Raw genomic sequence first — 102,075 nt, forward strand, 5'->3', positions numbered from 1 at the left:
GAGTTCTTCGGCGCGCGCGGCCGACAACAACGCGGACTGCACCATGGCCTCGCGCGTCACCGCGCGCACGTCGCGTGGATTGGCCGAAGCAGCGTTCTCGTCCATCAGCTTGGTCAGCAGTTCCTGGTCCAGCGAGCCCCAATTGGCGCCGATGCGCACTGGCTTGTTGTTCTTGTTGGCGATCTCGATGATGTCGGCGAACTGGGTGTCGCGCTTGTCCTTGAAGCCGACATTGCCGGGATTGATGCGGTATTTGGCGAGCGCTTCGGCGCAGGCCGGATAGGCCGCGAGCAGCTTGTGACCGATATAGTGGAAGTCGCCGATCAAGGGCGTGGTAATGCCGCGCTTGAGCAGGCCGTCGCGGATGTGCGGAACGGCGGCGGCAGCCTCCTCCCGGTCCACGGTGATGCGGACCATTTCTGAGCCGGCGCGCGCGAGCGCTGCGACCTGGGCAATGGTGCCGTCGATGTCGGCGGTGTCGGTGTTGGTCATCGACTGCACGACGATCGGCGCACCGCCGCCCACCGAGACGTCGCCGACCTTGACCTGGGTGGTTCGGTGCCGGGGCGCGGGGCCCGCGATGTCGGAATCGAGAGGGTTTTCGAGCTTGTTCATGGGGTCCAAATATCAGGTTTTGGTGACGTTCAGCAATGCATCGCGCGCCGCCGCAGCCGATGAGCTGGGACGGTTAACCAGAAAAAGCCCAGCAATTACAAGGACCGCGGCGGCCCCGAATGTCAGGCTTAGGGTGTCGTGCATGATGAAATAGCTACCGACCACGCCAAACAAAGGGGTGATGAAGGTAAAAGCCGACAATTTGCTGGCCGAATACGTCTTCACCAGCGCGAACCAAAGCGTGAACGTGGTTCCAACCACCCAGATCGCCTGGAAGGCCATGAGAGCGAGGGACAGGGGCGCAGGCGTATGCGTGACGGATTCGCCGAACAGCCAGGCTGCCAGGCCGAGGATCGGGATCGAGGTCGCGACCTGATAGCCCAGCGCCTTCTCGGGCGCGGCGAAGCGCAGCCGCGTGCCCTTGGCGACCAGCGTGGTTGCCGCCCACAGCGCCGCGCCGCCGACGATCATGAGGTCACCGAGCAACACCTTGGCATCGACATCCGGCTGCGGCACGCCGATGGCGAGCGCGACGCCGGCAAAGCTCACCGCCAGTCCCAGCCATTGCGTGCCGCCAAGCCGTTCGCCGAGCACCTGATAGGAGCCGAGCGCGACGAAGAACGGCGCGGTGTAGAGGAAGACGACCGCCCGAGAGGCCGGTGTGAAGCGCAGGCCCTGGAAGATCAGAACGAACTCGATTCCGAACATCAATCCGGCGATCAGGCCGGGCTTCCAGGTGCGGTCACGTTCGAAGAAATTGACGTCACGAAGGGTGCCGATGATGAATAGCACCGGCAGCGCGCCCATCGAGCGGATCGTGGCCTGGAGCATCGGCGGGATATCCGGCAGCACCAGCTTCACCGCAATCTGGTTGAAGCCCCAGGTCAAGCACAGCATCAGCATCAGGGCGATGGCGCCGACGCTCAGCGGGCGACCGGCGGAGGATATGGCTTGTGGTGAGGACATCTCTTCCCGACTACCGGCGTTGTGCCGTTGTTACTTGAGCGATCGGACGGTGGGGCTCTTTACCTCTCCCCAGCGGGGAGAGGTGGACACCGCGGCCTTGGGTCGAGTTGATCGCATTCTTCAGGCAGCTTTCTGACAATGGGTGCAGATGCCCGTGATCTCCACCACGGACAATTTAGGAGCGAAGCCTGAGCTGCGCGCAGCGGCATTGAGTTCCTTGGCGAAGGAGGCCGACGGGATCTCGCCGACCAGGCCGCAGCGTTCGCAAATCAGGAACGCCACCGCCGAGGTCGCGTCGTGGTCATGGGCGGCGCAGGCCAAATAGGCGTTACGGCTCTCGATGCGATGCACGAGGCCGTTGGCCATCAGAAAATCGAGAGCACGATAGACCGTGATCGGCGCTGGTCGCGCCATCGACTTGGCGAGTTCGTCGATCACCTCATAGGCGCCAAGCGGGCGGTGGCTGGAGAGGAGCGCCCCGAGCACCTGACGGCGGATCGGCGTGAATTTCTGCGCGCGCTGCTCGCAGACCTGTTCGGCATGCGCCAGCGCATCCGCAGTGCAGCGGTCGTGATCGTGATCGGGCGCGGGAAATGCCGTGTTTGCGAGGGTCATGCGGGACGCGTTCTAGCATTTTGCTGATGGAACCCAAAGCGCGACCGGCAACGCGGCTGCCAGCCATGCTCTTGGAGCGGGACGGCGTCCCGCTAATCCGCCATGAAATAATCATAAGCTTGCTTATTATATTCCAGGCTTATTGGAGACGAAGCTCATGACCCGAGGGTCGGTCGACCAGAATTTCCTGTTCACGCTGGGTGAGCTCTACCGCTTGTTGCGTGTCTATGCCGACAAGGAGGCGTCCCGTTTCGGCATCACCCGCGCGCAATGGGCCGTGCTGTCCAAAGTCGAGCGCAGCGAGGGCATGAAGCAGTCGGAGCTCGCCGAGCTCCTCGAGATGCAGCCGATCACGCTGACGCGCCTGATCGACAAGCTCTGCGACAATGACTGGATCGAGCGCCGCAGCGACGCCTCGGACCGCCGCGTCAAGCGCCTGTATCTGAAGAAGGCGGGCCGGACATTGCTCGGCCGGATGAGCGGGCTGAAGTCCGAAATCACCGCCAATGCGCTCGACGGCATCAACGCGGCCGACGCCCACCGCCTCCTCACCCAGCTCGAAACGATCAAGGAAAACGTGCGGACCGCGATCCAGACATCCGGAGCGGAACAAGCACGCAAGGAGCAGCGCTATGGCTGATCAGGTCCTCAAGTTCCAGCCCGAGCAGAAGATCGACGGCGGCAAGCCCACAAAGAAGGCTGGCACGGATCCGCGCCGCCGCGTGGCGGCGGGCCTGCGCCGCTACCGCCGCTTCCTCCTCCTGGTCGTCCTGCCGGTCACCGTCGCCATCGGCGGCATCACCTTCTATCTCCATGGCGGCCGCTATGTCGGCACCGACGACGCCTATGTCGGTGCGCAGAAGGTGCTGGTGACGCCCGACATCTCGGGCAAGATTCAGAAGGTGATCGTGAGAGAAGGACAGTCCGTCAAGCAGGGCGACGAATTGTTCGAGATCGACCCCGTTCCGTTCCGCCACGCAGTGGATGAAGCCAAGGCGCAGCTCGCGCAGGCCCGCACGACCTATGAGAACCTCGTCGCCAATATCAAGATCTACGGCGACATGCTCAACCTTGCCCAGCAGGGCGTCGACCTGAAGCAACGCGATGTCGAGCGCAAGCAGGCGCTGGTCAAGAACAATTACGGCTCGCAGCTCGATCTCGACAACGCTGCCAACGCGCTGGTGACCGCAGGCGCACAGGCACAATACATCAAGCAGCAGCTCTCCAACGCCAAGACGCAATTGCTGGGCGATCCCTCGTTGCCGCTGGAGCAGTTCCCGCCTTACGCGCAGGCGAAAGCCAAGCTGGACGACGCCCAGCGCAACCTCGACCACACCGTCCTGCGCGCGGCGATGGACGGCGTGGCCACGCAAGTGGAACAGATCCAGCTCGGCCGCTACGTCGCCGCCGGCACGCCGGTGTTCTCCATCATCGACGTCGCCCATCCCTGGGTCGATGCCAATCCGAAGGAGAGCGATCTCACCTACGTCACCGAAGGACAGCCCGTCACGCTCGAAGTCGACGCATTTCCGAACCACCTTTTCAAGGGCAAGATCGGATCGCTCTCGCCCGGCACCGGCGCGCAATTCGCGATCCTGCCGCCGCAGAACGCCACCGGCAATTTCGTCAAGGTGGTGCAGCGCGTGCCGATCCGGATCTATTTCGACGAGACCGACAAATACGTGCGGAAACTGAAGGCCGGCATGAGCGTCTACGCCACCATCGACACCGGCCATCGGCGCTCGCTCGCCGGCCTGCTTGGCCTGTCAGCGACCGCGGGCCAAGGCCAGGACAAAGAATAAACCTGAGAAGGACTGATCGATGTCCGGCCCCAATGCCAGTCTGATGGTCCCAGGCCTGCGCCGGAACATGGTGACGATCTGCGCCATGACCGCGACCATCATGCAGGCGCTGGACACCACCATCGCCAATGTCGCATTGCCCTACATGCAAGGCACGCTGTCCGCCTCGCAGGATCAGATCAACTGGGTGCTGACCTCCTACATCGTCGCCGCCGCGATTATGACGGCGCCGGTGGGCTGGATCGCCAACCGCTTCGGCCGCAAGCGCATCTTCATCATCTGCTCGGCGGGCTTCACCATGGCGTCGGTGTTGTGCGGCCTCGCCCAGGACATCAACCAGATGGTGCTGTTCCGCCTGCTGCAAGGCGTGTTCGGCGCCGCCCTGGTGCCGCTGTCTCAGTCGGTCATGCTCGACTACTACACGCTCCAGGAGCGCGCCAAGGCGATGTCGATCTGGGGCATGGGCGTGATGATGGGCCCGATCATGGGCCCCTCGCTGGGCGCCTGGCTCACCGAGACCTATTCCTGGCACTGGGTGTTCTTCGTCAACCTGCCCTTCGGCGCCATCACCGTGCTCGGGCTGATCGTCTTCATGGACGAGACCCGGAAGGATTTCAGCCTGAAGTTCGACTGGTTCGGTTTCGCCGCGCTGGCGATCGCGATCGGCGCACTTCAGCTTGCGCTCGACCGCGGCGAGCAGCTCGGCTGGCTTGAGTCGAGCGAGATCCTGGCGGAATTCATCGTCTCCGCTGTCGCCTTTTACTTCTTCCTCGCGCACTCCTTCACGACATCGACGCCGTTCATCCGCTTCGCGCTGTTTCGGGATCGCAACTTCGTCACCGGCTGCGTGTTCATGGTCGTGATGGGGCTCGTGCTGTTCTCGACCATGGCGCTGGCTTCGCCCTACATGCAGAACGTGATCGGCTATCCCATCATCACCGCCGGCCTGCTGCTGGCGAGCCGCGGCATCGGCACCTTCTTCGCCATGATGCTGGTCGGCCGCATGATGCGCTATGTCGAGGCCCGCACGCTGATCATCGCAGGCCTCACGCTGACCGCGGGCTCGTTGTTCCAGATGACCGGCTGGACCGACCTGACCCAGGTACCGGAGATCGTCACGGTCAGCGTCATCCAGGGCTTCGGCTTCGGCCTTGTCTTCGTGCCGCTCTCGACCGTGGCGTTCCTGACGCTGTCGAACGAGCTGCGTACCGACGGCACCGCGATGCTGACCCTGATGCGCAACGTCGCAAGCTCAGTCGGCATCTCCGTCGTCATCGCCCAGCTGACGCAGGGAACGCGGCGGACTTATGCGATTCTCTCCGAGCACATCAACCCGTTCAACCATGCGCTCCAGATGCCCAGCGTCAGCGGCATGATCAATCTTTCCACAGACGCCGGCCGCGCCATGACCGACAGAATGGTCAGCGTGCAGGCGCAGATCATCGCTTTCGCGCACGATTACCAGCTGGTGATGGTCTTCATCCTCTGCACCATCCCGCTCGCTTTGCTGATCGGCTCGACCAAGGCCACACTACGCAAGCAGGCCGCCGGGCCGGAGCATGCGGTGATGGAGTAGTGATCGGTCCCGTGCCCCGGACGCAGCGCAGCACGCAACTGATGCGCTGCTGAGCCGGGGCCCATGCCCGCGGCACGATTGTCCCGGTTCTGCGGCGCAGCGTTACACGCTGCACCGCGCCCGGGACACGAGCGCGCTACAACAACTCCTCGCACCCGAGATCCTCGACCGCCATCATCACCCGCTCCAGGTTATTCCACCAGATCAGCGGCGGGATGTTGATGCTCCATTGCCAGACCGGCTTGGTGATCTGCCAGAGCACCGACCGGCGATAGTCCTGATCGAGCGCGCCGCGCGTGTAACCCGTGACACCGTGCTGTATCAGCGTCTCGTGATAGAGGTTGAGCAGGGGCCGTTCGAGTGCCTGCCGGCGGTCCGGATACCATTGCGTCGCCATCATGTAGGCGAGGTCACCGGTCGGCACGTTTATGCGCCACTGGTCGAAATCGAAGATGCGAACGGTGTTGGCAACGCCTGTGCGCGGCAACAGAAAATTCCAGGTATGGGCGTCGCCATGAGCGATGGTGACATGCCGGCGCGAATGATAACGCTCGAGCAACCGTTCCGATTGCTCGATGAAGCGGCGGAAGAGGATGCGCCGCTCCTCGCTGAGGCGGTCGCCGAGCAGATCGGCGAAACGATCGTAGTGACCAGCGAAGGTCGCCATCAGCTTCGCACTGTCGTCGGTGCTCATCCAGGTGCCGATAGTATCGCCGAAGCTATCGTGGTCCCACCACGCCGCGTGCCAGCGCGCGAGTGTCGTCACGATCGCCGTTGCCTGCTCTCGCGAGGGCGGCAGCGGCCATTGAGTTGCAATCTCATGGCTGTCGGTGAGGTCCTCGAGCAGGAGATGCCAGGTGAGGCCGTCCTCGTCAAAATGTCCGTCGAAGCAGCGCGGCACGAGACCCCGCGGCGTTTCTGGCTCAAGCTGCGTGTAGAACGCGACTTCGTTCCGGCCGCTATTTGCGAGCGACTTGGCGAAGCCTGCATGCGCGGTCTTCAGGATCAGCGACTGCGGGGCGCCAGCGGACTCCCCAACATAGCGCAAACCGAGACGCACGATATGTGACACGATGGTGTCGCGCTGATGCAGCACCTTCACCTCGCGCACCGCACCGGCGTCCAGCGCGCCGGCCCGGCGCAGCGCGGCCGTGAGGTAACCGGGCTCGGCAACCGCCGGCAGTTGCGCATTCGTCATGAAGACCACGATGCCCCTGTGCCGCGCCATACTGCACGATCACAACCGCCGGCACCAGCGGCAGGCATCGCGCCGGGCGTCACGCCGCGGCAGTCGAGTCCCGCACGGTCCGCACCACGACCGACCGCAGTTGCTCGAGATTGGCGGCCATGCCGGCGATCGCCTGCCTGACCTCCGCGGCGCGCTCGTTCACGGAGGCGGCGTCGCGGCTGACATGACCGATCTTGGCCGAGACCTCCTTCGCCGCCGACGCCGATTCGGAGATCGATCGCGTGATCTCACGCGTCGCGGCGTCCTGTTCTTCCATCGCGGCAGCAACCGAGATCGCGACACCGTCGATCTCGGCGATGTGGCCCCCCATGGTCTCGACGGCGTCGACGGCAGCCTGAGTCGCGGTCTGGATCTCGGCAATCAGCCGCCCGATCTCCTCGGTGGACTTGGCGGTCTGATCGGACAGCGATTTCACCTCGGTGGCGACCACCGCGAAGCCGCGGCCGGCCTCGCCGGCGCGCGCCGCCTCGATCGTGGCGTTGAGCGCCAGGAGGTTGGTCTGGCCGGCGATGCCGCCGATAAGATCGGAGACCTCGGCGATCTTCCTCACCGAACCAGCCAGCGCCTGAGTGGTCGAGCGCGCCTGCTCACGGCCGGCGACCGCAGATTTGGTGACCGTGCTGGTCCTCGCGACCTGACTCGCGATCTCGCGGATCGAGGCGCTCAGCTCTTCGGCCGCAGCCGAGACGGTTTGCGAGCTGCCGAGGGCCTGGGTGGAGGCCGCGGCGACCGCCTGCGACTGCGCGGAGAGCGAACTTGCGATCTCGGACAGGCTGGTGGCGACCCGCTCCACGCCCTGCGTCGCCGCGCTCGCGCTGTCGACAGACCGGCCGGTCTCGCGTTCGACGGTCTCGGCCATCTGCTGCAGGGCGCTGCGCTTGGCGCGCGCGGCCTCCTGTTCCTGCCGCAACTGCTCCTCGCGCAGGCGGGAATTCTCGACCGCCGCCTGCTTGAACACCAGCAGCGCACCCGCCATCGAGCCAACCTCGTCCTGGCGGTGCGCGAAAGGAATGTCGGCTGCGAGATCGCCGGTCGCGAGCTTCTGCATCGTGTCCGTCATTCGTACGATCGGGCGCACCACGCCGAGCGCAACGCCGAGCAGGCCTGCGGCAATGAAGGCGAGGACGGCGGCGGAGACGCCGAGGAGGATAAAGAGCATCGAACTGTCGCGGTCCGCGGCCAGCTTCTCCATGGCGGCATTCTGCTTGTTGGCACTCTCGACGATGCTGTCGATGACGGCGCGATGCGCGGTGTATGCGCCCTTCAGCTGCGCATAGGCGCGCTCGGAAGCGGCCGCGTCCTTGGCCTTGAGGGCTGGCAGGAGCTGGTCGGACGCCTTCCAGAATTTCTGCACCTCGGCATCGGACTTCGACACCAGCGCGGTCTTCAGGTCTGCCGAGAGGCTGGAGGCGACCCAGAATGCCTTGCGCTCGTCGTAATCCTTGCGGAGCTGAACTAGGCGCTCGCCATGAGTGGCAAGCTGGTCCGGCTCGCGCATGGCAAGCGTGGCCTCGAGATAGGCTTCGATGACATATTCCGGCGGCGGCAGGATATCGGCGATGAGGTCGTTGCCGAGCTTGATATCGGAATAGAGCGGGCCGCCGACCTTGAGCTCTCTTAGGGCGTAGAGGCTGGTGGAGACCACGGCCGTAAAGCCGAGGGCCAGGACGACACCGAATGCAATGATTGCCGAGGAAAGCGAAAAACGAATTTTCATGGAACAATCCGGTCGCGCGGTCGAAATCCAAATGGATACTAAACGACTACGGTAAACACGGGATTGCTACGCGCGGAAATTGCGCTCCGCGAACTCCGGGGAAACTACGGGGAAACTACGGGAAGCATCAGGGGCGGCTCCGATACGGAAGACGCCCCCGGCCCCCGTCCCGGACAAGCGCGTCTCAGGCGCGCCCGCAGGTCCGTGACGACGCGGGCGTTAAACGTCGAAGAACACCGTCTCGTCGTCGCCCTGGAGCCGCAGGTCAAGCCGGTAAACCGCCTTGCCGGCCTCGCGCGTCGCAACCAGCGTGGCGCGGCGCTCAGTGGGCACCAGCGCCAGCACGGGATCGGCGGAATTGCCGGCCTCGTCGCTGAAATAGATGCGGGTATAGAGATGCCTGAGCATGCCGCGCCCGAAGACCGCAAGAAGGATGTGCGGCGCCTGCGGCTTGCCGTCGGGATCCGGCACGGCGCCGGGCTTGATGGTCTCGAAGGCGTAATTGCCATCCTTGTCGGTGCCGCAGCGGGCAAAGCCGCGGAAGCTCGCATTCGGCAGCGCACGCTTGTCCTGCGGGTCGGCAAAGCGACCTTGCGCGTCCGCTTGCCAGATCTCCAGCATGCAATCCGGCACGGCGACGCCATCACCGTCGAATACCCGGCCCTCGATGCGGATACGGTCGCCAGAAACGTCGGGCGTGAGCGTCGAGTTGGTGAACGCGTCGTTCCAGGCGTATTCGCCGTTCGGCGTCAGGCCGTATTTGAAGAACGGACCGACGGTTTGCGATGGGGTGATCCCGTTGGGCTTCACAGAATCCTGCACTTAATGGTTCTCCATAGGCGTGGCGTTCTGGCCGCGCAGCACGATGTCAAAGCGATAGCACAGCGCCCATTCGGGCTGTGTGTTCTCGAGATCGAAGGAAGAGACCATCCGCGCCCGCGCCTTTTCGTCCGGCACCGAATTGAAGATCGGGTCGAACGGGAACAGCGGATCGTTCGGGAAATACATCTGCGTCACGAGGCGCGTGACAAAGGAATGGCCGAAGACCGAGAGGTGGATGTGCGCGGGCCGCCACGCATTGTGATGATTGCCCCAGGGATAAGCGCCCGGCTTGATGGTGACGAAGCGGTAGTAACCTGAGGCATCGCTCACGGTACGGCCGGCGCCCGTGAAATTTGGATCGAGCGGTGCCGGGTGCTGGTCACGGACATGGACATAGCGGCCGCAGGAATTGGCCTGCCAGATTTCGACCAGCGAGTTCGGCACGCCGCGGCCGTCCTCGTCGCGGACGTGGCCATGCACGATGATGCGCTCGCCGAGCGGCTCGCCACTTTGCTGGCGGGTCAGATCATTGTCGCCCTCGCGCACGGTCTCGTGGCCATAGACCGGGCCAGTCAGCTCCGACAGGGTGTGGCGCATCGGAATCAAGGGCTGGTGCGGCGCGCGCTTGATCGAGCTCTTGTACTCGGGAGACAGCGGCAGCGGATGCGCCTTGTTGCTGTCGACGGGATAGATGAACGTCATTGGCGAACTCCTCCCCGGCCGTTCAGGGGCCGGTCAACGCTCGACAATCATTATAGGACATAACTAATTTGGGGAAGCGGGTTTCGCAGCCCCTATTACTTGTTGTTCCGGGGCAGCCCGAGAGGGCTGAACCCGAAATCTCGAGATCCCGGGTTCGGTGCAAGCGCACCACGCCCGGGGATGACGAGATGCGCCGCGCCCCGTCAGTTCAATTTCTCGATCGCGACCGCGACGCCCTGGCCGACGCCGACGCACATGGTGGCAAGCGCGAGCTTGCCGCCGCGCTTTTCCATGCCATGCACGGCGGTGAGCGCGAGACGGGCGCCACTCATGCCGAGGGGATGGCCGAGCGCGATGGCGCCGCCATGCGGATTGACGAAGTCGGCGTCATCAGCCACGCCAAGCTGACGCATGCAGGCGATGCCCTGCGAGGCGAAGGCTTCATTCAGCTCGATCAAGTCGAAATCGCTGATCTTCTTGCCGAGTCGCTCCATCAGCTTGCGCGTCGCCGGCACGGGTCCAATGCCCATGATGCGCGGCGGCACGCCGGCCGAGGCGAGGCCGAGAATGCGCGCGCGGGGTGTCAGCCCGTGCTTCTTCACCGCAGCTTCGGATGCGAGGATCATCGCGGCGGCGCCGTCATTGACGCCGGAGGCGTTGCCGGCAGTGACCGTGCCGGGATTGCGCACGATCGGCTTCAGCTTGGCGAGCCCCTCCAGCGTGGTCTCGGGGCGCGGATGCTCGTCCTTGTCCACCGTGATAGGGCCGGCCTTGCCGCCGGCAATGGTGATCGGGGTGATCTCTTCCGCAAAATAGCCGGATGCAATCGCCGCGCCGGCACGCTGCTGCGAGCGGATCGCGAAGGCGTCCTGGTCGGCGCGCGAGACCTGGAATTCCTCGGCGACATTTTCGCCGGTCTCCGGCATCGCGTCGACGCCATACTGCGCCTTGAGCAGCGGATTGATGAAGCGCCAGCCGATCGTGGTGTCGAAGATCTCGGCCGAACGCGAGAACGCCTCCTGCGCCTTGCCCATGACGAAGGGGGCACGGGTCATGGATTCGACACCGCCGGCAATCGCAAGCTCGATCTCGCCGGAGCGGATGGCGCGCCCCGCGGCGCCGACCGCATCCAGCCCGGACGCGCAGAGCCGGTTCAGGGTCTGGCCCGGAACCGAATCCGGCAGGCCCGCCAGCAACAGCGCCATGCGTGCGACGTTGCGATTGTCCTCGCCGGCCTGATTGGCGCAGCCGAAGAAGACTTCGTCGACCTGGCCCCAGTCGAGATTGGGACGCTTGGCCATCAGCGCCTTGATCGGCGCGGCCGCCAGGTCGTCGGCGCGCACCTTGGCGAGCGAGCCGCCGAAACGGCCAATCGGGGTCCGCACGGCATCGCAAATAAAGACGTCACGCATCGCTGTTCTCCCTGAATGCCGCGGTTCGGCCCAATTTCTTCAATGAGGGCGGAGTTTTAGGAGGGCGCCCGCGGCAGGTCAATTGACGGTTTCGCGTGCGACTCGCAGGGGGCCAGCCGCCCGCAACGCATGCCGCGGTGCGGACAACGTGGAAAACCTCACCTGCCCGGCCAAAGCGATAGGACCGGGGAGCGAAATTTTGTAGGTTGCACCGCCCATGGCAATGCAACAGCCAATACCTGTACCGCCTCCCGACGACACGCCCGCGCCGCAGGCGGAAGCTGCCGCGCGTGTCACGCCCATGATGGAACAGTACCTCGAGATCAAGGCGGCGCATCAGGGCTTGCTGCTGTTCTACCGGATGGGCGATTTCTACGAATTGTTCTTCGAGGACGCCGAAATTGCCTCGAAGACGCTCGGCATCGTCTTGACCAAGCGCGGCAAGCATCAGGGCGCGGATATCCCGATGTGCGGCGTGCCGGTCGAACGCTCCGAGGATTATCTGCACCGCCTGATATCAGCCGGCCACCGGGTCGCTGTCTGCGAGCAGACCGAGGATCCCGCTGCGGCCAAGGCGCGCGGGAACAAGAGCGTGGTGCGCCGCGGCGTGGTGCGGCTGGTCACGCCGGGCACGCTGACCGAGGACACGCTGTTGGACGCGCGTGCGAACAACTACCTGCTGGCGATCGCGCGCGCCCGCTCCTCCGCCGGTGGCGACCGCTTCGGCCTTGCCTGGATCGACATCTCGACCGCCGAATTCATGGTGACGGAGTGCGGCGGCGGCGAGCTCGCCGCCACGCTGGCGCGCATCAATCCGAACGAGGCGATCGTCACCGACGCGCTCTATAACGACAGCGAGCTCGGACAGATGTTGCGCGAGCTGCCGGCGGTAACGCCGCTGACCCGCGACGTGTTCGACGGCGCCACCGCCGAGAAGCGGCTGTGCGACTATTTCGCTGTCGCCACAATGGATGGGCTGGCGCAGCTCACGCGTCTGGAAGCCACCGCTGCGGCCGCCGCCGTCACCTACGTCGACCGCACCCAGGTCGGCAAGCATCCGCCGCTGCCGCCGCCGGCGCGCGAAGCCTCGGGCGCAACCATGGCGATCGATCCGGCCACCCGCGCCAATCTCGAATTGACGCGCACGCTCGCCGGCGAACGCCGCGGCTCGCTGCTCGACGCGATCGACTGCACGGTGACCTCGGCCGGTTCGCGGCTGCTGGCGCAGCGACTGGCGGCGCCACTGACCGATGCGCTGGCGATCGCGCGGCGGCTCGATGCTGTCGGAACCTTCGTTACCGATTCCGCCGCGCGCGAAGACATCCGCAGCATTTTGCGCGGCGCGCCCGACATGTCACGGGCGCTGGCCCGTCTCTCGGTCGGCCGCGGCGGACCGCGCGACCTCGCCGGCATCCGCGACGGCATCATCGCCGCCGACCAGGTGCTGACGCGGCTGTCCGAGCTCGACCAGCCGCCGCAGGAGATCGTGGCGGTGATGGCGGCGCTGCAAAAGCCATCTCGCGCGCTGGCGACCGAGTTTGCCGGCGCGCTCGATGAGCAACTGCCATTGATCAAGCGCGACGGCGGCTTCGTGCGCCAGGCTTACGAGCCTGCGCTCGACGAAGCCCGCAACCTGCGCGATGCTTCGCGCCTGGTGGTGGCCTCGATGCAAGCCCGCTACGCCGACCAAACCGGCGTGAAGGCCCTGAAGATCCGGCACAACAATGTGCTCGGCTATTTCGTCGAGGTGACCGCGCAGCACGGCGACAAGCTGATGTCGCCGCCGCTGAATGCGACCTTCATTCATCGCCAGACGCTGGCGGGCCAGGTGCGCTTCACGACCTCGGAGCTGGGCGAGATGGAGGCCAAGATCGCCAATGCCGGCGACCGCGCGCTCGGGCTCGAGCTCGAGATCTTCGAGCGGCTCTGCGCCAAGGCGCTCGAGATCAGCGAAGACTTGCGCGCCGCCGCGCACGGCTTTGCGCTGCTCGATGTCGCGACGTCGCTGGCCAAGCTGGCGGTCGACGAGAATTACGTGCGGCCCGAGGTCGACACCTCGCTCGGCTTTGCGATCGAAGCCGGCCGCCATCCCGTGGTGGAGCAGGCGCTCAAGCGCAATGGCGAGCCGTTCATCGCCAATGCCTGCGACCTCTCGCCGGCACCCGGACAGAAGTCAGGCCAGCTCTGGCTGCTCACCGGTCCGAATATGGCAGGTAAATCCACATTCCTGCGCCAGAACGCACTGATCGCCCTGATGGCGCAGATCGGCAGTTTTGTGCCGGCCGCGCGGGCGAGGATCGGCATCGTCGATCGCCTGTTCTCGCGGGTCGGCGCGGCCGACGATCTCGCCCGCGGCCGCTCCACCTTCATGGTGGAGATGGTCGAGACCGCGGCGATCCTGAATCAGGCCGGCGAGCGCGCACTCGTGATCCTCGACGAGATTGGCCGCGGCACCGCGACCTTCGACGGCCTCTCGATCGCCTGGGCCGCGATCGAGCATCTGCACGAGAGCAATCGCTGCCGCACGCTGTTCGCCACGCATTATCACGAGCTGACGGCGCTCTCGGCAAAACTGCCGCGCATGTTCAACGCCACCGTGCGCGTGAAGGAATGGCAGGGCAATGTCGTGTTCCTGCACGAGGTGCTGCCGGGCTCGGCCGATCGCTCCTACGGCATTCAGGTGGCCAAGCTCGCCGGCCTGCCACCGGCCGTGATCACGCGAGCCAAATCGGTGCTGGCCAAGCTGGAGGCCCAGGACCGCGGCCAGACCGCCCGCGCCCTCGCCGACGATCTGCCGCTGTTCGCCGTGCCCTCGCGCGCCGCGGCGGAGGCCGCGCCGCCGAGCGAAGCGGAGCTTCTCATGGAAGCGGTGAAGGCGTTACATCCCGACGAGATGTCGCCGCGCGAGGCGCTGGATGCGCTGTATGCGTTGAAGGCCAAGCTGCCGAAGCAATAAGCACGCCGCGACCGCAATCGTCATTGCGAGCGGAGCGAAGCAATCCATTCTCTCTCCCCGCGATCGTCTGGATGCTTCGTCGCCTCGATCCTTGCAACGACGAAGGTTAGTGCGCCAGCCGCTTCCTTCGTCCATTCCACCACAGCGTCAGGTTCCACACGATGCAGGTGGCGAGCCCCATGCTGAGGCCTATCGCGGAGCCGAAGTTTGCGGCGCCGACATGCATCACGGCAATCGCCATACCGAAGCCGAGCAAGCCCCAGGCAGAATTGGCAAGCACCGCGGCGGTCGGCGGGCCACCGATGCGCGGATGCAGGATCACCATCATGCTGGTGAAGACGATCGGGTAGAGCGCGATGACGCCGGAGACGCGCGGGCCGACCCAGCCCGAGGTGGAAACCACGATGGCGACGAGCGTCGCCACCAAAGCGGCGCGGAACGGAATGTCGTACCAGCGACGCGTCACTAACGGCATCTTCACATGGCGGTACTTAGCGAGCAGCGGAATGCAGATTCCGAAGGCAATCAGGTTCACGGCGAGTCCGGCCGTCAAGGTCCAGTCGAACAGGCGGATGATGGAGGCCAGCACGATCCACACGGCGATCGCGCTGCCGGCACTCACCAGCAGATTGTGCCGCTGCGCCAGCACGACATAGCAGAGGCCAAGCACGATCGTCGCCGCGTTGACGGGAAGGCTCGACAGCGCCCCTTGCGCGATGAAGGCGGCGTCATGGTCGAGCGCGAGAAAGACATAGGAAGGACCCGCTGAGATCGGTAGCGTCGCCACCAGCGCACCGATCACTGGGCCGGAACGTTCGGTGATGATCGACGCCGTCACGACGAACGCCGCCGCGATCGCCATGCGCAGGAGAAGGAAAAGGATGAGGTGGAGATCGGGGGACATCTAGCGCGGGATGATTTTTGTTGAGGCGAATTATCCGCGGGTTCGTTCACCTCTCCCGGAGGGAGAGGTCGATTTGCACAGCACATCGGGTGACGGCTTCAGGTCCCCACGAGAGAACGCCCCTCACCCGCGCCGTCGGCGCAACCTCTCCCAATGGAAATGGGCAGCTACATCCGCTGCATCGACACCGACACCTTCGGGCCGTTCTTGATGGTCTGATAGACCACGCAATAGCGCTCGGTGAGCTTCAGCAACAGATCGAGCTTATCCTGCGGCGCGTCGGTGTCGACCTCGAAGCGCAGCCGGATCTCGGCGAAGCCGACCGGGGTCTCCTTATCGACGCCGAGCGTGCCGCGGAAATCGAGATCACCCTCGGCATAGACGTTGCCGGTCTTCAAGGGCACCTCGATCGCGGTCGCAACCGATTTCAGCGTGACGCCGGCGCAGGCGACCAGCGCTTCCAGCAACATGTCGCCGGAGCACAGCTCGAGGCCGGAGCCGCCGGTGGCCGGATGCAGGCCGGCCATCGCAATGGCGCGTCCGGTCTCGACCTTGCAGGCGATGCCTTCGCTGTCGGTCGAACCCTTCGCCTTCAGCGTGATCAGCGCGGCCTTCGGATCAGTCTTGTAGCGCTCCTTGATCGGGGCCTGCATCCGGCGCAATTGGGCAGCGTCCATGTTCGTTCTCTCCCGGAAGATTGCCCCTCGATGTACCGGCTTGGAGACGAATTGTCACCACCACATGGCCTGACCGGGACCCTGGGTTGCGTCACGGTCGGGCACGCTGCGGTCGAGTGAACGGTCGAGTGACGTCAGCACACTTCGCTTGAAGTTCTCGAACAGCGGCGAATTGCGGTCGCGCGGCCGACCCAGATTGATCTCGATCCGATCGAACAATCGGCCGGGCCGCGGCCGCATCACCAGCACGCGATCGGCCAGCACGACAGCTTCGTCGACGTCATGTGTGACGAGCATCAAGGTCGGCCGCGTATCGGCCCAGAGGTCGAGCAGATGATCCTGAAGGTCGCGACGGGTGAAGGCGTCAAGCGCCGAGAACGGCTCATCGAGCAGCAGCACCTCCGGCTGCGGCACCAGTGCGCGTGCGATCGCGACGCGCTGCGCCTGCCCGCCGGAGAGCTCGCGCGGCCAGGCCTGCGCCTTCTCGGTGAGCCGGACGCGTTCGAGCGCGCGCGCCACCTTCTCGCGCCGCTCGGCTGCGGGCAGATCGGCAAGTCCGAAGCCGATATTGTCAGCGACGCTGAGCCAGGGCAAAAGCCGCGGCTCCTGGAAGATGATGCCGATCTTGGCATGCGGCGAGGCGATCGCCTCATCGTCGAGCGTCACCGTCCCGGAGCTGGCGCGATCGAGGCCGGCGATGGCGCGCAGCAATGTTGATTTGCCGCAGCCGGAGCCGCCGATGATGGCGACGATCTCGCCTTGGTGGATCTCGGCGGAGAAGCGCGCCAGCGCCTCTACGCCGTTGGGATAGGTCTTGCTGACCCGGTGGAGCGCCAGCATCGCGTCACGCTCCCTTCGCGCGTCCGAAGGCATCCTGCCAGCGCAGGAAGGGCGCGGCCGCGACTTCGATCAGCCAGTCCGTGAGCTTGCCGAGAATGGCGAAGATCACGATGGCCGCGAGGATCTGTGCGGGCTTGCCAAGCTGCTGGCCGTCGAGCAGGAGGTAGCCTAGGCCTTCGGAGGCGCCGATCAGCTCGGCCGCCACCACGAACATCCAGCCCAGACCGAGGCCAACGCGCAATGACACGACATAGGCCGGCAGCACCGCGGGCAACAGGATGCGCCGGATCATGGCGGGCCCTGAGAGGCGGAAGGTGCGGCCGACCTCGACGATCTTGCGGTCGACCGCGAGGATCGCGCCCATCACGCCGAGATAGACCGGAAAGAACACGCCGACCGCGATCAGCGCGATCTTCGAGGTCTCGAAGATGCCGAGCCAGAGAATGAACAGCGGCACCCAGGCCAGTGAAGGGATCGCGCGCAGCGCCTGCACGGTCGGATCGAGCAGCCGCCGCGCCAGCGACCAATAGCCGGAGATGGCGCCTAACAGTGTGCCCGCGACCACGCCGAAGGCGAAGCCGAGAGCGACCCGCCACAGCGTCGCTGTGATGTGGCGCACCAGCTCGCCGGAGCGGGCGAGCTCGGTGATGTTGGCAAACACGCGCGAGGGCGGGGGCACCAGCCGTCCGTTGGACCAGCCGACCCAGACCACGAGCTCCCAGCCAAGCGCCAACGTCAGCGGCAGCAGCACACCCAGCACCGGCCGCGCGTAGCGGACGATGCGCGAAGGCGCAGCCGCGGTTTCGGCTGGCTCCGAGGATTGTTGCAGGACTGGCGCGTCGGAGATCATGGCCATAGCAAGCGCGTCTGGTCGGGGAATGCAAGGAGCCTCAATTCGTCGGCAGCGGAACCTGGTCGTCGATCAGGGCATCCAGCGTCGCCTTGACGTCGACCTTGGCGTCGACGACGCCTGCCTGCTGGAGCGCGAGACCCGCGGCGAGGATCGATTCGCGCTGGGGCGCGCCGATGCGGCTGTGGGTGAGCTCGGTGCGCTCCTTGAGCTGCTTGTCCACGACCGCCTCGGGCAGTTTTGTGACCGCGATGAAAGTCTTCTTCAGCTCGTCGTAATTCGCCAGCGAGTATTTCCGCGCTTCCTCGTAAACCGCGAGGACGCGGCGAGCAGTGTCCGGATAATCCTTCAGGAACTGCTCCCGCACATTGAGGATGCCCCAGGTATTGGCATCGGCCTTGCGGTAAAACAGCTTTGCGCCCTCTTCGACCTCGGCCTGCGCCATCATCGGATCGAGGCCAGCCCAAGCATCGACGTCGCCGCGGACCAGCGCGGTCTTGCCGTCGGCGTGCTGGAGCAGCACCGGCGTGATGTCCTTTTCCGTGAGACCCGCGCCAAGCAGTGCGCGAACCAGGAAGATGTGCGGATCAGTGCCGCGCGTCACCGCAACGCGCTTGCCCTTGAGATCGGCAACGCCAGCGATCTTGGAATCCTTTGATGTCACCAGCGCCGTCCATTCGGGACGCGAATAGACATAGATCGACTTGATCGGATTGCCGTTGATGCGGGCGACCAGCGCGGCGGAGCCCGCGGTCGAGCCGAAATCGATCGAGCCGGCGTTAAGGAATTCGAGCGCCTTGTTCGAGCCGGCCGACTGCACCCAGGTGATCGTGACCCCGTCCTTGGCGAACTCTTTCTCCAGCAGTCCCTTCTGCTTCAGGACCATCGACACCGGATTGTAGGTCGCCCAGTCGATGCGGATCTCCTTGAGCGGATCCGCCGCTCGTGCCGCAGGGGTCAATGCGAGCGCTACGGCTCCTGCCAACAGAATGCGTCGTGTAATCCTGGCCATGCCCAGCTCCTCCAAAATTTCATTGTTTTTCAAGGAGTTATTTCTAGAGGTCAACGAGAAAATCCGTCCCTTGCAGGCGCGCAGCCCGAGAACAGATTTACCCAAAGCCGCAGCTTTCCAGCATGGAACGACTATTGCCAGAGAATCGCGGGTGACAGCGCCTGCCGCCTCTTATATCCGGTGAGACATGGACAGCGTCGCGACTGAGCAGAAGCCCGAAACGGATGACCGCTTCGACAGCGCGCGGATCACCGCCGCGGTCGATGCGCTCGCCGAAAAGCACGAGGGCCGCGAGGACGCGTTCCGCACCGCCATGGCGCAATTGCTCAAGGCCGAGTTGATCGCGGCGCGCGCCGCCGCACAGGCGATCCTGCTCAGGGACCGCCACGGAAGGCGCTGCGCCGAGCGACTGTGCCACGTCCAGGACGAGATCATCCGCATCCTGTATTCGGCCGCGACCCGGCATCTCTACCGCTCACCAATCCCGAGCGGCGCCGAGCGCATGGCGGTGGTGGCGACCGGCGGCTATGGCCGCGGGCTGATGGCGCCGGAATCCGACATCGATCTGCTGTTCATCCTGCCCTACAAGCAGACCGCCTGGGGCGAGCAGGTCGCTGAAGCCATCCTCTACTGCCTCTGGGACATGGGACTGAAGGTCGGCCACGCCACGCGCTCGGTCGACGAGTCGATCCGGCAGGCGCGCGGCGACATGACGATCCGCACCGCGATCCTGGAGACGCGCTTCCTGACCGGCGACAAGCCGCTCTATGACGAATTGGTCGAGCGCTTCGACAAGGAGGTGGTGCAGGGCACCGCGTCCGAATTCGTCACCGCAAAACTCGCCGAGCGCGAGGAGCGGCATCGCCGCGGCGGCCAGTCGCGCTATCTTGTCGAACCGAATGTCAAGGACGGTAAGGGCGCCCTGCGCGACCTGCACACGCTGTTCTGGATCGCAAAATACGTCTATCGCGTCCGCGACACCGACGAGCTGGTCGAGCGCGGCGTGTTCGACGCGCAGGAATATCGCAGCTTCCGCCGCTGCGCCGATTTCCTCTGGTCGGTGCGCTGCAATCTGCATTTCTACTGCAATCGCGCCGAAGAGCGCCTCTCCTTCGACCTCCAGCGCGAGATCGCGGTCAGGCTCGGCTACACCTCGCATCCCGGCATGCAGGACGTCGAGCGCTTCATGAAACACTACTTCCTGGTCGCCAAGGAAGTCGGCAACCTCACCGCCATTCTCTGCGCCAAGCTCGAGGACCAGCAGGCCAAGCCCGCGCCGGTGCTGAGCCGGATGATGGCGCGGCTGCGGCCCAGCACCGTGAAGCGGCGCGTGCCTGACAGCGACGATTTCATCGTCGACAACAATCGCATCAACATCGCCGCGCCCGACGTCTTCAAGCACGATCCGGTCAATCTGATCCGCATTTTCCGCCTGGCGCAGAAGAACAACCTCGCCTTCCATCCGGATGCGATGCGCGGTGTGACGCGCTCGCTGGGCCTGATCAACGCGCAACTGCGCGAGAATCCCGAGGCCAACCGGCTGTTCATGGAGATCCTCATCTCCGACAATGCCGAGATCGTGCTGCGGCGGATGAACGAGACCGGCGTGCTCGGCCACTTCATTCGCGCCTTCGGCAAGATCGTCTCGATGATGCAGTTCAACATGTATCATCACTACACCGTCGACGAGCACCTGATCCGCTGCATCGGCTTCCTTCAGGACATCGAGCGCGGCGGCATCGAGGAGTTCGTGCTGGCCAGCGACCTGTTCCGCAAGATCAGGCCCGAGCACCGGCCTGTCATCTACATCGCGACGCTGCTGCACGACGTCGCCAAGGGCCGCCTCGAGGATCACTCCATTGCCGGCGCCAAGGTGGCGCGGCGGCTGTGCCCCCGGCTCGGCTTCAGCCCGGCCGATACCGAGCTCGTGGCCTGGCTGATCGAGGAGCATCTGACGATGTCCACGGTCGCGCAGTCGCGCGACCTCTCGGACCGCAAGACGATCGAGAATTTCGCCGCCGTGGTGCAGTCGGTTGAGCAGATGAAGCTGTTGACCATCCTGACAACCGCCGATATCCGCGGCGTCGGCCCGGGCGTGTGGAACGGCTGGAAGGCGCAGCTGCTGCGCTCGCTCTATTACGAGACCGAGCCGGTGCTCACCGGCGGCTTCTCGGAAGTCGACCGCGGAAAGCGCCTCGCCGTTGCGCACGCCGAATTCCGCATGGCCTTCGCCGAATGGCCGGCTGACGAGCTCGATGCCTATATCGGCCGGCACTATCCGGCCTATTGGCTCAAGGTCGAGCTGCCGCGAAAAATCCGCCATGCCCGCTTCGTCCGCTCCAGCGAGCAGGCCGGCCACAAACTCGCGATCAATGTCGGCTTCGACGAGATGCGTGGCGTCACCGAACTCACGATTTTCGCCGCCGACCATCCCTGGCTGCTCTCGATCATCGCCGGAGCCTGCGCCTCGGCCGGCGCCAACATCGTCGACGCCCAGATCTACACCACCACCGACGGCCGTGCGCTCGACACGATCTCGATCTCGCGGGAGTATGACCGCGACGAGGACGAGGGACGGCGCGCCACCCGGATCGGCGAGATGATCGAGGACGTGCTGGAAGGCAAGCTGCGCCTGCCGGAAGTGGTGGCGCGGCGCACCGTGCGCAGCAAGGCGAAGCCGTTCGTGATCGAGCCGGAAGTGACCATCAACAACCAATGGTCCGACCGCTACACCGTGATCGAGGTCTCCGGCCTCGACCGGCCCGGCCTGCTCTACGAGCTGACCACCGCGATCTCGAAGCTCAACCTCAACATCGCCTCGGCCCATGTCGCGACGTTCGGCGAGCGCGCGCGCGATGTGTTCTACGTCACCGACCTTCTGGGCGCACAGATCAACGCGCCGACCCGCCAGGCCGCGATCAAGAGCGCGCTGACCCATGTGATGGCCGGCGACAAGGCGGTGCAGCCGGCGGCGTGATCTCGTCTGTCGTTCCGGGGTGCCGCGGAATGACGAAAAGAAGAGACCTAAAGCTCCACCCCCTCGTGCCGCAGCAGCCAGCGCTTGCGCTCCAGCCCACCGCCGTATTTCACCAGCGACCCATCGGCGCCGATCAGGCGATGACACGGCAGCACCACACTGATCGGATTGGAGCCGTTGGCATGGCCAACGGCGCGAATGGCTTTGGGCATGCCTATCTTTGCCGCGAGTGCGCCGTAGCTCATCGCGGTCCCGGCGGGAATCCGCGCAAGTGCGGTCCAGACCTTCTGCTGGAACGACGTGCCGGCGGTGCGCCATGCGATGCACGAGAGCTGGCCAAGATCGCCTTCAAAATAGCCCGACAGCGCAGCCCGCATCTGCGTCGGCGCAGGCTGATTGCTCAGATCCACCACCCCATAATGCAGGCGCAACAGCTCGCGCATGCGGTGCTCGTAATCCGCCCAGTCGAGCGCGCGCAAGGCGCCATCGGCATCGGTGACGAGCAGGGCGATCCCGATCGGCGTCACCAGGCGATCGAGACCAAAGCGTTCAGGCGTTTTGGTTGGTCCAGCGGGCATTGCGGCACCATTGCATCGAAACACGCCGCCGGACTTGCCACGCCGGCCGTACTAACGTCCACCCGAAAGCTGACGCTTGGGGGGGCTCAACCTGATTTTGATTGCCAACCTCTGCGCTCTCGTCCACGGCAATCCCGCCTTAGCGTTCCAGACCAAGCCGTGCGTGATCGCGGCCGGCGGCGGTTGCGCTAGTGGCATTGTTCCTGGCCTAGTTTTTAGCGTGAGACGCTACGGCGCAGCGCCGTGATCCTTGCGCGGCGGCGAACGTTCCTCCACAATCTTCGGCAGCGATGGCGACCGTTGCATCAACGGACAAAGACCATCGATCGAAAATTCCGTCAGGAGGAACGAACCAACATGGACAATCGCAGAGCCTTCCTAGCTGCCACGGCGGCGCTCGCCTTCGCATTCTCCGCAAGCCAAGCCCTCGCCCAGAAGAAATACGACACCGGCGCGAGCGACACCGAGATCAAGATCGGCCAGACCGTTCCGTTCTCCGGTGCCTACTCGGTCTACGCCAATATCGGCAAGACCCAGGCCGCCTATTTCAAGATGATCAACGATCAGGGCGGCATCAACGGCCGCAAGATCAATCTGATCCAGTATGACGATGCCTATTCGCCGCCGAAGACGGTCGAGCAGGTGCGCAAGCTGGTCGAAGGCGACGAGGTGCTGTTCACCTTCCAGCTGATCGGCACCGCAGCCAATGCCGCCGTGCAAAAATATCTCAACGGCAAGAAGGTGCCGCAACTGCTGGCGTCCACCGGCGCCGCGCGCTTCAACGATCCGCAGAACTTTCCCTGGACCATTGCCTACAATCCGAACTACGTGTCCGAAGGAAGGATCTACGCCAAGTACATTCTCGCCAACCACCCCAACGCCAAGATCGGCGTGCTCTACCAGAACGACGACATGGGCCGCGACTATCTCGCGGGCCTCAAGAGCGGCCTGGGTGACAAGGCCGCCAGCATGATCGTCGGCGAGGTCTCCTACGAGGTCACCGATCCGACCGTTGACTCCCAGGTGGTCAAGCTGAAGTCGATGGGCGTCGACCTGTTCTATGACGCCTCGACGCCGAAATTCGCGGCGCAGGCGATCAAGAAGCTCGCCGACCTCGGCTGGTCTCCGGTGCATATCCTCGACATCAATGCGAGCCCGGTGTCGGCGACGCTGAAGCCGGCCGGCCTCGATATTTCCAAGGGCATCATCTCGACCAATTACGGCAAGGACCCCGGCGATCCCCAGTGGAAGGACGATCCGGGTGTGAAGGCCTTCTTCGCTTTCATGGACAAGTATTTCCCGGAAGGCGACAAGCTCAACACCGTGAACACCTATGCCTATTCGGTGGCGGAGCTCCTGGTCCAGGTGCTGAAGCAATGCGGCGACGACCTGACGCGTGAGAACGTCATGAAGCAGGTCGCCAACATCAAGGGCTATACGCCGAGCCTGGCGCTGCCCGGCATCAAGATCACCACCGGTCCCAACGACTACCGCGTCAACAAGCAGATGCAGATGATGAAATTCAACGGCGAACGCTGGGAGCTGTTCGGGCCGGTCATCGAGGACACGGGGCCGTCGGGCTAGGCTAAACGGTCATTCCGGGATGGCGCGCAAGCGCCAGACCCGGAATGTCGAGATTCTCAGGTGCGCAAGTGCGCACCATCATTCGATGCATTCGCATCGCCCCGGAATGACGGGGCCTACTCCGGTATCTCCCCAAAATTCTTCCCCACCGGCAACACCGCGTGTCGGATCAGGCGCGAATCCTCCACCGCTGCCTGCCTATGCTTCACGGCCTCGCGATAGACGGGATCGCGGATCATCTCGACGAAGGCTGAGACGCTCGGATATTCGGCGATGAAGCAATGGTCCCAGCGCTCCTCCTGGGGACCGATCAGCATCAGCTCGAATTTGCCTTGCCAGACGATGCGGCCGCCGAGGCGTTCGAACACCGGGCCGCTCTCGCGGCCATAGGCCGCATAGGCTTCGGCGCCGCTCGCCTTGCGGCCGTCCGGATAGGCTGCCTCTTTGCGTAGCCGCACCAGATTGAGCATGTGGATCGGGCCCGGGCGGTCGTTCTCCCGGAAATGCGCGAAGATCTCCTTGGTCGGATCGATATGGCCCATGCGAGTTTCCTTTTTCTTGATGCGAGCGATCCTAGCTCTGGCGCTCCAGAAGCGGAACTGCGGCCGGCGAATGCCGCACCTCCTAATTGCGCGTTAAGTTCTGGGTAACCGGGCCTTAAACAGCGACCGCTAGCGTGCGGCGGGGTGGGCTGACCGGGCGTTTGGCGTATGGCGTGGGGAAAGAAGAAGGGTGGGCGGAAGGAGCCGCTATTCGGCTTGCCTGCGGCGCTCGCCGACCTGCGCCTGACCGCGGCGGACCGCATTCCCGGTGGCGACGACAAGCCGAAGAAATCAGCGAAATCATCCGCCAAGCGCAAGAGCGACGATGCCGGCGACGAGCCGCCGCGCGAGCGCAAGGTATCGGCCGGCCCCGGCAGCGCCAAGCGACGGGCAAAGTCGCGCGGAGGCTTCAGCCTCGGCCGTCTGGTCTATTGGAGCGCGGTGCTGAGCTTGTGGGGCGTGATCGCCGTGATCGGCGTCGTGATCTATGTTGGCGCCCATCTGCCGCCGATCCAGTCGCTGGAAATCCCTAAGCGCCCGCCGACGATCCAGATCGTCGGCATCGACGGCAGCATGCTGGCGCAGCGCGGCGAGATGGCCGGCGCCAACGTCGCGCTGAAAGACCTGCCGCCCTATCTGCCCAAGGCGTTCATCGCCATCGAGGACCGCCGCTTCTATTCCCATTTCGGCATCGACCCGGTCGGCATCCTGCGCGCCCTCGTCACCAACGTGCTCCATCGCGGCGTCTCGCAGGGCGGCTCGACGCTGACGCAGCAGCTCGCCAAAAACCTGTTCCTGACCCAGGAGCGAACCATGCAGCGCAAGCTGCAGGAGGCGGAGCTCGCGATCTGGCTGGAGCGCAAGCATTCCAAGAACGAGATTTTGGAGCTCTACCTCAACCGCGTCTATTTCGGCTCCGGCGCTTATGGGGTCGAGGCCGCGGCGCAGCGCTATTTCGGCAAGTCGGCCAAGAACGTGACGATCGCCGAAGCCGCGATGCTGGCGGGCCTCGTCAAATCGCCCTCGCGTCTTGCGCCGAATCGCAATCCCGAGGGCGCGGAAGCGCGCGCACAAATCGTTCTCGCGGCGATGGCGGATGCGAAATTCATCACCGACGCGCAAGCCAAGGCCTCGATCGGCCATCCCTCCTATAACGTGAAGCCGGTCGGCGCCGGAACGGTCAATTACGTCGCCGACTGGATCGGCGAGGTGCTGGACGATCTCGTCGGCCAGATCGACGAGAGCATCAAGGTTGAAACCACGATCGATCCGAAGCTGCAGAGCGTGGCGGAAGCCGCCATCATCGACGAGCTCGCGGCCAAGAGCGTGAAGTTCAACGTCAGCCAGGGTGCGCTGGTGGCGATGACGCCTGACGGCGCGGTACGCGCCATGGTCGGCGGACGGAACTATTCCGAGAGCCAGTACAACCGCGCGGTCACCGCAAAGCGCCAGCCGGGCTCCTCGTTCAAGCCGTTCGTGTACCTGACGGCGCTCGAGCAGGGGCTGACGCCGGATACCGTTCGCCAGGACGCCCCGATCGAGGTCAAGGGCTGGAGGCCTGAGAACTACACCCACGAATATTTCGGCGCGGTGACGCTGACGCAGGCGCTGGCGATGTCGCTCAACACGGTCGCGATCCGCCTTGGCCTCGAGGTCGGACCGAAGAACGTGGTGCGCACGGCGCACCGGCTCGGCATCTCCTCGAAGCTCGAGCCGAACGCCTCGATCGCGCTCGGAACATCGGAAGTCTCTGTCGTCGAGTTGGTCGGCGCCTATGCGCCGTTCGCCAATGGCGGCCTCGCGGTGGCGCCGCATGTCGTGACGCGGATCAAGACGCTCGGCGGCAAGCTGCTCTACATGCGCCAGCCGGACGAGCGCAACCAGGTGATCGACCCGCGCTATGTCGGCATGATGAACACGATGATGCGGGAGACCTTGATCAACGGCACCGCCAAGAAGGCCGAGATCCCGGGCTGGCCGGCGGCCGGCAAGACTGGCACCAGCCAGGATTACCGCGACGCCTGGTTCATCGGCTACACCGCCAACCTCGTCACCGGCGTCTGGCTCGGCAATGACGACAACTCGCCGACCAAGAAGGCCACCGGCGGCGGGCTGCCGGTGGAAGTCTGGACGCGCTTCATGCGCACGGCACATGAGGGTGTGCCGATGGCCGCCTTGCCGAGCTCACCAGGCGGCTGGGGCCTTTCGAACCTTGCGCAGGCCGCCTCGCAAGTCTCCCCGCCGACAGCGGCCGGACCTGCACCGACGAACAATCGCCCGCCGCCTCCCACGCGCGCCAATGTACGCCCCGAGGCGGCGGCAGGGCTCGACGGCTGGTTGATGGACCGGCTGTTCGGCGGGACCAGGTAGATTCGGGTTGAGGTCCTGAGCGCATCAAAACAAAACTGCGAAAACAACCCCATGCACAGTAGCCGGTGATAGAGGAATCAACGGCTTACGCGGATCGCAAAACAGCTGACGCTGGCGGCAAGACCATTTGACACGTCGGGGCAAAACAGCAGCGTTCGACGGAGGCCGATGATGGCTGGGCGGTGAATCCAGCGCGCCGCAGCCTCTCGACCAAACAATCACTGCCTCTCGAATACCGGATCGCCCGCTCCAGTGCGCAAGCGCCGACAAGGCCGACAATGACACCTTCCAGCAAAAGCAGGGCCTAATCCTCGACCCCATACCGGTGCAGATCATTCCCGCACGTGTCGAGCCACTTCTTGGCGCGTTCCATCGACGGGCAGATCTTACCGCAGACGCGCCAGAACCGCGCCGAGTGGTTCATCTCGACGAGATGGGCGACCTCGTGGGCGGCGAGGTAGTCGAGCACGAAGGGCGGTGCGAGGATCAGCCGCCAGGAGAACGACAGCGAGCCCGCCGAGGTGCAGGAGCCCCAGCGGCTGGACTGGTCGCGGATCGAGAGCCGCTTGACCCTGACGCCAAGCTCGGCCGCGTAGGCCTCGGCTGAGCGCTGGAGATCGCGGCGCGCCTCACGCTTGAGGAAGTCGCTGACGCGGCGGTCGACATGCTCGAGACCACCGGCGACGCAGAGAATGCGTTCGCCGGACTCGCGCATCTCGGTCCACACCGTGCCGCGCTGGCCGGCGCGATGAACGATGCGATGGGGCGTGCCGCGCAACGGTATCACCGTGCCTGGCTGGAACGGAGCCGCCTTCGGCAACCGGCCGAGGCGTGCGGCGATCCAAGCGCCGTGACGCTGCGCGAAGTCTTTTGCTTCGGCGAGCGTGCCGCGCGGCGGCATGGTGAGGATGGCTTCGCGATCGCTCGGATGGATTCTGAGCGTATAGCGTCGCGCGCGTCTGTGGCGGCGCAGCCGGATCGCAAAAAATTGCGAGCCGTGGGTGATGACGAGGGTCTTTGGTTCGTGGGGCCGCCGATAAAGGAGCGCGCGAGTGGCCATGTCTGTCAGTCCGGGGGGCAGGAGGGCGCCCCGATTCTGCCATAACCGCCGCCATGGGAAGCGCTCGGCGCAAAAACAAATCATTTGCCCAATATACAGCGGTCAGGCGTCCGGGAGACCCTACAGACTGGGGTTGGAACCATCAATTTTCCTCCCCGCTGGACGCATGCGGCACCCCCAAGGGGTGAGTAACGACTCACTCCTTTGAGGTTACCTTAATACCGCGAATCTGGACGGAACCGCCCGCTCCAAAAGGCCCCGGCAGGGCAGGAATTTTCGACGGGAAAGCCGAAATACGCGACTATTCGGCCGCGAGCGCCTGCAGCGAGGTCGGATTCGCCGCCGACACCATGAAATCATGGATCCGCGGCACGATTTCCGACTTGAAACGCGAGCCGTTGAACACGCCGTAATGCCCGACGCCCTTCTGGACGTAATGAACGCGGCGATGATCGGGAATCCCGCTGCACAAAGTGTGCGTTGCTTCGGTCTGACCGAGGCCGGAGATATCGTCCTTCTCGCCTTCGACCGTCATCAAGGCCACGCGCGTGATCCTGGAAGGATCGACGCGTGTTCCGCGATGGGTCATCTCGCCCTTCGGCAGTGCGTGCTTCACGAACACGGTGTCGACGGTTTGCAGATAATACTCCGCGGAGAGATCCATGACTGCGAGATATTCGTCGTAGAATTCGCGATGCTTGTCGACGAGATCGCCGTCGCCTTTCACCAGATTGGCGAAGAGCTGCTTGTGGGCATCCATATGCCGGTCGAGATTCATGCTGATGAAGCCGTTGAGCTGCAAGAATCCCGGATAGACATCGCGCATCATGCCCGGATGCGGGAACGGCACCTTGGTGATGACGTGGTTGCGGAACCAGTCGATGCCGCGCTCCTGGGCGAGGTTGTTCACCGCGGTCGGATTGCGGCGGGTATCGATCGGCCCGCCCATCAGCGTCATCGAGGTCGGCACAAAGGGATCACGCCGTGCTTCCATGATCGAGACGGCGGCGACGACGGGGACGGAGGGCTGGCACACCGCCATAACGTGGGTGTTGCCGCCGAGAACGTGCAGCATCTCGATGACATAGTCGATGTAGTCGTCGAGATCGAAGCGGCCCTCGCTGAGCGGCACCATGCGGGCATCGGCCCAATCGGTGATGTAGACCTCATGCGCGGGCAGAAAGGCCTCGACCGTACCGCGCAGCAGCGTCGCATAATGGCCGGACATCGGTGCCACGATCAGCACGCGCGGCTGCGGACTGCGCAAGGGGCGAGCGAACTTGCGATCGAAATAGAGCAGCTTGCAGAACGGCTTTTCCCAGACCGAACGGATCTCGACGGGGACGCGGATGCCATTGACCTCGGTGTCGTTGAGGCCCCATTCCGGCTTGCCGTAGCGGCGCGTGGTGCGCTCGAACAATTCGCAGGCCGCGGCGACCGACTTGCCGACCTCGGTACGCGCCCAGGGATTGAGAGGATTCTGAAACAGGAGCTTGGTCGCATCGGTGACCGCGCGCGCCGGATTGAGAGAGGCTTGCGCCATCTCGTACATCCAGTACATCGGCGTCGTCAGGACCGGACTGCCTTCAGCCGCCAGGGGCGGCGCGCCGCCAAACTCACCAATAGGCATCGCTCATATCCCTCTTCGCATCGCAGCATACTGCCGAATGCGCAATATTGCGTCAATGCATGGTTCCGTACATCTACGTAGCGGAAGCGCCAAAACCAGCATGAATCCACGGGAAAGTGACGTTATTCGCCAGCCGAGAGCAGCGAACCGTGCTTCCTGGCGCTTCGCAATAGGGCAAGGAATGCCCCAAAAGATGCGACCAGCAGCACTGCGTTGATGGCCAACGCCTCCAGCATCAGATCGGTCCTAAAGGTTTGCTCGATCAGGAGCGCGCGCATTCCCTCGAAGGCATAGGTCGGGGGCAACGCCCAGGCGACGTATTGCAGCCAGGCAGGCAGCACACTGACGGGATAGTAGACGCAGGCGAGCGGCAGGATTGCGAACATCAAGGTCCAGACGATGCTCTCGGCGCCGAGGCCATTTCGCAGCACCAGGCCCGAGACGAAGATGCCGACCGACCAGCTCGTGAAGATCAGATTGCAGAAGAAGGCGATCAGTGGCAGGCCGAGGGCATAAACATTGAAGTGAAACAGGAACAGCGCGAGCAGCGTCATCGGAATGATCCCGATCGCGAGCCGGATCAGGCTCATCACCATCAGCGACAGCAGAAATTCGATCGGCCTCAAGGGGCTCATCATGAGGTTGCCGATGTTGCGTGCCCACATCTCTTCGAGGAACGAGATGGAGAAGCCGAGTTGCCCACGGAACAGAATGTCCCAGAGGATAACGGCGCCGATCAGCGTGCCGCCGGCGCGCGCGAAGAAATTGGCATTCTCGGCGATATAGAGCTGGAGGAAGCCCCAGGTGATGACTTGCAGCGCCGGCCAATACAAGAGCTCGAGCAGCCGCGGCCAGGACGACATCAGCAGATACCAATAGCGCAGGATCATCGCGCCGATGCGATGGGCGGAGATGCCGCGGCGGAGCGAGAGCTGGCTCATGGCGCCCTCCCGCATAGCGATGGAAATGCCGCGCACGATCTATCCAAGACGTCATTGCGAGGAGCTCGCGACAAAATTGTGTAGCAATTTTGCGCTGATGCGACGAAGCAATCCAGAGTCCTTCTGCAGAAAGATTCTGGATCGCTTCGCTTCGCTCGCAGTGACGAAAGGAGCACCCGCTGCCTTCTCACTCTCACTTCGCCGCCTCCTTCGCACCGTTCACCCGCCCGCGTGCGACGTCCAAAAACACCTCCTCCAGCGTGGTGCGGTTGTAGCGGGCCATGATCGCCTCAGGCGTGTCGTCGTCCTCGATGCGGCCGCGCTTCATGATGATGACGCGATCGCAGAGCCGCTCGACCTCGAGCATGTTGTGCGAGGCCAACAGGATGGTGGCGTGGTGCTGCCTGCGATAGCGCTCCAGATGCGCCCGCACCCAATCGGCGGTGTCAGGATCGAGCGAGGCGGTCGGCTCGTCCAGCAAGAGCAGCTCGGGTTGGTTGATCAGCGCTTTCGCGAGCGCGACGCGGGTCTTCTGCCCGGCGGAGAGCTTGCCGTTGGCGCGATCGATGAAATCGCTGAGGTCGAGATCATCGGCGAGCTCGGCGATGCGCTCGGACAGGTTCTTCACCGCGTAGAGCTTGCCGAAGATGGTGAGGTTCTGTCGCACCGTGAGCCGCATCGGCATGTCGACATAGGGGCTCTCGAAATTCATCCGCCCCAGCACGGACGCGCTCTCCTCAGGCATCCTTCGCCCGAGCACCTGCACACGGCCGGAGGTCGGCAGCACCAGGCCCATGATCATCGCAATGGTCGTGGTCTTGCCGGCGCCGTTGCCGCCAAGCAGCCCGGTGATGCTGCCGCGCGGCAACGAAAAGGAGATATCGTCGACGGCGCGGGTCTGCTTGTAGACCTTGACGAGATGATCGACCGCAATCGCCGCAGGTGCGCTGCGATCCGCGACAGTCGGCCGACTTGAAGCCTTGTCATTCTCAGTCATGCTGGCCGTTCTTCTGCTATTGCAGCCGATAGCGCAAGGCTTGTAATTCCTGGGTGGTTCCGTGAGCCCAGCGCTTGTGATCGAGAAGGCACCGCCACATTGGCCGACATGACCGAAATTGCCGATTCCGGCTTTCGCCACGCGCAGCGGCATATCCGCCTGGACACGATCCTGCGGCTGCGCTGGCTCGCGGTGCTGGGGCAGCTCGCCGCGATCTTCATCGTGGCGCAGGGGCTGGAATTCAACGTCGAGATCGTCCCCTGCGTCAGCATCATCTTCCTGTCGGCAGCACTCAACCTGGCGCTCCAGACGGTGGCCAATCCAATGCAGCGGTTGGAGCCGATGCAGGCGGCCGGACTGCTGGCACTCAACATCGTGGAATTGGCTGGGCTTTTGTTCTTCACCGGCGGCCTCCAGAACCCGTTCTCGTTCCTGTTCCTCGCACCCGTGCTGATCTCGGCCACGGCGCTGCCCGCCCGCTTCACCTTTGGCCTCGGCCTGCTTGCCGTTGCCTGCGCCTCGATCCTGTTCTTCTTTCATCTGCCGCTGCCCTGGGATTCCGATGATCCCCTGGTGCTGCCGCCGATCTATCTCATCGGCGTCTGGCTCTCGATCGCGCTCGCGATCGGCGTCACCAGCCTCTACTCCTTCCAGGTGACCGAGGAGGCGCGCAAGCTCGCGGACGCGCTGGCTGCAACCGAGCTCGTGCTGACGCGCGAGCAGCATCTGACCCAGCTCGACGGATTAGCTGCCGCAGCCGCGCATGAGCTCGGCACGCCGCTCGCGACCATCTTCCTGATCTCGCGCGAATTGGAAAAGACGGTGAACGATCCGACCATCGCCGCCGACCTGAAAACCCTGCGCGAGCAGACCCAGCGCTGCCGCGACATATTGAGCAAGATCACGCAGCTGTCCTCCACCGGCGCGCCGTTCGACCGCATGAAGCTGTCGGAGCTGATCGAGGAGGTGGTTGCGCCACATCGCGACTTCGGTGTCGAGATCAAGGTGCGGATCGCGGTGGCCGTCGCGGCCGAGCCGGTCGGCTCACGCAACCCCGCGATCCTCTATGGCATCGGCAACATCGTCGAGAACGCAGTCGATTTCGCTCGCACCACCGTTGAGGTGAACGCCTGGTGGAACAAGGACCATATCGAACTCGTGATCTCCGACGACGGTCCCGGCATCCCGCCCGACATCCTCAACCGGATCGGTGAGCCCTATCTGTCGCGGCGGCGCACCCAGGATGAAGGCGGCGGCGAGCGGCGCGGCCTCGGTCTCGGCGTGTTCATCGCGCGCACACTGCTCGAACGCACCGGCGCCAAGGTCTCCTTTACCAACCGGACCTTTCCGGATCACGGCGCGGTGGTCCAGATCAATTGGCCGCGAGAGCGTTTTGAGGCTATCGAGACGCTTGAAGAAACAATAGGATAGGCCGCGACCTTGCGTCGCACAACGGGGCCGATCGACTATTGGCCGCCTTGGCACCGAACGATTGCGACGCCATATGTCAATGCGCTGGAGAGAGGACAACACCTTGAACGCCATCGCCGAACTGAACGAACAGACCGACCGCTCGCTTCTCATCGTGGAGGACGACAAGCCGTTTCTGGAGCGGCTGTCGCGCGCGATGGAGACGCGGGGCTTTGCCGTGACATCCTGCGACACCGTCTCGGACGGTCTTGCGCAGATCGGCAAATCGGCACCGGCCTTCGCCGTGGTGGATTTGCGGCTCGGCGACGGCAACGGCCTTGACGTGGTCTCGGCGCTGAAGAAGAAGCGCCCGGACGCGCGCGCGATCGTGCTGACCGGCTATGGCAACATCGCCACCGCCGTGACCGCGGTAAAGATGGGCGCGGTCGATTATCTCTCGAAACCCGCGGACGCCGACGACGTCGTCGCGGCGCTGCTCTCGACCAGCGCGGAGAAATCCGAACTGCCGACCAATCCGATGTCCGCCGACCGCGTGCGCTGGGAACACATCCAGCGCATCTACGAAATGTGCAACCGCAACGTCTCGGAGACGGCGCGCCGGCTGAACATGCACCGCCGCACGTTGCAGCGGATTTTGGCCAAGCGCGCGCCGAGGTAGTTTTCGCCGCACTTGCGCCCCGGACGCAGCGCAGCACGAAGTGGTGCGCTGCTGAGCTGGGGCCCATGCCTCAGCATACATTGTCGCCTTCTGGGTCCCGGCTCTGCGCCGCAGCGTTCAGCTGCAGCGCGTCCGGGACACGAGTGCGCCCTACTCCCAGAAATCCGCGTGTCCCTGCGGATCGACCAGGCGGTTGATCCGCAGCGCTGCCGCCATCGCGAAGCGCACCGTCATCTGCTTGCGCGTGGCGGCAGCAAGCTTGTGCTCGGGCGCCTCGCAATGCATGTGCGCGCCATAGGCGTCGGCAATGATGAGGCCGGTATCTTCAGGAAAGATCTCGCACGGCAGATCCTGCGTGAAGGCGAAGAACAGCCGGTCGCAATGAGCGCGGTATTCGTGCCATTTCTGATCGGCGCGCAGATCCTCCACCGACGACTTAATCTCGACGATCCAGACCTCGCCGCGCTCGTTCAACGCGACGAGATCGGCGCGGCGGCCCGACGGCAGCGGCAATTCGCTGATGCATGAGAAGCCGAGCGATCGCAACAGCCGCGCCGTCCCGCGCGCAACCGCAAGCGCCGTCTCCGACTGGCGACGGTCCGGCGGCGGTACGAGAGCGATGTTGCGGGCGGTGTTGTCCATGGGAGGAGGATAGCCGATTCCGTGAGGGACGGACACTGTCTCCCCACCCGTCATTCCGGCGCGCGCCCGCTTGGGGCGAGCCCGGAATCCATAACCACAGGAAGTGGTTGCTTAACGAAGACGGTCACTTCGAATCTTCGCCAAACTTCTCCCTGGGGGTTAAGGGTCTCGGGCTCGCTACGCGCCCCGGGACGACAGCGAGTGTGAGGCGAGAGGGCGGAACCTCCCTTCTCCTTCACACTTATCACGCAGCCGCCGCGCCCGGGCGGATCCATCGAGGCTGCGGCGCATGATCGACGATCTCTGGTACAAGAACGGCATAATCTACTGCCTGTCCGTCGGCTCCTACATGGACGCCAACGGCGACGGCATCGGCGACTTCAAGGGCTTGCTCCGCCGGCTCGACTATCTGCACGGGCTTGGCATCACCACGATCTGGCTGATGCCGTTCCAGACCTCACCGGGCCGCGACGACGGCTATGACATCGCAGACTATTACAGCGTCGATTCCCGCTACGGCACGCTCGGCGATTTCGTCGAGTTCGCCCATGGCTGCAAGCAGCGCGGCATCCGAATCATCATCGATCTCGTGGTCAACCACACCTCGGACCAGCATCCCTGGTTCAAGGAGGCGCGGCGCGACAAGAACTCGCCCTATCGCGACTGGTATGTCTGGTCCGACAAGAAGCCGGCCAACGCCAACGAGGGCATGGTGTTTCCAGGCGTGCAGAAATCGACATGGACGCGCGACAAGGAAGCCGGTGCCTGGTACTTTCATCGCTTCTACGATTTCCAGCCCGATCTCAACACCTCAAACCCGCGCGTGCAGGCCGAGATCCTCAAGATCATGGGGTTCTGGATCCAGCTCGGCGTCTCCGGCTTCCGCATGGATGCCGTGCCCTTCGTGATCGCGACCAAGGGCGCGAAAGTGAGGAAGCCGGTCGAGCAGTACGACATGCTGCGCGCCTTCCGCGAATTCCTGCAATGGCGCCAGGGCGACGCCATCATCCTTGCCGAAGCCAACGTGCTGCCGAAGACGGACATGGAATATTTCGGGCGCGACGGCGATCGCATGCACATGATGTTCAACTTCCACGTCAACCAGAACCTGTTCTACGCGTTGGCCTCGGCCGACTCGCGGCCGTTGGCGAAGGCGCTGAAGGCGACCAAGCCGCGGCCGGCCACCGCGCAATGGGGGCTGTTCCTGCGCAATCACGACGAGCTCGATCTCGGCCGCCTGACCAAGGCACAGCGCGAGATCGTGTTCAAATGCTTCGGTCCCGACAAGGACATGCAGCTCTACGACCGCGGCATCAGGCGGCGCCTCGCACCGATGTTGGGCGGCGACCGCCGGCGGCTCGAGCTCGCCTATAGCCTGATGTGCACGCTGCCGGGGACGCCCGTCATCCGTTATGGCGACGAGATCGCGATGGGCGACGATCTCTCGCTGCCTGAACGCAACTGCGCGCGCACGCCGATGCAATGGTCGACCGAGCCGCATGGCGGCTTCACCAAGAGCAACAAGCCGGCATGCCCCGTCATCGACAAGGGCCCTTACGGCTACGACCACGTCAACGTTGCCAAGCAGCGGCGCGATCCCAACTCGATGCTGAACTGGACCGAACGCATCGTGCGCATGCGCAAGGAGGTGCCGGAAGTCGGCTGGGGCGATTTCGCGATAATTCCTGTGCGCGATCCCGCCGTGTTCATCATGCGCTATGACTGGCGCAACAATTCGGTGCTGTTCGTGCACAATCTCGACGAGAAGCCGCGCGAGATCGCGTTCTCGGCCGGATTGCCTGATGGGGCCGGCGCGCACCTCGTCAATCTGCTCGCGGAAGACCACAGCCACGCCGACAAGCGCGGCCAGCACCGCGTCGTGCTGGAGCCCTACGGCTATCGCTGGTACCGCGTCGGCGGGCTGGATTATCTGTTGAAGCGGAGCGACATCGACGGGAGCACGGTGCGGGCGAAGAAGCATCCGGGGTGACGTCGAGAGCCGCAATCTGCTCCACTGCTTCAACGATCGTCATTGCGAGGGTAGCGAAGCAATCCAGAATCGCGCCGCGGTGACAGTCTGGATTGCTTCGATGCGCTCGCAATGACAGGGAGATAGCAGTGGTCACTCTTCCGACGTTCTCCTGGCGAAAGCGTGGCTACGTCGGCGGCGCCAGCACCATGCCCTCGTTGCCGCGCAAGTCCAGCACGCCCTCCAACTTCTCCCCCTCGCGATCGAGAAACGTCGACAGCAGGATCTCGCTGCCGAAGGGGATGGCGCTGGTGGTGACAGCGATCGGATCGGCGCCGAGATTGAGCGCCACGATCACCGCCTTGCCGCCGGCCTCGCGGCGATAAATCAGCAGATCGCCTTGCGCCGAGATCGGGTGATAATCACCTGCGACCAGCGGCGGGGAAGCTTTCCGCAACGCGATCAGGCGCCTGTATAGCGTGAGGATCGAGCGTGGATCGGCTTCGAGATTGACGACGTTTTCGCGGATGTGATCCTCCGGCAGAGGCAGCCATGGCCGGACCTCCGAGAAGCCGGCGAAGTTGGAGGAATCCCATTGCATCGGCGTGCGGCAGCCGTCGCGGCCGACACCGATGCCGGGCACGTTCTTCTCGAAGGGGTCGCGTACGTCCTCCGGCGCGATCGCGAGCTGATGCATGCCGATCTCGTCGCCGTAATAGAGCGTCGGCGTGCCGCGCAGCGTCAGCAGCAGCATGGCGGCGACACGCGCCTGCTCGGGACCGACGCGGCTGGCAACGCGCGGACGGTCATGATTGCCGAGCACCCAGTTCGGCCAGGCGCCGCGCGGCAGCGCCTTCTCGTAATCCTCGATGATCTTCTCGATCGAGCGCGCGCTCCAGAAGGTCGAGAGCAGCGCGAAGTTGAACGGCATCTGCGCGCCGGTCAGATCGTTGCCGTAATAGGCCACCAATCGATGCAGCGGCAGATAGATCTCGCCGATCAAGACGCGCGCGCCAAAGGCATCGGTGACACGCCGCATCTGCGCGATCACGTCATGCACCTCCGGCTGATCGGTCGAGTATTGCGTCAGGATCTTCTCGTTCGGCGCCCGGCCCTCGACGTAGTGCGGGTTCGGTGGATTGTCGCGGAATTCGGCGTCCTTGATCAGGTGCCAAATCACGTCGACGCGAAAGCCGTCGACGCCCTTCTCCAGCCAGAACCGCATCACGTCGTAGATCGCCGTGCGAACCTCCGGATTGCGCCAGTTGAGATCCGGCTGCTGGGCCAGGAAAGCATGGTAATAATATTGGCCCGTGGTCTCGTCGAATTGCCACGCGCTGCCGCCGAACTCGGACAACCAGTTGTTCGGCACGCCGCCATCCGGCGCCGGATGGCGCCAGATGTACCAGTCGCGCTTGGGATTGTCGCGTGAGGACCGGCTCTCGATGAACCAGGGATGCTGGTCCGAGGTGTGGTTGGGAACGAGGTCGAGGATCAGCTTCAGGCCGTTGTCATGGGCGGCGGCGAGCAGCGCATCGAAATCTTCCATCGTGCCGAACAGCGGCTCGATGCCGGTATAGTCGGAAATGTCGTAGCCGAAATCCGCCATCGGCGAGGGAAAGATCGGCGACAGCCAGATCGCGTCGACGCCGAGCGATTTGACGTAAGGCAGCCGCCTGAGGATGCCGGCGAGATCGCCGACGCCGTCGCCATTCGAATCCTGAAACGAGCGCGGGTAGATCTGATAGAAGATCCCGTCGCGCCACCAATTCGCATTGCCTTGAGCCATGCCGAAAGACCACCCAAATCTGCGCCCTCGCGCGGGAGAACGCGACAGCGACGCCCCGGTTCAAATTGGCAGATCAATTGGGACGGCGGTGTGACCATTGTTCCCGGTCTCGTTCCGGCTGTTTGGCCCGAATCTTTTGCTTGGCGGCCTGGCAAAAATCGGCATTGTGAGGCCATGACCGAGCAAAATGACACCAAAGCCAAAGCCGGCGCGATCATCGTGCCCGTGACGCTGTTCGAGCAGAACTGCACCATCATCTGGGACGAGCCCTCCAAAAAGGCCGTGGTGATCGATCCCGGCGGCGACGTGCCGAAGATTCTGGATGCGATCAAGCAGACCGGCGTCACCGTGGAGAAGATCTGGCTGACCCACGGCCATATCGACCATGTCGGCGGCGCGGCCGATCTGCGCGACGCGCTGAAGGTGCCGATCGAGGGCCCGCATGAAACGGACAAGTTCCTGCTCGACAATGTGGTCGAGAGCGGCGCGCGCTTCGGCATGACGGGGGTGCGCAACTTTGCGCCGGACCGCTGGCTCGACGAAGGCGACAGCGTCTCGATCGGCGGCTTGCAGTTCGACATCCTGCACTGCCCCGGCCACTCGCCCGGCAGTGTGGTGTTCTTCAACAAGGACTTGCGTTTTGCGCATGTCGGCGACGTCCTGTTCGCCGGCTCGGTCGGACGCACCGACCTGCCCGGCGGCAGTCACGCCACGCTGATCAATTCGATAAAGACCAAGCTCTTGCCGCTCGGCGATGACGTCGGCTTCATCTGCGGACACGGCGCCGGCTCGAGCATCGGCCAGGAGCGGATGACCAATCCGTTCATCACCGGCGAGATGTAAGGTTCTACTCGGCGGCGTCCGCCAGCGCCGCGGGTTCGCTCAGGTTACGGTCGCCCCATTCCCGGATCGCGGCGACGACCGGCACAAAACTCCTGCCCTTGCGAGTCAGGCGATACTCGACCTTCGGCGGCACCTCGCCAAAATCCTTGCGGTCGATCAGGCCGCTCGCCGTCAGCGCCTTCAATTCGCGGCTGAGCACGCGCGGGGTGATCTCCGCGCTGCCTTCCGTGCCGCGCAGCAGACCGCTCCTGATCTCGCCGTAGCGGCGCGGACCATCCTTCAAATCCCAGACGATGCGCAGCTTGTACTTGCCGCTGATCATCTTCTGAAACGCCGCGACCGGACAGGTGCGCGCCGGGTTCGCTGTTGCCTTCACCAGTGCCTTGGCCATCTCGTCTCCTCCATGCGCATCCAGCTTGCACGAGAATAGGGGCGGCGCCGAAAAAATCCATACTATCAATTTTGTCCATACTTGCAGGATCGCGTGCAAGGCGCAGATGATTGACGCACATGACGAACAGGGAGCGTCACATGAAGCACTTCATGATCAAGTATGAATTCAGGAGCGGCACGACGGAGGCCTGGCACCAGGAGGTCGGCCGTTTCATCAGGGCGATCGACGGCGATCCGGAGCTGAAAGGGCGGATCGGCTATCGTGTCCTGAAGCACCGCGACGACGGCAGCTATATCCACCTCGCCAGCGTCATGGACGATACCGCGCAAAAGACCCTGCAATCGCGCGACTTCTTTCGGGCCTATCAGGAGATGACGCGCAAGGTGGCCGGCGGCGAGGTCACGGTGACGCCGATCGAGATGATTGGCGCAACGGCGTAGTGAGTATCATCTGCCTGCGCGACAAACTACTTCATCAACCCCGCCGCCGTCAGCGCGCGCGTGATGATCCGGCCGAGATCGAAGCTGCGTGTTCTCTCGCGCTTCGGCTCGGCCGGCTTTTCGGCGACAGCGGTCAGGATCGAGCGGGCGAGATGCGGCGCGGGCGTCAGCGCCGGCTTCGATGACTTGGCTTGCGCCTTCTTTGCCGCCTCCGGAATCCAGCCGGTGAGACCGAAGAACTTTGCGATGTGATAGGACGAGGAGATGCCGGCCTCGATCAGGAATGCGCCTTCCATGCCGTAGCGCTGATCGTTGTCGGCGAGACCGAGCGGCGTGCCGTGCGCCATGTCGGTGATGGCGTAGGACTCGACCAGCGTCTCGCCGTCCTTGTTCCACCAGGCCTGACGCGGATAGCCGTCCACAATGGTCTCCGCCATCGGCACCTCGGGCAGATCGTGCAAATCGAGCCATTGCTTGACGATCTCGTTGGCATTGCCGGGGTTGACGGTGCGGTCGGCGCTGCCGTGCCACACCGACACCTTCGGCCAGGGACCACGATGATCAGAGGCGCGGCGCACGAGATCGCCGAGCTCGCGCGCCGGACGCGCCGGGGAATGGAACATGCCGTCCAGCGCCTCGCGCAGGTTCGAGGCAATGCCATAGGGCAAGCCGGCGATCATCGCGCCGGCCGCGAAGACTTCCGGATAGGTCGCGAGCATCACCGACGTCATGCCGCCGCCGGCGGACAGGCCGGTGATGAAGATGCGCTTGGGGTCGATGCGATGCGCTTCCACCATGTGCGCGATCATCTCGCGAATCGAACGCGCCTCGCCGCTGTCCCGTGCGGTGTCTTCCGGATTGAACCAGTTGAAGCAGGTGTTGCCGTTGTTGATGCGCTGCTGCTCGGGCATCAGCAGCGCGAAGCCGTAATGCTTCGCCAGCGTCGACCAGCCGGCGCCGAGATCGTAGCCGGAAGCGGTCTGGCCGCAGCCGTGCAGCACGACGACGAGCGCGCGCGGCTGCTGAAGCTGCGCCGGCACGAACGCGAACATGCGCAAGGTCCCGGGATTGACACCGAAGCCCGTGACCTCTTGCAGTGGGCTGGATGAACCTGCGCTGCGGCCGAGTTCGGCAAAGCGCAGACCGTCCAGCTTTGGCAGACGTCTCAAGAGATCGACATTTCTGGCTAACGACACGGCAACTTCCTGGTGGGCGAGGTTCAACTCCAGCCAAACCAGATAGTTGCTGCATTGCGAAATAAAAAGGCCGTGTGCTGTCAATCCTGCAAAATCGACGGGATTTCCCGTGGAATCTGCGCTCATTAACCGCAATGCCCTGACTTCGTGCCGATGCGGGGCGCATTCACGCCAGAAATGCGGCGCAGATCATGATCAATGTGACAGACAGCCCAAGCGAGATGAGAAATCCTGCGCGCGCTGAAGGCGCGGCTGCCCCAATCGTCGGTGACCAACAGATGCAGGATCGCCGGCACCTGCTCGCACCATCAAGGCGGCGGTCGCGCCCTGCGCCAGCTACCGTCCGAGCATGACGATCTCCTGTGAATGATCAAACGCGATCGCCTTCCGGCGCCAGAGCACGGCATCTACGTTCTTCGTGCCCTGACAAAGGTCGCGGGTGGCCGGGACAAGCCCGGCCGTAAGCGCCTGCACGCAAGAATGGGGGAGGAAAAAGACAGACGCATGCGCGCATTCCGCCATGCGGGACATCGTACGATTGCGTTCGCTTCCGCGAGCACGTAGCCTCGCCGCTTCAACAAACAGAAAATCAAAGCCGGAGAGAACGCCATGGCGCGCCTGAAGTTTGGAGCCTTTCTTGCCCCGCATCATCCGATCGGGGAGCATCCGATGCTCCAGTTCCGGCGCGACCTCGACCTGGTCGAGCAGCTGGATAGCCTCGGTTATGACGAGTTCTGGTGCGGCGAGCATCACTCCTCCGGCTGGGAGATGATCGCATCGCCCGAGATGTTCCTGGCCGCGGCCGGCGAGCGCACCAAGCGGATCAAGCTTGGCACCGGGGTGGTGTCGCTGCCCTATCACCATCCCTTCAACGTCGCCCAGCGCATGGTGCAGCTCGACCATATGACCGGCGGCCGCGCCATCTTCGGCTCCGGCCCGGGCGCGCTGGCGTCCGACGCGCACACGCTGGGCATCGACCCGATGACGCAGCGCGACCGCCAGGACGAGGCGATCGGCGTGATCCGCCGCCTCTTCAACGGCGAGCGCGTCACCGCGAAGAGCGACTGGTTCACCATGAACGACGCCGCGCTCCAGATCCTACCCTTGCAGGAGGAGATGCCGTTCGTGGTGGCCTCGCAGATCTCTCCCTCCGGCATGACGCTCGCCGGAAAATACGGCATCGGCATCATCTCGCTGGGCTCGATGACGACGCAGGGACTGATGTCGCTGCAGCAGCAATGGCAGTTCGCCGAGGACGCGGCGAAAAAACACGGCACCAATGTGAGCCGCGCCGACTGGCGCGTGCTCCTGACCTGGCATATCGCCGAGACACGCGAGCAGGCGCGCCGCGAGGCCGGTGCAGGGCTGATGCGCTGGCACAACGAATATAATGTCGGCACGTTGCAACGTCCGGGCCTCACGGCTTTTTCCTCACCTGATGAGGCCGTGGACAAGACCGCCTTCGTCGAAGGCGCGGCATCCACCATCGGCACGCCCGACGATCTCGTCAAAACCATCAAGAATGTGATGCAAGTGTCCGGCGGCGTCGGCGCCATCATCGGCTTCGTGCATGACTGGGCCAATCCGGAGAATACGCGCCGCAGCTGGGACATGGTCGCGCGCTACGTCGTGCCGGAGATCAACGGCTATATCGACGGTCTTCGCAAGTCGCAAAAATTCGTGATCGAGAATCGCGCGATCTTCGAGCGCGCGGGCCAGGCCGTGATGGCCAAGATCATGGAGAACGAGAAGGCCGCCGAGGCGCTGAAGGTGACTGGCCCCGGCCGTGTCGCGATTCCCGCCGTGAACGCACCGGATTTGCAGAAGGAAGCGGCGAAGCGGTAGGCGCCGATCTGCGCTCCCGCAGGGCTGTCGCATATACTTGGCGGCGCCTGAGCGAGCGCCTCGTGCTTCGAGACGACCGCGGAGCCTGTCATCGGGCCGCGCTTTGCGCGGACCCGGTGGCGGTCTCCTCAGGATCAGGCTAAGCGGCATCGGCGTCCGCCGAATCTGCTGCCGCGCGCTCCGTCCTCATCCTGAGGGCCCACCAAAGGCGGGCGTCTCGAAGGATCGGCCGCAAGGACTGCTCTCAAATGCGATTGTCCCGGCTTCGCCGGGACGACAACGACGCGCGTGTGACGATTTTGTGCGCAAACGACCGCCGTGTCATCGCAATCGGCTGTGCTATGCTGACCGTGTCCGCCAACCGGAGCGATCGTCATGTCGATGCAGAATGTGGCCGCCCCTGCGCTTCAGTTCACTGCGCCCAGGCGCAACGAGCTGACGCACATTCCCGGCGACGAGGGCTGGCCGATCATCGGCAAGACCTTTCAGGTGCTCGCCGACCCCAAGGGCCACGTCGAGGCGAACGGCGCCAAATACGGCCCGGTCTACCGCACGCACATTTTCGGCGAGACCAATGTCGTGCTGCTCGGTCCGGAAGCGAACGAGCTCGTGATGTTCGACCAGCAGAAGCTGTTCTCGTCGACACACGGCTGGAACAGGGTGCTCGGTCTGTTGTTTCCGCGCGGGCTGATGCTGCTCGATTTCGATGAGCACCGCCTGCATCGCAAGGCGCTGTCGGTCGCGTTCAAGTCCGGTCCGATGAAGTCGTATCTGCGCGATCTCGATCGCGGCATTTCCGCGCGCGTCGCGCAGTGGAAGGCCAAGCCCGGCGAGATGCAGCTCTACCCGGCGATGAAGCAGCTCACGCTCGATCTCGCTGCGGCCTCGTTTCTCGGCGCCGACATCGGACCGGAAGTCGACGAGATCAACCGTGCCTTCATCGACATGGTCGCGGCCGCCGTCGCCCCGATCCGCCGCCCCCTGCCGGGCACCCAGATGGCGCGAGGCGTGAAGGGGCGCAAACGCATCGTCGCCTATTTCCGCGAGCAGATTCCGCTGCGACGCGGCAATCATGGCGGCGACGACCTGTTCTCGCAGCTCTGCCGCGCCACCCATGAAGACGGCGCGCTGCTGTCGGAGCAGGACATCGTCGACCATATGAGCTTCCTGATGATGGCGGCGCACGACACGCTGACCTCGTCCCTGACCTCCTTCATCGGCGAGCTCGCGGCAAATCCGGACTGGCAGAACAGGCTGCGGGAGGAGGTCCTCGCGCTGGGGCTCGCTCCGAATGCGCCGAGCAGCTTCGACGATCTGGAAAAGATGCCGCTGTCGGAGATGGCGTTTAAGGAGGCGCTGCGGATCAAGCCGCCGGTACCATCGATGCCGCGCCGCGCGATGCGCGCTTTCACTTTCAAGGGCTTTACGATCCCCGCCGGCACCGCCGTCGGCGTCAATCCGCTCTACACACATCACATGAAGGACATCTGGCCGGAGCCGGACCGCTTCGATCCTCTGCGGTTCACCGAGGAAGCCCAGCGCAACCGCCACCGCTTCGCCTTTGTGCCGTTCGGCGGCGGCGCGCATATGTGCCTCGGCCTGCACTTCGCCTATATGCAGACGAAATGCTTCGCGCGGCATTTTTTGCAGAACATCGAGGTGTCGCTGGAACCGGGCTACAAGCCGGACTGGCAGATGTGGCCGATCCCGAAGCCGCGGGACGGCTTGCAGGTGCGGGTGAAGGCGATTTAGCGCCACACCGTCATTGCGAGCGAAGCGAAGCAATCCAGACTATCTCCGCGGAAACAGGCTGGATTGCTTCGTCGCCCGCGACAAAATTGCTTCGCAATTTGATCGCGGACTCCTCGCAATGACGAGATCGGATTGATAGCTCGCAGCACAAGAAGCGCACTCCCTCTCCCGCAAGCGGGAGAGGTGTTGGAGCCCGCCTCCCGCTCGCCGCTACGCCCCCTGATCGAACGCCTTGCGCAAGGCCACGTAACCCTGTTGCTGCTGGCTCCAGTTGCGGCCGCCGGTCATGGCACCGTCGACGACGAGGTCGTGGCCGTTGATGAAGCTGGACTCGTCGCTCGCCAGGAACACCGCGGCGTGGGCGATGTCATCAGGGAGACCGGCGCGCGGGATCGGCTGCGCGGTCTTGTAGACCTCGCGCATCACCGCCGGCGTCTTCTCGGCTGCGTCGGTCGACAGCCCGAGTGCCTTGCCGAAGATTCCGGTTGCGATCGCGCCGGGCGAGATCGAGTTGACGCGCACGTTTGACTCGCCGAGCTCCATCGCCACGCATTTGGTGAGATGGATCACCGCCGCCTTGGCCGCGCTATAGACCATCGAGGACGAGAACCCGGCGAGACGGCCGGCGATGCTGCCATTGTTGATGATGCTGCCAAAACCCTGCTTCTTCATGTGGGGCGCTGCGTGCTTCATGCCGAGCATGACGCTGCGCACCAGCGTCGCCATCGCCGCGTCGAACCGCTCGACCTCGAGGCCTTCGATGCCCCCGGTCTGCGCCGGACCGCCGGCATTATTGAAGAGGCAATCGATCTTGCCGAATTTGTCCACCGCGAGCGCGATCAGCGCCTGCATCTGCGCTTCGACCGTCACGTCCGTCTGGCGGAAGACGCAAGTCGGCCCGAGCTGCTTCGCCAGCGCCTCGCCTTCGGCGATGCGCCGGCCCGCGATCACAATTTTGGCACCTTCGGCAACGAAGACTTCCGCGGTGCGCAATCCGATCCCGCTCGTCGCGCCGGTGATGATCGCAATCTTGCCGTCCAGCCTGCCCATGTAATGTTCCCGTTTTCGAATGATTTGATTTTCAGATGGCGGACACTGACAGATGACGGCGCCGCGACGGTCACTATTCCCGCCGACCCGTGGCAAGGCAAGCTTTGCTTGCGTGTCCGACATGCGTAACATTCGAACCCATGGCTCGACTTTCGGACGGGCATCGCGACCGGGCTGGGCATGGGGAAGCTGATCGACGAGTTCCGCAAGGGCTGGCAGGGCGTGGCACCGCCATCGCTCGGTCTGAGCATCGCCTTCGCGGTCGCCTGCCTGCTGCTCGCGACGCTGTCGCGCTGGGCTCTCGCCCAGGTGCGGCCAGACGTCTACTTCACCCCGTATTTCCCGGCCGTGTTCTTCGCCGCCGCGTTCGGAGGCTTCCGGATCGGCATCGTGACCGCACTTTTCGGCGGCGTGCTCGGCGTGATCGTCAATTTCGGCGATGCCTCTGCCGACCGCGCCCGGTTTGCGCTGCTGACGCTCTATTGGGTGGTCTGTGCACTCACCATCTGGGGTGTCGAGCACTATCGTACCCTGCTGATCGAGCAGCGCCGGATTTCCAAACGCCTGATCGAGGAAGAAGACTATCGCAAGCTGCTGGTCGACGAGCTCCAGCACCGGCTCAAGAACAAGCTGTCGACGGTGCACGCCGTGCTGCACCAGGTGCTGCACGACCAGCCGCAGGTCTGGGCCCGGATCGATCCGAGGCTGCGGTCGCTGGCCAGCACCGACGATTTGATCTCACGGATCGACAAGGCGGGCTGCGACATCCGCGACCTCCTGATCGCGGAGCTCGGGCCTTACGGCCATGTGCGCTTCACCCTCAACGGCGACCGGCTGTTCCTGCCGCCGAAGCTCGCGGTCACGCTGTCACTGATGTTTCACGAGCTCGCCACCAATGCAGGCAAATATGGCGCGTTCTCTGCACCGCGCGGATTGTTGCAGGTGTCCTGGACGGTCACCGGCGATCGCCTGACCATCACTTGGGATGAGACCGAGGGGCCGAGCATCGGCGAGGTGTCGGCACCGGGCTTCGGCACCAAATTGCTGAAGTCGGCGCTAACCGCCTTCGACGGCAAGACCGAGCTCTCATTCTTGAAAACCGGCCTCCATTGCATCATGCAATGCCGTATCCCCAAGAGCGGCTGACGGACAACAAAGTTCGGTCGATCGGGTCACCTCTCCCCGGAGAGAGAGGTGATCGAGCCCGGGGCTCGCATCGGTTCAGCCAAAGCTCATCGCGCCGCCGGATTGTTACAAGCGAAAGAGAACGCGCGCTCCACTCGCAGTTTCCCTGGGCGCATTGACGCTCTGTTAATGACGATCGGCGGCGCGCGTCGCATGGTCGCAAGTTTCGGCCAAAACACCCCCGTATTTCTTCGGACCCCTTAACCAAACTTAAGAGGGAACCGCGCAAGATCGCGTCCATTGCAAAGGCGCGCTGAAACAACAAGATTCATGACTTCTATGAACGACAATAAATATTTTGGCGCGAGCGAAGCCGAGCTCGGATTTCTCAAGGAAATCGTTAGAATGCTGCCGGCCGGCCTGACCGTGCAGGACGCGCACGGCGAGCTGCTGCTGGTTAACGATGCCGCGGCTGCCCAGCTCGGCATCGACGGCAGCCGTCCCTCGCCCGATCTGTCGCCGCGCCGCGAAGCCTGTCGGCAGGCGCTGAGCGCCGGCCAGCCGGTCGTCACCGAGGAAGCCATTCACAACGGCGCCGCGCGCCAGGTGCTGCTCACGACCCATCGTCCCGTCCGCCTCGCCGGACGCGAGCTCCTGATCTCGGCTTCCTCCGACATCACCGAGCAGAAGAATTTCGAGGACCAGCTGTTCCGCTCGGCCTATTTCGACGAGCTGACCGGGCTGCCCTCGCGGCGCGTGATCGAGCATCACGCCAACGGCCTGCTCGCGCGCGATGGCGGCGAGCGGTTCGCGCTGGCCTTTCTCGACGTCGACAATTTCAAGCACATCAACGACTATTACGGCCACGCAGTCGGCGATGCGCTGCTGGTCGAGCTGTCGAAGCGGCTCGGACGCGACTTGCGCGATTCCGACATGCTCTCGCGCATCTCCGGCGACGAATTCCTGCTGCTGCTGTCGCCGATCCAGAGCCAGGAGGAAGTTGCCGAATTCATGCAATCGACCCTGGAGCGGCTCACCGCGCCGTTCTTCATCGACACTTCGGAAGTCTTCGCCTCCACCTCGGTCGGCATCAGCCTCTACCCCGATCACGGACGCAGCTTCGAGACTCTGCGCCAGAACGCCGACATCGCGATGTACCGCATCAAGAACGATGGCAAGGGGTCGGCGGCTTTCTTCGATTCCAGCATGGAGCGAGAGGCGCTGGCGCGAATGAAGGTTGAGCAGTCGCTACGACTTGCCATCCTGGAGAAGCGCTTCTGCTGCGCGTTCCAATCCAAGGTCGACATCAGGACGCAGGCCGTGACGGGCATCGAGGCCCTGGTGCGCCTGCGTGACGACGAAGGCGTGATCCAGGCGCCCGGCTCGTTCATCAACCTCGCCAGCGAGCTCGGACTGATCGATGAGCTGACCCATCTCGTGCTGGCCGAGATCGTCAAGTCGATCGACCTGATCAACGAGACCTTCGGCGCCGAAGCAACCATCAGCATCAACGTCGCCGCCAAGCAGGCCGGCAACCCCGAGTTCATGCGCAGCTTCGCGCAAGCGCTGGACGACACTGGCTTTCCCAGCCGCTTCATGATCGAAGTAACGGAAGACGCCTTTGTCGCCAAGAATCATTTCCAGGCCGAAATCCTGCCGACGTTCCGCAAGCTCGGCGTCGGCATCTCAATCGACGATTTCGGCATCGGCTATTCCTCGCTCTCGGCGCTCGCCGACATCACTGCCGACGAGATCAAGATCGACCGCTCCTTCATCACCGACATCCATAAGCGTCCGCGCAGCCAGGGCATTTTGCGCGCGATCGAATCCTTGAGCGAAGCGCTCGGCATGACCGTGATTGCCGAGGGCCTCGAATCCTACGAGGAGCTCGCCTATCTCCAGGCCGCGACCAAGATCCGCTACGCGCAGGGCTATTACTTCTCCCGGCCGATCTTCCTGGAGGAGCTGAAGCTCGTAACACCAATCTCCAGCGAAGCGCGCGTCAACATGGTGAGCCGCCCGACGCAGCAGAACCGCCAAGGCTATTCGCGGGCGAGCGGGTACCGGCGATAGGGTTGCCTTTCAGGCAGGTAGATTCAAAGCCTGGTAACCCGATCCTGTGATGATTGCGGCGCACCTGCAAGATCTGCTCTGCCGATTTCCTGGGCAGGCGGCAACCGGCGATCAAGACAAGACGCTGTCACAGCTGTCACACATGGTCTCACGCGCCAGACCACCGTAAGGTGGAATTGCAAAGTTTCTCGGCGTGTGCAAATCGCTGTTGCCAGAAGCTTTAAATCAGGAGGGAATATCGTGCGTCGATCATTTATCATGGCAACAGCCGTCCTCGCGCTCGCCGCGGGCGCGTCCGCACGGGCCGACGATCTCAAGATCGCGCTTATCTATGGCAAGACCGGTCCGCTGGAGGCCTATGCCAAGCAGACCGAGACCGGCCTGCAAATGGGCTTTGAATACGCCACCAAGGGCACCATGACGCTCGACGGCCGCAAGATCGTCGTCATCACCAAGGATGACCAGGGCAAGCCCGATCTCGCCAAGGCCGCCCTCGCGGAAGCCTATCAGGACGACAAGGCCGACATCGCGATCGGCACGACCTCGTCGGCCGCGGCGCTCGCCATTCTTCCCGTCGCCGAGGAGAACAAGAAGATTCTGATCGTCGAGCCTGCGGTCGCGGATCAGATTACCGGCGAGAAGTGGAATCGCTACATCTTCCGGACGGCGCGCAACTCCTCGCAGGACGCGATCTCCAACGCGGTCGCCATCGGCAAGCAGGGCGTCACAGTCGCGACGCTGGCGCAGGACTACGCCTTCGGCCGTGACGGCGTCGCCGCCTTCAAGGAGGCGCTCGCCAAGACGGGCGCGACGCTGGCCGCCGAGGAATACGCGCCGACCTCGACCACCGACTTCACCGCCGTCGGCCAGCGCCTGTTCGACGCGCTGAAGGACAAGCCAGGCCGCAAGGTGATCTGGGTGATCTGGGCCGGCGCGGGCAATCCGCTGGCCAAGCTCCAGGACATGGATCCCAAGCGCTACGGCATCGAGCTGTCGACCGGCGGCAACATCCTGCCGGCGCTCGCCGCCTATAAGGGCCTGCCCGGCATGGAAGGCGCGACCTACTATTTCTACGAAATCCCGAAGAACCCGGTGAACGACTGGCTGGTCGCCGAGCACCAGAAGCGCTTCAAAGCGCCGCCGGACTTCTTCACCGCGGGCGGCTTTGCCGCCGCGATGTCCGTCGTCGCCGCCGTCACCAAGGCGAAGTCGACCGACACCGAGAAGCTGATCACGGCAATGGAAGGCCTGGAATTCGATACGCCGAAGGGCAAGATGGTGTTCCGCAAAGAGGACCATCAGGCGCTCCAGAGCATGTATCACTTCAAGGTCAAGGTCGATCCGAACGTCGCCTGGGCCGTGCTCGAGCCGGTGCGCGAGCTGAAGATCGAGGACATGGACGTGCCGGTCCGCAACAAGCGGTAGGGCGGTGGTGCTTCACCTCTCCCGCTTGCGGGAGAGGCCGGGAGAGGGTTTTTCCTCTTGGGGATTCTCGATTGTCGAAACAGCCCTCTCCCCAGCCCTCCCCCCGCAAGCGGGGGAGGGAGCGCAGCGTGATCGCGGATATATCTCCGTTTCCATCATTCGCCGGACTCCAATGCCGCTGACCCTCGAAACCCGCGACCTCACCATCCGCTTCGGCGGCCATGTCGCGGTCAACAACGTCACCTGCACGTTCCGCCCGGGCGAGCTCACCGCCATCGTCGGGCCGAACGGCGCCGGCAAGACCACCTATTTCAATTTGATCTCGGGTCAGCTGCGCGCATCCAGCGGCAGCATCCTGTTCGACGGCATTGATATCACGGGGCAGTCCGCGCCGATGCGGACGCGCGCAGGCCTCGGGCGTGCCTTCCAGCTCACGAATCTTTTCCCGAACCTCACCGTGGAGGAGAACGTCCGCCTCGCGGTGCAGGCTGCGAACGGCACTCATTACGATATGCTGCGGCCCTGGATGGTCCGCCGCGACCTGATCACCCGCGCAGACGGCATCCTCGACCAGGTCGCGCTCGGCAGCCGGCGCGGCGTCGCCGCGACCGCCCTGTCGCATGGCGACCAGCGCAAGCTCGAGGTGGCGCTGATGATGGCGCTGGAGCCGAAGGTGTTCATGTTCGACGAGCCGACCGCCGGCATGAGCATCGACGAGGTGCCCGTCGTCCTGAACCTGATCGCGCAGCTCAAACAGGACCTAAACAAGATCATCCTGCTCATCGAGCACAAGATGGACGTGGTGCGCTCGCTCGCCGACCGCATCATCGTGCTGCATAACGGCCAGCTCGTCGCCGACGGCAGGCCTGCCGAAGTGATCGCCTCGCCGATCGTGCAGGAGGCCTATCTCGGCGTGGCGCCCAAGACGGCTGCAGGGAGTGCAGCATGACCGACCTTTTAAGACTCTCCGGCGTGCACACCCATATCGGCCGCTATCACATTCTCCAGGGCATCGATCTCGCGGTTCCGCAGGGGCAGACCACGATGCTGCTCGGCCGCAATGGTGCCGGCAAGACCACGACGCTGCGCACCATCATGGGCCTGTGGCAGGCCTCGCACGGCGAGATCAGCTTCGCCGGGCAGCGGATCGAGCGCCGCGCCACGCCCGACATCGCGCGGCTCGGCGTCGGTTACGTGCCGGAGAGCATGGCCGTGTTTTCCGACCTCACGGTGAAAGAGAATTTGGTCCTGGCGGCGCGCGATGGTCCGCTGGACGATGCCCAGCTCGACTGGATCTTTGGCTTCTTCCCGGCGCTGCGCCGCTTCTGGCTGTCGCGTGCGGGAAGCCTCTCGGGCGGGCAGAAGCAGATGTTGTCGATCGCGCGCGCCATCATCGAGCCGCGCAAGCTTCTCTTGATCGACGAGCCGACCAAGGGCCTCGCGCCTGCCATCGTCATGGCGCTGATCGAGTGCCTGAAGGAAATCAAGCGCAAGGGCGCGACGATCCTGCTGGTCGAACAGAATTTCTTTGCCGCCCGCGAGCTCGGCGACAACGTGCTGGTGATGGACAACGGTACCATCGTCCATCGCGGCGAGATGGCGGCGCTGGCCGCCGACATGCCGCTGCAAGAGCGACTGCTCGGCCTGAGCCTGGAGGCGCATCAGTGACTGAACTCGCCGCAAATGATCCGCTGCCGAAGCCGAAGCGCGACATCGCACCGATCCTGCTGCCGGTCGCGCTCGCGCTTGTCATGATCCCGCTGATCGGCTCGCCCAGCACCTGGCTGACCTTGACCGCCGCCAGCCTCGCCATGGGCATGATGATCTTCATCATGGCTTCCGGTCTAACCCTGGTGTTCGGCCTGATGGACGTGCTCAATTTCGGCCACGGCGCCTTCATCGCGGTCGGCGCCTATGTCGCGACCCTGGTGCTGGCGCCGTTTGCAGCCTCGATCCAGGCCGATTCGCTGTGGGTGAACCTCGCGGTGCTGGCGCCAGCAGCGCTGCTGTCGATGGCCGTGTCCGGCGCGCTCGGCCTGGTCGTCGAGCGCGTGCTGATCCTTCCTGTTTATGGCCAGCATCTGAAGCAGATCCTGATGACGACCGGCGGCCTGATCGTCGCCGAGCAGACGCTGTATGCGCTGTGGGGACCGCAGATCATCCCGATGCCGCTGCCCACCTCGCTGCGCGGCTCCTTCATTCTCGGCGACGTCGCGATCGCCAAATACCGCGTGCTGGCGATGCTGATCGGCCTCGCCGTCTTCATCGCGATCCAGCTCGTGCTCAACCGCACCAAGCTTGGCCTCCTGATCCGCGCCGGCGTCGAGAACCGCGAGATGGTCGAGGCGCTCGGCTATCGTATCCGCCGCCTGTTCCTGGGCGTGTTCATGACGGGATCGGCGCTCGCGGGCCTCGGCGGTGTGATGTGGGCGCTCTATCGCGAGCAGGTCCATGCCTCCATGAGCGACGAGCTCACCGTGCTGATCTTCATCGTCGTCATCATCGGCGGGCTCGGGTCGATCGGCGGCTGCTTCATCGGCGCCATCCTCGTGGCCATGGTTGCCAATTACGGCGGTTTCCTGGTGCCGAAGCTCGCCCTCGTCTCCAACATCCTGCTGATGGTCGCCATTCTGATGTGGCGGCCGCGCGGCCTCTATGCGGTGACCAGCCGATGATGATCCTCTCAGGCGACCCGCCGCGCAGCCGTGTTCTCACGCTTGTTCTCGTCCTCATCATCCTGGCGCTGGCGGCGACGCCATTCCTGTTCCCGGGCGCCAAGGCGCTCAACGTCGCAGCCAAGATCTGCGTCTTCGCCGCCCTTGTCGCATCCTACGACCTGTTGCTCGGCTATACCGGCTCGGTGTCGTTCGCCCACACCATGTTCTACGGCATCGGCAGCTACGCGATCGCGATCGCGCTGTACGGGATGGGCCCGAACTGGGCCGCGGTCGCGACCGGCATCGTCATCGGCCTGCCGCTCGCGGCCCTGTTGGCGCTCGCGATCGGGCTGTTCTCACTGCGGGTGGCCGCGATCTTCTTTGCCATGATCACGCTCGCGGTCGCCTCCGCCTTCCAGGTGCTGGCCTCGCAGCTGTCCTGGCTGACCGGCGGCGAGGATGGACGCAGTTTTCAGCTTCCCGAGCTGCTGCGGCCCGGCACGGTGCTGGTCTCCAAGAACCTGTTCGGCTTCGAGATCAACGGCCGCATCCTCACCTACTACCTGGTATTCGCCATCTCCGCCCTGATGATCCTCGCTTTGCTGCGGGTGGTGAACTCACCGTTCGGACGCGTGCTCCAGGCCATCCGCGAGAACCGTTTTCGCGCCGAGGCGCTGGGCTTCCGCACCGTCTTCCACCTGACCTACGCCAACTGCATCGCCGCATCGGTCGCTGCGAGCGCCGGCATCCTGAATGCGCTGTGGCTGCGCTATGCCGGGCCCGACACCTCCCTCAGCTTCTCGATCATGCTGGACATCCTGCTGATGGTCGTGATCGGCGGCATGGGCACGATCTACGGCGCGATCATCGGGGCTGCCATCTTCATCCTCGCGCAGAACTATTTGCAGTCGCTGATGGGCGTCGCGTCCAAGGCGGCGTCGGAAGCCGGGCTACCGCTGCTGCCGGGGCTGTTGCATCCCGACCGCTGGCTGCTGTGGCTCGGGCTGCTGTTCATCGCCAGCGTGTACTTCTTCCCGACCGGCGTGGTCGGACGGCTGCGCAATGCCGGCGGCGCCAAGAGCGGCAGCGCCTCGCATTAAGCCGCTGTTAGTGATGCAGCGCAGCGGTTCGCTGCACACAGACGCGATCGCGCGACGGGATTAATGCTCAGGTAACTGGCTTTCCTAAGCTTTAGGCCATTTGTGTGGTGTATTCCTGCTGTTGCGGGAGGGGGAATGCGCCAGGTATTTGCAACGATCGCTGTCGGAATGTCGCAGGCCGCGAGCAACGGCCGGAGGGCGGCCATTCGGCGCGGGCCAGTGCTGTGGCTGACCCTGTGCGGCGTGCTGCTGGTCGCGGGCATCTTCACCGTGACCGCCATGGCCGTCGGCGAGTTTCGCGAGCGAACCCTGGCCAACCGCGAACGCGAGCTGGAAAACACCGTGCAACTGATCGCTCGACACTTCGATCAGCAATTCGAGGATTCCGACGTCGTCGCCACCGATGTAATCGCGCAGATGAACCTGCCGGAGATCAGCTCGCCCGCGATGTTCCGCGAGCACATGTCCGGGCTCGCGACGAACCAGATGCTACGCAGCAAGATCAGTTCGGTGTCCAATCTTGGCGACATCGCGATCTACGACGCCGACGGCGAGCTGATCAACTGGTCGCGGGCCCAGCCGCTGCCGAAGATCAACATCTCTTCTCGCGCCTACTTCCAGTCGTTCAAATCCGATCCCAAGGCCGAGCCGGTCATCCTGGAATCCGTCCGCAGCTACATCATTGGTAAATGGACCACGGTCGTCGCGCGGCGGCTGAACGGCGCCGACGGCTCCTTCCTCGGCGCGATGGTCCGGCGAATTGATCCCGACAGCTACCGGCAATATTTTGCATCTGTCGCGCTTGCCGAGGGGACGGCGATCTCGCTGTTCGATCGCGAAGGCAAGATGCTGGCGCGCTATCCGCACGTCGAAGAATTGATCGGACGGAGCTTCAAGGATGCCCCGCTGATGCGGAAGGTGCTGACCAATGGCGGTCAGCACACGCTTCGCGTCAGGAGTCCGATCGACGGCGAGGAGCGGCTCGGCTCGGCCGCGTCCCTCAATCATTTTCCGCTGGTCATCGTCGCGACCAATACGATGTCGGCTGCGCTTGCCGACTGGCGGCAGCAGACCGGCTTCATGGTCACGACCGCGACGCTTTCGGCCGCTATGATCGCGCTGATCCTGTATCTGATCATCCGGCAGATCAACCGGCAGAGCCGCGAGGCCCAGGAGCGAATCGAATTGGAGCGGCAGCGGCTTGACACTGCCCTCAACAACATGTCGCAGGGGCTGATCCTGTACGATGCCGCCGGATATATCGTCATTTGCAACCGCCGCTACGCGGGCATGTTCGGTCTCTCGCACGACGTCATCAAACCCGGCTGCCACATCCGCGAGGCGATGTATCACCGCAAGGAGCGCGGCGCGTTCGATGGCAATGTCGAGGAATTTTGCGCCGAGGTCATGCGGATCGCGGCGGAAGGCACGGTCTCCACGCGAACTCATCAGCTAGCCAACGGCCGCGCATTCCAGGTCATCAACACGCCACTGGCGCAAGGCGGATGGGTTGCCACGATCGAAGACATTACCGAGCGTCGCAACCTGGAGCAGGAGCGCGACCGCAACCACACCTTCCTGCGCGAGATCATCGACCACATTCCCTCGCAGATCACGGTGAAGGATGCGCGCACGCGGCAATATCTGCTGCTCAATGGCGTCGCCGAACAACTGTTCGGCCAGTCTCGCCAGGATGTCGTCGGCAAGACCGCTTTCGACATCTTCCCTGAGGCGCCTGCCGCCCGTATCACCGAAGATGACAGCAGCGCGCTGAAATCGGCCAAGGGATTGTTCAAGGACGAACACCCCTGGCAGATGCCAGGCATGGGGCTTCGCTACATTACTTCGACCCGGATCGGCATCCGTGACGAAGCCGGCGAGCCGCGCTATCTCATTCATGTCATCGATGATGTCACCGAGCGGCGTCGCGCCGACGAGAAGATCGCGCACATGGCGCATTACGATGCGCTGACTGATCTACCGAACCGCACGCTGTTTCGCGAGCAGATCGAACGCGAGCTGGCGGAGGTCGCCGGCGGCGGGCAGTTCGCGCTGCTCTACATCGACGTCGACGAGTTCAAAGGCATCAACGATTCGCTCGGCCACCATGTCGGCGACGAGCTGTTGAAGGCAATCGCGGGCCGTCTCCGCGGCTGCCTCAAGCAGGGCGATCTGATCGCGCGGCTCGGCGGCGACGAATTCGCGGTCATCCAGACCGGGATCCAGTCCTCCGCCGACGTGGTGTCGTTCGTGACGCGGATGTACGAAGCGATCCGGCAGCCCTATCACTGTCTGGGCCATCAGCTCTCCACCGACGCGAGCATCGGGATCGCGCTGGCACCGCAGGACGGCTCCGATCTCGATCAGCTCATCAAGAATGCCGACCTCGCGATGTACGGCGCCAAGGCCGAAGGACGTCGCACCCACCGCTTCTTCGAGCCGGAGATGGACGCCTGCGCCAAGGCGCGTCTGACCATGGAGCAGGATCTGCGCCAGGCCCTGGTGAACGGCGGCTTCGAGATTCACTACCAGCCGCTGGTCGATCTACGCTCGGGCGAGGTCTCCGGCTGCGAAGCGTTGCTGCGCTGGCGCCATCCCGAGCGCGGCATGGTGTCGCCCGCCGAATTCATTCCAATCGCCGAGGACACCGGCCTGATCAACGAGCTCGGCGACTGGGTGCTGCGCATGGCCTGCAACGAGGCCGCGACCTGGCCGGCGCATGTGCGGGTTGCGGTCAACGTCTCGCCGGTGCAGCTCAAATGCGACACGCTGGCGTTGCGGATCGCCGGCGCGCTCGCCGCCTCCGGGCTCGACCCGCGCCGGCTCGAGCTCGAGATCACCGAGGCCGTGCTGATCCGCGACGACGAGGCGGCGCTCTCGATCCTGCACCAGCTCCGCGCCATCGGCGTGCGCATCGCGCTCGACGATTTCGGCACCGGCTATTCCTCGCTGAGCTATCTGAAGCGCTTCCCGTTTGACAAGATCAAGATCGATCGCTGCTTCGTCGCCGACATCGCGGAGACGAACGGTGCGCCGGTCATCGTGCAGGCCGTGGTGAACATCGCGGCCGCCAGCAGCATGACCACGGTCGCCGAAGGCGTCGAGACCGAAGCCCAGCGCGAGATGCTGCGCAAGCTCGGCTGCACGGAAATGCAGGGCTATCTTTTCAGCGCGCCGAAGCCGGCCAGCGAGGTGCGAAAACTGTTTCGCACAGGCGATGCCGCACCGGTGGCGGCGGTGGCGTGATGACGAAGTCAAAGAGTCCTTCCAAGACCGTCGATGTCGCGGACTCCTACGCGGTGCGGCTGATGCAGCATCTTGTGGTGCCGACTTTCGTGATCGACCCGAAGCGCCGCGTCGTGATCTGGAATCGTGCCTGCGAGCGGCTGACCGGCGTCGCCGCCTCGGAGGTGATCGGCACCAATAAGCACTGGCAGGCCTTCTACGAGACCAAGCGTCCCTGTCTCGCCGACCTGGTCGCTCTCGACCGTCCGGAGCAGCTGCCCGAGTTCTATTCGGAATATGCGGCGCGCGGTCATAACGGCCTCGGCTTTTCCGCGGAGAACTGGTGCGTGATGCCGAAGCTAGGCAGCCAGCTCTATCTCGCCATCGACGCCGGCCCGATCCACGATGAGGCCGGCCAACTGATCGCCGTGGTGGAAACGCTGCGCGACCTCACCGACCAGAAGCGCGCCGAGATGGCGCTGAAGGAGCTCGCCACCAAGGATGGGCTGACCGGCCTGTCGAACCGCCGCTCCTTCGACCAGATGCTGATGAGCGAATGGGCCCGCGCCCAGCGCACGCAGAAGCCGCTGGCAGTGCTGTTCGTCGACGTCGACCATTTCAAGCTGTTCAACGACCGCCACGGCCATCAGGCCGGCGATGAATGCCTGCGCGCGGTCGCCGCTGCCGTCAGCCGGCACGCCGTGCGGCCGCTCGATCTTGCCAGCCGCTATGGCGGCGAGGAGTTCGCGCTGATCCTGCCCGACACGACTTGCGACGCCGCCTGCGTCGTCGCCGACGAGATCCGCTGCGCTGTCATGAGCTTGCGGATCGCCCATGGCGCCACTGGCGCCGGCGACCACGTCACCCTCAGCGTCGGCGTCGCGAGCCACATTCCCGGCGAAGCCGATGGCGGGCCGGACCGGCTGCTCGGCGCGGCCGATCAGGCGCTCTATGCGGCGAAGCGGCTCGGCCGCAACCGCGTCATCTGCGCCGAACGGCTGCTCGCCGAATTCGCCGACCTTGCCCGGGAGGACGAGCCGGTTCCGGCCCCGGTCCGGCGCAAATCGGCTTAATCGCGAGCCGGTGAGAAGCGGTTGCCCGCCCCTCGCCAATCGGCTACATGAAGCCTCACTGCACCCGTAGCTCAGCTGGATAGAGCGTTGCCCTCCGAAGGCAAAGGTCACACGTTCGAATCGTGTCGGGTGCGCCAGCCTTGTCGCCGTTTTCATGCCGGCGCTTAGGTCAGCATCGAGACGATCGTCTGGATCTGGTCGGAGGCGGACGAGACCAGCCCGTCATATGACGTCTGACCATGTGCCGCAGCCTTCAAGATGTATTCCGCTACGGCCGCTTTCAGGCCGAACACCGACTGATCGGCCGGTACGCTCGCCATCACGGCCTCCAGCGCCTGCCGCATCGTCTGAATGAGTTCGGAGCTGTATTGCATTGGCTGTCCTCCGCGGGCTTATATTAGATTGCAGGCCCGCGCTCGCCACTCACAAGCGTGAGATTGCCGGTTGATGATCCGATACATTCCAGAGCGTCGCGCAGCGTCGGGCCATGCGGCTGAGTTCAGCCAGACGATGCCGGCCCCGGTGGCGACGAAGAGCGACAACTGAAACGTCCATCATCTCGCGCTTGACGTCTCTCAAATGTATTATCCTTCCATGACCGGATCCGACACGATGACCGGCGAAGCCTCGCCCATCCGCAAGATCATCCATATCGACATGGATGCTTTCTATGCGTCCGTGGAGCAGCGCGATAATCCGGACCTGCACGGAAAGCCGGTCGCAGTCGGAGGCTCTGCGGAACGCGGCGTCGTCGCGGCCGCCAGCTATGAAGCACGCAAGTTCGGTGTTCGCTCTGCCATGCCATCCGTGACTGCGAAGCGGCAGTGCCCCGATCTGATCTTCGTCAAGCCGCGCTTCGAGGTCTACAAGGCAATCAGCAGGCAAGTCCGCGACATCTTTGCCGAACACACGCCCATCATCGAGCCGTTGTCGCTCGACGAAGCGTATCTGGACGTCACCGAAAACCTGCAAGGCATTCCGCTCGCGCGCGACATCGCCCTGCGCATCCGCGAGAAGATCAAGGCCGAGACGGGCCTCAACGCGTCGGCGGGCATCTCCTACAACAAGTTTTTGGCGAAGCTCGCCTCCGATCATCGCAAGCCCAACGGCCAGTTCGTGATCTCGCCAGAGATGGGACCCGCGTTCGTCGAGACGCTGCCCGTCGGCAAGTTCCACGGGATAGGCCCGGCGACGCGCGCGAAGATGAACGCGCTCGGCATGTTCACCGGTCTCGACATCCGCAACCAGACGCTGGAGTTCATGAATGCGAATTTCGGCAAGTCGGGCGCGTACTATTATTGGATCTCACGCGGGGTGGACGAACGTCCAGTCCGGGCCGACCGGATCCGCAAGTCCATCGGCGCTGAGAACACGTTCTCAAGCGATCTCACCGAATTCGATGCGCTGGTCGCCGAGCTCAGACCTCTCGTTAACAAGGTCTGGCACCATTGCGAGGCCACCGGCAACCGCGGCCGCACCGTCACTCTGAAGATCAAGTTTGCCGACTTCGAGATCATCACGCGCAGCAGGTCCGTCCCGGGGGCGGTTGCGGGACGAGACGAACTGGAGCGGCTGGCCTGCGGCCTGCTCAAAATCGAGATGCCGCTGCCCAAGCGCGTCAGGCTGCTGGGGGTCTCGCTGTCTTCGCTCCAGGCCGGGGACGATGCGCAGCCGCAGCTGACATTGGGCATTTGAACGAGACCGGCGGGGATCCCGGCAAACGCGACATCTTTGTCCGCGACGCGCCTCCAAACCTGTCGTAGAGACAGCAAAACACGACTTTTCGCGATTGATGTTGGAATGCTTGCCCTATTGATACGCCTTGGACTGCGCTTCGAAGACCGCATCGAGGAGCGGCGGTTTGTCGACCAATACGTCCGGGGCAATCTCGGGTGGACGCAGATCGCGATGCTGCTCGGTGCCGCCACCTATGCCGGCTACACCATCTGGGATTGGGTGCTCTACCCCGAAGTCGTTCCGACCACGCTGGCCATCCGCGGCGGCACGGCTCTGTTCGTGCTGCTACCACTGACCGCGCTGCTGTCACGGCGATGGATGAAGCCGTGGGCCGAGACGATCTTCCTGGTCTATTGTGTCATTCCCGGCTGTATCCTGCCGAGCATTTATCTCGTCCTGCCGTCGGGCTTCACGTTTGCCGCTCCGGGCATGATGATGATCATCCTGTTCGTCTCGACCATGCTGCCGTTGCGGATCGGTTCGCTGGCTATTTTCTGTTTGCTCTCCTGGGTGGCGCTGCTGGTGGCCGAGACGTTCGCGCTGGCGATGCCGACGGGCCTGCGATTCATCAATCATTCTCTCGTCGGAAACGCTTACGCATTGTCGCTCTATGCCGTAGCGGCGCGCGAGTACCGGGCGCGAAAGCAATTCCGAACGTCCGAGGCGCTGCAACGGGAAAAAGAACGCTCGGAGAAATCGCTGCGCGATCTACGTGCGGCCCAGGAGCACCTTGTGCAGGCAGAAAAGCTCGCCTCGCTCGGACAATTGGTGGCAGGCGTCGCTCACGAAGTCAGCACCCCGCTCGGCCTGGCCTTGACGACCTCGACGGCCATGCAGACTGATCTCCAAGCAATGGCTGAGGCATTAGGTGGAGTGTCGGTCCGGCGATCCGATTTGACCAAGGGAATTGACAGGCTCAAGCAGGGGCTCGGTCTGACCTTCGATAACCTGCACCGCGCATCCGAAATGGTGCATAGTTTCAGGCAGGTCGCGGTGCATCAAGCCGATGAGGACCGGCGCACCTTCGAGCTCAAGGATTGGCTGTCAGAGTTGATGTCCAAACTCGGGCCGCTATTGTCGCACCACGCCCTGACGGTCGACGTGCAATGCCCGGCCGGAATCACGCTCAACAGCTATCCCGGAGCGCTCGCTCAGGTGATCAGCAATCTCGCTCTCAACAGTGCCGCGCACGCGTACCCTGACAAGAGAGGCGGCAGGTTTGTCATCACCGTTAGCCAACCGGACCCGACGTCAGTCCGCCTGGTCTGCGCCGATGAAGGCATCGGAATTCCCGAGCCATTGCAGGCTCACATCTTCGATCCGTTCGTTACGACCAGCCGGCAGCGTGGCAACGCCGGCCTGGGGCTCCACATCGCGTTCAATTTGGTTGTCTCATCGCTCAACGGGCGCTTGCGCCTCGAGAGCAAGGCGGGTCCGGGAACTCAGATCGCCATCGAGATTCCAGTTTCCTGCGACCACCTTGGAGCCGCCTGGGCATAGAGCGCTCGCGCGCGACTGATGGTGACGGAATTTTTTCAAATCCCGCCACCCATGAAAGTCGATCCGCTCGGGCCGATCAATGCCTCACGTGCTCGAACACCACGATCACGCCGGTCGGCTCGGGCTCGTGCGCCATGAGGCGGGTCAGGTCGGAATCGCCCCAATCGGCGAGGCTGACGACCTCGCCACTCTGGCGGTCGGCGCCGAGCGACGGTGTGGGTTCGAGGACCTTGAGGCCCATCTCGTCGACGAAGAAGGTGTGCTCGCCGAACATGCTGTTGAGCTGCGGCATGGCCGGATGCTCGTCGGGCAGCACCTGAGCGCCGAGTTGGTTGACGGTCTGCTTCACCTGTTCGGATGTGAGCTTCATGAGCTGCTCCGTTCTGTCACGTCGGGTTTCGTTGAGCTGAGCCAGAGCGGACGTTCCCTGCCTCGATGCGCCTGGCTCAAACGTCCGAACAAGTGCTGCGCACAATTGTTCCTGAGAAATGTATTTCGTGATCGCGCGCCGCATCTGCCGCGCTCGCGGCACGAGATCGCCACAGGAACCACACGATCCAGCGACCCGACGGCCTTCCACTAACCCGCTACTCGCTCCGGTCTCCGCCGGCCGACAGCGCGCAGATGCGTGATAGATAGGTGTAGGGTAGGCCGGTCTCCTCGGCCCAGGCGTTGAATTGCGCCTGCACCTTGGCGAGATCACCCTTCGATCTCACCTCTTCGGCAATGTCGAGACCTGCACCGCGCAGGCAGGCGACAACGTCCTTGGAGGTCACAAAACCGTCCCAGCCAACGAAGCGCAGCAGCATCTGGCCGGTGTTGCCCCCTAACCGGCTGCCGCGCTTGGTGAGGAGATCGAGCAGGCCGATCTCGTCGGACGATGGCCATTTCGCCAGAAACTTGCCGAAGCTGCCGTGCTCCTTCGCGATCTCCTGCACGAAAGCGGCATTGTCGCGCACCGACATGATCTTGGCGCCATTGCGTACGATGCGTGTATCGCGCAGCAGGCCTTCCCAATAATCCTCGGGCTGGAAGCTGAGCTTGGCCGGCTGGAAATGCAGGAAGGCGGCTTCGAAACCGGTCCATTTCGACTCGATCACGCTCCATGCAAAGCCGGCGCAGAACACCCGTCTCGTCATCTCGGCGAGGATGCGGTCGTCGCCGAGCTTCGCCAGCCGCTTGAGGTCTGGTCTTGCCGGCATCAACTTCTCCAGCGCCTTGGGCCCACCCTTGCGTTTCTCGGCGCGGGCACGAATGGTCTTGAAGGAGGTCATGCGGACAAGAGCGGTTGAGGGTGCGTCACGAGATCAGAATTCGATGATCTGGTCCAGTCCTGCGCGACCCGGTCGCCATGCGTGCCGCAGCGTGCTCTCGCACCGATGATCATGGCACCGCCGGCGATCGTCTCAGGCCAAGATCGATCACGCGCGTCCCATCATGCTCGCGAGAGCGCGGGCACTCCTCGGGCATGATCGCCTGGAGGCCGCCGAAACGGCGTTCGCGGCCGTGGAAAGCAGCGAGCGCTTCGGCGAGATCGCCCGCGTCGAATTCGGGCCACATCCGCTCTGTGAAGTGCAGCTCGGCATAGGCGCCTTCCCAGAGCAGGAAGTCCGACAGCCGCTTCTCGCCCGAGGTGCGGATGATGAGATCGACGTCGCGCAGGCTGGCCTCGCCGGTGACCAGTTGCGAGAACGCCTCGCGGGTGAGGCTGGTCAGCGCCGCTGCCTTGGCCGCGGCATTGAGGATGGCATCGCGCGCGGAATAGTCGACGGCGATGCGCAAATGCAGCGTGCTGCCATGGGCGGTCGCCTCTTCGGCACGCGCGATCGCGCTGGCGATGCCGTCGGGCAGACGGTCGCGACGGCCGATCACGGTTAGGCGCACGCCGTTCTTGACCAGGCTCTGCACTTCATTGGAAAGATAGAAGCGCAGCAACGTCATCAGCGCGGCGACCTCGGCCTTGGGCCTTCGCCAATTGTCGGTGGAGAAGGCGTAGAGCGTCAGCGTGCCGATGCCCTGCTTTGGCGCGGCCTCGACGATGCGGCGGATGGTCTCGACGCCGGCCTCGTGGCCGCGCAGGCGCGACAGGCCGCGCCGCGTCGCCCATCGACCGTTGCCGTCCATGATGATGCCAACGTGAAGCTTGTCGTCGAACACAGGCTTACTTTGCATTACAAAGTCTCCGGTCAAAAAAGGGGATCAAGCCGAAGCGAAGCCGAGACGGCCGAGCGGCGGGGCCTCGCGGCCGGCGGCCTTGGCGGCGTCGCGCACGAGGCGTTCGAGCACGGCGAGATAATCGAGGAAACGGCGGCGGCCGGACTTGGTAAGACGACAGGTCGTGTGCGGGCGATTGCCCTCATAACCCTTGGTCACCTCGACGAGGCCGGCCTCCTGGAGCACGGCGATGTGCCGGCTGAGATTGCCGTCGGTGAGGCCGCAGAGCTGCTTGAGGTCGGCGAATGCCAGCCCCTTGGGGTGCGCCATCAACGAGGTCAGCAGGCCGAGCCTCGCCTTCTCGTGGATGACGCGATCAAGCCCCTCATAGGAGAAGGGCGCGCTGTCAGACTTCGACATCATGGTCTCCGGATGCGAAATACAGAATGGCAGCCATCACCGACTGTCCGATCACGAAGGGCAGACCCATGGTCCATGGCGACAGCATCTTGGTCTGGCTCGCCAGCGTCACCACCGCAAAGCCGGACACGAAATACCAGGCGCCAACGAGCGCGACGGTGCGCGGCAGCGTGCGGACGGAGGCGAAGATGCCGAGCGACACCAGGATCTGCCACAAGCCGGGCAACAGCCACAGCGTTTCGGCCGCGAACTTCCACATCACCACCGCAAGCAGCACGCCGGCAGCGCCTGCCGGCAGGAACTGCTCGACCGCCTGGTAGATCATGGCATCGGCAAGACCGGAATGATGGCGGCGCGAGCGTGCGCGCATCTCGATCCCGATCAGGAGGCCGGAGAGCGCGGCGGCAATGAACCAGCCGGTGAAGAAGGCGAGCGGCTGGCTGGTGGGATCGCCGATCAGCCAGAATTGCAGGATCGCAGTGATGAGCGCGACGGCACCTGTCGCCGCCATAGTCGCCGGGCCGTAGCCGCGGAACGCGGTGCCCGCCGCGATCTGGCTGCGGATCGCCACGATATCGGCCAGTGCCTTGTCGAGATCGCGCATTGGCAATGCCAAAATCTCGTTCCGCTCATGCTTCCCGGGATCATTCCCGCCGCTTTGTATTGCAAAGTATATGGCACTGCAAAGTAAAGGCAAGCCCGAATGTCGCGGCAAGGAGATCTTGTCCGCGCGGGCAACTGCCGGTTGCGTTGCCGATCCCGCCACGGCTAAGATGCAGCCAAAGCATTCCCGGGGGCTGGTATGTGGCTTAAATCGTTTGTCGTTGCGTCTTTGTTGCAAGTGGGTGTCATCAACGCCGCGCGTGCGGCGGGACCGTTCGGCTCCGTCAATGTCGGCAACTGGATCGGCGGCGCCTTCAGCAATGACCAAACGGGCGGCTTCTCCCATTGCGCTGCGACGACGCCCTATGCGAACGGCGTCATCCTCGTCGTCAGCCAAAACGCCGCCGGCACCTGGTCGCTCGCCTTTGCGAGTCCCGGTTACCGCTTCAACAAGGGCGAGAACGCCGCGATCGACGTGACCTTTGACGGGCAGGAGCAAGCTAGGCTGTACGCTACGGCGTATCAGTCCAACATGCTCACGGCCATTATGCCGCTCAATGTCGTGCGTACGTTTCAAAAGGCGAGCCTTATGGTGGCAACAGCCGGCCGCGCCGTACTGAATTTCGATTTGACATCGACCGGGCCGGTCATCGCGGCATTGGCCAATTGCGTGAGCAAGGTGAAGGCCGACGGGCTCGACAAGGCCGGCGACTTCACCAAGGGTGCGGCCAAGCCGGCGGCCACGGCGGAGAAGCAGGCGTCTCCGCCGGCTGGAAGCAAAGTTGCCAGGGCCAGGAGCGGCACCGGCTTTGTGGTCAGCGCCAGCGGGCATGTTGTCACCAACAATCACGTGATCAATGGCTGCGTCGGCGACATCAGGGGCAATCTCACCGGCGAGGCCGCAATGGTGCTGCGCGTCGTTTCGACCGACGCCAACAATGATCTTGCTCTCCTTCAGGCGCCGTCGCCGACGGCATTCAAGGACTTTGCCCGGATCCGCGACCGCTCGTTTCACTCCGGCGATTCCGTCGTCGCGATCGGCTTTCCCTACCACGGACTGCTCAGCTCGGACTTCACCGTGACGACCGGTATCGTGAGCTCGCTCAGCGGCATGCGCAATGACACGCGTTTTCTGCAAATCAGTGCACCCGTGCAACCCGGCAATAGTGGCGGCCCGCTGTTCGACACCACCGGCCAGATTGTGGGCGTGGTCACCGGCAAGATCCCCGGATTGCGCATCGCCGCTGCGACCGGCGATATTCCCGAGAACATCAACTTCGCCATCAAAACCGGCGCGCTACGCGATTTCCTCGACAATTCCGTGGTGCCCTACCAGACCGCCGAGCCGAAGGGCGAGCTCAAGACCACCGACATCGCCGGCAATGCCCGCGCCTACACGATGCTGATCTCGTGCAATGCGACCGAGCAGGCCGACGCGAAGCGGTAGAACGGCGGCTGGGGGCGTCCCACACGCCGCCATCGTCCCGACGAAAGCCAGGACGACATGGCTGAACGAGGCGGCCTCTCAGCCGTGACAGCACGCCTCCTTCGCCGCCTGCGGTTCGTACTCGTCGCGCAGGCGAACCCAGTCCATCGGATAGGGCAAACCGTCCTCGTGACGGCCGAGCGGCGTAAGGTCGAGGTACTGATAGGCGGCATTCATCATATCGAGGCCGCGGGCGAAGCATGAGTAGGTGTGGAAGATCTCGCCCGCCTCGTTGCGAAAGAACACGCTGATGCCGGGCAGCTCGGGTCCATAGAACGGCGTGGTGCCGAAATTGTACTTCGGCACGCCCTTGTCGATCTGTTCGCGCGTGAACGAGACTTCATAATCGTAGTTGAAGTCGTTGCTTCCCGAGGAGACCCAGTCGAAGGTCCAGCCCATCCGCTTTTTGAACGCGTCGAGCTTGGCAACAGGCGCGAGCGAGATCGCAACCATGCTGGTGTCGCGCGCCGCCAGGTGCGGCACCATGCGCTCGAAACCGTCGGCCCAGAACGAGCAGCTCTTGCAGGCGGCGTCCCAATCGGGTGCGAACATCACGTGCTGCACCACGAGCTGCGGCCGGCCCTTGAAGAGATCGCCGAGCGTCAGCTTGCCGTTCGGTCCGTCGAACACGTAGTTCTTGTCGACCTTGACCCAGGGCAATGCACGGCGCTCCTCGGCCAGACGCTCGCGGGCGGCAGTGAGCTCCTTTTCATGGGCCAGATGAACCTTGCGGGCGGCGATCCATTGCTCGCGCGAGACGATCTGATGTTGCTGCATGGTATCCTCCTCTGATCGGGGTGAGCCGACGAAGGCGTCGAGCTTGTCGAAGAACGAGCTCCAGCCGCGCAAATGATTGTCGCGGGCGGTTTCGTCGAAGAACTGGGCATGATGGAAGACCATCAAGGTGCCGGCGCTGTCCGGCTTCAGCGTGATCGTCACCAGCGATTCGCGTTCCGGCGTCGAATGCCAGGCCCAGGTGAAGACCAGCCGCTCGTTCGGCACGACGTCGCGATAGGTACCGCCGGCCTCGAAATATTCGCCGTCGTCACGGGTGAAGCCGATGCGAAAGCTGCCGCCGGTGCGAACGTCGAGCTCGGCCCGAAGCGTCGCCGGCTTCATGTTCGGCGGCCCGAACCATTGCGCTAGCTGCTCGGCTTGCGTCCAGGCCGCGTAGACCTTTTCCGGCCGCGCGCGGAGCCGGCGCGTGAGCGTGAGGCTTGGACTTTCCTTTGGGCGTTCGGTTGAGCATTCGGCGGCGGCTGCGTTGGCCATGTCTCTTCCTCCACAAAGGCGGCGAGGCGATCGAGATTGTCGGACCAGAATTGGGCGTAGCGATTGAGCCAGTTCATCGCCTGCTCCATCGGCTGCGCGGTGAGCCGGCAGGCGACCGTTCGCCCGGTCTTCTCCCGCACGATCAGACCCGCATCCGTGAGCACGTCGAGATGCTTCATGATCGCCGGCAGCGAGATCGGGAACGGTGCGGCCAGCTCGCTCACCGACAGGGCGTCCTGCTCGCCGAGCCGCGCCAGCAGGGCACGCCGCGTCGGGTCGGATAGCGCCGCAAAGGTCCGGTCCAGCGTCTCGTCCTGATACTTAACCATTAGGTTTAGTATAGCCGCGAACGGTGACGCGTCAAGCGAGAAAGCCCGCACGCGGTTCTGCAAGAGCGCGTGATCAGGCAGCGGTCAGTGGGACGTGGGGCGCGGCTCGTACGGCGCGACGGCCCGCCTGCGGTGCACCCGCGGCTGCGGTTGCAGCGGCTGCAGCTGGCCGTAGCCGAAACGGGGATTGCGATCGCAGAACAGCAGCCGGCCGGAGACGCTGGCCTGACATTGTTCATAGGTGCTGTAGGCGCATTCACCGGGATAGTCATACTCGCCGCCCTGGGCACACCAGGGATAGTCGCGCGCGGCGGCTGGAGGAATGGCGGCGAAACCGGCAAGGACCGTCACGCCGAGCGTCAGCAGCGCCAATCGGATATTGCGCATGATCCAACTCCTCTCCTGCTGGCGTGAGATACGCCACCATCCTCATCAGGTTTGGTCGCGCCAATTTATTCCAGATCGAGTGTAGCGCGCGTAAGAAAAAAGCCCTGCCGGACGGCAGGGCTTCAAGCGCGTTGATCACAAGATATCTACTCGACCTTCAGGCCGGCGAACTCGACGACCTTCTTCCATTTCTCGGTTTCGGCCTTGATCTCCTCACCGAACGCCTCGGGCGTCTGCACCCGCGGCTCGCCGCCGAGCTCGACCAGACGCTTGGTCATGTCGGGCTCCTTCATCAGCGCGTTGACCTCATTGTTGAGCTTGGCGATGATCTCCTTGGGCGTGTTCTTGGGTGCGCCCATACCGAACAACGCGCTGGCCTCATAACCCTTGACGGTCTCGGCGATCGCGGGCACGTCGGGCAATTGCGCAGAGCGTTCCGTGGTGGTGACGCCGATTGCACGCAAGCTGCCGGAACGGATGTGCTGGATGATCGAGGGCATGTTGTCGAAGATCACCTGCACCTGGCCGCCGAGCATGTCGGTGATCGCGGGCGCCGCGCCGCGATACGGCACGTGCTGCATCTTGCAGCCGGTCATGGCCATGAACATCTCGCCGGACAGATGCACCGAGGTGCCGTTGCCGGACGAGGCCATGTTCACCTTGCCGGGATTGGCCTTCACATATTCGATGAACTCGGCGACGGTCTTGGCCGGCACGTCCTTGTTGACCGTCATCACATTCGGCACACGCTGGAACGAGGCGACCGGGGCAATGTCGCGCACGAAGTTGAACTTCAGGTTGGTATAGAGCGAGGCGTTGATGTAGTTGGCCGGGTTGACCAGCTGCAGCGTGTAGCCGTCGGGCTCGGCGTTGACGACCGATTCGGTGGCGATATTGTTGCCGGCGCCCGGCTTGTTCTCGATCACGAATTGCTGGCCTAGCCTTTCCGACAGCCGCTGGCCGATCAGCCGCGCCAGGATGTCGGTGGCCCCGCCCGGCGGATAGCCGACCACCCATTTCACCGGACGGGCCGGATAATCGGCGGCAAGGGCCTTGGACAGCGGGGCGGCTGCAAGCGGACTGGCGGCGAGCAGGCCCAGCGCGGTACGGCGAGTGATCATCTCAAGGGTTCTCCCAGTGTTGTTCTTGAAAGACGGATATCTTGAAAGTGGCGTCGGCGCGGTTGTAACAAAGCTTGCCGCAGGCGGAAAGTGCACGGGGCGCATCACGACGAAAGGATAAGACATGCCGGTCAAGGTTCATGCCCTGGATCATCTCGTGATCAATGTCGCCGATGTCGCAGTGACTGCGGAGTGGTACCGCAGGAATCTCGGCATGGAAGTCAAGGTGTTCGACCCCGGCGGCGGCAAAGCGCCGCGGACTTCGCTCGTATTTGGTGACCAGAAGATCAACGTGCGGCCGCGCGATGGCGATAAGGTGGAGTGGTTCACCGCGGACCACCCGACCGCCGGCAGCGAGGATCTGTGCTTCCTCACCTCCTCCACGCCCGAAGAGGTGATGGCGCATTTGCAGGCGCACGGCGTTGCGATCGAGGAAGGGCCGGGCCCGAGGCAAGGTGCCCGCGGCACGCTGCGCTCGGTCTATTGCCGGGATCCCGACGGCAGCTTGATCGAGATCTCGTCTTACGCGGAATAGGGCGCGCTCGTCGAGAGAGCGAGCGCTGGCTGTTCCATGCCGCCCCGCCGAGTTGCTCCCCGCGCTGTCCAATGGCAGGAAGACGCAATCATCCAAAGACAGCCGCCATCAAGATGCAGGGCTGCACGGGAGGACACATGACCAATCCACAGACCGCCGCCGGGATCATAGGCCCTTTCGACGGGCTCGACGTGCCCTGGCTGCTGAAGCTGCGCGCCGAGGTGCGCCACTCACATCCGTTCCTGATCTGGGCGCCGTTCGATGCGCCGGCGCGGCGCTGGAGCTATGGCGAGTTTCACGAGCGGGTCGGCGCGCTCGCGGCGGGCCTCGCCAAGCGCGGCGTCAAGCCCGGCGAATATGTGCTCATCCATCTCGACAATTGCATCGAGGCGATGCTGGCCTGGTTCGCCTGCGTCGAATTGGGCGCAATCGCGGTGACCACCAACACCCGCTCGGCGCCAGCCGAGATCGCGTACTTCGCCGATCATTGCGGCGCGGCCGCCGCGATCACTCAGCCGTCCTATGCGGAAGTCGTCGCGCAGAATTGCCGCAACATCCGCTGGATGGCGGTGACCTCACACGATGCGGGCACAGCGCCTGCGCAAGCGGTCGCACGCGGCGACAGTTTTGAATCCCTGTTCGCCGACAGTGCCGACCGTCCCAGGCGCGCCCCCGATCCGCTCGCGCCGTGCAGCGTGCAGTACACATCGGGCACGACGTCGCGCCCCAAGGCGGTGCTGTGGACCCACGCCAACACACTGTGGGGCGCCAAGATCAACGCCGCGCATGAAGACCTTCATGCCGGCGACGTGCACCAGACCTACCTGCCGCTGTTCCACACCAACGCGCTGGCCTATTCCATGCTGGCGACGCTGTGGGTCGGCGCCACTTGCGTGATCCAACCGCGCTTCTCCGCCAGCCGGTTCTGGCACGTCGCGCGCGAGCACGGCGCGACCTGGACCTCGACGATTCCGTTCTGCATGAAAGCGCTGCTCGAGCAGGAGATCCCGCACGATCACAAATTCCGCCTGTGGGGCAGCGCGATCAACGAGCCGCCGGCGTTCGCCGCGTTCGGCGTCAAGATCATCGGCTGGTGGGGTATGACCGAGACCATCACCCACGGCATCGTCGGCGAGGTCGACCAGCCCAACATACCCATGTCGATCGGCCGCGCCGCGCCGGAGTACCAGATCCGCATCACCGATGACGACGGCCGGCCGACGGAAGTCGGCGGCACCGGCAATCTCTCGATCAAGGGCATCCCCGGTCTATCGCTGTTCGCCGAATATCTGCACAACGAGAAGGCGACGCGCGAGAGTTTTGACGAGCACGGCTTCTTCCTTACCGGCGACCGTGTCGAACGGCTGGCGAACGGCTACATCAAGTTCGGCGACCGCGCCAAGGACATGCTGAAGGTCGGCGGCGAGAACGTCGCGGCCTCCGAGATCGAGCAGGTGATCGCGCTCGTTCCCGGCGTGCGCGAGGCGGCGGTGGTGGCGAAGACGCATCCGATGCTGGACGAGGTGCCGGTCGTCTTCATCATTCCGCAGGGCGGCGTCGCCGGTGCGGTACGCGATCTGCATGATCGCGTGATGGCGGCCTGCCGCGCCGGCCTCGCCGACTTCAAGGTGCCACGCGAGATCAGGTTCGTGGACGACATGCCGCGCTCGACGCTGGAGAAGGTGGCGAAGGCGGAGCTGCGCAAGATGGTGGAGTGACTTCACCCTCCCCTGGAGGGGAGGGTAAGCAGGCCGCGCGCCTCTGGAATTGCAGCGTCTCGCTTAGAACGATCCCAGCGCCACCGGGCGGAACGCCTGCAACAGCTGCTGGTCGAGCTTGCCGCCCATGCCTTCCATCATCGTGAACGCACGCGAGTGGGTGAATGGCATGCGGTAGGCGCGCTTCTCCACGAGAGCGGCGTAGATGTCGACGATTGTCGTCAGCCGCACGATGTCGCTGATCTGGTTCGACGACAGGCCGTTGGGATAGCCGGAGCCATCGAGGAATTCATGATGATGCAGCACCACGTCGAGCATCTCCGGCGGGAAGCCGCCTTGCGCGGCGAGCGCGTCATAGCCACGGCGGGGATGCTGGCGCACCTCGGTCATCTCCTCGTCGGTGAGCTTGCCGGGCTTGTCGAGCAGTGCGGAGGGAACGAAGGCCTTACCGACGTCGTGCAGCAGCGCGGCGCGAGTCAGGCGGCGCTGGTCGTCCTCGCGCATGCCGAGATGCTGCGCGAAGGCGACGGCAAAGCCGGTGACGAACAGGCAATGCCGATAGCTGCCGACATGGTGACAGCCGACCGTGGTGAGCCATTCGCGCAACGAGGAGTGCTTGATCGCTTTCAGAATCTTGCTCTCGGCGGCAATGACGTCGTCGAAGGTCAGGGGCACGCCGAGCGGAAGCTTCTCGAACATCTTTGCCAGGACGGCATGCGCCGCCTCGACGCCGCGGTTGAGCGTCTTGCCGCGGTCGGTCGCGTCATAGAGGGCGGTGTCCGGGAACGCTGAGCGGATGCGCTGAAGGATGGCGTCCGCCTGCAGCGGGCGCGAGATGGTGTCGGTGGCGCCCAGCGCCCAGGCCTGCATGGTGCCGTGGTGGAGGGCATCGGCGAGTACGAACAGGCGCGGCATCGACCGATAGGCGTCGCCGCGCAGCTTGTTGCGCACCCGCTGCACGCTCTCGGGCGAGCGCAGATTGATGTCGACGACGAGGCCGGAGAGATCCCGCGACGGCCTGTCGGGGATGTCCTGGGTCGTCACCGTCGAGACCTCGCCGACCGCTTTCAGGATGCTGACGAGCTCGCTGCTCTCGTCGCTCCGGTCGGAAGCGAGCAGAAGCCGGCGTTTGGCGGCAGGTTTGGCTGAGGCGTTCATGACTTCCCCAAAAGGGTACCGAGAGCACGTGCGTATTGGCCTTAAGCCTAAGCCGGATCAGGTTCTCTGGCCCTTAAGAGGCGTCCTCAATGGAACCCTGCGCAATTGGAGGCAATTTGAGGAATTTCCGCTGTGGGGCGGCTCCAAACAAAAAAGTCGAAAAACAACCCCATGCACAGTAGCGGGCCATTGAGGAATAAGGGGAATTTTGGGCGCCATAGCCACACCCTCCGCTGTCATCGCCCGGCTTGACAGCGACAGTGTGGAGGCGGCGCCAAAACAAATCCGCCGGAGGTTGCCCTCCGGCGGATCGTCTCAAGCTGTCTTGGCCAGCCTTACGCCTTCATGCTCGCCTTCACGGCTTCGGCCGTGATCGGCAGCGCCCGGACGCGGGCGCCGGAGGCGTTGAAGATGGCATTGCCGATGGCGGGCGCCACCACCGTCACCGCGGGCTCGCCGACGCCAGTTGCCTTCTCGCCGTTGGCGATCACGGCGACGGCGACCTCGGGCGTCTGGCTCATGCGCAAGGGCGTATAGCTGTCGAAATTGGTCTGCTCGATGCCACCGTCCTTGAGTGTCGCCTTCTCGTACATCGCCAGCGACAGGCCCCACAGCGCCGCACCCTCGACCTGGGCGCGGATGTTGTCGGGATGCACCTGGGTGCCGACGTCGGTTGCGACCGTGAGCTTCTTCACCGTCACCTCACCCGATGGCGCCACCGCGACATGGGCGACGCAGGCCGTCCAGCTCGCAGTCGCACGCTCCTGCGACGATACACAGGCCACACCCATGCCCTCGTCTTTCGGCAGCTGCTTGGTGCCATAGCCGGACAGTCCCATCGCGGCGAGCAGCGTGTTGCGCAGCCGCTGCGCGCCGCCGTCGTTCTTGCCGGCGCCATCGAGCAGCGAGATGCGGAACTGCGCGGGGTCTTTGCCCGTGGCCGCCGCGATCTCGTCGATCATGCTTTCGACCGCCCAGAAGGTCCAGCCCGGCGCCACCGAACGGAGCTGGCCGGACGGCGTGGCGTTGTGCGCGAGCTCGTTCTTGATCGCGCGCACATAATGGTTGGGCACGGTGTAGAAGAAGTCGGCCCCATTCACCGTGAAGGAATCGAGCGGGCCCTTCTTGTCGACCGACGGCGTCAGGAAGTCGGGGATTCCCCAGCGCGCGGTCGGCCAGGCCGAGACCACGTCGTGGCTGATCGCAATGAGCTTGCCATCGCCGTCCACGCCGGCCTTGACCTTTTGATAGGTAAGCGGGCGCGAGAAATCCATCGTCATGTCGTTCTCGCGCGAATAGATCACCTTCACCGGCTTGCCGACCGCCTTTGCCGCCTGCACCGCCGGAATCATCATGTCGGCATCGAGACGCCGGCCGAAGCCGCCGCCCAGCCACATCTGGTGCATGACCACGAATTTCGGATCGATCCCGGCTGCACCTGCAGCGATCGCGCCGGAGCGCGTCGCGAACTGGTTGCCGGAATAGATGTGCAGGATGTCGCCCTTGAACTCCGCTGTGGCGTTCATCGGCTCCAGCGGCGCGTGGATGTTGATGCTGGTGGTGTATTCGGCCTCCACCACCTTGGCCGCCGAACCGAGGGCTGCATTGGGATCGCCGTCCTTGACGAAGAACTGGCCGGAATCCTCTAACATCTGAAGCCGCTTGGCTTCATCGAGCAGCGACTGGCTCGACAGCTTGGCGTTCGGACCATTGTCATAGGCGATCTTCAGCGCTTGCGCCGCCTTCTTGGCGTTGGCGTAGGTGCCGGCCACCGCGACGACCCAGCCCGACGTCGTTCCGGTCTTGTCGTCGAGCGTGACGGCCTTGATGAAGCCCGGCACCTTCTTGGCGCCGCTGTCGTCGACCGATGTCACCGTGGCGCCGAAGCGCACCGGAGGCGTGACCACCGCGCCATAGACCATGCCCGGCAACATCACATCGATCCCGTACTTTGCCGTGCCATTGGTCTTTGAGGGGATGTCGAGCTGCGGCACCGACACGCCGATCATGGTGTATTGATCCGGCGTCTTCAGCTTGATCGCCTTCAGCTCATCCGGCGTGAAGGTTTTGGTCGCTTTGCCGCTCTTCACCACATCGGCGAACGACATTTGCTTCTTCGACTTCGGATGCACGATCATGGAATCGCGCACCACGAGCTCCGAGGCCGGCACACCCATGGCGGCAGCCGCGGCTTCCGTTAGTGCCATGCGGCCCGCGGCGCCCGCGCGGCTCATGGCGTCGAAGTTCATCATCGTCGACCAGCTGCCGCCGGTGATCTGCGCGCCCAGTACGGGATCATTGAACTTCGGGTCGTTGGAGGCAAGCGACACGCGCATGTCGCTCCACTTCGCGCCCAGTTCCTCGCAGACGATCTGCGCCATGGTGGAGGCGATATGCTGGCCCATATCGGCCTTGCCGCAGGTCACGGTGACGAGACCGTCCGGCGAGATCGCATACCAGACGCTCGGCTCGAAGTTCGAAGGCGCCGCAAGCGCGTCGCTGATGCCGGGCACGCCGGAATAACCGAGCACGAGACCCGTCGCGGCGGTGCCGACGAGGAAGGAGCGGCGGCTGAGATCGGTCGCCTCTGGGACGACGTTGTTCACGTGCTTATTCATGTGGGCCTCCGTTCGGTGGCCGTGGATGCGGTGCGCATCTCGGACGCGGCCCGCATGATCGCCTTCTGGATCCGCGAATAGGTCATGCAGCGGCAGAGATTGCCATCCATGTGAGCGACGACCTCTTCCTTGGTCGGATTGGGATTCTTCGACAGCAGCGAGGCTGCCTGCATGATCTGCCCGGACTGGCAATAGCCGCATTGCGGCACCTGCTCGGCGATCCACGCCTTCTGCAAGGGATGATCGCCCTTGGCGGAGAGGCCTTCGATGGTGGTGATCTTCTTGCCGGCGACGTCTCCGACCATGGTCTGGCACGAACGCACGGCTTCGCCGTTGACGTGCACGGTGCAGGCACCGCACAGCCCGGCGCCGCAGCCGAACTTGGTGCCGGTCATCTGCAATTGCTCGCGGATCGCCCAGAGGAGCGGCGTGTCGTTCGCCGCATCCACGGACAGACTCCGCCCGTTGATGGTGAGTGTTGGCATAGGCGTCTTCCCCTGCCGGTGCATGAAGCCGCTTACGGCGGCAACTTGTGCGGCGGACGCCCACCGGGCTGGCGTCGACCTTGACGGCGAGCATGATCGCGTTAACGCGCGGAGGCAAATGCAATTTGGAATGGGTCGAAAAAACCAGCTCTGCACTTGCTCGTTGTGCGCCGCGCCAAGGACGCGGTGCAGCCACTGGACACAACAGCAAGCGCATCCGACATGCGAGCCCGTAGGCTTGGTGGCGTCCGAGGATGGCCAAACGGTCACCTACGGCCCGGTCACGCTCGGCACCATTGCTTATCGGGCGGATCAATTAAGAACGCCAAAGCGCTGTGGACCTTGGGGACAACGCTGCGCGTTGCCCCCAGGGTCCACAGCCCCAACAACAGCAGGCCTGAACGAAACGAGAATTGTGTTACCCATGTCGTCGGTTTGAACTGTTACCCATGTCGCCGGTTGCTCAGCGCGAAGCGCCGGATGAGGGGTATCTCTCGGCTCGCGAGACTGTTTGTGAGGGGAGAACCCCTCACCCGGCTTCGCTGCGCGAAGCCACCCTCTCCCACAAGGGGAGAGGGTGCACCGTTATCGCGGCGACGAAACCAGAAACAACAGGGCGGGAGCAATGCCAAGGATCGATCGAGACGGCGTCGGAATCTACTACGAGGTTCATGGTGAGGGGCCGCCGTTGCTGCTCACTCACGGCTATTCATCGACATCGGCGATGTGGCATGGGCAAATCGATGCGCTCGCGAAAAACCACAAGCTCGTGCTGTGGGACATGCGCGGCCACGGCCAGTCCGATTACCCCGATGATCCCGACGCCTACAGTGAAGCACTCACGGTCGGCGACATGGCGGCGATCCTCGATGCTGTCGGCACTGAGCGCGCCATCATCGGGGGTCTCTCGCTCGGCGGCTACATGTCGCTTGCGTTCTATCGCGCCTACCCACAGCGCGCCCGCGCGCTGCTGATCATCGACACTGGCCCGGGCTTCAAGAAAGACGATGCGCGCGAGGCCTGGAACGCGCGCGCGCTTGCCACCGCCGACAGGCTCGACCGCGAAGGCCTTGACGTCCTCAAATCGGCGACGCGCGAGCGCGCCACCGCCAGCCATCGCAACGCCAACGGGCTGGCGCTCGCCGCACGCGGCATGCTGACCCAGCGCGACGCGCGCGTGATCGAGCTATTGCCCGACATCACGGTGCCGTTGCTGATCGTGGTCGGCGCCGACGACACGCCGTTCCTGGCGGCGTCCGACTACATGGCGGCAAAGATCCCCGGCGCACAAAAGGTCGTGATCCCCGCCGCCGGACACGCCGTCAACATCGATCAGCCCGAGGCTTTTGTTGACGCGGTCGCGCCTTTCCTGAAGAACTTGCCGGGATAGGCCGGTCAATCGAGGACGCAAGACCATGATGCGAGGGATCTTCGCGGTGGGCGCAGTCGTGTCGCTGCTGGCGTCGGCGGCGCAGGCCGAGCCGTTCGGCACCGTGCCGCCGCGCCGACCGTTCCTCGCAACCTTGTCGAACAACACGCCGCTCGCCTTCGGCATGGATGCCGAACAGACCGCCCGTGCCCTCGGCCAGCCGCTGCAATATGTGCGCGGGCGTCCTGGCGACGAAATCTATCTTGCTTTGCGCAACATCGGCGGCAGCCGCTTGATCCCCAACCGCCACCGCCTGTTCCTGCAATTCCGTCACGGCCGGCTGGCAGGATGGAAGGAGGATTACGGCGAGAACTGGATGTGGGAGTGAGGTGGACCTCCCCGTGGTGAGGAGCGGCGAAGCCGTGTCTCGAACTAAAGGCCCCGCGGCGACATCTCGGCCTGGCATCCTTCGAGACGCGCTGACGCGCTCCTCAGATGAGGGGAAATAGCTTTCGGATCGAAGACCAACCAAGAAGGACAACCTGCGTGGGACAAGATATCAAGCTGACGGCTTCGGACAATTTCCAGCTGGGCGCCTATCGCGCCGATCCCGCAGGCACCGCGAAGGGCGCGGTGGTGGTGATCCAGGAGATCTTTGGGGTCAATCACCACATCCGCTCGGTCTGCGATCGGCTCGCCAAGGAGGGTTATGTCGCGATCGCGCCGTCGATCTTCGATCGGACCGCGCCGAATTTCCAATCGGGCTACTCGCCCGACGAGATCGCGGAGGCGCGCAAATTCGTCGCCAATCCGGACTGGGCCGCGATGCTGCGCGACACCCAGGCGGCGATCGATGCGGCGCGGGGTGCTGGCCCGGTCGGCATCATCGGCTTTTGCCTTGGCGGCAGCATCGCCTTCCTCGCGGCGACGCGGCTGTCGGGCCTCAAGGCCGCGATCGGCTATTACGGCGGCGCGGTGGTGCGCTTCGCGGACGAGACGCCGAAGGTGCCGACGCAGCTGCATTTCGGCGAGAAGGATGCCGGCATTTCCTTGACCGACGTCGACGCCATCAAGGCGAAGCGGCCCGATGTCGAAGTCTTCGTCTATCCGGGCGCGCAGCATGGCTTCCATTGCGACGAGCGGGCAAGCTACGACAAGGCCAGCGCCGACATCGCCTGGCCGCGCAGCATGGATTTTTTCGCAAAGCATTTGAAGTAGAGCACAGCATTTCTCTCTCCGTCATCCCGGGGCGCGCGGAGCGCGAGCCCGGTATCCATTGTGCGTCAGGGTTAGTGGAAGAATGGATTTTGCGCTCGCGACGTCGTTGCGCCGCGGACATGACGGAGAGAGCGGAAATCGGGTGGCTGCATCAGGCCGCGCGGCGATAGAGCTGGCCGATCAAGCCAACTCGCTCCGGAGCTTCGCCATGCAGCAAGCCATCACGCACCTCATCCGTCGCAATCCGTTCGGAACCATGGACGTGCCAGAGCCCGATGATTCCGAAGTGAGGAACTATGCCGCGACGGCCACGCTGTCCGGCGATGCCGCGGACGCCAACGCGGCGGCGTGGGCAATAGCCGCTTCGCCCTCCGATCCGCCCGAGGGCTGCTGGCAGAGCCGCTGGAATGGCGGCGCCGATCCGACCATTGCCGGCGATACATCGGACAGATGGAAAGAAGGGCGCGCGGAAATCCGCATCACGGGAGGCCGCATCTACCTGCGCTTCGACTGGGACAACGGCCGCCGGCACGGGCTGATCGATGCGGCGCGGGAGGGCGCGGATCGCCTGGTCGGCAAGTACATCAACCTGACCACGCCGGCGATCACACGGCCATGGGTCGGGCGCGTGGTCGACGATACGCGGATCGACGGGTGTTTTCCGAACGGGCGGCTGGATTTCCGAAGGTGAAATGCGGACGTAGCGCCCCCACTCTCACCTTCGTCAATTCTGGGACGCGCCGACAGGCGCAGACCCGGAAAGATCCATCTTGCCACAGAGTTGGTGGAGGAATGGATTCCGGACTCGCGCTCACGTGCGCCCCGGAATGATGACGGAGATAGTCGGCTGAAACCTAAAACCAGCGCTCGCCGACGAACACGGTGTCACCCGGCGCCAAGGGCGTGCCGAGCGGGACGACGGCGCGCATAGCGCCGCCAGCTTCGGTGTGCGTGACCGTGACCACATCGCGCTTGGCGCGGGGCGAGAAGCCGCCGGCGATGGCGACCGCGCTTTCGACCGTCATATTCGGCACGTAAGGATATTGGCCGGGCGCGAGGACCTCGCCGAGAATGAAGAACGGGCGATAGGCCTCGATCTCCACGGCGACCGAGGGCTCGCGGATATAGCCGTTGCGCAGGCGTGCGGCGATTTCGCCGGCAAGGCCCGCCGTGGTGCGTCCGCGCGCCGGCACCGCGCCGATCAGCGGCATGGTGATGGAGCCGCCGGCATCGATCGCATAGCTGTTGGTGAGACCTTCCTGGCCGTAGACCACGACGCGCAGCTTGTCGCCAGCATCGAGATGGTAGGAAGAGTCATAGCGCACCGGCGCCGCCATGGGCACGGCATAGCCGACCGGCATGGGCGCGGGCGACGAGGCGAAGGAATTGCGCAGCGCGCCGATGGCGCCGCCACCGTCGGCGACGACAACGGGCTGCGGCGCGCCATAGGGCTGGCCGTAGGCCATGGAGTCGAGATCGGGGCGCGGCTGCATCACCGCGACCGGGCCGGCGGTCTGCATGCAGCCGCCAAGGGCAAGCGCCGCGGACGCTGCCAGGGACGCTGCCAAACTCGACCATCGAAACGCGCGTGCAACCGGCACCGGACCCATCCCTCGAAACGAGACAGCTCCAGTCTTGCACCGGTTATGGTTAATAAAGCGTTTCGTACCCTCGCCTGGAGGTTGAGAGCGGGTTCCTGTGGCCATCCTTCGAGACGCCCGCTTTAGGCGGGCGCCTCAGGATAAGGACGGAATGCGTGGCAGCAGTGTCAACGGGCCGTGCTGCTTAGCCTCATCCAGAGGAGACCGCGAAGCGGTCGTCTCGAAGGACGAGGCCTGCGCTCCGGCGTTGCGAGAAGTCATATGCGATGCTCTACCCTCCAGAGGGCGGGTAAGCGCAGCACGCTTCGACCACTTTCAATTACGCGCTCACACCGACTCCAATCGGGCAGGACACGCCGGTGCCCCCTAAGCCGCAATAGCCGGCGGGATTCTTCGCCAGATATTGCTGATGGTAGTCCTCGGCGAAATAGAATGCGCCGGCGGGCGCGATCTCGGTGGTGATGTCGCCGAGACCCTTTGCGGTAAGCGCCTTCTGATAGAGCGCTCTCGATTCCGCGGCGGCCTTCTTCTGCGCGTCGCTGAAGGTGTAGATCGCGCTGCGGTACTGCGTGCCGACATCGTTGCCTTGGCGCATGCCCTGCGTCGGGTTGTGGCTCTCCCAGAATGTCTTCAAGAGCCTGTCGTAGGAGATCTTGTTGGGATCGAACACGACCAGCACCACTTCGGTATGGGCGGTGCGGCCCGAACAGACCTCTTCATAAGTTGGGTTCGGCGTGTGGCCGCCGGCATAGCCGACGGCAGTCACATGGACGCCATCGCCGAGCTCCCAGAACTTGCGCTCGGCGCCCCAGAAGCAGCCGAGGCCGAATACCGCCTGCTCGAGACCGGGGGGATAAGGCGGCTGCAGCTTCGCACCGTTGACGAAATGGGTGGTCGCAGTCGGGATGGCTTGCGCACGGCCCGGCAGCGCCTCAGTTGCGCTCGGCAATGCGGTGGTCTTGCGCATGAACAGCATGATTGGGTCTCCGCAACGAGCCGTCCGGTCCATGAGACAAGCGCTCAGGCGGCGAGCTCGCGATCAGTGGGGAATATAAGCATCTACGCAGCGAGAGGTAGCTCTGTTACGTGGCCCGCGCGCGCTCAATCCCGAGAATAGCCGATCAGCGGTTTCCGGGGGCGGAACAGGATCATCAGCAGGATGCCGAGAACGCCGAGAACGGCGAACACCGGCTGATCCAGCACCAGGCGGATCACCGAGGTCCAGAGCCAAGGCGCCTTGGCCTCGACCCAGGTCCGGAACGCGGTCTGGCTGGCCTGATTGATATCGTTCCAGAACTGGCCGAACCGGGTGAACTTGAGGGTCTGGTCGGCCACCCAGCGGGCGCCGTCATAGACCATGAAGATGAACCCGCCGGCGAGCAGCAACAGCCCAATAAGTCGGAAAAAGCCGCGGATCATGCCTCACCTACGATGGTCGTCCGACCGGACGGCCTTGCGGAACGTCGCCAGCCAATAGCCGGGCGACGGCAGAAATTCAACCTCTTCAGAGCGTTAGGGCCCGCCTCCAGCCCGTTCGCGGCCGCTTTTCCAACTCCCGAAAGCGTTGACGGTGCCGAAGACCCTCTCTATAAGGACGCCAACTGGCGGTGGGCGCAATCCTGCCGCCGCTGTTCTTTGAGCAATTGCAGGCACCTTGAGCTTAAGACTCTTTGGAGCCTCAGAGACGACCGCAAGGCCGTCGCTCATGTTCCGGGAACGGCCCAGCAACCGAACACCCTAAATCCGAGCGTCGATTAAGCGGTCAAGCAGCCGGCGCTACCCGACCAAGACGCGACCGGTACCGCAAAGGACATTGAGACCATGGCCAATACCACTTCCGCCAAGAAAGCGACGCGCAAGATCGCCCGCCGCACCGCCGTCAACAAGTCGCGCCGCACTCAGATGCGCGGTGCCGTGCGCACCGTCGAGGAAGCCATCAAGACCGGCGATCGCGCCGCTGCCGTGAAGGCGCTGGCGAATGCCGAGCCGGCGTTGATGCGTGCCGCGCAGCGCAACATCATTCACAAGAACAACGCCAGCCGCAAAGTCTCGCGCCTCACCGCGCAGATCGCCAAGCTCGCGAAGTAATCGGCGTGATCTGATCGGCCCGACCCGATCAGCACGTCAAACAAAGCCCGGCATCGCGCCGGGCTTTTTTGTTGATTCACGCAAGCAGTGACGCCATTGCTCGATCTTCGCATTGGAAGATCTGGATCGTCTGCACTATTCTTCGTACCGTAATTCTACCTGCAGATGTTCTGCAACAGCGGAAACTTTCACCGCGTTGCAAAAACCCCTGCGCTGCCGGCTTGAATTGAATCCGCGAGTGACGAAAGTTCTACACACCGTAGATTCACAGGAACGCACGTCGGCGTGGAGTTACCCTGCAAAACGAGACTCAAAAAACGATGTCTCGCTAATCACTTATCGACATAGTGATCGCAAGCGTTTGGAAAAATCGCCGGCACGTCAGGGGCGTGACGAATTTGTAAAAAAATATTGGCGGTGGCGGAGAATTTGTCACATGAGGCGCGGCGTTCTCGATTCTGTGCACGAATCCAAAAACTTGCTTCGCAGCCTGTGAACAACTCGGGCGCGCCATTAACGCAGATCAAGTTTTTTGATGCCTCAAGTGTGAATCAATTCGATTGCGAGTCTTTCCGCTTAGTGTATTCCTTAAGTCGTCAGCGGCGCCCACGATCTTCAGACCAGCGCGGTTTAGGAAACGGGGCGAGCGTGCAAATCGGCGGCGATGTGCACGTAGGCGACGCTTCAACAAGCGATGTCGGTTCAAAACCCATAGCAATATGGGAATGGTAGTTTTTTGTCTGAATGTCTCCAAGTGGGATCTTCCCGCCTCGCGCCAAGCGCTCACGAGAGACATCGCAAGGCTACCCCGGCTCGCAAGGCGGCGAAGTCGAGCGGACGAGTATAGACGGGCAGGGCATCCGCGACTGGGGCTTTCAGGTGCGGCTGTCTTTCACACGCAGGACCTTGTCGTGAGCAATCACGGCGGGACGGGGAGGTATCATGTCCTACGGATTCAACGCGGTATTGACACAGTGTCCTTCTTTCGGCGATGCCGTCTCCGATCCGTCATACGGCCAGCCTCCCACGTGTGAGAGCGCGCAGAGTACGCGCTGACCTCGCGACCCCTTCATCTCTGACATCGCTGATCGGACGCGGCGTTCTCGCCGGACGGTCGAGCCATGCCTGACGATGGACTCGCTTGAGGTCGTGCCATTCCAGGGATCCCGGCAGGAACCCTGCATGGCGCTCACAACGCAACCTTATCTCTCAAGAGAAGTTTTTCAGACGATGACAATGGAACAGGATCGCTGGTCACGCGTGAAGGGTCGGCTGCGCTCAAGCGTTGGCGAAGACGTTTACACGAGCTGGTTTGCGCGCATGGATCTGGAAGGCGTGCAGGACGAGAGCGTGCGGCTCTCGGTCCCGACCCGCTTCCTGAAGAGCTGGATTCAGGCCCATTACGCCGAGCGCGTGCTGTCGTGCTGGCAGGCCGAGATGCCGGAAGTGCATCGCATCGATCTCACGGTCCGCTCGGCGGTGCGCCCGCTCGCCCAGCCGAAGGAAGCGCCCGCCCCGGTCGAGGCGCGCCGCACGCCGGCGCCGGAGCTGCGCTCGACCGCGACCGCGCCAGTCTCGGCCAATCACGATGCGCTCGGCGGCTCGCCGCTCGATCCGCGCCTGACCTTTGCGAGCTTCGTCGTCGGCCGCTCCAACACGCTGGCGCATGCAGCCGCTCGCCAGGTCGCCGAAGGACGCCGCGGCGACCCCGTGATGTTCAACCCGCTCTACATCCATGCCGGCGTTGGCCTCGGCAAGACGCATCTCCTGCAGGCGGTGACCTGGGCCGGCAATTCCGGCAACGAGCGCAAAGTGCTGTATCTCACTGCGGAGAAATTCATGTACGGCTTCGTCGCCGCGCTGAAGACGCAGACGGCGCTGGCCTTCAAGGAAGCGCTGCGCGGCATCGACGTGCTCGTCATCGACGATCTCCAGTTCCTGCAAGGCAAGTCGACCCAGGCCGAGTTCTGCCACACGCTGAACGCGCTGATCGACGCCGGCCGCCAGGTCGTGATCGCGGCCGACCGTCCGCCGTCCGACCTCGAGAGCCTGGACGATCGCGTCCGCTCGCGGCTCGCCGGCGGCCTCGTGGTCGAGATGGGCTCGCTCGGCGAGGAGCTGCGGCACGGCATTCTCAAGTCACGTGTCGCGGCGGCCCGCGCCCACCATGCAACTTTCGAGGTGCCCGAGGAGGTGCTGCACTATCTGGCGCGCACCATCACCCATAACGGCCGCGACCTCGAAGGCGCGATCAACCGTCTGCTGGCGCACTCGAAACTCAACAACCGCCCGGTGACGCTGGAAATGGCCGAGCACGAGGTGCGCGACCTGGTCCGGCCGCAGGAGCCCAAGCGGATCAAGATCGAGGACATCCAGCGCGTGGTGGCGCGGCAGTATAACGTGAGCCGCTCCGATCTCTTGTCCTCGCGTCGCACCGCCAACGTGGTCCGCCCGCGCCAGGTGGCGATGTATCTCGCCAAGACGCTCACCCTGCGCTCGCTGCCCGAGATCGGCCGCCGCTTCGGCGGACGCGATCACACCACGGTGCTGCATGCGGTGCGCAAGATCGAGGCGCTGGTTTCCAAGGACACCGCGCTGTCCGAGGAAGTGGAATCGCTGAAGCGCCAGCTTCAGGAATAAACGCCTAGAGCTCCCGCCATGCTCCCGCCGCCCCGGCCAGGCCTGGGCGGCGGCTTTCGTTCTGGGCGGTAAATCGTGGGGGAACTGCCTCCGATCCCTTGAATCCGGAGGCCATCCGCGCCACCTTGCGCGACCCTGGCAGCTTTGGTCATATCGGCAGGATGATCCGGCTTTTTGGGGTCTTCGGTGCCGTGGCGCGCGTCCCGCCGCCCGGCCTTCTCATCTTGGGGATCGGGCGAGTAGTGCAATGAAGGTTACGGTTGAACGCGCGCAACTCCTGAAGTCGCTGGGCCATGTCCATCGCGTGGTCGAGCGCCGCAACACGATCCCGATCCTCGGCAACGTGCTGGTTCGCGCCGAGAGCGCGAAATTGTCGCTGAAGGCGACCGACCTCGACCTCGAGGTGACCGAGACGCTGCCGGCGGAGACCGCAACCGCGGGCTCCACCACCGTGCCGGCGCACATGTTCTACGACATCGTGCGCAAGCTGCCGGACGGTTCGCAGATCGTGCTGGAGGCCGACGGCGACCGTGCGGTGCTGGCGATCCGCGCCGGCCGCTCGCGCTTCACGCTGCAGACCCTGCCGGAGAACGACTTTCCGGATCTCGCCGCCGGCGACATGTCGCACTCGTTCTCGCTCGCCGCCAAGGACGTCAAGCGGCTGATCGACCGCACCCAGTTCGCGATCTCGACGGAAGAGACGCGCTACTATCTCAACGGCATCTATCTGCATGCGGCCGGCACGCCTAAGGCCGCGACCCTGCGCGGCGTCGCCACCGACGGCCACCGCCTCGCCCAGCTCGATTTGGTCCAGCCCAAGGGGGCCGAGGGCATGCCCGGCGTGATCGTGCCGCGCAAGACCGTCGGCGAGGTGCAGCGCCTGATCGAGGACACCGAGGCCGAGATGACGATCGAGCTGTCACAGGCCAAGATCCGCTTCACGATCGGCAACGTGGTGCTGACCTCGAAGCTGATCGACGGCACCTTCCCCGACTACGGACGCGTCATCCCGCAAGGCAACGACAAGGAGCTCATCGTCGACAAGAAGGATTTTGAGAACGCGGTCGACCGTGTTTCGACGATTTCGAGCGAGCGCGGGCGAGCGGTAAAACTGTCGCTGTCGGCGGGCAAGCTGGTGCTGTCGGTGACCAATCCGGATTCCGGCAGCGCGACCGAGGAGCTGGAGGTCGAATACGCCTCCGATGCCCTCGATATCGGCTTCAACTCCCGCTACCTGCTCGACATCGCCGCCCAGATCGAAGGCGACGTCGCAACGCTCCGGCTCGCCGACCCCGGCTCGCCCACCCTGGTGCAAGACCGCGACGACAAGAGCGCGCTGTACGTGCTGATGCCGATGCGGGTGTGAGGGAGGTGGCTCTCGGCCCCGAGCAATCCTTCGTGAGCCAGGCGCGATGCGCATTATTGCGCCCTCTCCCCTTGTGGGAGAGGGCAGCTCCGCTGGCGGATATATATTCGATCGGGTGAGGGGTTAGTGCCGCAAGAGCCGTCCCATCGGCCGGTCCCCAAACATCTCCGCGCGTTTGCGAAGAATATGCGGCGCGAGCCGACCGATGCGGAAGGCGCGATGTGGCGGCTGCTCAGGGAGCGACGCCTGTCGGACTTCAAGTTTCGCCGGCAAGTCCCGTTCAAGAATTACATTCTCGACTCGTCTGCTTCGAGAAGCGTCTTGTGATCGAGATCGACGGAAGCCAGCACGTTGAATCGCAACGCGATGCAGCTCGTGAAGCCGCGCTCTCCGCAGAAGGTTTCTCTATAGCGCGCTATTGGAATAATGACGTGCTTCAGCAGTCCGCCTCTGTATTGGAGGACATCCTTGCAAAGCTTGCCGGGCGGTAACATACCCCTCACCCGTCGCCTCACTACGTGAGGCGCCACCCTCTCCTACAAGGGGAGAGGGGAAGAATCCCGTTCACGACGAAGAACTGATGACCCCCTCCCGCATTCATCGCCTGACCCTGACGCATTTTCGCAATTACCGGGCGGCGGGGCTCGAGACGGCGGCTGATATGGTGGCGCTGGTCGGGCCGAACGGGGCGGGCAAGACCAATTGCATCGAGGCGATCTCGTTCCTGTCGCCGGGGCGCGGCCTGCGGCGGGCGAGGCTGGAAGAGGTCGCCGACAACCAGGGCGACGGCTCCTGGGCGGTGTCGGCGCAGGTCGAGGGCGCGCTCGGGCTCGCCACGCTCGGCACCGGCATCGATGCGCCGCGGCCTGACAGCCCCGTGAGCCGGCGCTGCCGTATCGACCGCGAGCCGGTCAATTCCGCCGCTTCGTTCGGCGACCACATCCGCATGGTGTGGCTGACGCCGGCGATGGATGGCCTGTTCATGGGCGCGGCCTCCGAGCGACGTCGCTTCTTCGACCGCCTGGTGCTCGCCATCGACAGCGACCATTCCAGCCGTATCGCGGCGCTGGAGCGTTCCTTGCGTTCGCGCAACCGCCTGCTGGAGACGCGCAATTACGACGACCATTGGTGTGACGCGATCGAGCGCGAGACCGCCGAGCTTGCGGTCGCGGTCGCCGCAACGCGCGGCCAGACCGCGGCACGGCTGACCGGCATGCTCAATACGCGCGCGCAGGCCTCCGCCTTCCCGTCGGCGCACATCGCGCTCGACGGCTGGATGGAGAACGCGCTGCTTAACGAGACCGCGACGTCGGTCGAGGACCGCTACCGCCAGATCCTGCGCGATAACCGTCCGCGCGATGCCATCGCCGGCCGCACCACCGACGGCCCGCATCTCACCGACCTCCAGGTGGTCTATGCGCCAAAGAGCATGCCGGCGCGCGATGCCTCGACCGGTGAGCAGAAGGCGCTGCTGATCGGCCTCGTGCTGGCGCATGCGAGTCTGGTCGCCGAGATGACTGGCATCGCGCCGCTGCTGCTGCTCGACGAAGTCGTCGCGCATCTCGATCCGAACCGCCGCGCGGCGCTGTTCGAGGAGCTGAAGAAGCTCGGCGCGCAGGTCTGGCTGACCGGCGCGGACCCCGCTGCCTTCGCCGAGATCGGCGCCAGCGGCGAAGTCTTTGACGTCGAAAGCGGACGAGTTTCTGCCCGAAGGTAGACCGCCACATTGAACCCCGGCCGTTTCCATCAGCAATTAGCTGCTTGAGGCCGCTAGCGCCGGACCTGCCAGGCCAATACGCCTATAGACTGAGCGTGCCGGGTCATTCAGCCACCACGAACAGTCTCACCCTGCCCCGGCGCTGATGCCGCGCGCGCAGCAGTGTCGCCGGTGCGCCGGAATTGAGAGAGTAAAGCGTCACCGAGCCATTTCGAAGCAACTCCAAGACGCCCCGGAACCACTCCTCCAAGCCGCGAAAACCAGGGCTTCGAGACCCAAAACGCGCCTTCGAATCGCGCTTTTTGCACCGCCGTGAATCGGCTTTCGGAAGCCTTGAAAATCGGTCCAAAAACCCTATCTTCCCAAAGGGTTGCAAGGAGATACTTTGCGCTAGGCGCAAACTCTCTTTCATGGCACAAATAGCCTGCAAATCAGCGCCTTTTGCGCCGCTGATTCGGGCGACATCTCGAAGGCCTCTCATGACAGAACCTGCTCGGCAGCCCGCTGCCGAAAACGAGCTCTCCAACGCGAGCGATTACGGCGCGGAATCGATCCGCGTGCTCAAGGGTCTCGACGCCGTCCGCAAGCGCCCGGGCATGTATATCGGCGACACCGACGACGGCTCGGGCCTGCACCACATGGTCTACGAGGTCGTCGACAACGCGATCGACGAGGCACTCGCGGGCCACGCGACGCGCGTCGACGTCATCCTCAATGCCGATAATTCCGTCACGGTGCGCGACGACGGCCGCGGCATTCCGGTCGACATCCACAAGGGCGAAGGCATCTCGGCGGCCGAGGTCATCATGACCCAGCTCCATGCCGGCGGAAAGTTCGACCAGAATTCCTACAAAGTCTCCGGCGGCCTGCACGGCGTCGGCGTCTCCGTCGTCAACGCGCTGTCCAGCAAGCTCGGCTTGCGGATCTGGCGCGACAACAAGGAGCACTATATCGAGTTCGCCCATGGCGATGCCGTCGCACCGCTCAAGGTCGTCGGCGATGCCCCGGGCAAGCGCGGCACCGAGGTGACGTTCCTCGCCTCGACCGAGACGTTCAAGAACATCGAATATGATTTCGCCACGCTCGAGCACCGGCTGCGCGAGCTCGCCTTCCTCAATTCCGGCGTCAACATCGCCCTCTCCGACATGCGCCACGCGGTCGAGAAGCGCGAGGAGATGCACTATTCCGGCGGCGTCGAGGAGTTCGTCAAATATCTCGACCGCAACAAGAAGGCGATCGTGCCGGCGCCGATTATGGTGCGCGCGGAAGCCAACGGCATCGGCGTCGAGGCCGCGCTGTGGTGGAACGACAGCTACCACGAGAATGTGCTGTGCTTCACCAACAACATCCCGCAGCGTGACGGCGGCACCCATCTGGCCGGTTTCCGCGGCGCGCTGACGCGCCAGGTCAACGGCTATGCCGAGGCCAACGCCAAGAAGGAAAAGATCGCGCTGACCGGCGACGATTGCCGCGAAGGCCTCACCGCCGTGCTGTCGGTGAAGGTGCCCGACCCGAAATTCTCGTCGCAGACCAAGGACAAGCTGGTGTCCTCGGAGGTGCGTCCCGTGGTCGAGAACATCCTCAACGAGGCGCTCCAGGCCTGGTTCGAGGAGCACCCGAGCGAAGCCAAGGTGATCGTCGGCAAGGTGATCCAGGCGGCCGCGGCCCGCGAGGCTGCGCGAAAGGCGCGCGAGCTGACACGCAAGAGCCCGCTGTCGGTCTCCTCGCTGCCCGGCAAGCTCGCCGACTGCCAGGAAAAGGACCCGGCCAAATCCGAACTCTTCATCGTCGAGGGTGACTCGGCAGGCGGCAGCGCCAAGCAGGGCCGCAACCGCGAGTTCCAGGCGGTGCTGCCGCTGCGCGGCAAGATCCTCAACGTCGAACGCGTGCGTCCCGACAAGATGCTGTCGTCGGAGCAGATCGGCACGCTGATCACCGCGCTGGGCACCGGCATCAGCGACGAGTTCTCGATCGAGAAGCTGCGCTATCACAAGATCATCGTGATGACGGACGCCGACGTCGACGGCGCCCACATCCGCACGCTGCTGCTCACCTTCTTCTATCGGCAGATGCGCGACATCATTGACGGCGGCTATCTCTACATCGCCCAGCCGCCGCTCTATAAGGTCTCCAGAGGCAAGTCCGAGCAATATCTGAAGGACGAACGCGCGCTGGAGGATTATCTGATCGACACCGGTCTCGATGATTGCGTCTTCGTTCCCGGAACCGGCGGCGACCGTACGGGCCGCGACCTGCGCTCGCTGGTCGACGACGCCCGCGTGGTCCGCAGTATTTTGCGCAACCTGCACAGCCGCTACAACCGCAAGGTCATCGAGCAGGCCGCCATCACTGGCGTGCTGAACAAGGCGATCTACGGCGATCCCGAGAAGGCCGCGGCTGCGGCGCAGTACATCGCAGGCCGGCTGGACAACCAAGCCGAGGAGGTCGAGCGCGGCTGGGTCGGGCAATATGTCGAGGGCCAGGGCTTTCAGTTCGAGCGCACGGTGCGCGGCGTCAAGGAGGCCGCTGTGATCGACGACGCCTTCCTGGGGTCCGCCGAGGCCCGCAAGCTCGACGAGTACACGGTAAAGCTTCAAGACGTTTATGCCCGCCCAGGCAAGCTGCGGCGCAGAGATGTCGAGCACATGGTCTACGGTCCGGTCGATCTGTTCGAGGCCGTCACCGACGCCGGCCGCAAGGGCATCACGCTCCAGCGCTACAAAGGCCTTGGCGAGATGAACCCGGAACAGCTCTGGGAAACGACGCTGAACACCGACGGGCGCTCGCTGCTCCAGGTGAAGGTCAAGGAAGTCGACGAGGCCGACGATATCTTCACCAAGCTGATGGGCGACGTGGTCGAGCCGCGCCGCGACTTTATCCAGGAACATTCGCTCAGCGCGACGATCGATATCTGAGGCGTGCTGCGCTTTGGCGCTCTGCGGGCTCACCTCTCCCCGGCGGGAAAGGTGAACCTGCCCAACCGCCATCGCGACGAAGTGGCATGAACCCCGTTGGCCGGTTCGGCCATTCTCGGCACCGGCGCCATTGCGATCGAGATCTCCTTCGTCGTGATCGGCGCGCTGATCCTGATCGCAATTCTCCATGTGGTCGGCAATATCATCGGCCTGCTTTGAGCCTTTCGGGGCTGACGGACGGACGTCAGCGGCAGCAAGCGCAATTGCTCCCGCACTCAATTCTCTGTAGTTTCCGGCTCGAAAACCACCCCCACCAACAAGACAGCGAGACCCCATTTGGCGCCCATCCAATACATCGTCGAGGGCGGTCACCGGCTCTCGGGCTCGATCGAGCCGTCCGGGAACAAGAACTCGGCGCTGCCGATCATTGCGGCCGCGCTGCTCACCGAACAACCGGTGACGCTTCAGAACGTGCCGCGGATCCGCGACACCGAGACACTGGTCGAGCTGGTCCGCTCGGTCGGCGCCGCGGCGGAGTGGACCGAGCGCAATACGCTGCACATCCACGCCAAGAGCATCCGTGCCGCCGATCTCGACCCGGAGCTGTGCGTGCGCATCCGCGCCTCGATCCTGCTCGCAGGTCCGCTGCTCGCCCGCTGCGGCGAAGTGATGCTGCCGCCGCCCGGCGGTGATGTCATCGGCCGGCGCCGGCTCGACACCCATGTGCTGGCGCTGGAACAGCTCGGTGCCAAGGTGACCGCAACCGACCGGCTCGAATTCCGCGCGCCAAAGCTCGCCGGTGCGGACGTATTTTTGGACGAGCCGAGCGTCACCGCGACCGAGAACGCGTTGGTCGCGGCGGTCGCCGCCGGCGGCGTCACCTATTTGCGTAATGCCGCGTCCGAGCCGCATGTGCAGGACCTCGCCAACTTCCTGGTCGCGCTCGGCGCAAAGATCGAGGGCATTGGCACCAATACCATGGTCGTGCACGGTCAGGCCACGCTGGGCGGTGCGACCTACAGGATCCAGCCCGACCATATCGAGGTCGGCTCGCTCATCGGGCTTGCGGCGGTGACGCGCTCGCCCTTACGCATCACCCGCGCCGGCGTCGAGCATCTGCGCTCGATCCGGATGGGGTTTGAGCGGCTCGGCATCCTCTGCCGCGTCGAGGGCGACGACCTCATCGTGCCCTCGAACCAGACGCTGAAGATCCAGGACGATTTCGGCGGCCACGTGCCCAAGCTGGAGGACCAGCCCTGGCCGGCCTTCCCGGCCGATCTAATGTCGATCGCGATCGTCACCGCCACGCAATGCGAGGGCGTGATCCTGATGTTCGAGAAGATGTTCGAATCGCGGATGTTCTTCGTCGACAAGCTGATCGCGATGGGCGCGCGCATCGTGCTGTGCGATCCGCACCGCGCCATCATCGCCGGTCCTAGCCGCCTGCGCGGCGCATCGATGATCTCGCCCGACATCCGCGCTGGCATGGCCATGCTGCTCGCGGCCGTCTGCGCTGAGGGCACCTCCACCATCAACAACGCCGACCAGATCGAGCGCGGCTACGAGCGCATCGAGGAACGCCTGAACGCGCTGGGCGCGAAGATCAAGCGCGTGCCGGAACGGAAGGGGTGAGTTTTTTCTTCCCTTCTCCCCTTGTGGGAGAAGGTGGCGCGAAGCGCCGGATGAGGGGTTCTATCCGCGAACTAAGCTCTGATTTGAATTCGCGGAGAGAACCCCTCACCGTCTCGCCGCTATCGCGGCGAGCCACCCTCTCCCACAAGGGGAGAGGGGAAAAACGCAGGCCATGTTTTCGACGTGTGGCTGTGCTAAGGACCGGCCATGCTCGACACCGTCCATCATTCGCAGCCGCAAGCCGGCGTGCCGTCAAATCATCTCGCCGTGGAATTCGCCGAGACGCTGCGGTTGGCTGTTCCGCTGATGCTGACCCAGCTCGGGCAGATCGCGATGATCACGACCGATCTCGCGATGATCGGCCGGCTTGGCGAGGACGCCGTGGCCGCGGCGGCGCTCGCGCATACGGTTTATTTCGTCAGCTTCACCTTCGGGCTCGGATTGATGTCGGCGGTGTCGCCGCTCGCCGCGCAGGCGTTTGGCGCCGGCGACGTCAGGCTGATACGCCGCTCCTTGCGCGTCGGGCTGTGGGCCGCGCTGCTGATCTCGCTGCCGATGATGGCCTCGCCGCTTTATGGCGAGCACATCCTGCTCGCGCTCGGGCAAGCGCCGGACTCGGCCGCGCTGGCGCAGCGCTACCTCAACGGATTGGCCTGGGGCATTGCGCCGGCGCTCGGCTTCATCGCGCTGCGCAGCATGATGAGCGCGGTGAACCGGCCGCAGGCGCCGCTGTGGATCACGCTCGCCGCGATCCCCGCCAATGCCGCACTGGTCTATGTCCTGATCCACGGTCTGTTCGGCCTGCCGAAGCTCGGCCTGTTCGGCGCGGGGCTTGCGACCACGCTGGTCAATCTCGGCACCTTCCTCGCCGCGCTCGCCATTGCCGCATGGCGAAAACCGTTCGCGAACTATCAACCGCTCGCCCGACTGTGGCGGATCGACTGGCCCTTGATGCGCCAGCTCATCGCGATCGGCGCGCCGATCTCGTTCGCGCTGCTGATGGAATACGGCCTGTTCTCCTCGGCGGCGCTGCTGATGGGGCTGATCTCGACCACCGCGCTCGCCGCGCATCAGATCGCGCTCCAGGTCACCGCCGTGCTGTTCATGGTGCCGCTCGGCATCGGCATGGCCGCCACCGTACGGGTCGGCCACGCGTTCGGTCGCAACGAGCCGGCCGCAGTGAAACGCGCAGGGCTGGTCGCGGCCGTGCTCGGAATCGTCCTGATCTCCGCGCTGACGGTCGCCATCATCCTCGGCCGCTACCAGCTCGGACGGCTGTTCTTCGGCAGCAGCGAGGCAAGCGCGGCAACCGTCGAACTGACGGCGACACTGCTGGTGGTCGGCGCGACCTTCTTCATCGCCGACGGCCTCCAGACCATCATGGGCGGCGCGCTGCGCGGCATCAACGACACCAAGATGACGCTGCTGTTCGCGGTGATCGGCTATTGGTGCGTCGCCTTCCCGATCGCCTGGCTGCTGGCTTTCAACGCCGCCCTTGGCGCAGTCGGCGTCTGGATCGGTTTCTCGGTCGGGACCTTCGTCTACGCCGGTCTCCTGATCTTGCGCTTCCGCACGCTGACGCGCAGATTGGCGGAATGATCGGGACCGTCCGCGAAGTCACCCCCAATGTCGATGCCGGCACGCTGCTAGCAGGCGCGCAGTTCGTCGACGCGTTTCGCGTCGAGATCGGCGCTGCGACCGTGAATGCCCGTGAGGCCTGCATGCGGATGGTGCTGCACGGGCCGCGCTGGATCGATGTGCTGATTCGCCTGCGCAACATCCTGGTGACGCCGTTCGGGCTGAAAACATCCGGCGAAGGCGCACCGGCACCGCACGGGATGATCGGCCTTTTTCCGGTGCTGAGCGAAACACCGGAGCGGCTGATCGCTGGCTTCAACGATCATCATCTCGACTTCCGTATCGTGGTCGATGTTGCCTGCGATGCCGACGGCCGGTGGGTAACATCCACAACGCTGGTGCGGACGCATAATCTCCTGGGCAGGACCTATCTCGGCCTCATCATGCCCTTTCACAAGCTCGTGGTCCGCAGCATGATGGGACGGATCGTGACGCGCTAGCTTCACTCCGCCAACCGCGCCGGCTTGTCGGCCGCCGCTTCCGACCATTCGCCGACGACGCGATCGAGGTCGCAGAGGTTCTGGTGCATCTGCTCCAGCGAGAACCCGAGCGCGAAGAAGCGCTCGGCGGTGTCGCTGGGCTGGCCGCGGATCAGACCGTCGTGACGAACGGCGGCGACGGCCTCGGCGTAGTGCTGGAGCGCGACGTGAACGGGATGGATCGGCGGCGCACCGGCGCCCTCCCGCAAGGCTGCGGCGGCCGAGCGCAGGAAACGCGCGATCACCGTCGAGACCTCCGTCAGCGGGGCTGCGAGCCGCGTCTGCACTTCGGCTGGCAGCGGCACCACGGTGGCGCGGCCGATCATCACGACGTCATGCCGTAACCGCAGGATGGTTCGCAGCAAGGGACCGGTGTCCGGCCCGCTCGACAGGCGCGCGGCGCGCTCTCGCTCGGCTTCGGCGCCAATCGCGTTGAGGCTGACCATGGCAGCGCCGATGCCGTCCTGGATCCGGTGCAGCGCATCGTTGTCGCGCCCGCGCGTGAGGCCCGCGAGCAGCTCGGTAAAGGCATCGGCGATCAGCTCGAGCAGTTTTGCTGCGCTGGCGCGGATCTGCCGCACCGCGCGCGACGGCAGCAGCAGAAACGAAACGAGCAGCCCCGTGATGGCGCCGACCGCGACCTCGCTGACGCGATCGATCGCCGAGGTCATGGGATCGGAGTGATGCATGGTCGGAACCAGAAGCACGATCACGGCCGTGACCGTCGCGGCGCTGAGGCTCGGATTGATCGCGGCGATGAAGGCGAGCGGGGCGACCGAGAGCACCAGAAGCCCCAACAGGCCCGCTTCGCTGGAGTACGGGATCAGCATCGCGATGGCGCCGCCATAGATGGCGCCGCCGATGGTACCGAGCATGTAGTCGCGCGTCGCCTTCAGCGAGCGGCCGACGCTCATCTGGGTCACGATCAGCGAGGTCAGCACTGCCCAGAGCGGCAAGAGCAGATGCAGCGCGGTGGCGATGGCATAGGCCGCGACGGCCGCCACGGTGACCCGGATCGCCAGCCCCAGTTGCGTCCGTCGCGCCCGGATCTGGTCGAACAGCTCTCTTACGCGTGTCATCGTCAACGTCCCGGTCAGATCCTCTTGAGCCAGGCAAAAGCATGGCTGATGCCCGCCCCGGCATGGCCGCTTGAAAGGCGAAATCAGCCCGCCTAACTTGCCGGCCAAAACGAGGAAACACGATGGCCCACGAAACCGCAACGCTCGCCGCTTATGTCTTCAATCTGAAATACCAGGATATTCCGGCGGAGGTGCTGGATCGCGCCAAAGTGCTGACGCTGGATTTCCTCGGCAGCGCCATCCGCGCCCGCAACGAGGCGGAATCGACCCCGTCGATGCTGAAGACGCTAGAAGCCCTCGCGCTCGACACCAAGGGCGAGGCCACCGTATTCGGCGACAGCAAGACCTGGACGCCAGCGGTGGCGGCCCTGCTCAACGGCGCGTTGGGACATTCGCTCGATTTCGACGACACCCACGCCGATTCCTCGCTGCATCCGAGCGCTCCGGTGGTGCCGGCCGCCTTCGCGGTCGGCGAGATGGTCGGCGCGTCGGGCCGCGACGTGCTGACGGCGATCGTCGCGGGCTATGAGGTCTGCTGCCGGCTCGGCAATGCGCTCGATTCGACCTCGCATTATGCGCGCGGCTTCCATCCGACTGCGACCGCCGGCACCTATGGTGCGGCCGCGGCCGCCGCAAAACTGTTCGGCCTCTCCGAGCAACAGATCATCGCCGCCTTCGGCGTCTCGGGCAGCCAGGCCGCCGGATCGCTGCAATTCCTGGTCAACGGCGCCTGGAACAAGCGCTACCAGGTCGGCGCCGCCGCAATGAACGGCGTCATCGCCGCGACACTGGCGCGCAACGATTTCGTCGGCGCGACGGAATCGGTCGAGGGCAGGCACGGCCTGCTCGCCGGCTACACTGACGACGCGCATCCGGGCAAGGCGGTCGCCGAGCTCGGCAAGAGCTACGAGACCATGAAGATCGGCGTCAAACCCTATCCGAGCTGCCGCTACACCCATGCCGCGATCGACGCGCTGATCGCGATGCGGCGCGAGCACAATCTGACGCCGGACCAGGTCAAGCGCGTCGAGATCGGCCTGCATCGCAACGGCATCACGCTGACCGGCGATGCCGCCACCAAGCGGCATCCGACCTCGATCGTCGGCGGTCAGTTCTCGATGTTCTTCACCGGCGCGCTCGCGCTGGACCAGGGCTCATTTGGTTGGGACGACTACAGCCGCCTGGGCGATGCCGCCATCGACGCGCTCGCCGACAGGTTCGACGTCGTGCAGGACGACCGGCTCGAAATCGGCCGCACCCATCCGTTCGGCGCCCGCGTCAGCATCACGACGGACGATGGCGTGCATGAGCGACTGTATGCCGACCCGTCGGGCGAACCGAATTCGTTTCCCGACACGCAGGCGATGCAGCAGAAGTTTTTGACGCTGGCGCGGCCCGTGCTGAACGCACGGGCGGAGAAGTTTGCGGATGCGATCATGACGCTGGAGCGGTTCGACCGGGTGGCGAAGGCGACCGAGCTGGGGAGGTCGTAAGCTCTCGCCACACGAACGCTGCACCCTCTCCCCTTGTGGGAGAGGGTGGCTCGCCGCGACGGCGGCGAGACGGGTGAGGGGTCTGCCTCCGCAAACTCTTCAGCAGTTGAACTCGCGGATGCAGACCCCTCATCCGGCGCTTCGCGCCACCTTCTCCCACAAGGGGAGAAGGAAGAAAAGGCGGCACTTCGCTCTGCTTTCATCAATTCATCCCGGCTACCTTCCCTTCTCGCGCGTTGCGTCCACCACGTCGCGCACGAGGTCGAACACGCGATCCGCTTCTGGCGGCCAGTTCGGCGAACGTCCGAGCCGCACGATGACCAGCCGCTCCGAGGGGATCACGATGGTGTACTGCCCAATCGTGCCCTTGGCGAAAAAAGGCATCGCGCGGCCAGCCGCGCTCGATGCGAAACTTCGCGCCGAAACTGTCGCCCAGGTTGGTCCAGAAGCCGGCGCCGATGCCGACCCAGGCCTTCGGCGTGGGCGAGGACGAATAGCTCACCCAGCCCTCGGGCAGGATGCGCTGGCCGCCGGCGATGCCGTCATTGAGATAGAACTGGCCGAAGCGCGCCCAGTCCCGCGCCGATGCCAGCATCTCGCTCGAGCCCTCGATTGTACCGGCACCGTCGAGCTGGAGCGTGACATGGCGCATGCCGAGCGGGACGAACAATTCGCGGCGCGCGAAGCGCAGTGCATCTGCGGGAGTTCCACCGGCCGCGTTGCGGATCAGATGCGAGAGCAGCATGGTGTTGCCGTCGTGATAATTCCACGCCGCGCCCGGCGTGGTTGCCAGCGGCATCCTCGCGGCATAGGCCGCCATGTCGCCTTCGACGAACTTCATGCGGTTGACCGGCTCGAAGGCGGAGCCGAGCGAGGCCTGCAACGAACTGCCGAGCGCGAGCCCTGCGGTGTGGCGCAGCAATTGATCCACGCTGATGGCATGGCGCGGATCATCCGGATCGTTCCAGGCGACGACCGGCGCAGGTCCGTCGAGCTTCAGCTTGCCCTGGCGCACCAGTACGCCCGTGAGCGCCGATATCACCGATTTGGTCATGGAGAAGCCGAGCAGCGGCGTCTCCGGTCCGATACCGTCGGCGTAACGCTCGGCGATGACGCGGCCCGCTTTCACCACGACGACCGCCCGGGTGCGGCGATAGGGCGGCTGCGCCGGCTCGGCAAAGGCGCGGTCGAGCGCGGCAGCAACCTCGGGACTTTGCGGCGGCACGATCGCGGGGCCGGCGATCTCTGGAAGCAGCGCGGGCTGCCTGTCGTCCAGCGGCGGCATGACTTCGGCGAGCGGCTCGCCATGCGCGAGCGTGCAGCCGAGCCCCTCGCGATAGACGGCATGGCTGCGGCCGAGGCCAAACAGTGTCACCGTAACGTCCTTGCGCACGCGATCGATCCGGTAGTCCATCGCCCAGCTGATCAGGCCGGTCCCGGGCATCGCATCGTTGGTTTCGGTGAAGGTGCGCCGCGGATCGAGGTCGGAGACGAAGGTCTCAGAGCACAGGATGCCGGCGACAAAGCCGGTGGCGACCTTCGGCACGTCGCGGGCGCGCGCAGCACCGAGCGCGAGGCCGGCACAGGCGATGGTGGTGAGGAGGACGATGTTGTGGCGGCAGGTCACGGGCTGTCTCCGGCTTGGGGGCGTGTGCCGGAGACGAAGCAGGAGGCGTGGGAGGACTGCTCGCCGGATTTGGAAAACGACCTCGCCGGAATTGCGCATGGGCTGGCCGATTTTGAAATAAGTGAGCTATTTCAGAATTATAGGGAATGCTGCGGCAACGGCGCTCAGTCCCCTCGCCCTGCTTGCGGGGAGAGGCGAAGAGCCCATCACGCCGGGCTGGCCTTGAGCCGCCGATATTCCGTCGGGGTCACGCCGGTCACCGCCTTGAAGGCGCGGTTGAAGGGACCGAGTGACTGGAAGCCGGCATCCATGGCGATGGTGATGACGGGGACCTCGGCCTGGGCGGGATCGGCGAGCGCGGCCTTGGCTTCCTCGATCCGATGATTATTCAGGAATACATTGAAGTTGCGATAGCCGAGCCGCTGGTTGATCAGCCGGCGCAGCCGGTATTCGGGAATTTTCAGCCGGTTCGCCAGCGCGCCGATTGTGACGTTCTCCTGGCGATAGATCCGCTCGTCCGCCATCAGCCGCATCAGGGCATCGATGAGCTTCTGGTCGGAGGCTTGCTCTGCCGCTGGGGATTGGCTCAAAATAATCGGCCGCGCTGTTTCAGCGGCAAGAGGAAACAGGCCGGCGCCATCGACGCGCATCATCGCATAGGCGATGGCCGCAACGATGCAGGCGAGCACGCCCGCATTGACCGTGTCGGCGATATCGCCAACCTCCGTGCCGGCCACGCCAATCTGGAGCAGCGCGTTCACCCCGCCATAGAGCGCGGCCGCGCAGACGATAAAGACGCGAACGCGGCGACGGCGCTCGACCAGATCGGTCGACCACGAATTGATCGTCTGCACCACCGCGAGCGCAATGAAACCGAGCACGATCAGATTGACAATGGTGACGGCGAGCCGAACGCTTCCGCCCGCTACGATCCAGAGACAGTTAGCGAAGCTGAACGCGGTCACCAGTCCCCAGATCAATCCGTGCCACCAGCGCAGGCGAAACTCGTCGTCGAACAGCGCGCGCGTGAACAGCCAGAACACCACGATGTTGCCCGTCGACAATGCAATCAGCGGCGCATGCGAGGCCGGCGCCAGCGACGACACGCCGACCGAATAGCTCGCCGCATGCGCGGCCGATCCAAGCGCGAAGGCCGCGCCAAGCCGGGCCGCGAGGACGTTGCGGAAATCCGCGACGAGCGAGGCCCCAAGCACAAGCAGCAGCGCCACGGACGCGGCGCAAAAGGCTAGTTCTGTTGCGGTAAATGTCATCGGCGATGCGACGGTCGCGGTTGAAATCAGGCGAACATCTTTCGTCAGGCATATTTTTTCAAGGACCATTCGCACCACAATTGTCATCGGCCGGCTTGCCGTCTTCGCTCCAGCTTCGCCGGCCGAGCATTGCTGTGGGCCCGGCGCAGCGTTGCGGAGACGGGACCGGGCGATCCTGTACTCCGAGACGGTTGCGATTCAACCGAAAGGCTGCAGCGCACTGGATGCCCCGCCTTCGCGGGGCATGACAGCAGGCTCTGACGCGACGGCGATGCGAAATCGTGCTACGATCGCGCCGAAGAAAGTCAAAAGGAGCCCACCCATGAGCTGGCAACCCTCCAATGATCCCGTGCTCGGCGATCCCATGTCCTGCGATGCGCTCGATCTCGTCATCGTGCCGCGCACGCGCGATCTCGGCGACGGATTCGCGGTGCGGCGCGCATTGCCGCATGGCAAGCGGCAGATGGTCGGGCCCTTCATCTTCTTCGATCATTTTGGGCCGGTGCAGTTCGTCTCCGGCAAGGGCATGGACGTGCGGCCGCATCCGCACATCGGGCTTGCCACCGTCACCTATCTGTTCGACGGCGCGATCATGCATCGCGACAGCGAAGGCAATGTCCAGGAGATCGCGCCTGGCGCGATGAACCTCATGACCGCAGGGCGCGGCATCGCCCATTCCGAGCGCACGCCCGACGCGCAGCGCGCCTCGGGTCAGAAGATGCTCGGCTTGCAAAGCTGGATCGCACTGCCGGCCGGATCTGAAGAGATCGCGCCGTCATTCCAGCACTATGCCGCCGGCGACCTGCCGATGGTCTCCGAGCGCGACTTCACCGCGCGGGTGATCGCGGGCTCCTCATTCGGCATCGCCTCGCCTGTTACGATGGTGTCGCCCTGGTTCTACACCGAGGTCACGGCGGCAGCGGGCGCGAGCGTGCCGCTCGATCCCGATCACGAGGAACGCGCGATCTACGTGGTCGACGGCGAGGTCGAGATCGCGAACGAGCGCTACGAGGGGCCGCGGCTCTTAATCTTCCGCCCCGGCGACCGCATTACGGTGAAGGCCCTGAAGGCCACGCGGATGATGTTTCTGGGCGGCGATGCACTGGAGGGCCCGCGCCATATCTGGTGGAATTTCGTCTCCTCCAGCAAGGAGCGGATCGAGCAGGCCAAGCAGGACTGGAAAACCGGCCGCTTCGCCGCAGTTCCGCAGGAACATGAGTTCATTCCGCTGCCGGAATAGGCTATCCCGGTTTCCGGCCGCGCTGTCAGCCGCGGCCGGATTCCTTGTGCGAAGGCTTTGCCGATGACCACCATGCTCTCAAGCGACCTGCCGCTCCCCAAGATCGGACGCGGCAAGGTGCGCGACATCTACGCCGTCGACGACGACCGTCTGCTGCTCGTCACCACCGACCGCATCAGCGCCTTCGACGTCGTGATGGGCGAGACCATCCCGATGAAGGGCGCGGTGCTGACTCAAATCAGCGCGTTCTGGTTCAACGAATTGGAGGGCGTGGTGCCGCATCACATGATCAGCGCCGACACCGACGCGATCATCTCGGCCGTGCCGGCCTTGATGCCCCACCGCGCCGAGATTCTCGGTCGCGCCATGCTGTGCAAGCGCACCACCGTGTTCCCGATCGAATGCGTGATCCGCGGTTATCTCTCGGGCTCGGCCTGGAAGGAATATGCCACGAGCGGCACGCTGGCCGGCGAGAAGCTGAAGACGGGGCTCGTCGAGAGCGAGAAGCTGGAGCCTGCCATCTTCAGCCCGGCAACCAAGGCCGAGAGCGGCCATGACGAGAACATCACCATCGCGAGGATGCGCGCGGTGGTCGGCGACGAGGTTGCCTACACGCTGGAGAGCATGACGCGCGCGATCTACACGCTCGGCGAGGAGCTGGCCCGCGAGCAGGGCATCATCATCGCCGACACCAAGTTCGAGTTCGGCCGCGACAAGGACGGCCGCATCATCCTGATCGACGAAGTCATGACGCCGGATTCCTCGCGCTTCTGGGCGCTCGATACCTACAAGCCCGGCCAGCCGCAGGCGAGCTTCGACAAGCAACCCTTGCGCGACTATCTCGACGTCGAGCGCCGCGCCGGCCGCTGGAACGGCGACGCCCCACCGCCCCCGCTGCCGGCGAGCGTGGTGGAGGCGACCAGCAAGCGATATCTGGAAGCGTATCGGCGCGTGACGGGGAAAGAGCTGAAGATTTAGGCGGGACTGTTACCGCAGCTCCGTCATTGCTGTGCATGTTCACTAATTCGCTGATTGGATCGCTCCAGCGGAGGACGATCCGATGCGCGACAACAGCTATGACCGGACGATTGAGCGCAA

At 64.2% G+C, this 102,075-nt stretch carries 87 protein-coding genes, 1 tRNA gene and 3 pseudogenes (1 of these 91 only partly in view); 46 read left to right on the plus strand and 45 right to left on the minus strand.

All coding sequences use genetic code 11. The annotated features are described in order from the left end of the window. The 3 genes from ispG to IVB01_RS06965 all read right to left on the minus strand — a co-directional run. Positions 1-615, minus strand: partial view of a flavodoxin-dependent (E)-4-hydroxy-3-methylbut-2-enyl-diphosphate synthase gene (gene ispG, locus IVB01_RS06955; protein ID WP_247281964.1) — the start only. Its footprint begins 669 nt before the window's first position; only the first 615 of its 1,284 coding nucleotides appear in the window; its start codon is at positions 613-615; its stop codon lies beyond the left edge, outside the window. Between the two features lie 12 nt (positions 616-627). Continuing rightward, positions 628-1,581, minus strand: coding sequence for a DMT family transporter (locus tag IVB01_RS06960; RefSeq protein WP_247281965.1), 954 nt, complete (start codon positions 1,579-1,581; stop codon positions 628-630). Between the two features lie 120 nt (positions 1,582-1,701). Further along, positions 1,702-2,196: a transcriptional repressor gene (locus tag IVB01_RS06965; RefSeq protein ID WP_247281966.1), complete on the minus strand. Its 495-nt coding sequence runs from the start codon at positions 2,194-2,196 to the stop codon at positions 1,702-1,704. A 157-nt stretch (positions 2,197-2,353) separates the two neighbouring features. Here IVB01_RS06965 and IVB01_RS06970 point away from each other — a divergent pair, with 157 nt between their 5' ends. From IVB01_RS06970 to IVB01_RS06980, 3 genes are read left to right on the plus strand one after another with little or no spacing between them, the layout of a single operon-like run. Continuing rightward, positions 2,354-2,836: a MarR family transcriptional regulator gene (locus tag IVB01_RS06970; protein ID WP_247281967.1), complete on the plus strand. Its 483-nt coding sequence runs from the start codon at positions 2,354-2,356 to the stop codon at positions 2,834-2,836. Beyond that, positions 2,829-3,998, plus strand: coding sequence for an HlyD family secretion protein (locus tag IVB01_RS06975; protein ID WP_247281968.1), 1,170 nt, complete (start codon positions 2,829-2,831; stop codon positions 3,996-3,998). Before IVB01_RS06970 ends, IVB01_RS06975 begins: the two co-directional genes overlap by 8 nt. A 19-nt stretch (positions 3,999-4,017) precedes the next feature. Beyond that, a complete protein-coding gene (locus IVB01_RS06980; protein ID WP_247281969.1) occupies positions 4,018-5,574 on the plus strand; it encodes an MDR family MFS transporter in 1,557 nt (518 codons plus the stop codon). A gap of 136 nt (positions 5,575-5,710) precedes the next feature. Here the strand turns inward: IVB01_RS06980 and IVB01_RS06985 are convergent, their stop codons facing one another. The 5 genes from IVB01_RS06985 to pcaF all read right to left on the minus strand — a co-directional run bounded on the left by IVB01_RS06985 (position 5,711) and on the right by pcaF (position 11,476). Then, complete coding sequence (locus IVB01_RS06985; RefSeq protein WP_247281970.1) at positions 5,711-6,802, minus strand: ecdysteroid 22-kinase family protein; 1,092 nt, start codon at positions 6,800-6,802, stop codon at positions 5,711-5,713. A gap of 49 nt (positions 6,803-6,851) precedes the next feature. Next, positions 6,852-8,540 carry a methyl-accepting chemotaxis protein gene (locus IVB01_RS06990; RefSeq protein WP_247281971.1) on the minus strand — a complete coding sequence of 563 codons (1,689 nt, stop codon included), beginning with the start codon at positions 8,538-8,540 and terminating at the stop codon, positions 6,852-6,854. A gap of 219 nt (positions 8,541-8,759) precedes the next feature. Further along, positions 8,760-9,362 (minus strand): protocatechuate 3,4-dioxygenase subunit alpha, encoded by a 603-nt coding sequence (pcaG, locus tag IVB01_RS06995; protein ID WP_247281972.1) that lies wholly within the window; start codon positions 9,360-9,362, stop codon positions 8,760-8,762. Next, on the minus strand, positions 9,363-10,064 hold the full coding sequence (pcaH, locus tag IVB01_RS07000; RefSeq protein ID WP_247494324.1) for a protocatechuate 3,4-dioxygenase subunit beta: 702 nt from the start codon (positions 10,062-10,064) through the stop codon (positions 9,363-9,365). Positions 10,065-10,267: 203 nt separating this feature from the next. Next, a complete protein-coding gene (gene pcaF / locus IVB01_RS07005; protein ID WP_247281974.1) occupies positions 10,268-11,476 on the minus strand; it encodes a 3-oxoadipyl-CoA thiolase in 1,209 nt (402 codons plus the stop codon). A gap of 217 nt (positions 11,477-11,693) precedes the next feature. Here pcaF and mutS point away from each other — a divergent pair, with 217 nt between their 5' ends. Further along, complete coding sequence (mutS, locus tag IVB01_RS07010) at positions 11,694-14,432, plus strand: DNA mismatch repair protein MutS (protein ID WP_247494325.1); 2,739 nt, start codon at positions 11,694-11,696, stop codon at positions 14,430-14,432. Between the two features lie 106 nt (positions 14,433-14,538). On the opposite strand, the gene IVB01_RS07015 is transcribed toward mutS, so the two are convergent. From IVB01_RS07015 to IVB01_RS07035, 5 genes are all read right to left on the minus strand, one after another. Continuing rightward, complete coding sequence (locus tag IVB01_RS07015) at positions 14,539-15,336, minus strand: hypothetical protein (RefSeq protein WP_247281976.1); 798 nt, start codon at positions 15,334-15,336, stop codon at positions 14,539-14,541. Between the two features lie 167 nt (positions 15,337-15,503). Next, positions 15,504-16,013: an OsmC family protein gene (locus IVB01_RS07020; protein WP_247281977.1), complete on the minus strand. Its 510-nt coding sequence runs from the start codon at positions 16,011-16,013 to the stop codon at positions 15,504-15,506. A gap of 54 nt (positions 16,014-16,067) precedes the next feature. Continuing rightward, complete coding sequence (locus IVB01_RS07025) at positions 16,068-16,853, minus strand: ABC transporter ATP-binding protein (protein WP_247281978.1); 786 nt, start codon at positions 16,851-16,853, stop codon at positions 16,068-16,070. Positions 16,854-16,857: 4 nt separating this feature from the next. Continuing rightward, positions 16,858-17,703: an ABC transporter permease gene (locus tag IVB01_RS07030; RefSeq protein ID WP_247282056.1), complete on the minus strand. Its 846-nt coding sequence runs from the start codon at positions 17,701-17,703 to the stop codon at positions 16,858-16,860. A 40-nt stretch (positions 17,704-17,743) separates the two neighbouring features. Next, the gene (locus IVB01_RS07035; RefSeq protein WP_247281979.1) at positions 17,744-18,715 is read right to left on the minus strand and encodes an aliphatic sulfonate ABC transporter substrate-binding protein; all 972 of its coding nucleotides are present in this window, start codon (positions 18,713-18,715) and stop codon (positions 17,744-17,746) included. 187 nt (positions 18,716-18,902) lie between these two features. On the opposite strand from IVB01_RS07035, the gene IVB01_RS07040 reads away from it, so the two are divergent. Continuing rightward, on the plus strand, positions 18,903-21,692 hold the full coding sequence (locus IVB01_RS07040) for a [protein-PII] uridylyltransferase (RefSeq protein ID WP_247281980.1): 2,790 nt from the start codon (positions 18,903-18,905) through the stop codon (positions 21,690-21,692). Between the two features lie 47 nt (positions 21,693-21,739). Here the strand turns inward: IVB01_RS07040 and IVB01_RS07045 are convergent, their stop codons facing one another. Continuing rightward, the gene (locus IVB01_RS07045) at positions 21,740-22,270 is read right to left on the minus strand and encodes a methylated-DNA--[protein]-cysteine S-methyltransferase (RefSeq protein ID WP_247281981.1); all 531 of its coding nucleotides are present in this window, start codon (positions 22,268-22,270) and stop codon (positions 21,740-21,742) included. A 357-nt stretch (positions 22,271-22,627) separates the two neighbouring features. On the opposite strand from IVB01_RS07045, the gene IVB01_RS07050 reads away from it, so the two are divergent. Continuing rightward, the gene (locus tag IVB01_RS07050) at positions 22,628-23,854 is read left to right on the plus strand and encodes an ABC transporter substrate-binding protein (protein ID WP_247281982.1); all 1,227 of its coding nucleotides are present in this window, start codon (positions 22,628-22,630) and stop codon (positions 23,852-23,854) included. A 116-nt stretch (positions 23,855-23,970) separates the two neighbouring features. On the opposite strand, the gene IVB01_RS07055 is transcribed toward IVB01_RS07050, so the two are convergent. Continuing rightward, positions 23,971-24,396: a DUF1330 domain-containing protein gene (locus tag IVB01_RS07055; RefSeq protein WP_247281983.1), complete on the minus strand. Its 426-nt coding sequence runs from the start codon at positions 24,394-24,396 to the stop codon at positions 23,971-23,973. Positions 24,397-24,564: 168 nt separating this feature from the next. Here IVB01_RS07055 and IVB01_RS07060 point away from each other — a divergent pair, with 168 nt between their 5' ends. Further along, positions 24,565-26,766: a penicillin-binding protein 1A gene (locus IVB01_RS07060; RefSeq protein ID WP_247494326.1), complete on the plus strand. Its 2,202-nt coding sequence runs from the start codon at positions 24,565-24,567 to the stop codon at positions 26,764-26,766. 304 nt (positions 26,767-27,070) lie between these two features. Here the strand turns inward: IVB01_RS07060 and IVB01_RS07065 are convergent, their stop codons facing one another. The 4 genes from IVB01_RS07065 to IVB01_RS07080 form a co-directional block, all read right to left on the minus strand. Next, positions 27,071-27,910, minus strand: a complete 840-nt coding sequence (locus IVB01_RS07065; RefSeq protein WP_247281985.1) for a SprT family zinc-dependent metalloprotease — start codon at positions 27,908-27,910, stop codon at positions 27,071-27,073. A 217-nt stretch (positions 27,911-28,127) separates the two neighbouring features. Further along, complete coding sequence (gene phaZ / locus IVB01_RS07070; protein ID WP_247281986.1) at positions 28,128-29,456, minus strand: polyhydroxyalkanoate depolymerase; 1,329 nt, start codon at positions 29,454-29,456, stop codon at positions 28,128-28,130. A gap of 122 nt (positions 29,457-29,578) precedes the next feature. Beyond that, complete coding sequence (locus IVB01_RS07075; protein WP_247281987.1) at positions 29,579-30,397, minus strand: ABC transporter permease; 819 nt, start codon at positions 30,395-30,397, stop codon at positions 29,579-29,581. 193 nt (positions 30,398-30,590) lie between these two features. Then, positions 30,591-31,394, minus strand: coding sequence for an ABC transporter ATP-binding protein (locus IVB01_RS07080; protein WP_247281988.1), 804 nt, complete (start codon positions 31,392-31,394; stop codon positions 30,591-30,593). A gap of 108 nt (positions 31,395-31,502) precedes the next feature. On the opposite strand from IVB01_RS07080, the gene IVB01_RS07085 reads away from it, so the two are divergent. Both IVB01_RS07085 and IVB01_RS07090 read left to right on the plus strand, forming a co-directional pair. Then, positions 31,503-32,825 carry an ActS/PrrB/RegB family redox-sensitive histidine kinase gene (locus tag IVB01_RS07085; RefSeq protein ID WP_247281989.1) on the plus strand — a complete coding sequence of 441 codons (1,323 nt, stop codon included), beginning with the start codon at positions 31,503-31,505 and terminating at the stop codon, positions 32,823-32,825. Between the two features lie 103 nt (positions 32,826-32,928). Then, positions 32,929-33,483: an ActR/PrrA/RegA family redox response regulator transcription factor gene (locus tag IVB01_RS07090; protein ID WP_275974801.1), complete on the plus strand. Its 555-nt coding sequence runs from the start codon at positions 32,929-32,931 to the stop codon at positions 33,481-33,483. A 150-nt stretch (positions 33,484-33,633) separates the two neighbouring features. Here the strand turns inward: IVB01_RS07090 and IVB01_RS07095 are convergent, their stop codons facing one another. After that, on the minus strand, positions 33,634-34,125 hold the full coding sequence (locus IVB01_RS07095) for an MmcB family DNA repair protein (protein WP_247281991.1): 492 nt from the start codon (positions 34,123-34,125) through the stop codon (positions 33,634-33,636). Between the two features lie 289 nt (positions 34,126-34,414). On the opposite strand from IVB01_RS07095, the gene IVB01_RS07100 reads away from it, so the two are divergent. Further along, positions 34,415-36,115, plus strand: a complete 1,701-nt coding sequence (locus IVB01_RS07100) for an alpha-amylase family protein (protein ID WP_247281992.1) — start codon at positions 34,415-34,417, stop codon at positions 36,113-36,115. 166 nt (positions 36,116-36,281) lie between these two features. Here IVB01_RS07100 and IVB01_RS07105 read toward each other — a convergent pair whose 3' ends face one another. Further along, positions 36,282-37,883, minus strand: coding sequence for an alpha-amylase family glycosyl hydrolase (locus IVB01_RS07105; RefSeq protein ID WP_247281993.1), 1,602 nt, complete (start codon positions 37,881-37,883; stop codon positions 36,282-36,284). A gap of 174 nt (positions 37,884-38,057) precedes the next feature. Here IVB01_RS07105 and IVB01_RS07110 point away from each other — a divergent pair, with 174 nt between their 5' ends. After that, the gene (locus IVB01_RS07110) at positions 38,058-38,726 is read left to right on the plus strand and encodes an MBL fold metallo-hydrolase (RefSeq protein WP_247281994.1); all 669 of its coding nucleotides are present in this window, start codon (positions 38,058-38,060) and stop codon (positions 38,724-38,726) included. Between the two features lie 4 nt (positions 38,727-38,730). On the opposite strand, the gene IVB01_RS07115 is transcribed toward IVB01_RS07110, so the two are convergent. Beyond that, on the minus strand, positions 38,731-39,117 hold the full coding sequence (locus tag IVB01_RS07115; RefSeq protein ID WP_247281995.1) for a helix-turn-helix domain-containing protein: 387 nt from the start codon (positions 39,115-39,117) through the stop codon (positions 38,731-38,733). A gap of 140 nt (positions 39,118-39,257) precedes the next feature. Here IVB01_RS07115 and IVB01_RS07120 point away from each other — a divergent pair, with 140 nt between their 5' ends. After that, positions 39,258-39,560 (plus strand): hypothetical protein, encoded by a 303-nt coding sequence (locus IVB01_RS07120; protein WP_247281996.1) that lies wholly within the window; start codon positions 39,258-39,260, stop codon positions 39,558-39,560. A 26-nt stretch (positions 39,561-39,586) separates the two neighbouring features. Here IVB01_RS07120 and IVB01_RS07125 read toward each other — a convergent pair whose 3' ends face one another. After that, positions 39,587-40,756: a PHB depolymerase family esterase gene (locus tag IVB01_RS07125; protein WP_247281997.1), complete on the minus strand. Its 1,170-nt coding sequence runs from the start codon at positions 40,754-40,756 to the stop codon at positions 39,587-39,589. A 336-nt stretch (positions 40,757-41,092) separates the two neighbouring features. Next, positions 41,093-41,422 carry a hypothetical protein gene (locus IVB01_RS07130; RefSeq protein ID WP_247282060.1) on the minus strand — a complete coding sequence of 110 codons (330 nt, stop codon included), beginning with the start codon at positions 41,420-41,422 and terminating at the stop codon, positions 41,093-41,095. Here IVB01_RS07130 and IVB01_RS07135 point away from each other — a divergent pair. After that, positions 41,366-42,601, plus strand: a complete 1,236-nt coding sequence (locus IVB01_RS07135; protein ID WP_247281998.1) for an LLM class flavin-dependent oxidoreductase — start codon at positions 41,366-41,368, stop codon at positions 42,599-42,601. The genes IVB01_RS07130 and IVB01_RS07135 overlap by 57 nt on opposite strands. Before the next feature lie 375 nt (positions 42,602-42,976). Then, positions 42,977-44,353, plus strand: a complete 1,377-nt coding sequence (locus IVB01_RS07140) for a cytochrome P450 (protein ID WP_247281999.1) — start codon at positions 42,977-42,979, stop codon at positions 44,351-44,353. Positions 44,354-44,563: 210 nt separating this feature from the next. On the opposite strand, the gene IVB01_RS07145 is transcribed toward IVB01_RS07140, so the two are convergent. Next, positions 44,564-45,403 carry a glucose 1-dehydrogenase gene (locus tag IVB01_RS07145; protein ID WP_247282000.1) on the minus strand — a complete coding sequence of 280 codons (840 nt, stop codon included), beginning with the start codon at positions 45,401-45,403 and terminating at the stop codon, positions 44,564-44,566. A gap of 180 nt (positions 45,404-45,583) precedes the next feature. Between IVB01_RS07145 and IVB01_RS07150 the strand changes: the two genes are divergently transcribed. The 10 genes from IVB01_RS07150 (at position 45,584) to IVB01_RS07195 (ending at position 58,218) form a co-directional block, all read left to right on the plus strand. Continuing rightward, positions 45,584-46,549 carry a sensor histidine kinase gene (locus tag IVB01_RS07150; protein WP_247282001.1) on the plus strand — a complete coding sequence of 322 codons (966 nt, stop codon included), beginning with the start codon at positions 45,584-45,586 and terminating at the stop codon, positions 46,547-46,549. 318 nt (positions 46,550-46,867) lie between these two features. Continuing rightward, positions 46,868-48,601 carry an EAL domain-containing protein gene (locus IVB01_RS07155; protein ID WP_247282002.1) on the plus strand — a complete coding sequence of 578 codons (1,734 nt, stop codon included), beginning with the start codon at positions 46,868-46,870 and terminating at the stop codon, positions 48,599-48,601. Positions 48,602-48,841: 240 nt separating this feature from the next. Next, on the plus strand, positions 48,842-50,026 hold the full coding sequence (locus IVB01_RS07160; RefSeq protein ID WP_247282003.1) for a substrate-binding domain-containing protein: 1,185 nt from the start codon (positions 48,842-48,844) through the stop codon (positions 50,024-50,026). Between the two features lie 172 nt (positions 50,027-50,198). After that, positions 50,199-50,975 carry an ABC transporter ATP-binding protein gene (locus IVB01_RS07165; RefSeq protein ID WP_247494327.1) on the plus strand — a complete coding sequence of 259 codons (777 nt, stop codon included), beginning with the start codon at positions 50,199-50,201 and terminating at the stop codon, positions 50,973-50,975. After that, the gene (locus IVB01_RS07170) at positions 50,972-51,694 is read left to right on the plus strand and encodes an ABC transporter ATP-binding protein (protein WP_247282005.1); all 723 of its coding nucleotides are present in this window, start codon (positions 50,972-50,974) and stop codon (positions 51,692-51,694) included. Before IVB01_RS07165 ends, IVB01_RS07170 begins: the two co-directional genes overlap by 4 nt. Then, positions 51,691-52,701 (plus strand): branched-chain amino acid ABC transporter permease, encoded by a 1,011-nt coding sequence (locus IVB01_RS07175; protein WP_247282006.1) that lies wholly within the window; start codon positions 51,691-51,693, stop codon positions 52,699-52,701. Before IVB01_RS07170 ends, IVB01_RS07175 begins: the two co-directional genes overlap by 4 nt. After that, positions 52,698-53,783, plus strand: coding sequence for a branched-chain amino acid ABC transporter permease (locus IVB01_RS07180; RefSeq protein WP_247282007.1), 1,086 nt, complete (start codon positions 52,698-52,700; stop codon positions 53,781-53,783). Before IVB01_RS07175 ends, IVB01_RS07180 begins: the two co-directional genes overlap by 4 nt. A 135-nt stretch (positions 53,784-53,918) precedes the next feature. Further along, positions 53,919-57,029, plus strand: a complete 3,111-nt coding sequence (locus IVB01_RS07185) for an EAL domain-containing protein (protein ID WP_247494328.1) — start codon at positions 53,919-53,921, stop codon at positions 57,027-57,029. After that, positions 57,029-58,081 (plus strand): diguanylate cyclase, encoded by a 1,053-nt coding sequence (locus IVB01_RS07190; RefSeq protein ID WP_247282009.1) that lies wholly within the window; start codon positions 57,029-57,031, stop codon positions 58,079-58,081. Before IVB01_RS07185 ends, IVB01_RS07190 begins: the two co-directional genes overlap by 1 nt. A 60-nt stretch (positions 58,082-58,141) precedes the next feature. Continuing rightward, positions 58,142-58,218 (plus strand) — tRNA-Arg (locus tag IVB01_RS07195). A gap of 27 nt (positions 58,219-58,245) precedes the next feature. Here the strand turns inward: IVB01_RS07195 and IVB01_RS07200 are convergent. Continuing rightward, complete coding sequence (locus IVB01_RS07200; RefSeq protein WP_247282010.1) at positions 58,246-58,455, minus strand: hypothetical protein; 210 nt, start codon at positions 58,453-58,455, stop codon at positions 58,246-58,248. A 220-nt stretch (positions 58,456-58,675) separates the two neighbouring features. Between IVB01_RS07200 and dinB the strand changes: the two genes are divergently transcribed. Further along, a complete protein-coding gene (gene dinB / locus IVB01_RS07205) occupies positions 58,676-59,776 on the plus strand; it encodes a DNA polymerase IV (RefSeq protein ID WP_247418284.1) in 1,101 nt (366 codons plus the stop codon). Positions 59,777-59,881: 105 nt separating this feature from the next. Then, positions 59,882-61,318 carry a HAMP domain-containing sensor histidine kinase gene (locus tag IVB01_RS07210; RefSeq protein ID WP_247282011.1) on the plus strand — a complete coding sequence of 479 codons (1,437 nt, stop codon included), beginning with the start codon at positions 59,882-59,884 and terminating at the stop codon, positions 61,316-61,318. A 76-nt stretch (positions 61,319-61,394) separates the two neighbouring features. Here IVB01_RS07210 and IVB01_RS07215 read toward each other — a convergent pair whose 3' ends face one another. The 5 genes from IVB01_RS07215 to IVB01_RS07235 all read right to left on the minus strand — a co-directional run bounded on the left by IVB01_RS07215 (position 61,395) and on the right by IVB01_RS07235 (position 64,496). Continuing rightward, positions 61,395-61,688 carry a hypothetical protein gene (locus IVB01_RS07215; RefSeq protein WP_018319488.1) on the minus strand — a complete coding sequence of 98 codons (294 nt, stop codon included), beginning with the start codon at positions 61,686-61,688 and terminating at the stop codon, positions 61,395-61,397. Positions 61,689-61,905: 217 nt separating this feature from the next. After that, positions 61,906-62,592: a DNA-3-methyladenine glycosylase I gene (locus tag IVB01_RS07220; RefSeq protein ID WP_247282012.1), complete on the minus strand. Its 687-nt coding sequence runs from the start codon at positions 62,590-62,592 to the stop codon at positions 61,906-61,908. Positions 62,593-62,701: 109 nt separating this feature from the next. Further along, positions 62,702-63,490 carry a di-trans,poly-cis-decaprenylcistransferase gene (locus IVB01_RS07225; RefSeq protein ID WP_247418271.1) on the minus strand — a complete coding sequence of 263 codons (789 nt, stop codon included), beginning with the start codon at positions 63,488-63,490 and terminating at the stop codon, positions 62,702-62,704. A 27-nt stretch (positions 63,491-63,517) separates the two neighbouring features. After that, complete coding sequence (locus IVB01_RS07230; RefSeq protein WP_247282057.1) at positions 63,518-63,892, minus strand: transcriptional regulator; 375 nt, start codon at positions 63,890-63,892, stop codon at positions 63,518-63,520. After that, on the minus strand, positions 63,879-64,496 hold the full coding sequence (locus IVB01_RS07235) for a hypothetical protein (protein WP_247282014.1): 618 nt from the start codon (positions 64,494-64,496) through the stop codon (positions 63,879-63,881). Before IVB01_RS07235 ends, IVB01_RS07230 begins: the two co-directional genes overlap by 14 nt. 198 nt (positions 64,497-64,694) lie before the next feature. On the opposite strand from IVB01_RS07235, the gene IVB01_RS07240 reads away from it, so the two are divergent. Next, positions 64,695-65,942, plus strand: coding sequence for a serine protease (locus IVB01_RS07240; protein ID WP_247282015.1), 1,248 nt, complete (start codon positions 64,695-64,697; stop codon positions 65,940-65,942). A gap of 78 nt (positions 65,943-66,020) precedes the next feature. Here the strand turns inward: IVB01_RS07240 and IVB01_RS07245 are convergent, their stop codons facing one another. From IVB01_RS07245 to IVB01_RS07265, 5 genes and pseudogenes are all read right to left on the minus strand, one after another. After that, positions 66,021-66,758 carry a DUF899 domain-containing protein gene (locus IVB01_RS07245; RefSeq protein ID WP_247282058.1) on the minus strand — a complete coding sequence of 246 codons (738 nt, stop codon included), beginning with the start codon at positions 66,756-66,758 and terminating at the stop codon, positions 66,021-66,023. Positions 66,759-66,845: 87 nt separating this feature from the next. Beyond that, a pseudogene (locus tag IVB01_RS07250) lies at positions 66,846-67,112 on the minus strand (SRPBCC domain-containing protein); the annotation flags it as partial. Positions 67,113-67,123: 11 nt separating this feature from the next. Then, positions 67,124-67,582: a metalloregulator ArsR/SmtB family transcription factor gene (locus tag IVB01_RS07255; RefSeq protein ID WP_247282016.1), complete on the minus strand. Its 459-nt coding sequence runs from the start codon at positions 67,580-67,582 to the stop codon at positions 67,124-67,126. Between the two features lie 84 nt (positions 67,583-67,666). Continuing rightward, positions 67,667-67,969 carry a DUF3551 domain-containing protein gene (locus IVB01_RS07260; protein ID WP_247282017.1) on the minus strand — a complete coding sequence of 101 codons (303 nt, stop codon included), beginning with the start codon at positions 67,967-67,969 and terminating at the stop codon, positions 67,667-67,669. A gap of 146 nt (positions 67,970-68,115) precedes the next feature. After that, entirely contained in the window at positions 68,116-69,090 is a 975-nt protein-coding gene (locus IVB01_RS07265) for a tripartite tricarboxylate transporter substrate binding protein (RefSeq protein ID WP_247282018.1), read from the minus strand. Positions 69,091-69,214: 124 nt separating this feature from the next. Here IVB01_RS07265 and IVB01_RS07270 point away from each other — a divergent pair, with 124 nt between their 5' ends. Beyond that, a complete protein-coding gene (locus tag IVB01_RS07270) occupies positions 69,215-69,625 on the plus strand; it encodes a VOC family protein (protein WP_247282019.1) in 411 nt (136 codons plus the stop codon). 137 nt (positions 69,626-69,762) lie between these two features. After that, a complete protein-coding gene (locus IVB01_RS07275; RefSeq protein WP_247282020.1) occupies positions 69,763-71,343 on the plus strand; it encodes an ATP-dependent acyl-CoA ligase in 1,581 nt (526 codons plus the stop codon). A gap of 63 nt (positions 71,344-71,406) precedes the next feature. Here IVB01_RS07275 and IVB01_RS07280 read toward each other — a convergent pair whose 3' ends face one another. The 3 genes from IVB01_RS07280 to IVB01_RS07290 form a co-directional block, all read right to left on the minus strand. Next, positions 71,407-72,501, minus strand: a complete 1,095-nt coding sequence (locus IVB01_RS07280) for an HD domain-containing phosphohydrolase (protein WP_247282021.1) — start codon at positions 72,499-72,501, stop codon at positions 71,407-71,409. 335 nt (positions 72,502-72,836) lie between these two features. Next, a complete protein-coding gene (locus IVB01_RS07285) occupies positions 72,837-75,119 on the minus strand; it encodes a molybdopterin cofactor-binding domain-containing protein (RefSeq protein WP_247282022.1) in 2,283 nt (760 codons plus the stop codon). Continuing rightward, the gene (locus IVB01_RS07290) at positions 75,116-75,604 is read right to left on the minus strand and encodes a (2Fe-2S)-binding protein (RefSeq protein WP_247282023.1); all 489 of its coding nucleotides are present in this window, start codon (positions 75,602-75,604) and stop codon (positions 75,116-75,118) included. The genes IVB01_RS07285 and IVB01_RS07290 overlap by 4 nt, the downstream gene beginning before the upstream one ends. A gap of 625 nt (positions 75,605-76,229) precedes the next feature. Between IVB01_RS07290 and IVB01_RS07295 the strand changes: the two genes are divergently transcribed. The 4 genes from IVB01_RS07295 (at position 76,230) to IVB01_RS07310 (ending at position 78,882) form a co-directional block, all read left to right on the plus strand. Next, on the plus strand, positions 76,230-76,994 hold the full coding sequence (locus tag IVB01_RS07295) for an alpha/beta fold hydrolase (RefSeq protein ID WP_247282024.1): 765 nt from the start codon (positions 76,230-76,232) through the stop codon (positions 76,992-76,994). Between the two features lie 25 nt (positions 76,995-77,019). Next, positions 77,020-77,361 (plus strand): hypothetical protein, encoded by a 342-nt coding sequence (locus tag IVB01_RS07300; protein WP_247282025.1) that lies wholly within the window; start codon positions 77,020-77,022, stop codon positions 77,359-77,361. Positions 77,362-77,519: 158 nt separating this feature from the next. After that, positions 77,520-78,191, plus strand: coding sequence for a dienelactone hydrolase family protein (locus IVB01_RS07305; protein ID WP_247282026.1), 672 nt, complete (start codon positions 77,520-77,522; stop codon positions 78,189-78,191). 208 nt (positions 78,192-78,399) lie between these two features. Further along, positions 78,400-78,882 (plus strand): hypothetical protein, encoded by a 483-nt coding sequence (locus IVB01_RS07310; RefSeq protein WP_247494329.1) that lies wholly within the window; start codon positions 78,400-78,402, stop codon positions 78,880-78,882. A gap of 163 nt (positions 78,883-79,045) precedes the next feature. Here IVB01_RS07310 and IVB01_RS07315 read toward each other — a convergent pair whose 3' ends face one another. The 3 genes from IVB01_RS07315 to IVB01_RS07325 all read right to left on the minus strand — a co-directional run bounded on the left by IVB01_RS07315 (position 79,046) and on the right by IVB01_RS07325 (position 81,211). Beyond that, a complete protein-coding gene (locus tag IVB01_RS07315) occupies positions 79,046-79,792 on the minus strand; it encodes a polysaccharide biosynthesis/export family protein (RefSeq protein WP_247282028.1) in 747 nt (248 codons plus the stop codon). 319 nt (positions 79,793-80,111) lie between these two features. Continuing rightward, positions 80,112-80,768, minus strand: a complete 657-nt coding sequence (gene msrA / locus IVB01_RS07320; RefSeq protein ID WP_247282029.1) for a peptide-methionine (S)-S-oxide reductase MsrA — start codon at positions 80,766-80,768, stop codon at positions 80,112-80,114. Between the two features lie 125 nt (positions 80,769-80,893). Next, complete coding sequence (locus IVB01_RS07325) at positions 80,894-81,211, minus strand: hypothetical protein (RefSeq protein ID WP_008540289.1); 318 nt, start codon at positions 81,209-81,211, stop codon at positions 80,894-80,896. A gap of 402 nt (positions 81,212-81,613) precedes the next feature. On the opposite strand from IVB01_RS07325, the gene rpsT reads away from it, so the two are divergent. The 10 genes and pseudogenes from rpsT (at position 81,614) to IVB01_RS07370 (ending at position 94,228) form a co-directional block, all read left to right on the plus strand. After that, entirely contained in the window at positions 81,614-81,880 is a 267-nt protein-coding gene (gene rpsT, locus IVB01_RS07330) for a 30S ribosomal protein S20 (RefSeq protein ID WP_027549990.1), read from the plus strand. 1,230 nt (positions 81,881-83,110) lie between these two features. Continuing rightward, positions 83,111-84,520, plus strand: a complete 1,410-nt coding sequence (dnaA, locus tag IVB01_RS07335) for a chromosomal replication initiator protein DnaA (RefSeq protein WP_247282031.1) — start codon at positions 83,111-83,113, stop codon at positions 84,518-84,520. 247 nt (positions 84,521-84,767) lie between these two features. Continuing rightward, complete coding sequence (dnaN, locus tag IVB01_RS07340; RefSeq protein ID WP_247282032.1) at positions 84,768-85,886, plus strand: DNA polymerase III subunit beta; 1,119 nt, start codon at positions 84,768-84,770, stop codon at positions 85,884-85,886. Positions 85,887-86,012: 126 nt separating this feature from the next. Further along, a pseudogene (locus IVB01_RS07345) lies at positions 86,013-86,377 on the plus strand (DUF559 domain-containing protein). Between the two features lie 89 nt (positions 86,378-86,466). Then, positions 86,467-87,603 (plus strand): DNA replication/repair protein RecF, encoded by a 1,137-nt coding sequence (recF, locus tag IVB01_RS07350; protein WP_247282033.1) that lies wholly within the window; start codon positions 86,467-86,469, stop codon positions 87,601-87,603. Between the two features lie 479 nt (positions 87,604-88,082). Beyond that, entirely contained in the window at positions 88,083-90,518 is a 2,436-nt protein-coding gene (gene gyrB, locus IVB01_RS07355) for a DNA topoisomerase (ATP-hydrolyzing) subunit B (RefSeq protein WP_247282034.1), read from the plus strand. A gap of 96 nt (positions 90,519-90,614) precedes the next feature. After that, complete coding sequence (locus IVB01_RS35430; protein ID WP_256464605.1) at positions 90,615-90,737, plus strand: hypothetical protein; 123 nt, start codon at positions 90,615-90,617, stop codon at positions 90,735-90,737. A 117-nt stretch (positions 90,738-90,854) separates the two neighbouring features. Further along, the gene (gene murA / locus IVB01_RS07360) at positions 90,855-92,150 is read left to right on the plus strand and encodes a UDP-N-acetylglucosamine 1-carboxyvinyltransferase (protein WP_247282035.1); all 1,296 of its coding nucleotides are present in this window, start codon (positions 90,855-90,857) and stop codon (positions 92,148-92,150) included. Between the two features lie 207 nt (positions 92,151-92,357). Next, entirely contained in the window at positions 92,358-93,749 is a 1,392-nt protein-coding gene (locus IVB01_RS07365; RefSeq protein WP_247282036.1) for an MATE family efflux transporter, read from the plus strand. Next, positions 93,746-94,228, plus strand: coding sequence for a DUF2867 domain-containing protein (locus IVB01_RS07370; RefSeq protein ID WP_247282037.1), 483 nt, complete (start codon positions 93,746-93,748; stop codon positions 94,226-94,228). Before IVB01_RS07365 ends, IVB01_RS07370 begins: the two co-directional genes overlap by 4 nt. A 2-nt stretch (positions 94,229-94,230) precedes the next feature. Here the strand turns inward: IVB01_RS07370 and IVB01_RS07375 are convergent, their stop codons facing one another. Then, complete coding sequence (locus IVB01_RS07375; RefSeq protein WP_247494330.1) at positions 94,231-95,346, minus strand: FUSC family protein; 1,116 nt, start codon at positions 95,344-95,346, stop codon at positions 94,231-94,233. Between the two features lie 122 nt (positions 95,347-95,468). On the opposite strand from IVB01_RS07375, the gene IVB01_RS07380 reads away from it, so the two are divergent. Beyond that, positions 95,469-96,839: an MmgE/PrpD family protein gene (locus IVB01_RS07380; protein ID WP_247282039.1), complete on the plus strand. Its 1,371-nt coding sequence runs from the start codon at positions 95,469-95,471 to the stop codon at positions 96,837-96,839. A 216-nt stretch (positions 96,840-97,055) separates the two neighbouring features. Here the strand turns inward: IVB01_RS07380 and IVB01_RS07385 are convergent. Further along, positions 97,056-98,466 (minus strand): annotated as a pseudogene (locus tag IVB01_RS07385) (serine hydrolase). 206 nt (positions 98,467-98,672) lie between these two features. Beyond that, a complete protein-coding gene (locus tag IVB01_RS07390; protein WP_247282040.1) occupies positions 98,673-99,737 on the minus strand; it encodes a helix-turn-helix domain-containing protein in 1,065 nt (354 codons plus the stop codon). 322 nt (positions 99,738-100,059) lie between these two features. On the opposite strand from IVB01_RS07390, the gene IVB01_RS07395 reads away from it, so the two are divergent. After that, complete coding sequence (locus tag IVB01_RS07395) at positions 100,060-100,977, plus strand: pirin family protein (protein ID WP_247282041.1); 918 nt, start codon at positions 100,060-100,062, stop codon at positions 100,975-100,977. A 63-nt stretch (positions 100,978-101,040) separates the two neighbouring features. Next, positions 101,041-101,955 (plus strand): phosphoribosylaminoimidazolesuccinocarboxamide synthase, encoded by a 915-nt coding sequence (locus tag IVB01_RS07400; protein ID WP_247282042.1) that lies wholly within the window; start codon positions 101,041-101,043, stop codon positions 101,953-101,955. Positions 101,956-102,075: the final 120 nt, after the last annotated feature.

This window comes from Bradyrhizobium sp. 164 (genome assembly GCF_023073715.1).
In the GTDB taxonomy this organism is placed as follows: domain Bacteria; phylum Pseudomonadota; class Alphaproteobacteria; order Rhizobiales; family Xanthobacteraceae; genus Bradyrhizobium.

Excerpts from the sequence above, each read along its gene's own strand:
- IVB01_RS06960 (WP_247281965.1), bottom strand. The coding sequence starts at position 1,581 with ATGTCCTCACCACAAGCCATATCCTCCGCCGGTCGCCCGCTGAGCGTC.
- IVB01_RS06965 (WP_247281966.1), bottom strand. The coding sequence starts at position 2,196 with ATGACCCTCGCAAACACGGCATTTCCCGCGCCCGATCACGATCACGAC.
- IVB01_RS06970 (WP_247281967.1), top strand. The coding sequence starts at position 2,354 with ATGACCCGAGGGTCGGTCGACCAGAATTTCCTGTTCACGCTGGGTGAG.
- IVB01_RS06975 (WP_247281968.1), top strand. The coding sequence starts at position 2,829 with ATGGCTGATCAGGTCCTCAAGTTCCAGCCCGAGCAGAAGATCGACGGC.
- IVB01_RS06980 (WP_247281969.1), top strand. The coding sequence starts at position 4,018 with ATGTCCGGCCCCAATGCCAGTCTGATGGTCCCAGGCCTGCGCCGGAAC.
- IVB01_RS06985 (WP_247281970.1), bottom strand. The coding sequence starts at position 6,802 with ATGGCGCGGCACAGGGGCATCGTGGTCTTCATGACGAATGCGCAACTG.
- IVB01_RS06990 (WP_247281971.1), bottom strand. The coding sequence starts at position 8,540 with ATGAAAATTCGTTTTTCGCTTTCCTCGGCAATCATTGCATTCGGTGTC.
- pcaH (WP_247494324.1), bottom strand. The coding sequence starts at position 10,064 with ATGACGTTCATCTATCCCGTCGACAGCAACAAGGCGCATCCGCTGCCG.
- pcaF (WP_247281974.1), bottom strand. The coding sequence starts at position 11,476 with ATGCGTGACGTCTTTATTTGCGATGCCGTGCGGACCCCGATTGGCCGT.
- mutS (WP_247494325.1), top strand. The coding sequence starts at position 11,694 with ATGGCAATGCAACAGCCAATACCTGTACCGCCTCCCGACGACACGCCC.
- IVB01_RS07015 (WP_247281976.1), bottom strand. The coding sequence starts at position 15,336 with ATGTCCCCCGATCTCCACCTCATCCTTTTCCTTCTCCTGCGCATGGCG.
- IVB01_RS07020 (WP_247281977.1), bottom strand. The coding sequence starts at position 16,013 with ATGGACGCTGCCCAATTGCGCCGGATGCAGGCCCCGATCAAGGAGCGC.
- IVB01_RS07025 (WP_247281978.1), bottom strand. The coding sequence starts at position 16,853 with ATGCTGGCGCTCCACCGGGTCAGCAAGACCTATCCCAACGGCGTAGAG.
- IVB01_RS07030 (WP_247282056.1), bottom strand. The coding sequence starts at position 17,703 with ATGATCTCCGACGCGCCAGTCCTGCAACAATCCTCGGAGCCAGCCGAA.
- IVB01_RS07035 (WP_247281979.1), bottom strand. The coding sequence starts at position 18,715 with ATGGCCAGGATTACACGACGCATTCTGTTGGCAGGAGCCGTAGCGCTC.
- IVB01_RS07040 (WP_247281980.1), top strand. The coding sequence starts at position 18,903 with ATGGACAGCGTCGCGACTGAGCAGAAGCCCGAAACGGATGACCGCTTC.
- IVB01_RS07045 (WP_247281981.1), bottom strand. The coding sequence starts at position 22,270 with ATGCCCGCTGGACCAACCAAAACGCCTGAACGCTTTGGTCTCGATCGC.
- IVB01_RS07050 (WP_247281982.1), top strand. The coding sequence starts at position 22,628 with ATGGACAATCGCAGAGCCTTCCTAGCTGCCACGGCGGCGCTCGCCTTC.
- IVB01_RS07055 (WP_247281983.1), bottom strand. The coding sequence starts at position 24,396 with ATGGGCCATATCGATCCGACCAAGGAGATCTTCGCGCATTTCCGGGAG.
- IVB01_RS07060 (WP_247494326.1), top strand. The coding sequence starts at position 24,565 with ATGGCGTGGGGAAAGAAGAAGGGTGGGCGGAAGGAGCCGCTATTCGGC.
- IVB01_RS07065 (WP_247281985.1), bottom strand. The coding sequence starts at position 27,910 with ATGATTTGTTTTTGCGCCGAGCGCTTCCCATGGCGGCGGTTATGGCAG.
- phaZ (WP_247281986.1), bottom strand. The coding sequence starts at position 29,456 with ATGCCTATTGGTGAGTTTGGCGGCGCGCCGCCCCTGGCGGCTGAAGGC.
- IVB01_RS07075 (WP_247281987.1), bottom strand. The coding sequence starts at position 30,397 with ATGAGCCAGCTCTCGCTCCGCCGCGGCATCTCCGCCCATCGCATCGGC.
- IVB01_RS07080 (WP_247281988.1), bottom strand. The coding sequence starts at position 31,394 with ATGACTGAGAATGACAAGGCTTCAAGTCGGCCGACTGTCGCGGATCGC.
- IVB01_RS07085 (WP_247281989.1), top strand. The coding sequence starts at position 31,503 with ATGACCGAAATTGCCGATTCCGGCTTTCGCCACGCGCAGCGGCATATC.
- IVB01_RS07095 (WP_247281991.1), bottom strand. The coding sequence starts at position 34,125 with ATGGACAACACCGCCCGCAACATCGCTCTCGTACCGCCGCCGGACCGT.
- IVB01_RS07100 (WP_247281992.1), top strand. The coding sequence starts at position 34,415 with ATGATCGACGATCTCTGGTACAAGAACGGCATAATCTACTGCCTGTCC.
- IVB01_RS07105 (WP_247281993.1), bottom strand. The coding sequence starts at position 37,883 with ATGGCTCAAGGCAATGCGAATTGGTGGCGCGACGGGATCTTCTATCAG.
- IVB01_RS07110 (WP_247281994.1), top strand. The coding sequence starts at position 38,058 with ATGACCGAGCAAAATGACACCAAAGCCAAAGCCGGCGCGATCATCGTG.
- IVB01_RS07115 (WP_247281995.1), bottom strand. The coding sequence starts at position 39,117 with ATGGCCAAGGCACTGGTGAAGGCAACAGCGAACCCGGCGCGCACCTGT.
- IVB01_RS07120 (WP_247281996.1), top strand. The coding sequence starts at position 39,258 with ATGAAGCACTTCATGATCAAGTATGAATTCAGGAGCGGCACGACGGAG.
- IVB01_RS07135 (WP_247281998.1), top strand. The coding sequence starts at position 41,366 with ATGGCGCGCCTGAAGTTTGGAGCCTTTCTTGCCCCGCATCATCCGATC.
- IVB01_RS07130 (WP_247282060.1), bottom strand. The coding sequence starts at position 41,422 with ATGCTCCCCGATCGGATGATGCGGGGCAAGAAAGGCTCCAAACTTCAG.
- IVB01_RS07140 (WP_247281999.1), top strand. The coding sequence starts at position 42,977 with ATGTCGATGCAGAATGTGGCCGCCCCTGCGCTTCAGTTCACTGCGCCC.
- IVB01_RS07145 (WP_247282000.1), bottom strand. The coding sequence starts at position 45,403 with ATGGGCAGGCTGGACGGCAAGATTGCGATCATCACCGGCGCGACGAGC.
- IVB01_RS07150 (WP_247282001.1), top strand. The coding sequence starts at position 45,584 with ATGGGGAAGCTGATCGACGAGTTCCGCAAGGGCTGGCAGGGCGTGGCA.
- IVB01_RS07155 (WP_247282002.1), top strand. The coding sequence starts at position 46,868 with ATGAACGACAATAAATATTTTGGCGCGAGCGAAGCCGAGCTCGGATTT.
- IVB01_RS07165 (WP_247494327.1), top strand. The coding sequence starts at position 50,199 with ATGCCGCTGACCCTCGAAACCCGCGACCTCACCATCCGCTTCGGCGGC.
- IVB01_RS07170 (WP_247282005.1), top strand. The coding sequence starts at position 50,972 with ATGACCGACCTTTTAAGACTCTCCGGCGTGCACACCCATATCGGCCGC.
- IVB01_RS07180 (WP_247282007.1), top strand. The coding sequence starts at position 52,698 with ATGATGATCCTCTCAGGCGACCCGCCGCGCAGCCGTGTTCTCACGCTT.
- IVB01_RS07185 (WP_247494328.1), top strand. The coding sequence starts at position 53,919 with ATGCGCCAGGTATTTGCAACGATCGCTGTCGGAATGTCGCAGGCCGCG.
- IVB01_RS07190 (WP_247282009.1), top strand. The coding sequence starts at position 57,029 with ATGACGAAGTCAAAGAGTCCTTCCAAGACCGTCGATGTCGCGGACTCC.
- IVB01_RS07200 (WP_247282010.1), bottom strand. The coding sequence starts at position 58,455 with ATGCAATACAGCTCCGAACTCATTCAGACGATGCGGCAGGCGCTGGAG.
- dinB (WP_247418284.1), top strand. The coding sequence starts at position 58,676 with ATGACCGGATCCGACACGATGACCGGCGAAGCCTCGCCCATCCGCAAG.
- IVB01_RS07210 (WP_247282011.1), top strand. The coding sequence starts at position 59,882 with ATGCTTGCCCTATTGATACGCCTTGGACTGCGCTTCGAAGACCGCATC.
- IVB01_RS07215 (WP_018319488.1), bottom strand. The coding sequence starts at position 61,688 with ATGAAGCTCACATCCGAACAGGTGAAGCAGACCGTCAACCAACTCGGC.
- IVB01_RS07220 (WP_247282012.1), bottom strand. The coding sequence starts at position 62,592 with ATGACCTCCTTCAAGACCATTCGTGCCCGCGCCGAGAAACGCAAGGGT.
- IVB01_RS07225 (WP_247418271.1), bottom strand. The coding sequence starts at position 63,490 with ATGCAAAGTAAGCCTGTGTTCGACGACAAGCTTCACGTTGGCATCATC.
- IVB01_RS07230 (WP_247282057.1), bottom strand. The coding sequence starts at position 63,892 with ATGTCGAAGTCTGACAGCGCGCCCTTCTCCTATGAGGGGCTTGATCGC.
- IVB01_RS07235 (WP_247282014.1), bottom strand. The coding sequence starts at position 64,496 with ATGCGCGATCTCGACAAGGCACTGGCCGATATCGTGGCGATCCGCAGC.
- IVB01_RS07240 (WP_247282015.1), top strand. The coding sequence starts at position 64,695 with ATGTGGCTTAAATCGTTTGTCGTTGCGTCTTTGTTGCAAGTGGGTGTC.
- IVB01_RS07245 (WP_247282058.1), bottom strand. The coding sequence starts at position 66,758 with ATGCAGCAACATCAGATCGTCTCGCGCGAGCAATGGATCGCCGCCCGC.
- IVB01_RS07255 (WP_247282016.1), bottom strand. The coding sequence starts at position 67,582 with ATGGTTAAGTATCAGGACGAGACGCTGGACCGGACCTTTGCGGCGCTA.
- IVB01_RS07260 (WP_247282017.1), bottom strand. The coding sequence starts at position 67,969 with ATGCGCAATATCCGATTGGCGCTGCTGACGCTCGGCGTGACGGTCCTT.
- IVB01_RS07265 (WP_247282018.1), bottom strand. The coding sequence starts at position 69,090 with ATGATCACTCGCCGTACCGCGCTGGGCCTGCTCGCCGCCAGTCCGCTT.
- IVB01_RS07270 (WP_247282019.1), top strand. The coding sequence starts at position 69,215 with ATGCCGGTCAAGGTTCATGCCCTGGATCATCTCGTGATCAATGTCGCC.
- IVB01_RS07275 (WP_247282020.1), top strand. The coding sequence starts at position 69,763 with ATGACCAATCCACAGACCGCCGCCGGGATCATAGGCCCTTTCGACGGG.
- IVB01_RS07280 (WP_247282021.1), bottom strand. The coding sequence starts at position 72,501 with ATGAACGCCTCAGCCAAACCTGCCGCCAAACGCCGGCTTCTGCTCGCT.
- IVB01_RS07285 (WP_247282022.1), bottom strand. The coding sequence starts at position 75,119 with ATGAATAAGCACGTGAACAACGTCGTCCCAGAGGCGACCGATCTCAGC.
- IVB01_RS07290 (WP_247282023.1), bottom strand. The coding sequence starts at position 75,604 with ATGCCAACACTCACCATCAACGGGCGGAGTCTGTCCGTGGATGCGGCG.
- IVB01_RS07295 (WP_247282024.1), top strand. The coding sequence starts at position 76,230 with ATGCCAAGGATCGATCGAGACGGCGTCGGAATCTACTACGAGGTTCAT.
- IVB01_RS07300 (WP_247282025.1), top strand. The coding sequence starts at position 77,020 with ATGATGCGAGGGATCTTCGCGGTGGGCGCAGTCGTGTCGCTGCTGGCG.
- IVB01_RS07310 (WP_247494329.1), top strand. The coding sequence starts at position 78,400 with ATGCAGCAAGCCATCACGCACCTCATCCGTCGCAATCCGTTCGGAACC.
- msrA (WP_247282029.1), bottom strand. The coding sequence starts at position 80,768 with ATGCTGTTCATGCGCAAGACCACCGCATTGCCGAGCGCAACTGAGGCG.
- IVB01_RS07325 (WP_008540289.1), bottom strand. The coding sequence starts at position 81,211 with ATGATCCGCGGCTTTTTCCGACTTATTGGGCTGTTGCTGCTCGCCGGC.
- rpsT (WP_027549990.1), top strand. The coding sequence starts at position 81,614 with ATGGCCAATACCACTTCCGCCAAGAAAGCGACGCGCAAGATCGCCCGC.
- dnaA (WP_247282031.1), top strand. The coding sequence starts at position 83,111 with ATGACAATGGAACAGGATCGCTGGTCACGCGTGAAGGGTCGGCTGCGC.
- dnaN (WP_247282032.1), top strand. The coding sequence starts at position 84,768 with ATGAAGGTTACGGTTGAACGCGCGCAACTCCTGAAGTCGCTGGGCCAT.
- recF (WP_247282033.1), top strand. The coding sequence starts at position 86,467 with ATGACCCCCTCCCGCATTCATCGCCTGACCCTGACGCATTTTCGCAAT.
- gyrB (WP_247282034.1), top strand. The coding sequence starts at position 88,083 with ATGACAGAACCTGCTCGGCAGCCCGCTGCCGAAAACGAGCTCTCCAAC.
- IVB01_RS07365 (WP_247282036.1), top strand. The coding sequence starts at position 92,358 with ATGCTCGACACCGTCCATCATTCGCAGCCGCAAGCCGGCGTGCCGTCA.
- IVB01_RS07370 (WP_247282037.1), top strand. The coding sequence starts at position 93,746 with ATGATCGGGACCGTCCGCGAAGTCACCCCCAATGTCGATGCCGGCACG.
- IVB01_RS07375 (WP_247494330.1), bottom strand. The coding sequence starts at position 95,346 with ATGACACGCGTAAGAGAGCTGTTCGACCAGATCCGGGCGCGACGGACG.
- IVB01_RS07380 (WP_247282039.1), top strand. The coding sequence starts at position 95,469 with ATGGCCCACGAAACCGCAACGCTCGCCGCTTATGTCTTCAATCTGAAA.
- IVB01_RS07390 (WP_247282040.1), bottom strand. The coding sequence starts at position 99,737 with ATGACATTTACCGCAACAGAACTAGCCTTTTGCGCCGCGTCCGTGGCG.
- IVB01_RS07395 (WP_247282041.1), top strand. The coding sequence starts at position 100,060 with ATGAGCTGGCAACCCTCCAATGATCCCGTGCTCGGCGATCCCATGTCC.
- IVB01_RS07400 (WP_247282042.1), top strand. The coding sequence starts at position 101,041 with ATGACCACCATGCTCTCAAGCGACCTGCCGCTCCCCAAGATCGGACGC.